Source organism: Natronococcus pandeyae (assembly GCF_008122205.1).
Classification (GTDB): Archaea; Halobacteriota; Halobacteria; order Halobacteriales; family Natrialbaceae; genus Natronococcus; species Natronococcus pandeyae.
On record NZ_PHNJ01000009.1, the window covers coordinates 113,336 to 205,609 of the forward strand.

The window sequence follows — 92,274 nt, forward strand, 5'->3', positions numbered from 1 at the left end:
GATCCGTCGAACGCACAGACGGCACAGTGGACGTCGACCGACTCGAGGCGGGCGATCGCGTTCGAGGACGTTCGTTCCCGGACCAGCGAGACCGAGTCGAACTGCGTGGAGAGTGCGTCCATCACCGCGTCGATCCGTCGCGAGTCGCCGACGACCAGCACCCGGAGGACGGGATCGACGACGGTAGTCGCCTCACCCGGCATCGGAACCCCTCCGATCGAGAGACCGCAGGCTCCTCCGGGCGACGAGCGAGCGATGGAGCGTTCGGACGGACGAAAACCGACGGACGGCCACGATAGCGTCCCGTTTCCGACGGGCGGAGTTAATTATCGATCCCGTATCCACGAGTAGCGTGCTATTACGGGTCGGCACGCTCGAACGAACGTTCGCTCAAGCGGCCATCCGGAAGGTCGACACGGCGCCCGGTTTCGGTCGTCAGCTCTGGTCGCGAACCGTGACGACGGGCACCGGGGCGTTCCGGACGACCTCCTCGGCGACGCTGCCGGTGATCAGATGGTCGAGTCCCGTTCGTCCGACCGTTCCGAGGACGATCATGTCGGCGTCGTGTTGCTCTGCGGCGTCGATGATCTCGTCCTGGGGGACGCCCTGACGGATGGTCGTCCTGACCTCGATGTCGTGGCCGGTGGCCTTCGTCTCGGCTTCCTCGAGTGCCTCGGCCGCCTGGTTCTCGAGGTCGGCGCGCATCTGATCGCGTTTCTCCTCGGCGTGGGGACCCTCTTCGGAGACCGAGACGATGTGTAGCGCCGCGTCGAGCCGGTTTGCAAGCTCGATCGCGTGGTCGGTCGCCTGGCGAGCACCGTCACTACCGTCCGTCGCGAGCAGGAGCTCCTGGTACATCTTCATCCCGTAGTTGGATCGACTGTCCAATACGTTTCATACCTGCAGTTGCCAGGGAGAACGGGTGTTTCGAAGCGAACCTGTCTGCGGTTACTTCGCGATCAGATCGGCTGGACGTAAAACGCGACGTACAACTGACCGATTCCGGCGAGAATCATGACCGTTCCCGCCACCCGCCGGAGCGTCCCGCCGTACGTTGCCAGCCGACCGGCGCCGGCGGCAAGGCCCATCCCCGTTGCCACGGTTAGCGAAATCATGAGCAGGAACACGCTGCCGACGTAGGTTCCGATCACGAGCGCCGCGGACGTCGGCGGCAGCGCGAGCGCGCTGGCGATCACGCCGATGAAGAACGGGGCGGCACAGCCGGCCGCGGCCAGCGCGTAGCCGGCACCGAAGATTCCGAACCCGAGCGTCCCCGATCGACGCTTCGGCAGCGCCATCGAGATCGACGGCGCGCGGTCGAACAGGACGAGCAGCCCGAACAGGATCAACACGACGCCCACGAGCGCTTCGAATATCGTGATCTCTGCCAGTATCGAGTGGCCGACCCAGAACGCGACGCCGAACAGTGCGCCGAAGACCACGAGAACGCCGGCGCCGGCGATCAGACCCCGTCCGAGCGCGCTCGAAAGCGACGATTCCTCGGCCTCGGTCTGGCTTACGTAGAAGCCGACGTAGCCAGGCAACAGTGGGTACGCACACGGCGAGAAGAAGGTAAAGACGCCTGCCGTCAACGCGAACGCGAGCGTCGACAGCAGGGTTGCGTCGAGCATTACGTATCAGTCGTCCTCGAGTACGTCTTCGATTCGGGAAACGATCTCGTCGCTGGTCTTGCGACCGGACTCGTCCCAGCGAACGTTGCCGTCGGCGTCGAAGAGCACGGCGATCGGCGTCGCCGTCCCGTAGTGGACGATCAGTTCCGAACTCGCGTCGCGGCCGACCTGCCAGTGGCCGTCGTACTCGTCCCACCAGTCAGCCAGTTCGTCGTCGGGAACCTGGCTTTCGCCCTCGTTCGTGATCGAGATGAACGTCACGTCGTCGCCGACTCGGTCGTAGGCCTCGCCGAGTTCGGGCATCTGCTCCTGACAGATGCCACAGGTCGTCGCGAACAGATCGACGAACGTCACCTCTCCATCGGCCGGAACGCGCTGCGTTCCGTCGTCGCTGCCGGTCGCCTCGACCGTCTCGATCTCGACCGGATCGTGGTGGGGTTCCTCGCCGTCCTCGTCCAGGGCGCTCGAGGGGAGGCCGTAGACGGCGAGCGCACCGGCACCTGCGAGCGTTCCGGCGCTCGCGACTCCCGCGAGGACGTTACGCCGTCGCATACTCACTCGACCACCGTTCGAACGTCGTCGATGATCGCCTGCGGCCGCGTCTCGTCGCGCCCGTCCGTCGCGTTCGGGTACGATCGCTCGACGATCCCCTGCTCGTTGACGAGGAACGCGATGTAGTAGTGGATGTCCTCGGAGTGGTCGTGGTCGTCCCCGTCGTCTTCGGAATCGTCTGCGTTTCCGTCGCCCTGGGCATCGTCCTCGTGATCGTGGTCGTCACCGTGCTCGTGCTCACCGTCCTCGTGGTCGCTCTCTCCGTGATCGTCGCCTGCGTGGTCGTCGTGATCGTCCTCGTGTCCCTGCTCGTCGTCTTCGTGGCCCTCGTCCTCGTGATCGTCGTGGTCGTCGTGGCCGTCATCGTGGTCGTGACCGTCGTCGCCGTGATCGTGGCCACCGACCTGCGCGGGAACGCCGATATCGTCGTTGAGCAGGCTCATGGCTTCCTCGTTGGTTTCCGGCCGGAGGAAGTGCCAGTTGTCCGCCTCGATGTCGACACCGTACTGTTCGCCGTACTCGCGGAGCGCCTCGGCATCGTCGGTTTCCGGATCGAACGTCATCGCCAGCAGTGCGAGGTCGTCATCGTACCCCTGTTCAGCGGCGTCCTCCTGGACGAGTTGCAGGAGTTTGGTCAGGGCGCCGCAGTCCTCGGTACAGGAGGTGTAGATGAACGTCAGCAGGTAGGAACGCTCGCCCTCGAAGTCGGCGAGTGAGACGTCGGTCCCCTCGTGTGGATCCGGGAGCGTAAACGTCGGGAACGCGTCGCCGTGGATCGGGTGACTCGGCTCCCCGCGGGGGTGGTCCGGCGGGTCGAGGGCCGTCTCGCTGTCCCCGACGACGGGGAGATCCCCGAGACATCCCGATAGCCCGACCGCGCCGGCCCCACCCAGCGTTCCCAGATACGCGCGTCGCTTCATACCTGAATCGTAGGAGTGGGGATGCAAATGTTCGTTGGTTCGATTTCTGAAAGAGAAAAACGTCGCCGTTGAGGGGGTCCTTTCCTCGGTTATCGCCATTTCCCGGTATCTGTGACTACACGGAATCGATCCGCCGGCCGGAGCCGGCAGTATCGTAGCCACTGACCGTCACTGTCCACTCGATCGCGCGACAGCTGTGCGATCGGCGTGTAAATCGTTTCAGTAGCCACTATAGGTACATGTATGTGGCTCACCGTTGTCCGCTCCGTCAATGTCGTCGCCGATCGCACGCCGGAGTGCGTTCGCCGTCAGCGTCGGAGCGACCGTCATCGCCGTCGCCGTCGCGATCGACACCGTCGCGGCGTCGAACGTCGCCGCCGGTCTCGGCGACGAACGAGCGATAACGGTCCCGACCTGGCTGACGCTCCTCACCGGGGCTGGCGCCGTCGGCGCCTCCGCACTGCTCGCCGCGCTCGTCACCGACCGGCGGGTTATCGACGCCCTCCACGACTGGGAGCTGTCACTCGCCCTCGAGTCCGCTCGCTCGCAGCGGGACTCCGACGCCGAGCAGTCGACGGCGGTTCCGACGCCGCCGCGGTGGCTCGTCGTCGGAAGCGCAGTCGGCTCGGTTCTCGGGCTACTGGCGCTCGGTGCCGTCGTGTTCGTCGGGCTCGAAGGTCCCACGATGGGGACGGCTAACTTCGCGGTCTTGCTCTCGTTCGTCGGTCTCCGCGCGGTACTCCCGACGATCGCCTTTCTCCTCGTCGATCCCTGGCCGACGGTCGACCCGTTTCGAACGCTCGCGAACGGCGTGAGTGCGCTCCTGGAGCGCGTCCGCGGCTCGCGGTCGCCGACGGAGCGCCGTCGAACCCTGTCCACAGCCGGCCTGTTCGCGTACCCGTCCCGGCTCAGGTCCTGGCCGGCCGTGATCGGACTGGCCGCGCTCGTCTGGCTCGAGTTGGTGCTTCCGGTGACGACGAACCCCCAGCTGCTCGCGGCGCTCGCGCTCGGCTACGCGGGGTACGTTCTCGTCGGCTCCGTCCTCTTCTCGCCCGCAGCGTGGATTCGGCACGCGGATCCGCTCTCGACGCTGTTTCGGCTCTATGGCGCCGTCGCGCCGATCCAGCGCCGGGACGGCGCGTTTCGGCTCGTCGTCCCCGGGTCGCGACTCCGAAACGGCGACGTGGTCACGGACGCGAGCGAGATCGCGTTCGTCGTGTTGCTGGTCTGGGAGCTCACGTTCAACGGCTTCGTCGTCACGCCGCCGGGCGCTCACACCATCGAAGCCCTCGTCGGGAGTGGGTTGCCCGCGCCCGCGGCGTACCTGCTGGTGCTGGCCGGCGGCTACGCGCTGGCGCTCGGACTGTACGCCCTCGCAACCCGCGCGTCGCGTCGGCTCGCACCGACGTACCTCGCCGAGCGCCTCCTCGCTCGGCGGTTCGCGCCGCCGTTGCTCGCGATCGCCGCGGGCTACCACCTGGCCCACTACGTCGGGTTCGCGATCTCGCTCGCACCCGCGACGCTCGACGCGGCGGCGAACCCCCTCTCGCCGCCGGTGAACCCGACGACGCTCGCCTTGCCGGGGTGGATGGGGACGCTCGAGATCGTGATGTTACTGGCGGGTCACCTGCTCGCGATCTGGGCCGCCCACGCAGTCGCCTACGACGTCTTTCCCGGCCGTCTACAGGCCGTCCGCAGCCAGTACCCGTTCCTCGCCCTGATGGTCGTCTACACCGCCGTGAGCCTCTGGTTGCTGACGATGCCGACGACGCAGCCGCCGTACGTCGCCGGCTGAATCTCGCGGCTCGGTCACTGCAAGAACCGATACTCGTTTTTCCGCCGGCGTCGAACGGCTGGACCATGGACCGCCGGGAGATCCTCCGTGGCACGGCCGCCGCCTGTACGCTCGGCGTCGCCGGCTGTCTCGAGCGGCTCGGTTTCGAGGAGGAGTCCGCCTGGGCGAACCCGCCGCTCGTGGAGGATCGGCCGGACGCCGTCTACCGTCCCGCGAGCGCCGAGGAGATGGGCGTCTACGGGACGGCGAGCGAGGGCGATTACGCCCTCGAACTGTCGTACACGTTCCCCCACCGGTTCTGGATCCCCGGCCAGGGCGGCAGCCGGGTCGAGGTCGATGCCGACGACAGCGTCCATCTCATGCTGACGGTCTGGGACACCGAGACCGAGACGATCCTGCCGGTGGATATGACCCTCGAGATTCGGCGGGACGGCGAGCGGATCGACGGCGTCGGCAGTTCGCCCTGGCCGATGCTCTCCCAGCGGATGGGGTTTCACTACGGCGACAACGTCCGGCTGCCCGGCGAGGGCGAGTACACACTCAGGGCTCGCGTCGGCCCCGTTGACGCCGTTCGAACCGGTGACTTCGAGGGCCGACTGGACGAGGCCGCGACCCTCGAGGTCGCGTTCGCGTTCGATCGCTCGGACGTCCACGACCTCGAGTTCGCGCTCGTCGACGAGGACCGCCGCGGCGAGCGCGACGCGTTGCCGTTGATGGATCGCGACGACCACGAGGATAGCACAGCGGATGGTCAGGACCGCGGTGACCACGACATCGGCCCGCCACCGACCGCTCGGGGGCCAGCCGTCGACGACCTTCCCGGTGATCTGCTCGGGACCGAGCGCAGCGCCGACGCGGCGATTTCCGCCGTGGAAACCCGCCTCGAGCGGTTCGGCGGCGACTCGTACCTGGCCGTTCTCCCGCGGACGCCGTACAACGACGTCGTTCTCCCGTTTACGTCGCTGACGGCGACGATCGAGCGCGACGGCTCGATGGTGCTCGAGGAGCCGCTTTCCGAGGTGCTGGACCACGAGTTCGGCCACCACTACGGAATCGCGATCGATCCGCTCGAGGCGGGCGACGAGGTGACGGTCGCGGTCGATGCCCCGCCGCAGGTCTCTCGCCACGACGGATACGAGACCGCATTCTTCGAATTCGAGGACGTAACGTTCACCATCGGCTAATTTAGCGAATCGCTAGTGGCGAAATTGTTCGGTACCTGAACTGATTGATACTGCCTACGATCTGCGTAATCGTCCGCAACATATGCCGTTCAACCCGTCAAATCGACTTAGGGGTGTTAACCTGTCACACAGTGTAATAACCTGCGCCGGTCTGAACCGAAACATCCGCGTCCACTGTTTACGCGAAATAACGCCCGACTGGCGTCGGAAACACCGGACGGTCGACGTCGACAGATCGCTTACGACTAGTATAACTATTTGGGTGAATCGGCTACTCGGAACTATGTCCCAATCAAACCACCCAGATGTACATATCGGTTGCCCGGAGTGTAACGGCACCGTGAACGCATCAGTTCCCCATGGCCCTGGGATCGATGGGGAGCGCAGGCTCAACCGCCTCCGCGGGAAGGAAGCCAGTTGCCGGAACTGCGGCCACGAACTCGAACTCTACTACTACTGAGCGGGATCGGACGACGCTCTCCTGCTTTTCGAACGATCGATAGGACGCGGATTCTTTCGGCAATACACTGATAATTTCACCTGGCTCGCTCTCCTTGCCGTCGGATGACAGAGGGTAGTGTGAGAAGAGCGATAGAAGAGTTTACCCGTCATCTTCGATTATCTTCCGGAGCATGACCTCGACCTCCGACTCACACAGGGACCTCTACAGCCGGGTTCACCAACAGGAGGTCGTTGCTGAACTCGGAAAGCACGCACTCGAGACCGACGACCTCGATCGATTACTGCACGACGCCTCGGCCGCCGTCGCCGAGACAGTAGACACCGAGTACGCGACGGTTCTCGAGTTGCTTCCCGCTGGCGACGAAGCCGTTCTCCGACAGGGGGTCGGATGGGAGGACGAACTGATCGGATCGACGACGGTGGTTGCGGATCAGGGCTCTCGGGCAGATCCCACGCTGCTCACCGAACACCCGATTGTCGTCGACGACCTGCGGACCGACGAACGATTCTCCGACTGCGAGTTACTCGCCGAAAGCGAGGCCGTCAGCGGTATCACCGGGCTTATCGGCTCGGTCGACGATCCGTGGGGGATCCTGGGAACGTACACGACGGAACGATACGAGTTCACGGAGCACGACGCCAACTTCGTACAGAGCGTTGCGAACATCATCGCGGCAGCGATCGAGAACGAACAGGCACAGCGCGACCTCGAAGAGATCTACGGCCGCATCTCGGACGCCTTCTTCGCGCTCAACGAGGAGTGGGAGTTCACGTATCTCAACGAGCGTGCACACGAGTTGATCAATCCGGAGAACCGGGAACTGGTCGGAAAGAGGGTCTGGGACGAGTTTCCCGAAGCGCTCAGCAAGGATTTCAGGCCGAAGTACGAGCGGGCGATGTACGAACAGGAACCCCTCTCGTTCGAGGAGTACTATCCCGACCCGCTCGACCGCTGGTTCGAGGTGCGAGCCTACCCCTCGAAAACGGGACTCTCGGTGTACTTCCAGGACGTCACCAACCGCAAGGAACACGAACGAGAACTCGAGTTGTTTCGAACCCTCCTGGACCACTCCAACGATATCGTACTCGTGGTCGAACCACAGACGGGGCGGTTACTGGACGCCAACGAGACTGCCTGTCGTCGGCTCGGATACGATCGAGGCGAGCTACTCGAGTTATCAGTTCTCGACATCGAGCGGCGCTTTGCCGACGTCGCCGAGTGGCGGGCTCACGTCGAGAACGTGGAAGCCGAGAACGCAGTGACGATCATCGGCGAACACGAACGGAAGGATGGATCGACCTATCCGGCGGAGGTCAACGTCGCTCACGTCGAACTGAATCAGGAGTATATGATCGCAATCGCTCGCGATATTACCGAGCGACAGAAGCGCGAACGGAAACTGGAAGAGTCGAACGAGCGCCTCGAGCAGTTCGCCTACGCAGCCTCTCACGACCTGCAGGAACCGCTGCGGATGGTCTCGAGCTACCTCAAACTCATCGAGAGCCGGTACGCCGACGCGCTCGACGAGGACGGCGAAGAGTTCCTCGAGTTCGCGATCGATGGCGCGGATCGAATGCGCGACATGATCCACGGCCTCCTCCAGTACTCTCGCGTGGAAACCCAGGGTGATCCGTTCGAACCGGTCGACCTCGAGAACGTCCTCGAAGAGGTGCTCGAAGATCTCCACCTCCAGATCCAAGAGACGAACGCCAGAGTCACGACGGAGGAACTGCCCCGCGTGAGGGGTGACGTCAGCCAGTTGCGGCAGGTCTTCCAGAACATCCTGAGTAATGCGCTCACGTACAGCGGCGACGAGCCGCCTCGCGTTCACATTTCGGCCGAACGGAACGGGCGGCGGTGGACTATTTCGATTCGCGACGAGGGGATCGGGATCGATCCCGAGGATCAAGACCACGTCTTCGAGGTGTTCGAGCGACTCCACACCCGCAGCGAACACCAGGGAACCGGCATCGGACTCGCACTCAGTCAACGGATCGTCGAGCGCCACGGCGGCGAGATCTGGGTCGACTCCGAACCCGGCGAGGGGTCGACGTTCTCGTTTACGCTTCTGCCGTCGCGTGACCGGTAACGTCCGGTCCACCGCGGACGAAGAGTCCACCGTGGGATCCGACGCGAATCTCGCTTGGAATGCGGATCGAGAGTGACCGAGGGCGCGGTAGCGTCGACAGGCGCCGCTCGAAGCACTTTTTACAGTTCCTACTCACGAGTTGTTCGCAAAGAAATGCTCCGTCTGGGATTTGAACCCGATGCAAATCTCGCTACGCTCGATTTCCGTGGTTCAAATCCAGGTTACATTCTTCGCTCACGGAATTGTTCGCAAAGAAGTGCTCCGTCTGGGATTTGAACCCAGGTCATCGGCTCGAAAGGCCGAAATGATTGGCCGGACTACACCAACGGAGCTGAACGCATTCACTGCTTGCCGAGGGCTAGTAAAAAGCGTTCCGTTCCGAGGCGGCAGTGGTACACTCTGACGCACTAACTCATCACATCACGGACACGCTTCTCGGAATCGGTATTCTCGAGAGCGAATCCACGATGGTCCATCGAACGCCGACGACTCCCCCTCGAGCCAGAACAGTCTGTAATGAAGCGTTATGCTGCGATTCGCCTCGCCGGGAGCGCGTGAAAGGTGGGATTCCTACGCCGAACGTCCGTGCGAGTCCAGCCGACACCTCAATCCTTTTGATCCCGCGATACGAGCCATCGGGCATGAAATACGTTCGATTCCGCGACCCCGCAGGCGCCGTCCGTCGCGGCGAGTTCGAGAGCGGTCACGTTCACTTCGCGAACGAGAGTTACGCGCTCGAGGACGAGAAGATCGACGTCCTCCCGCCCTGCGAGCCCTCGAAGATCGTCTGCATCGGGCGCAACTACGCGGCCCACGCCGACGAGATGGACTCGGAGGTTCCGGACCGGCCGCTGCTCTTCCTGAAGCCGCCGAACGCGCTCGCGGCCCACGGCGACACCGTCACGGCGCCCGCCGGCAAGGAGCGCATCGACTACGAGGCCGAACTCGGCGTCGTCATCGGCGAGCAGTGCCGACACGTCCCCGAGTCGGAGGCGATGGACGTCGTCGAGGGCTACACCTGCGTGAACGACATCTCGAACCGGGACGACCAGCGCCAGGAGCAGAACTGGGTCCGCGGGAAGGCCTTCGACGGGGCCGCGCCGATGGGACCCGTGCTCGCGACGCCGGACGAGGTTCCCGACGACGCAGCCGTTCGGTCGCGCGTCAACGGCGAGACGAAGCAAGACGGCTCGCTCGACCAGCTCATCTTCTCGATCCCGGAGCTGATCGCCGAAATTACGACCTACCTCACGCTCGAGCCCGGCGACGTGATCGCGACCGGGACGCCGGAGGGGGTCGGCCCGCTCGAGGACGGCGACGACGTCGAGATCGAAGTCGAGGGCGTCGGGACGCTCGAGCACTCGATCAGACGCCCCTGAGACGGCCTGCTCGAAGTCAGTTCCGGCGCGACCGCGAGCCGTCCTGCGGTCGTGCCAGGAAATCGTTACAGCAGCCCGTCTGAACGAACACCGCCAACGCTTTTCGCGTCCCTGCACCAATCATCGCGTATGACCGTTCGATACGGTGCGATCGACGTCGACTGGCTCGGCTACGCGACCGTCCGCCTCGAGGGCGAGACGGGTGCGGTCGTCTACATGGACCCCGGCCGATACGGGGTTCTCGACGACTACGACGCCCGCGACGGCGATCTGGTCCTGGTGAGTCACGACGATCACTACGATCCGGAGGGTATCCGGCGGGTTGCCCACGAGGACGCGATCGTCGTCATCCACGAGGCGATCGACGCCAACGAGATCGACCGCGTCGACGAACAGCCCGAAGACCTCCCCTACGAGGTCGAACGCGTCGGTGCCGACGAGTCGTTCGTGCTCGGCCCGCTCGACCTGTACACGACGCCGGCGTACAACGAACCCGGCGGCCCGTACACTGACGAGGACGGGACGCCCTACCACCACGAGGGCGAAGGCTGTGGGTTTGGCGTCACGATCGACGGCGTCACCGCGTTCTGGCCCGGCGACACCGACGTCCTCCCGGTCCACGAGGAGCTGGCGGTCGACGTCTTCCTGCCGCCCATCGGCGGCGCGTTCACGATGGATCGCCACGACGTGGCGGCGCTCGCCGAGACGATGGATCCCGGATTCGTGTTGCCGATTCACTACGACACGTTCGAGGCGCTCGAGACCGACGCGGAGGCGTTCGTCGTCGACGTCGCCACGCGGGGCGTGCCGGTCGTTCTGGACGACAACTAACGTTTCTCGAGATACGTTTTTTCGCTGACCGAATTCCGACGATTTCCGCGAGTATATACGTTTTCTCGCGTATTTTTTGACAATGACCGTGATACACATTCGACATCATACACGTATCGGCCGGATCGAAGTGCCGATCGACGAGCCGGCGGCCGGTGACATCTCTCGCTCCGCAGGCGTGTGAGATGGCGGGAAAGACCGCCCTCGAGGAGGAGTCGTCCGCGGAGCAACTCACGTATCCGGCCGCGGACTGGCGCGGCTTCTTCCGCGAGCACTTCGGACCGTCGATGCTCTGGGCGCTCATCGGCATCGGCGTCAGTCACATCGTGCTCGCCCCGACGCTGGGCGCGACGTTCGGGCTGTTCGCCATCTGGGTATTCGGGTTGATCTACCTCGCGAAGTACGGCGCCTGGGAGCTCGGAATCAGATACAATTACGGCACGGGCAAGAACCCGGTCCAGGGCTACCGCAATCTTCCCGGGCCGAAAAACTGGGCTCTGTGGCTGTCGGTACTGGTCTTTACCGGGATGTACACCGCGATCACGGCGGCCGCCGGGATGAGCACGGCCGCGCTCGTCGCTGCGCTCACCGGCCTCGAGACGTCGATCGCGTTCGTTCTGCTCATCGGATTCGCCGGCGCGCTCGTGATGTTCTCCCGATACAGTCTGCTCGAGAAGGTGCTGATCGGCTTTACGGCCGCGCTCGGCGTACTGTTGCTCCTCGGCGTCGTCGTCGGCCCGCCGGAACCGGGGACGGCGACCGCGATGGCGTTTACTGTTCCGGATCTCACGGGGCCGGTGTTCGTCGGTCTGTTCGCCGCGGCGGCCGGTTTCGCCCCGTCCGGGTTCAGCACCACGGTTCTCGTCGGTAGCTGGAGTACGGCCAAGGGCGACGGCGCGAGCGAGCTCCGCGAGAAAGGACTGGATCCGCGGGACCCGGCCTACCACGACTACATCCGGGCGTGGATCGCGACCGGGCGCCGCGACTTCAACATCGGTTACGCGTTCAGTTTCGCGCTGATCACCGCCATGGTGGTCCTCGCGTCGAACGTGCTCTATCCGAATCCGCCGGAAGACGCTAACTTCGCGCTCGTGATCGGCGACATCCTGGGTGACTCGTTCGGCGAGTGGTCCTTCTACGCGATGCTGCTCGGCGGCTTCGCCGCGCTGTACTCGACCGTGATCACGCTGCTCGACGGCGCGTCGCGCGCGACCGCCGACATCCTGCCGACGGCACTCGAGAACGAGGAGATGGACAGCGAGCCGATCCGAAAGGCCGTCGTGGTCGGGGTCGTCCTCGTGAGCAGCGTTACGGTCCTCTCGCTCGGGAACGTCCCGGTGACGCTCGTGTTGTTCGTCGCCGCGATTCTCGCGGTGACGGAGATTTTCTTCTATCCCGCCAACTGGTACATCGTCGAGAACGAGCTTCCCGAGCCGTTTCGGCCGTCGCGGCGGTGGCACGCTTATTACGTGGTCAGTCTCGTCCTCGTCTCCATCTTCGGCTTGATGGGTGCGGCGGTCCGTCTCGGGTTTCTCTGACCGTCCCGGTTTTCGGTGTCTCTCGACGAGTTGGCGTTCCGATAGCTCCAAAACGTTAGTGTCGCTGCTGACCTGGGCTCGAGTATGAGCGGGGACCGTCGCCGAGGACGAGAGCGCGGCCGGGGTAGGCTATACTGCTCGCACTGCGGCGAATCGCTCGAGCCGTCGATGAACTACTGTCCGTCCTGCGGTCGTCCGAGCGCCGATTCGTCGAGTTCCGGAACGATCGACACCGACGGCTCGAGTACCGGTACCGACGCGACGAGAAACCGGCCGGCGCTCGAGCGCCGCGTCGCGGCTGCGATGGCGGACGGCTGGGAACTCGAACACGACTTCGGCGACCACGTCGTCATGGTCCGGCGGACGGTCGGCGGCGTCAACGACCACCTCGTCGTCGCCGCGCTGACGATCTGGTGGACGATGGGCCTCGGCAACGCGCTGTACGGACTCTACCGGTACGTCGGCGACGCCGAGCGAATGGTGTTGCGGGCCGATCAGTCCAGCGACGAAGCGGACCCGTCCGGATCGCGGTGGGACGCGGCGAGTCGACTCGGCGCCGCGGGCTGTCTGGCGACGGCGTTCGCCCTGGTGGGCTTGGCGGTCGTCTACGCGAGCGCCGCGGTCGCGCCGATCATCGTTGCGCTCGCGGTCGGACTCGCCACCGTCGGGCTCGGGCTCCTGCCGACGGTTCGCCGACGACTCGGCCGGCGCCGATCCGTAACGACGAACGGGTACGCCCGATCGGTCGACGAGCGAACGGTCGTCGACTACAACCGGCCGTGTGCGGCCTGTTCCGAGCCCGTCGGGCGCGGCCTCGAGCGGACCTACCGGAAAGGGTTCTACCTGCTCGGAATCCCGGTGACGATCTCCGAGGGACACAACTACTACTGCCGACGGTGTGCGAACGCCGAGGCGACGCGCCCAACGGCAGCGAGGACGAGCGGTTCGTCGGAATCGGTCGACGAGGATTCGATTCCGACGAATCGAGACGTCGAATCCAGCCACCGCTAACGCTTTCGCAGCTCCAGCGTCGCACGACCGTCCCTCGCTCGAGAGCGTCGTGAAGTCCTCCCGACGCGGCCTCTTTCTCTCTCGACGACGAACGAATCGATATGGACACCGGGACGCTCGAGAACATCTTCTTCGACGAGGCGACGAACGAGGCGGTCCGCGCATCGTTCCCCGAGCCTGCGATCCGGTTCTTCGAACTGGTCACACACCTCGGGGACGGGGCGACGCTGCTCCTCGTCGTCGCTCTCGTGTACTGGTTCGGTTCGCCGACGAAACAGCGAACGCGCGGGCTCGTCCTGGCGATCGCACTCGTCGCGCTGGCGGTCTCGGCCGGACTCAAAGGGAGCATCGACGCCGCTCGGCCGGAGGTCGCGTTCACCCACGCGACGTACAGCCCGTACAGTTTCCCGAGCGGTCACGCGCTCGGTTCTGCGGCGGTGTACAGTGCGGTCGCGGTCTACGGACGGCTCGGTACTCGAGGGCTGCGGTACGCAGTCGCCGGGGCGATCATCGTGCTCGTCGCGCTCTCCCGAATCGTTATCGGAGCTCACTTCCTCGGCGACGCCCTCGCGGGCGTCGTCCTCGGCCTCGGAATCGTCACCGCTATCTATTACCTCGATCCCGATCCCGAACCCCTGTTCCTCCTCGCCGGTGCGATCGCGATCGTCTCTTTCGCGTTCGGCTCGACCCACTACACGACGCTGACGACTGGCGCCGCGATCGGCGCGACCCTCGCCTGGCAGTACGCCGGTCGCCGTCAGTGGGCCCCCAGTGGAGCGTCGTTGCTCGTCCTCGGTCTCTGCTGTCTTCCGGCGCTGGTGGCACTGCGGCTGGTGACCGCGGGCTTGGACCTCCACTGGATCGTCGACGTGCTCGGCTACGCGGTGATTGTCGGGTTCTTCGTGCTGGTGCCGGCCGTCGGGGAGCGGCTCAACGATCGGCCGGCTGTCGTTCGACTGCAGTCACGGCTCCCGTTCGACGGCCGAACCGTCGATTCCGACCAGTTGTCGGGCTCTCGAGAGTGACATCGAAGAACAGATTCGACCTCGCGAACCGTCTAAATGACGTTCATCTCACTGAGACGCTCCGGAAGATACGTATCCGTCACGAAGTCCAGTCCTCGGGCTGCCAGTGACTGCTGTTCGGACTTCTTCTCGATCTCGAGTTGCAGTTCGATCTGTTCCTCCCAGTAGTCGGTCTGGAAGCGCGGGTCCTCGAGTTCGCTCTCCAAAGCGTTGATGTCCGAGTCCGAGAGCGGGTCGGTCGGCAGGTCGTACTCGACGATGTCGGCCGGCTGGATCCCGATATACTGTGCTTCGGGCGTCGCGAGGTACTCCGAGAGGTGGGCCGACTTGATCGAGCCGTAGGCGATCGAGCCGTAGATCCGGTACGACCACGGGTCACCGTCGGCGAAGACCGTCACCGGCAGATCGAGTTCGTCGTGGAGTCGTTTGGTGATCCGTCGGGTCGCCCGTGCGGGCTGTCCCTTGAGGTGGACGATCAGGGCATTGTACTCCTCGTCGAAGCCGTTTTCGACGAGCCGGTCGCGCATCCCACCGGTCTCCACGGCGAGGATGAAGTCGGCGTCGTTGTCGAGGAACTCGATCGTGTCCGGATTGTTCGGGATCTGGTAGCCACCTTCGCCGACGTCCTTCTGACAGTGGATCTCGCGCTCGCCGCGGCGAGTCTGCTCGCGGAGGTGGAGCGGCCCCATGATCGTCGCCCCCGACTCCTCCGGACGCATGTGGAAGTCCTCGCGGGTGACCTCGGAGACGATCTCCAGGTCCTCGATCAACCCGTTGGACTCGTCCTGGTCGTTGAACTGGGCTTCCTCGTTGTCCCAGCTCTCGGAGAGGTAGTAGAGTTCACGCAGCGTCGACGAGCGGTCTTCCTCGAGCTGATTCGCCAGGAACTCGATCGTGTAGACGGCCTTCAGGAGCTTTCTGGCGCCGCGGACGGAGTTCGCCGAGCGCGTCGACTCCCGGTCGCCGTACACCCAGACGTCCATCTCCTCGTCGTACTCGATGTTGTTCTTCGTCCGCGTCGGCACGGACATGTGGGGGATCTCGCCCAGTTCGAACTGGTCGTAGAACTGTGCTGCGAGATCGAGCAGCTGTTCTTTCGCCTGCTGGTCGTTTTCTGCACTCATTGGTCTGTTACGGTGAGTTTCTCGCTTTCGACGCCCTTTACGTCGAGATCGAACGACGCGTCGTCGTCGACCTCGTACTCGAGGACGGCCTCGCCCTCGCTCGAGATCTCGGGTTCCCACTTGACGAACCACTCGCCGTCCATCTCGACGGCGGTCGCACCGTCCGAGAGGTTGCGTGGCTCGGAGGTCACGATATCGGTGACCTCGAGGGATTCGTTCGTACTCGAGTGGTTCTCGACGACGAGCGAGACGCCCTGGCCGTCGCCGTTCGCCTCCGTGTGGCGCTCGACGAGCACGTTGTTCATGATGCGGGCGATCGCGTCGTCGATGTCGGGTTCGTCCCGGCCCGTGACTTCGGCGACCTTCTCGGCCATCTCCGGGAGAATCGTCCCGAGGACGTTCTGTTTCTTTCGGCGCTTCTCCATCGAGCGGCGCTTGTTGAGGTAGCTTTTCAGTTCGCGTGCGGCCTCACGGATCGCGAGTTCGATCTCGTCTTCGATCTCGGGAACGTTGGCGACGGCGTCCTTGGACTCGCTCGTGAAGGGGACGTTCGTCGAGGCGACGTGGACCATGATCACGGCGGGGCCGTTCGGCAGGCCGGAGCCGCCGGGTTGATCGAGCCCGTAGTTGCGCCAGCCGATCGACTTGACCACGTCGGTCGTGGCACACGCGCCGCGCTGGTAGACGAGCGGCACGCGGTTGGCGAAGCGGAGCACGTCGGCCCCACCCTCGGCCGGAATCTCGCCGCCGTAGGCGATGCCCGCCTCGACGATGAACGGATCGCCGGAGTGAACCTCCGCGTCGCGGGTCGCCGCGGCGTAGAAGTCCGCGTCGAACTCCTTCTCGAGGCCGGCCTGGATGAGCTCGTCGGTGATCGGGGAGAGACACCGGGTCGGCGGTGCCATGATGTCGGTCGCGCGCATTCCGTCGACGAGGTCGCTGGTCGCGTCGCGGTCACCCTCGAGTTCCCGGACGAGCGGCGGATCGTCGGGAACGGTCAGCATGACGTTCCAGATGGCTTCCGTCACGTTCTCGCGGGCGGTATCGCCGAAGGAGACGTCGTCGTACTCCTCGGTGAGGTCCGCGGCCCGGTCGACGTGCTCGCGGAGTTGCCGTCGGGTGAGTCGGTGCCGATCGTCCTCTTCGTCCTCGAACTTTGCCGCGAGCCGGCCGGCGAAGGCGTGGATCACCTCGTCGTCCTTCCGAGTGCTCGTCGCCGCGTCCGCGAGTTCGTAACAGTCGGTTACGAGTCGCGACTCCTCGACTACGTCCTCGTCCGGCTCGGCCGTATCCTCGGGTGCATCGATCAGCGCGCGCCAGACGGCGTCGACGGCGTGTTCCTGGACCGTCTCGCCGAACGCGGTCCCGTGCTCGTCTTCGGTGCGATCGGCGGCCGTCTCGACGATGTCGACCAGTTCGTGGTGAGCGATCCGGTCGTGATCGTCGACGGCCGCCGCGATAGCGTCGGCGAAGGCGGCCGTCGCCTCGGCGCCCTTGTTCGCGGTCGCATCCGAGACGAGCGTCTCCAGATCGATCGCTTCGTGACTCGCGGGCGGCTGCCAACGCATCTCCCGCCCGTAGTGGCGGTCACGGAAGGCGTCGATGACCGAGTCGGCTGTCTTCTTTCCGACGCGGGTAAACTCCTCCTGCAGGAAGCCGGAGATGGTCTGGGAGTCCGTTGCCGCCAGCATCTTGATTACCGTCCCGAGTTCGACCCCGTGGGGGTGGGGGCGAATCTCCTCGGTCTCCTCCGGAAGCTGGTCCGTCGCCCGCTCGAACTTGAAGTGGGCGTTCGGCTCGCGGAGTTCGAGTCGCGCGTGGGGGTTGACGACCGCCGTGTGTTTGATATAGTCGTGAAGCTGCTGGCGGGCGCGCATGTTCCCCTCCATCTCGAGTTCGATGCGGGTCCCGTGCGGGCGGTCCCAGGAGGTGGTCTCCTCGACGCTGATCTCGGGCTCGTTCTCGTCGGTGTCGATGATGAGTTCGAAGTACTCAGCCTCGCTCGAACCCTGGGTGCGACTGGTGATCTTTGCGGGTTTGCCGCTGGTCAGCTGGGAGTAGAGGACGGCCGCAGAGATGCCGATCCCCTGCTGTCCGCGGGACTGTTCGCGGGCGTGGAAGCGAGAACCGTAGAGAAGTTTCCCGAAGACCTTCGGGAGCGATTCCTTCGTCAGTCCGGGACCGTTGTCCTCGACGATCAGCTTGTAGTAGTCGCCCGACTCCTGGATCTCGACGTAGATGTCCGGGAGGATGCCAGCCTCCTCGGCGGCGTCCAGGGCGTTGTCGACGGCCTCCTTGACGGCCGTCACGAGGCCTCGAGCGCCGCTGTCGAAGCCGAGCATGTGCTTGTTCTTCTCGAAGAACTCGGCGATGGAGATCGCTTGCTGGCTCTCTGCCAGCTCCTCGGCGATCCCCGACTCGTCACCGAGTGTCGACTGGAACGACGTCATCGTCTCCTCATACTAACGGCGGGGGTAAAAGGTGTACGCTACCGCGGTGAAAGTAAACTACCGCGGGTCGTTCTCCTTGTCAGCGTCCTCCGGTCTCGGAACGGACTCCCGACCCTCGATCGATGGCCAGCGCCAGGCGTCGGCGCGAACGACCCCCAGGAGGTTCTTCCGGCGGTGTGTCAGCTCCTCGAGTGCGTCCTCGAACTCCTCGTCGTCGACGGTCGGAATCTCCTCCTCGCGGAGCCGGTCGAGATCCGGCGGCGGCGGCACCTCGTCGGACGGTTCGATGAACGCGGTTTCGAGCGTGTCGAGGTAGCTGTCCGTGCTCGACCTGGCGTTCTCGACCAGCGCGGGATTGAGCTGGGCGTCTTCCTCGACGCCGTAGCGAAAGAGCGTCAGGGCTTCGTCGAAGATCGGGACCGCCATCGCCGAGGCGCGCTTGCCGCGTTCGCTGTGATAGTAGTGGAGGATCGGATAGGCCTTGTGCTGGTCGGCGAGGTGGGAGAGATCCGAGGCGAGCGATTCCACGGGCAGGTCGAGGCCGCGAAACTCCTCCTCGGTCCAGCCGGCCCGGACGAACGCTTCGCTTCGCTCGCCGAGGCCGGTGACGCTGTTCGCGAACGCTCGCTTGTCCGAGACGGCGCCGAGAACCGTGAGCACGTAGGACACCCCCAGCGTGACGAACGCCATTCCGGTGGCGGTGGTAAAGGAACTCGCGATCTCCCAGCCGCTTGTCGTGGGCGTGTAATCGCCGTTTCCGTTCGTGAACATCGTGTAGGCGACGTAGTAGAACCGGCCCGACCAGTCGGCAGCTTCCCCGGTGTGCGTGCTGATGAGGGCCGTCTCGTCGCCGGCGAAGAGGAAGGTCCAGCCGACCCAGAGCAGCGCGATCCACATCGCGAGCGTGAGCGCGAGGATGACCGGACCGGCGGTGCTCAGCACTTTCGGGTGATCGTCGCTCGAGAACCGGAGCCCCTGCCAGATTGCCGTCGTCAATCGGCCAGAGAGCGGGCCGGAGCCGCCGTCGACCCAGAGCGTCGTCCAGATGATGTCGACGACGACGGCGATCAGTACGACGATCCCGATCGCGAAGTACAGCGGTTGCATTTTCTCGTGGTACACGTCCCAGCCCCGTCAACGACAGCCCGGTTACTGCACGTGCTTTTCAGTCAGTCCGCGAATCGGCCGTCGGCGAACCGTGACGGCACGTTCATGTCACTGTCCGCCAACTCGTTTCGTATGCGCGAGTTTGCGTTCACGGTCGTCTACGAGCGCGGGGCGGACCACCTGATGGACGTCTTCATCGACCACCCGCAACTGTACGCGCAGACGATCTCCTGTCACGCGACCGAAGACACCATGTGGCGGGTGGACGAGGTAACCGGTCCCCGGGAGGCGCTCGAGGCCTACGACGACTGCCTCGACGGGATCGACCGCTGCTCGAGCGTTCGAGGAATGGGCGGCTGCGCCATCGACTGGACGTACGACGTGCTCGCGGACCGACCGACGAGCCGGCTCATCTACTCGCGCCAGTCTGAAGGAGACGGCTGCCGGTCGATCCCCTACCTCGCGGCGAAACACCTTGGCGACGGCGTGCTGTGCCGGGCCGAACAGCACGAACGCGAGTACCGGTGGCGGCTCCTCGCAGAGGACGACACGGCGATGGGTGCGATCTACGACGAACTCGACGCGAACCTTCGAGACGGGCTCGAGTTGACGTTCGAACGCGTCAGCCGCCCGATCGAGTGGGGTGGCGAGCGCGTCACTGGCTCCGATCTGCCCTACGAACAGCGCGAGGCCCTCGAACTCGCCGTCGAGTACGGCTACTACGACGCGCCACGACGGCGGTCGCTCCAGGAAATTGCCGACGCGGAAGGCATCCCGACGTCGACCCTCCAGTACCGACTGACCCGGGCCGAAGCGTGGCTCGCCAGAAGTTTCCTCTCGAACACGAAGAGAACACCGACGACGGGACCGGTGCCGACCGCGGACGACGACTAGCGAGCGCGGTTCCGTGCGCCGGTTGGTATATTCCAAAGCAACGCACACCTGGAAGCGACCGCTACCTCGAGCCGGAGATCAACTATGCAAACCAACGACAGCGGCACGGAATCCGGCGTATCGAGGCGAAGCTACCTGGGAGCCGGCGGCACGGCCCTGGCGTCGCTCTCGTTCGCGTCCACCGGCGGGGCAACCGAGAGTTCGGCGACCGACGGCGACGAGGGCGGCGAGGGCGAAACACCCGACCGCAAACTGATCCGGAACGGGACGGTCGTCACCGTCGACCCGGACCTCGGCGTCTGCCGCGACGCCGACGTGCTCGTCGAGAACGGACGGATCGAGCGCATCGACCGCGACATCGACGTCTCTGGCCTGGAAACGATCGACGCGAGCGACGCGATAGTGCTGCCGGGGTTCGTCAACGCGCACCTGCACACCTGGCAGGCGGGCGTTCGCGGGATCGCCGGGGACTGGTCGTTCCTCGAGTACCTCGACACGATGCTCGGTGAGATCAGCAGTCACTACACCCCCGACGACGCCTACGTCGGCAACCTGTTCGGCGCGCTCGAGCAGTTGAACGCCGGGACGACGACCATCCTCGACTGGTTCCACATCGCGAACTCGCCGGGTCACACGAACCGGGCGATCGACGGCCTCGAGGACGCCGGCATCCGGGCCGTGTTCGCCCACGGCCAACCGGGTGACGACAGCGAGACGTGGTGGGAAGAGAGCACGGAACCCCACCCCGACGATATCCGGCGGCTCCACGACGAGCGGTTCCCCGCGAACGACGGCCTTCTCACCCTCGCGATGGGGATCCGCGGCCCCGACTACTCGACCGACGAGGTCGTGGCTCACGACATCGAACTGGCCCGCGAACTCGACGTTCCCGCGTCGATGCACATCGGCTCGCTCGGCCCGGGCGGCGTCGAGACGCTCGAGGAACTCGGCCTCATGGGCGACGACCTCAACTTCGTCCACGGGAACCGACTCACCGACGAGGAGTTCGAACTCATCGGCGATGCGGGGGCATCGGTGTCGATAACTCCGGAGGTGGAGATGCAGATGGGAATGGGGATGCCGCCGCTTCGGGAGACCCTGGACGCGGGCGGCGTTCCGTCGATCGGCGTCGACATCGTCTCGAACGTCAGCGGTGACATGTTCACCCAGACTCGCACGGCGCTGCAGGTCCAGCGCGCGCTCGATAACCAGCCGACCGTCGAGGCGGGCGAACAGGTCGGCGAACTGTCGCTCACCGCGCGGCAGGCCCTCGAGTTCGCGACGATCGAGGGCGCTCGAGCCCTCGGCCTCGAGGACGAGATCGGCTCCCTGACCCCGGGGAAGCGGGCCGACATCACGCTGATCCGGACGGACGACGTCAACACGACGCCGGTCCACAACCCGATCGAAACGATCGTCTTCCAGTCGGGCGTCGCGAACGTCGACACGGTGCTCGTCAACGGTCGGATCGTCAAGCGAAACGGTAAGCTGTACAACGAACCCGCACGACAGCAGCGGGATCGACTCGTCCGCTCCGGACGGCGGATTCTAGAGGAAAGCGGGCTGGGAGACGACTAAATCTCTGCGAGAATCGACGAGGACCACGGTGGAGACGGCACCGGAAAAGTGCTATCGGTCTTCGTCGACGACCTCGGCCAGCACGTTCGCGATTTCTCGGTTCGTTTCCGGGCTGTAGTGGCCGCCCTCGCCGCGCTCGACGTACAGCGACTCGACGCCGTCGTCGGGATCGAGGTGGCGGGCCATGTCGATCGTCTCGAGATCGTCGTACCGGTCGTCGAGTCGGTCCATCAGGTCGCCGTAGATGGGGCCGTGTTCGGACTCGTACTTCGCGTACCGGAGCTGCTGGACCATCACGAACACCGGCGTGAACTCCTGCTCGTCGCCGTAGTCGACGAACTCGGAGATCAGGGCGTCGAACAGGGTCTCGTGGGTGTCGAACAGCCGCTCGTGGTACCGCACCCGGGGCTGTTCCATCCGCAGCGCCGACTGGGTCTGCGCTTCGTCGAAGTCGATTCCGGGAATCGGTTTGCCGGTTCGTTTCTCGAACTCGATGCCGGCCTCGTACAGCGCGTACCGGATCTTCTCGGCGTCGTCGAGGAAGTCGGACGCGTACGGGAACGTTGCGTGGTGTGGTTTGAACCAGTGGTCGTAGTGGAAGTCGTGCGTGCGAAGGAAGTCGGCCTTCGACTCGAGGTCGAGCAGGTCCTCCTTTTCGTCGACCGGGCTCTCGATGCGCTCGAGCGCGCCGTTTTCCATCGTGTACCGCGGTTTGACCGCGAGGATGTTGCCGAACTCCTGGTAGTGTTTCCACACCGAAAGGATGCGCGCGATCGAGGAGGCGGTGACGACCATGAAGACGTAATCGGTCTGGTCCTCCGGGTACTTGCGCTCGAGACGCATGAGCGCCTGATCGAGGCCGTAGTTGCCGCCGCCGTAGTTGCCGACGTGCGTGTCGAGTTCCTGGGCGAGGTAGTGCTGGAAGGTCTCGTCGTTGTCGACCTCCCGGCAGAAGCAGTAGGAGTCGCCGTACGTCGAGACCGTCACGTCGGCGTTCGCGTCCCGGTCTTTCGCCGGACAGACGCGGCTGGCGTACTCGTCGGTCGAGTACGTGACGACGCTTCGGACCTCCTCACCGGGGAGGTGGTCGCCGGTATCCTTCTGTTTCTCTCGATTCGGCTGGGGACACCAGCCCAGTTCGGGGTCGTAACTGCTGAACTTGTCGAGTAGTTCGCGGTCGATCTCCGGGAACTCCTCCGTCGCGACCGACGGGATCCGTTTGAGAGAGGTGTAGGAGGCGACCTCGAGAACGATCACGACGGCGAGAACGCCGACGACGAGAGCCACGAACGGTAGCATTCGGATCGTACTAGCGGAACGCGGGTGGAAGTGAATTGGGCCGGCAATATCTACTTTCTGGATGGTTGAAACGATAATTGCGGGCCGGCGGATCGACGACGCCGCCCGATCACTGTCCGGTCCGGTCGTACGTCGCCGTCGCTCGAGCGTCGGCCGCCTTGCGTCGGTTCCAGATCACGACGGCGCTGTAAGTGCCGAACCCAAACGCGAGGAGGCCGACGACGAGTTCGCTCGTGGCGGTGGCGATCCCCGGCTCGACGCCGAACAGGAAGGGGGATGCGAGGAGCCAGAGTCCGAGAAGGGCAGCGAACATCGCGACGCCGGCGCTGCCGAACTCCTCGTTCGCCCGCCGGTAGAAGTTGTACGCGCCGACGGCGAGCAGGGCGGCACCGACGAGAACGGCGTTCCAGAACCGGTCCGGCGTGGGGTCGAGCCAGACGCTCTGGGCGACGAGCCAGAGCCCGAGCAGGGCGATGGCTCCCGAGACCCATCGCCCCCGTCTATCCGGATTCGGATCGGGCTCGATCCGGTCGCGAGTGGTCACGTCGCGGCCCTCGCCGCGCTTGTCGTGTTTCGCGTCCGGATCGTGTTCGCTCGCGTCGCGCTTGTCTTCGTTCATCGTTCCCTCGTCTCGGTACCGAGTTGTACGCGACTCGAGAAGAGTCTGGTGCGCGCCTGTTCATGGAGCGGACGGCGTCGGCGTCACCGGACGACGGTGACGGGCGCCGCGGAGTGTCTGACGACGACCTCCGCGACGCTGCCGAGCAGGATCCGCGTCACCCCCGACCGGCCGCGACTGCCCATGACGACGTGGTCGACCGACTCGCTCTCGGTGCAGTCGACGATCTCCTGGGCGGGTGAACCGACCCGCGTCAGCGACTCGAGGTCGACGCCGGCGTCGTCGGCGATCCGCTCCGCCGCGGTTAGCTCCTCGTTGGCCTCCTGTACCATCACTCGCAACTCGTCGTTGGTCTCCGGTGAGGCGGTGTTCGGGATGAACGGCACGGCGGAGGTGTCGACGACAGTCAGCGCGAGGAACTCGCCGTCGGGAAACAGTTCGATCGCGTACTCGAGGGCCCCCCGGGCGGCGTCGGAGCCGTCGAACGGGACGAGGATGCGCCGTGTCATAGCCGATCGTAACGGTCCAGGACTCCTTCAGTCTGGTACCTGACCGGTGGCTCGAGCCACCCGATCCGGTCGTTGACTCGCCCGCTGTAGCGACGCCAGGGACCCGGTTCACAGCGCGAGGTACGGGCCGACGCCCAGGAGGACGACCCCGAGCGCGACTTTCAGTCGCGCGGGATCGACGACGTGTGCGACCTTCCAGCCGACGATCACACCGAGCAGCAACGGCGCGCCGACGACGACCGCGACCGGGAGCAGGACGTTCCCCTGGAGAGCGTAGCCGGCCGTCGCGAACGTCGCGATGAAGATCGACTGCACCTGGGCGACCGCGACGGCGAGCAACATCGGGACCCCCACGAGCACGAGCGCCGGAACTGCAAGAACGGGGCCGCCGATCCCCAGCAGGCCGCTGCAGACGCCGAGGACGAATCCGAGCCCGGCGAGCGAGAGCTGTCCGGATCGCGTCAGCGCCTCGAGGTCGACGAGCGGCGTGAACCCGCGTCGCTCCCGGTAGAGGATGATTCCGCCGACGGCCATCGAGACGCCGCCGAGAAGCGCACCGAAGATCGCACGCGGGACGTACGTGTTCAGGTGTGCGCCGGCGAGTGCGCCGACGATACTCGAGAGGCTGAGGACGATCGCGATCGCGCGACCCTCGCCCGTTCGCATCTCCCCGGAGTAGAGGTACGCGACGCTGCCGACGAGCCCCGTGACGATGAACGTCGCGTGGGCCGTTCCGGCAACCTGGCTCGAGGGTAACGTCGTGAGCGAGTAGAGCGCGATCGTCACGAAGATGCCGCCGGGTCCGATCGTCGTGATCCCGACGCCGGAAAAGAAGGCGATACAGACGAGTAACAGCGCGAGCGAGGGCTCGAACGGAATATCCAGCATCTGATTCGATACTCGTGTTATCCGAACGTGCGTCCCGGAACTCCTAACGCTGTTGTTTGCCGCTCGAGAGCGGTTCGGCTACACGAGTTCGACGATCGAGTGTCCGAGCGACTGTCCCGTCACGATCGACGTGAGGAACATCAGGACGACAGCCGTGAGGAAGATCGCCCGTTCCGCGAGGCTCGGATCGAAGTAGCGATTGACGGCCGCGTACAGCGCGAGCGCGGTGATCGGAAGCCCGATGACGCCGTTGACTGCGGGCATCAAGAGCGCGAGTCTAACCGGCGTGAAGTCGGTGAACGCGAGGATCGGAATCGCGAGGGCGGCGGAGAGGCCGATCAGGAAGTGGACGGTTCGCCGGAAGTGGAGGTCGCCGAACTGTGTCGAGATCCCGTACGATTGCGGAACCATGAACCCGGCGGCGAACAGCGTTCCGGTCGCGCTGGTGAACGAGGCTGCGCCCACCGCGAGGACGAACACGCCCAGCACCCACGGGCCGATCAAGTCGACGAGCGGCTCGGCCGGTGCCGTGAATGTGAGCTCCGCTTCGGGGACCGCCATCGCCGCGGCGACGATTACGGTCACACTGAGTGCGATCACCGCGGTGAGACCGACGGTGTGATCGCGACGGTAGCGGGAGACGATATCCCAGTCCTTCTCGCCGTTCATGCTCGTCTGGATGAAGAAGTTGGGGTAGTAGACCGTCGTCCCGAGCAGGGCGATGATCATCGTCATGTATTCGATCTCCTGAACGATACCGGGGAGGAATCCGGTCGCCACCGCGCCGGCCGACGGCTCCAGGTTTGCGACGATGACGAGATACGAGGCGAAAATCGCGAGCACGAGCGCGGCGATGACGCCCTCGATTCGACTGTACACCCGGAGTTCGACGAGCGAGATCCCGAGCGCCGCGGAGAGGATGATCCCGATGTAGAGATTCGTCAGCGGCGTGAGATAGACGAGCGCGGCACCGGCGAGCGCGTAGTTCGCGACGCTCCAGAACTGCATGATGAACGCGATACCGATCGCGAACGGCTTCGCCGCCGTCGATCCGATGACGTCTCTGATATAGTTCATCAGCGGTAAATCCGCCGCCGCCAGACGAGCGGACATCTCGTGCATGGCGAGTCCGACGCCGAGTCCGAGGGGCAACACCCAGAGCAGGCCAAACCCGAACAGAACGCCCGCCTCGGTCAAAATATAGACGGATCCCGCTCCGAAGATGTTCGCCGCGAACAGGAGGCCGAGCCCGTACTGATGGACCATTCCTTTCGCTTTGTGAAACGAGACGTCAGCGACAGAACTGGTTTCTTGCATGGATAGGGATACTCCGAAACCGCGCCAGGGTCGGATCGCTCGACCCGAGTCCGCTTCCGGACCCGAGCGCTATCCGACATCGGGAGCGACCGACCAGCGAACGGTCGTTGTAGGCTGTTGTGGCGGATCTGTCGGAACGAACGGTGCGGACCTGTTTGAGAGGCGAGCTTGAGATGGCATATGTCACCGAGAAAATCAGATCGGAAACGAGAGTTACGTGGTCGAGAACGAATTCTCTCCAGACACGCTTGTTCGGGGACCTTGCTCTGGCTTTCGGTTTCGCTCGCGCGCGTACGCGAAGTTTTATAAATGGTCAAGCGCTACCCGAAAGCAGGTTTCTCATGTCCCAGGAAAGCGAGTACGGCGCCGGACAGATCCAGGTCCTGGAGGGCCTGGAAGCTGTACGAAAACGCCCAGCGATGTATGTCGGTTCTACCGATACTCGGGGGCTCCATCACCTCGTCTACGAAGTGGTGGACAACTCGATCGACGAGGCCCTCGCCGGTCACTGTGACGACATCACCGTCGCCATCAACGCCGATGGCTCGGTGACTGTCGCAGACGACGGCCGTGGAATCCCCGTCGATACCCACGAGGAGTACGATCGACCCGCACTCGAGGTGATTCTTACCGTCCTCCACGCCGGCGGCAAGTTCGACAACAAGTCCTACCAGGTCTCCGGTGGGCTCCACGGTGTCGGCGTGAGCGTCGTGAACGCACTCTCACAGCGACTCGAGGCCGAGGTCAAGCGCGACGGTGGCGTCTTCCACCACGAGTTCGAAGCGGGCGAACCCGTCGGCGACATGGAGCGGGTTCGCGATATGGAGCCGGACGAAGAGACCGGGACGGAGATCCAGTTCTGGCCGGACGACGGCATCTTCGAGGATCTCGGCTTCTCGTTCTCGACGCTCTCGAACCGGCTTCGCGAACTGGCCTTCCTCAACTCGGGGGTTCGTATCACCCTCCGCGACGAGCGCCAGGAGACCGAAGACGGCACGTACGTCGAGGAGACCTACGAGTACGAAGGCGGCATCCGCGAGTTCGTCGAGTATCTCAACGAGACGCGCTCGGTGATGCACGACGATATCATCTACTTCGAGGACGAGGACCAGAACATCCAGGTCGAGGTGGCGATGCAGGCCACCGAAGACCTGCAGGGCTCGATCCACGCCTTCGCGAACAACATCAACACGCGCGAGGGCGGGACGCACCTCACCGGGTTCAAGACCGCCCTGACCCGGGTCGTCAACGATTACGCCAACGAGCACGACCTGCTCGGTGACATCGACGAGAACCTCAAGGGAGAGGACATCCGCGAGGGGCTCACCGCGGTGATCTCGGTCAAACACCCCGACCCGCAGTTCGAGGGCCAGACGAAGACCAAGCTCGGGAACTCCGAAGTTCGAGGGATCGTCGAGAGCGCGATGCACGAGCGTCTCGGCACCTACTTCGAGGAACAGCCGGATACGGCCCAGGCGATTGTAATGAAAGCCGTCGAGGCCGCCAAGGCCCGCAAGGCCGCCCAGAAGGCAGAAGAGCTCACGCGTCGGAAGTCGGCGCTCGACTCCACCTCGCTGCCGGGCAAACTCGCGGACTGCCAGACGAAAGATCCCGACGAGGCCGAACTGTTCATCGCGGAGGGTGACTCCGCAGGTGGCAGCGCGAAACAGGCCCGGAATCCGGAGTTCCAGGCGGTGCTTCCGATCAAGGGGAAGATCCTGAACGTCGAGAAACACCGACTCGATCGCATCCTCGAGAACGACGAGATCCGGAGCATGATCACCGGGATCGGCGCGGGGATCGGCGACGAGTTCGACATCGACGACGTCCGGTACAAGAAGATCATCATGGCGACCGACGCCGACGTCGACGGGGCCCACATTCGGACCCTCATGCTGACGTTCTTCTACCGACACATGCGGCCGCTGCTCGAGGGCGGCTACGTCTACGCGACCCAGCCCCCGCTGTACCGTATCCGCTACCGCGGCGAGACGTACGACGCGATGACCGACGCGGAACGCGACCGGATCGTCGAGGAGAAGTGCGACGGCAATCCCACCCAGGTTCAGCGGTTCAAGGGACTGGGCGAGATGAACCCCGAACAGCTCTGGGAGACGACGATGAATCCGGACAACCGCATTCTCAAGCAGATCACCGTCGAGGACGCGGCCGCGGCGGACAAGATGTTCTCCGTGCTGATGGGCGACGCCGTCGAACCGCGCAAGCAGTTCATCAAGGAGAACGCGCCGGAAGCCGAGTGGATCGACATATAGGGGAGCGAATGCAGACGATTACGCAACTACGAGAGAAGGTGACTACGTACGCATGAGTTCGGAAGTACCCGATCCGACGGACATCGAGGCGGCATCGATCGAGTCCGTCCGGATCGAAGACGAGATGGAGCAGAGCTATATCGACTACGCGATGTCCGTCATCGCGGGCCGAGCCCTCCCGGACGCCCGGGACGGCCTGAAACCCGTCCACCGGCGCATCCTCTACGCGATGCACGAGATGGGCGTGAGTTCGGGCTCGAGCCACCGCAAGTCCTCCTCGATCGTCGGGGAGACGATGGGTGACTACCACCCCCACGGCGACAGCGCGATCTACGACACCCTGGTCCGGATGGCCCAGGACTTCTCGATGCGCTATCCCCTCGTGGACGGCCAGGGGAACTTCGGCTCGATGGACGGCGACCCGGCCGCAGCACCCCGATATACGGAGGCTCGGATGGCCTCCGTCTCCGAGGAACTGCTCGACGACATCGACAAGGACACGGTCGACTTCTCGGCGAACTACGACGATCGATTGCAGGAGCCCGACGTGCTGCCGGCGGCGTTCCCGAACCTCCTCGTCAACGGCTCCTCGGGGATCGCGGTCGGGATGTCGACGAACATTCCGCCGCACAACCTGGGCGAGGTGATCGACGCGACGATCGAGTTGATCGACAACCCCGACGCCACGGTCGAGGACCTGATGAACCACGTCAAGGGGCCGGATTTCCCGACGGGCGCGAACATCGTCGGTCGCGACGCCATCTACTCGGCGTACAAGACCGGTCGCGGACGGGTCCGCGTCCGTGCCGAGTTCGAGGTCGAGGAGTGGAAGGCGGGACGCGAGCGAATCGTCGTCACCGAACTTCCCTACCAGGCCAACAAGGCCCGCCTCGTCGAGCGAATCGCCGAGGACGTCAACGAGGGCGAACTCGAAGGAATCACCGACCTGCGCGACGAATCCGACCGCAACGGCGTCCGGGTCGTCATCGAACTCAAACGCGGCGCGAACGTCGAGGTCGTCAAGAACAAACTCCTCGAAAGCCACCTCGAGAAGACGTTCGGCATCATCAACCTCGCGCTGGTCGACGGCCAGCCCCGGGTGCTCTCGCTCAAGGAGACCCTGGAGGAGTACGTCAGCCACCGCCGCGAGGTCGTCCGCCGGCGCAGCGAGTACGACCTCACCGAGGCCGAAGAACGGGCACACATCCTCGAGGGCCGGCTGAAGGCCGTCGAGAACGCCGAGGACGTCGTCGACCTGATCCGAAACAGTGAGGACCGCGACGCGGCCCGGGCCGGCCTGCAGGAGGAGTTCGGCTTCTCCGAGGAGCAGGCCCAGCACATCGTCCGGATGCAACTCGGCAGCCTCACGTCGATGGAGGCCGCCGAGATCGAAGACGAGTACGAGGAGGTCCAGGCCGAGATCGAACGCCTGACGGAGATCCTCGAGAGCGAGTCGGAACTGCTCTCGGTCATCAAGGACGAACTTCGCGAGATCAAAGACGAGTACGGAGACGACCGCCGGACCTCGATCATCGAGGACCAGGGAACGGTCACCCACGAGGACCTCATCCCCGAGGAGGAGGTCGTCGTCGTGATGACCGAGGACGACTACGTCAAGCGGATGCCGATCGACCAGTTCGACCCCCAGGGTCGTGGCGGCAAGGGGATCATCGGCGCGGACGTCAAGGAAAGCGACCGCGTCGCCTCCGTATTCCGGGCGAACACCCACGATTACCTGCTGTGCTTTACGAACCACGGCAAGGTCTACCAGCTGAAGACCTACGAAATCCCGGAGATGGGCCGCACCGCTCGCGGCAAGTCCGCGGTCAATATCCTCGATCTCGAGGCCGGCGAGGACATCACGGCGATCGTCGACACCGACGCCTTCGGCGACGGCGAGTGCGTGACGATGGCCACCCGGAACGGCTACGTCAAGCGAACCGCCGGCGAAGAGTTCGATAACATCCGTTCGACGGGAATCATCGCCGCGGACCTCGAGGAGGGCGACGAACTCGTCGACGTCGAGGTGACCGACGGCTCTCAGGATCTCGTGATCGCGACCGAGGGCGGTATGACGATCCGCTTCGACGAGAACGAGGTTCGTGCCATGGGTCGCAATGCCCGCGGCGTCAACGGGATCAAACTCACAGGCGACGATGCGGTCGCCGGACTCGTCGCGACCGACGAGGACGACGGACAGGCGCTGCTGACCGTCACCCGAAACGGATACGGCAAGCGGACGCCGCTCTCGGAGTACCGCACGCAGTCCCGGTACGGCAAGGGACTGATCGACATCAAGACGGACGGCCGAAACGGCCCCGTGACGGCCGTGAAGGCGGTCGATCCGGACGACCACCTCGTGCTGATGAGCGAGCGCGGACAGATCGTCCGGACGCGTGCCGACGAGGTCTCGTCGGTCGGCCGGAACACGATGGGCGTGATCGTGATGGAGGTCGAAGACGGCGACGCCGTCGCTAGCGTCGACGTACTCCCAGCGGCCTCCGTGGCCGACGAGAACGAGACCGTCGAATCGGACTGATCACCGTCCTCTTTCGTCGTTCTCCGATTCGAGAGTAGAACGGCTAGTCGAGAGCCGAGCCGGTCAGTGGTCCGGTTCCTCGGCCGGCGCGATCATGTCGTCGATCCGCAGAATGAGAATGTTGTTCGTGTCGTCCCTGCCGTCGAGCGTCCCTTCGATGACGAGTTTCGAGAGCGGCGTCGGGCCGACGGTGACGGCATCGCCTTCCTGGATGTCGACCGAGCCCTGCATGTGAATCTCGGCGCGACAGAGTTCGGGGTGGTGAACGCTCGAGAGGTCGATCTCCTCGACGATGACGCCGTCGACGGCCTCGCCCTCGTGCTCGAGGGGGACCGAGGCGGGGTCGTCCATCTGCTGGATCTCGAGTGCTTCGAAGGCGGCGGCGGTTGGCTTGTAGCCACCTTTTGGTCCGGGTACGCCTTCGACCAGTTGGAGCGCTTTGAGGCTCTGCATCTGGTTTCGGATGGTCCCAGGGTTGCGATCTACCTGTTCGGCGATATCCTCGCCTTTGATCGCATCCTCGGACTCCTTGTGGAGATTTGTCAAGGCACGTAGTATTTTCTTCTGGCTGGGGGTGAGTTCAATTGATGACATGCTGTATTCTTCGTAATTGATTTCCTTAAACCCGACGGGTGAGCCGGGTGGTAAGTCGTGTATTCGTCGTTAGAATCGGCCGTAGTAAGGAGTTTTGTTTCCTGAGTCGGATCGTTCGCCGATATTCGCCGGTGGTAAGGTGATCAAACCGGGATGAGCCACCCCTCCAGCAGGATCTCGGTGAGGACGTCCTCGAGCAGGAACATGAGAGCGAAGCCGAACGAGAACGTTGCCGCGTTCGTCCGGGTGAGGACGGCCTCGGCGTCGAATCGGATGAGATCGCCGACCTCGATGAGCACCTGCAGGATCGCGCCGATCGCGATGGCAAAGAACAGGACGGCGAGCAGATTCGACTGGGCAAAACTGCCGATCCAGCCGCCGAGGATGACCGGACCGCCGGCGATGACGCCCATCATGGCGAAGTGTCGAAGCGGCGGCGTCTCGCGCTCGCGGGCGACCGCGGCGACGACGGTCGGCCCCTCCATTACGTTGTGCATGATGAACGCGAGCACGAGCAGCATGAGCATCGTTGCGTCCTCCTGAATGTAGGCGACGCCGATCCCCAGACCCTCGCCGATGCTGTGGAGACCGAGCGCGAGCGCGACGAGATACGCGATCTCGAGGCCATTCTTCTCGGTCGAGGCCATCTTCCGCTGGCGCCACTCGCTCGCGAGGTACATGACGACGAACGTCCCGCCGACACCGAGAATCGCCGCGGTGGCGGCGAGCACCGCGCCGTCGACGGTCGTGCCAAGGAGCGCCGTGCTCTCGACGTTGACGCCGTAGTCGAAGATCATGTCTTCGGTCATCTCGAGGGCGATGAACGCGAGTACGCCGGCCGCGAGTGCCAGGAACGCGTGCAGATATCGCGGGTCGAGATCCCGGATGAACGGGAACCAGAGCATCCCGATCGCGACGGGGATGATCCCCGCGATCGCACCGATCACCGTCAGCATCCAGACGATCTCGAGCGTGCTCGCCTCGCTTGCGCCGGAAAGATCGCCGAACGGCGAGGTGAGATAGAGCGTCGCGAAGACCGTACCGAGGATGAGAACCGGCCCGATCGCGATAAGCCAGCGTGGCAAGTCGTCGATCGATCGATCGATCATCCCGTGACCACCCGTACGGCGAGACTCCGAGTTCGTTGCATTACCAGGAGATTAGACGCGTCTAAATATATATCTTGCCAACAGGCCTCTCCCTAGATTCGATCTAGGTAAACCGGGCGACGCGATCGCTCGAGGATGGAAGACGCTACGATTCGATTTCCGCCGGCTGGGCGACGCGGACGTGGTGGGCGACGGACTCGGGGAGCGAAACCTCAGCGTCCCGTCCGCTCGAGCGGGCCGTCACCATCCCGAACGGCGCGACCTCGAGAATCTCGAGTTCGACGCCGGGTTCGACGCCGTGCTCGGCGAGGTAGGAGAGAATCTCCGGGTCGCGGTCGGCGACCTCCTCGACGACGACGACGTCACCCTCGTCGAACTCGGTGACGGACTTGCCGTCGGGGCGCTGGGGCGGCTCCAAGTCGGCGCCCGGGATCGGCGAGCCGTGAGGATCGACCTCCGGTTCACCGAGGGCGGCCGCGACGCGGGCCTCGAAATCCTCGCTGATGTGGTGTTCGAGGCGGTCGGCTTCCTCGTGGACCTCGGACCAGTCGTAGTCCAGGTGCTCGGTCAGGTAGGACTCGAGCAGGCGGTGATGGCGAATCACCTCGAGGGCGACCGTCTCGCCCTCGTCGGTGAGGGTGACACCGCGGTACTTCTTGCGGTCGACGAACCCGCGATCCTCGAGTTTCTCGAGCATGCTCGTGACCGTCGGCGACGTGACGTCCAGTTCGTCGGCGATCGCAGACGTCTTGATTCGGTCGTCGGTGCTCTGCTGGAGCTGATAGATGGCCTTGAGATAGTCTTCCATCACGTCGCTCAGCATCATTTCGATCGGATTTAGAGCCGTCTAACCCTAAACCTATCGCCGTCGATTACGCGAGCGAATCAGCACGACCAAAACGGTAGCCGTCGATGACAGCGTATGGGACAGACAGTTCGGATTATCGGTGCGCCGATGGACTACGGGGCGAACCGTCGTGGCGTCGACATGGGGCCGTCGGCGATCAGGTACGCGGGGTTGGCCGACGAGCTAGCGGACGCGGGCGTGGAGCCAGTCGACTCCGGCGACCTGCTCATGCCGCGCGCGGAGGAGCGTGATCCCGACGCGTCACAGCCCAGCGAGGGGAACGCGAAGTTCCTCCAGGAGGTCGGCGACGTCTGTTCGCGCCTGTCGACCCAGGTTGCAGAGACGATCGCGGACGACGAGTTCCCACTCGTCCTCGGGGGCGACCATTCGGTCGCGATCGGATCGATGGGCGGAGCGTCGCAGACGGGCGAACTGGGCGTGATCTGGTTCGACGCGCACGCCGATCTCAACACGCCCGAGACCTCACCCAGCGGCAACGTTCACGGGATGCCACTCGCTGCAGCACTCGGACGGGGAGCCTTCGGCGAACTGGAGTGGGCACACGCGCCGGCCGTCCGCGAGGAGTCGGTCGTCTACGTCGGCCTGCGAAGTATCGACGAGCGCGAGCGTGAACTCGTCCGCGAGAGCGAGATGACGGCCTTTACGATGTCCGACATCGACGAGCGCGGGATCACGAGCGTGGTCGAGGAGGCACTCGACATCGCGACGAGCGGAACCGACGGAATTCACGTCAGTCTCGACCTCGACTGGCTCGATCCGAAGGCCGCGCCCGGCGTCGGCACGCCCGTTCGCGGCGGCGTCACCTACCGCGAGGCGCACTCGGCGCTCGAGACCGTCTCGACCCGTCACCACCAGGAGGGCGTCCTCCGGTCGATGGACGTCGTCGAGGTAAACCCCATTCTCGACGAGCGAAACGAGACGGCGACGCTCGCGGCAGAACTCACGGCGAGTGCGTTCGGAAAGCGGATCCTCGGTAGTGGCGACTGAAACGGCTTCCACACCGATTCCACGACGGGAGCGCGGGTCGGAGTGAGCGCGGTTCGGAGTGAGCGCGGTTCGGAACGTGCGCGGTTCGGAACGTGCGCGGTTCGGAACGAACGAAGTGAGTGAGAACCGCGAAACGCGAACGGGGAGGAACGACCCGTGAGCGACGCAAGCGATTAGGTGTGCACTGTCGTTCAGTAGCGACGATCGCTCGCGACACGACGCCGGACGAACGCGGCAGTTTCTTCCTGTGACAACCGCTCACACCCAGGTTCCTGTTTCAACACCTTTGTATCGGAGTGTTTCGGAGTGTGTGGTATGACAGAGAACGTCGTCGTGCTCGGTGCCGGATACGCCGGTGCTGGTGCGGTCAAAAAGCTCCAATCGGAGCTCGAGGGTAACGCGCGGCTAACCTGGATCGCGGACGTCGACTATCACCTGGTCCTCCACGAGTCTCATCGCGTGATCCGTGACCCGAACGTCCGTTCGGACATCACGATTCCGGTCGACGAGATCATGGAGCCGTCCACCCAGTTCATTCAGGACGAGGTCACGGGACTCGACACCGAGGAGCAGGTCGTCGAACTCGCCGACAGGGACGACGTCGACTACGATTACGTGCTCGTCGGACTCGGCAGCCAGACCGCCTACTACGGCATCCCCGGTCTCGAGGAGCACTCGCTGACGCTGAAGAGCCTGGACGATGCACTCGAGATCCACGAGGCAGTCAAGCAGGCGAGCCGCGACGCCACGCGCGGCGATCCGGCACAGATCGTGATTGGCGGCGCCGGCCTGTCCGGCATCCAGACCGCCGGTGAGATCGCGGAGTTCCGCGACAAACACCGTGCACCGCTCGAGATCCACCTCGTCGAGGCGCTCGACGAGATCTTCCCCGGCAACGATCCGGAGATCCAGCAGGCGCTGCGCGACCTGCTCCAGGACGCCGGCGTCCAGATTCACACGGACGACCCGATCACGGAAGCCGACGACGACGTCATCCACTTCGACGAGGGCGATCCTCTCGGACACGACGTGCTCGTCTGGACCGGCGGGATCACGGGTCGCGACGCACTCGACAGCGCCGACGTCGAGAAGGAGCACAACCGCGTCAACGCCAGTGCGAACTTCCAGACCTCGAACGAGCGCGTCTTCGCGGTCGGCGACTCGGCGATCGTCGACCAGGGCGACCAGCCCGCGCCGCCGACCGCACAGGCCGCCTGGCAGGCCGCGGATGTCGCCGGTGAGAACATCAGCCGCGCCATCGAGAACCGTCCCCTGAAGACCTGGGAGCACGAAGATAAAGGGACCGTCGTCTCCGTCGGCGAGGAAGCCGTCGCCCACGACGTCAAACCCGCGATGGGCATCTCCATGCCCGTCGACACGTTCGGCGGCTTCCCGGCCCAGAAGCTGAAGAAGCTCATCGCCGCACGTTGGATCGCCGATCTCACTTCCTGGAACCGGGCCCGCCAGTCCTGGTCCTCACTGTAACGTCGCTTCGCTCACCGCACCATTTTCCGCAGTTTCAGGTCTCGCCGCGGTAGTCGTCCGTGCTCGAGTCGCCGTTCTTCTCCTCGAACGCGTCGCTGTTCATCGGGCGGGCGGGTACGCCAGCCACCGTGGTGCCGGGTTCGACGTCCTGGGTTACGAGCGAGTTGGCCGCGACGCTCGCGTTCGCCCCGATCTCGACTCCCGGCAGGACGATCGCACCCGCGCCGATCATCGCCCGTTCGCCGACGATGACCTCGCCGGTCCGGTACTCATCCTGGAGAAACTCGTGACAGAGGATCGTCGCGTCGTAGCCGACGATCGCGTGGTCGTGGACCGTGATCAGGTCGGGCCAGAACACGTCCGGCGTCGCCTCGAGCCCCCAGGAGACGCCCTCGCCGACCGTGACGCCGATCCGGCGAAGCAGCCAACGCTTGAGGCGGAGGCTCGGCGAGACCCGGACGAGCCAGACGATAATGTAGTTGATCGCGACCCGCAGCGGGTGGCGAGCACTGGTCCAGTGGGCGAGCGAGTTGGATGCGCCGCGGGTCGGATGCGACCGGACGCGGTCGTGTCGCGAAGTCGTGTCGTCGGTCACTGCCAGAGTCGTTCGATCTGTCACTACATGAAACCGATCGATCGGACGCGGCGAGGCAGCGATGACCTTCAGTCGTCGACGACCGCGTGGGCGGTCTCTCGCTCCCCGGGAATTCCGACCAGTTCGCGGAAGCGCTCGCCGGAGAGTCCACAGCGGTAGGCCGGCTTGAACATCATGTTCGCGCCGCCGGCGCGGACGTCCCACGCGGACTCGATCTCCTCGCGCAGGTAGTACTGGGCCTGGACGTTCCCCTCTCGCACGTAGTAGTCGCTGAGTCGGATAGGGTCCCGATCGAAGAGCCCGCCCGGCTCTCGACCGTCGACGATGACGACCGGCTTCTCGAGGTAGAGATCGCCCTCTCGAGCGCGCTTGGCGTGGGCGTTGTCCGGATGTGCCTCGAGGATCGCTCGTCGCTCCTCGAGTGGCATCTCGGGCGTGACGACCGCGACCTCCTCGACGGTGAAGTAGCCGATCAGGTATCGGTGGGCCCGGTCGCCGTCCGGCCGGCGCAGCCCCGCGTAGAAGCCGACGACGTCGCCGGGCTCGAGGGCGCGCAGCCGCGAAACGTAGCCGCTGGTCCGGTGTTCGCCGTAGGTCAGCGCCTCGAAGTTGGGGTCGTGGTGGAGGGGCCAGGACTCGAGGTCGTCGCCGGAGACTGGCTCTTCCTCGCCGCGGACGGGCTGGGGTTCGATCCGGGTCGTCAGATCGGCGGCGATCCCGTCGTCTCCCCGAAGCGGCCACGAGCCAAGCGTTTCGGTTTCGGCCGTTTCACGGGTCTTCTCGGGAATCGGCACGTACTCGAAGGTTCCATCGTCGTACAGCGGTCCCAGGGCACCGAGGTTCGTGCTGTCCGCACCCACGCCGGCGAGAACGACCGTCATAGCCGATGTATCGGGATCGGGACCCGATAAATCCGCTGATCACCGGTGGCAGTGGCTGTGGCGGAGTCGGTCGACGGGAGCGGTGGCGGAACAGTTCGGCCGGAACGGTGGCGGTGGCCGGCTGGTCCGGGTCGATTCGAGGAAGAGCAGCTCCGAGCGGACGGTCGGCTACCGCGCTCGGTCGCCGGCGGTTAGAACCCGCCGGTCGTGATGAGTTCGATGAAGTCTCCGATCGAGAGCGCGGCGAGGACGACCGCCAGCAGCACGAGCAGGGCGTTGACAGCGTTCAGCTTCTTGCCATTACGGTACTCGCCCATCGTCCCGCGGTCGTTGACCGCCCAGAACAGCAAGATTGTGGCGATCGGGAGCGCGAAGATGCCGTTGTACATGGGGAAGAGAATCACCATGTCGACGACCGAGAGGTCGAGCGTCGCGCTGACGACCGGCGAGAGAATTCCGACGCCGGTGAGTCCGGCGAACAGCATCTTGAAGAGGCGGTCGCTCTGGTCGACGTCGTAGCCCGCAGCCTGCGGGATGATGTACGCGGGCGCCCACATGATCGGGATGATGCTGTTGAACGCCGCGGCGGTAACGCCGCCGACGAACAGCACCATCGCCCACGTGCCGAAGACGTCGACGAGCGCCTCGCCCGGCGTCAAGAAGGAGTCGAGCTGTTCGAAGCCCATCGGTCGGAGCACCGCGGCGGCGACGATCAGAATCGCGATCGTCGCGAGGCCGCCGACGGCGTACCCCATCGCGAGGTCACGGCGGGCATCGATCACGTCGCTCTCTTTCGTCCAGCCCTTCTCCTCGACGAGGATCGACTCGAGGAAGAAGTTGGGCCACAGCGCGGTCGTCCCGAGTAAGCCGGCGGCCATCACGAGCGCGCCCATCGAGGCCGTCGTCGGAACGAAGCCGAGCGCGACGTCGCCCGGGTTCGCCCCGCTGGGGAGGGCGACGGCGACGTAGACGACGAGCAGTGCGAGCATCATCGCGATCATCAGGTTCTCGACCTTGTTGTAGTTGAAGAGGCCGACGCCGATCGCGCCGAGGGTGGCCACGACGGCGATGGGTTGCCAGGCGACGGCGCCGCCGGTCAGGAACGAGACGCCCGCACCGACGGCGGCGACGAGGCCGAGCGTCCAGGCGATACAGCCGATCGAGAGGAACAGTGCGATCGTGAGCGCGAGCGGCCGGCCCAGTTTCTCGCGGACGAAGATCATCAGCGACGTCCCGTGGATGCCGAGTCGTGCGCTCATGTCCTGGGCCATAAAGCCGAGCAGCGCTGCGCCGACGGCGGCCCACAGGAGCGTGTAGCCGTGCATGACGCCGGCCTGGCTCGCGATAAACACCGACCCCGAGCCGAAGTAGCTGGCGACCATCACGAACGCGAGGCCGTACTTGGTCGCAAAATCGGTGACGACGTCGCCGCTAAGTCTGGTTTCCGTGCTCATCGGTCGTCAGAAGTCTCCACGGTCGATAACTCGCATATTCCGGCAATCAAATCGGTCACAGTCGAGAGATGTCATTGCTCGAACGGAGGGGGCAAATTTGAATACGGGTTCGGCCCTCGTGTGCAAGTGCTTTCGATGGCAACGCGGAGGGTTACCGGGCCTGGCATACGGTGTGCGTCGCTGCTCCTGTTGTGTCCGTAGTACGGGGATTTTCTGGTAGTGATTGAACATGAAATGAGTAGTTCGGCGTCTTCCTGCAGGTCGGCGTCTTGCAGCCGCCGGGAGTCGAGTTCGGAACTCGGTGCCTCGAGGGCGGTCGCTATCTCGACAGCGTCCGATACGGGTTGCGTGCTCGTCGCGTCTCAGTAGTCGGGGATCGCTGACGAACTGCACGCACAACTGTAAACTGGGGCGCCTGTGGCTCCCGTCCGTCGGCGCTCCGTAGTGACTCGAATCAGCCGTCTTCCTGGCCAGCGCATCGACACCAGTATTTCCGACCCGTCGGAGAGTGCGGGCGTCGGTCTCGAGTGGGACCGTTCCCGCGGGGGATCGTTCGCCGTCAGGCTTTCGTGGTACGGAACCCAGGCGGGCCGGTGCCCCTCAGAACGGGTTTGCGTGTTTTCTCCGAGGACCCGACAGATACCGGTGGGTCCGTCTAACTTCCGTCACCGACATCGAAGCACTCCACGCGGTTATATCTGGCCAAACGTTCGGTACGGTGTAGAATAACGGACGTATCGATTCGGGGGCAGGCGTGCCTGGTTGGGACGTCGGGAGGACGGGATCGACCTTACAGACAGCCTGCTCACGCCGTCGTTCGTGCTGGCGTCGTTCTCGATCGACGCGGTCGGGGGTTTCGGTTCTCTGCGCCGCTGAACGTTGCGCTCAGGGACGCACTGTACAGCGTCCACGGTACGAAGATCACCGACGCGTTCCTGATCTCCATCGGGGTACTCGTGATCGCGTGGCTCACGAACGAGAGGACGCCCGAGGACTGATCCGACGTCGAGACCGTCGTACACCCGGCCGTGCTGCTGAACGTGCCCGCGGCGCTCGTTCCGGCTGCGGCAGTCAACCCGACTACGGCATCCTCACGGAGTGGATCAAGCAGGGCGGGAACCCGCTCGAGCACAGCGACGGTCAGCCGGGAACCTTCGAGGTCCATCGCAACTACGACGAAAAATCCGGCGAGCGGACGGCTGGTACTGTTTCGTCGGCTATCGTCCGTACGGGTGGGCTGGACCACGATAATCAACGGAGAGATGTACAAGGCGTCATCGCTCCCGTTGCTCCAGCGGTACGGTGCGGGGCCATCGAGGGACGCCACAGGCGACGAGAGCTATCGCAGACGGTTTCTAACTACTGTCTGCCGGCGCCCGATTACGGTCGCAGTTTGTGTTGGAAGCGAACGTCTCCACCCACTCGAGATCGCCGCACTGCAGACAGCGGTATCGTCCTTCAGTTTTCCAGACGGCCATGCAGCACGATCGACAGTACCGGGTCATTAAATCATCCAACAGTCTCCCCGGCATCTGTCTTCTGGCTCCGTCTCGAATCCTCGTAGCCGGTTGTCAGTCCCCGTCAGCAGAAGTGGAGTACGCTCTTCTCGAAGGTGAGTGCTCAGCGTCTCGGCGATCCCTCGGGGCTGCTCGAGGGAGAGATCGTCGCGCTCGAGGACTGTCCACCGTCGACTCGAATCTCGCGCTGCTCGAGCGACCGCCGAACCTGCTCATCGGTCGCCTGTTCAGCGGGATGGGCTATGGGGTCTGACTCTCGACGAGATACAGCTGGCTCACCGGGACGAACTTCCCCTCAGACATCGGCCTCACCTCCCCGCCGACCGGGCGACGTCTCCGGATCTGGAATCGGGACGTCGACACTAGCGGCCGAACCGCGGGTTAGCTGAGCGTAGGTATCGCACTCGCTACAGCGGTGGGCACGGTCGCCATTGTCGCCGTAGACGCGCCGGAACCGGTTCGAAACGTGGGCGCCGCAGTGAAGGCACGTACCGTCGGCAGAGTGTGTGAATGATTCTGCCGACATCACGGCCACCTCCAAACGCCGCTGACGTCACTCTCAGGGGTATGAGCCGCTAAGAGTTGAACACTTAGAAAATTTCGAGTGGGACCGCCGAGGTCAGCAATCCCCGTTCTACGCACGTCGTACTGAATCGTTGTCGTAATCATTCTGAATCCTCCGTAAGGAACTCGCGGCGGGACTGCATCCGCCGAATCGGGTCGGGATGGTCGTAGTGCTCCCTGATTACCTCAGGGGTAGCGTTCACTCGCTCCGCGACGACTTCCGGCGGCCACCCCTCGTCGCGCATGTGCGTGATCGCACCCGTTCGAATCGGGTGAGGCGATCGACTCGAGGGACACCGCGCCTCGAGCCCATGCTCCAGGGCTTCGCAGTTCGCAGTGTCGCGACCGTGCGGGCACCCGGCCCATCTGCAGGGCTGAGTCATGATGTAGATCTCCCGTCGGATACTCGACTTCGAGACGCGTGGCCGGTCACCCTTCTCGGTCGTGAACAGCGGCCGCCGGTTGTTCGCGTCGACGCGCTCGACGCGGTTGACGTCGATGTACTCCTGGACGCGATCGACGACCTCCCGATCGAGCGCCACCGGCCGCTCGCCCTCGCGCTTATTCTTCAGTGGCGTCGTCGGGCGATGCCGGAAGTAGACGAACGGCAGTTCGACCGCCTCGAGGGCGTCCCGTTCGATGTCGTCCTGGTGACGAAGCCGCTCGAGGTCCGACTGCTCGAAGAAGCAGTCACCGAGATCGAGCGCACGGAGCCCACCGAGGCGACAGCCGGTGTGCCACAGCAGTTCGAACATCGCGTGCCGTCGCGACGCGTACTGATACCGGGAGAGTTTCCCGCGAATCGTCTCGGCTCGGTCGGCGGACAGCAGCTCGTCGTTGACGCGATCCGCCAGCTCGACCGAGGGAACTTCGACCTTCGCCGGAAGTCCTTCCGAAACCGCGTCGATCCGTTCGCAAAAGCGGATGAACTGCTTGAGCGTCCCGAGTTGCGTGTTCAGCGTTGTGACGGCCAATCCTTCCGCCCGTCGCGTTGAGTCGAAGCGAAAGATGTCGCGACTCGAGAGATCGTTGAGGTTGTCGATTCCCTCCTCGTCACACCACTGCACGAACGGTTTGATCCGATATCGGTAGCTCGAGAGCGTCTCGTCGGCGCGCGTCGACTCCAATCGGTCGAGCCACAACTCCAGCGCTTCTCGCGGATCGATCGGCTCGAGGTTCTGGCTCACCGTTCACCCGCAACCTCAAGATCGCGCTCGCGAACCCGTTCGTACTCGGCGGCGAGTTCGGAACTCGTCGGCTCGCTTTGTGGGCGCTCACTATCGCTACAGTATCCAGTACGTTTACCGTGGTTGCGTGTCTCGCTTGTCATGGTCTCAGTGTTCTTGGGACCGCGGACGGACCGCACGCGCCGTTGTGTAGGAGCTGGGGCGCGTGCGGCTGCTGTCCGTCGGCGTAATGTACCCTCTCGAGTCAGCCGTCTTAATGGTCAGAGCATCGGTTCCAATGTTTCCGAAACTCAGAATCCCGTGAATAACACGTTCGTAGACCGGTCTCGGCGGCACTCCGCCGTTTCCGATCTTTCCGAACCCAACTTCCGAACCCGTCGTGGGCCGTGGGCGTCGGGCCGATCGATGCGCTCGAGCGAGGTCTTTATTCCCCGCGGGATCGTTTGCTGTCATGCTTCCGTACCGTAGATACGGGAGCCAGGCGGGCCGGTGCCCCTAACACCGGGTCCGCGTGCTTTCTCGAGGACCCGACCGGGTACCGGCGGGTCCGACTGGCTTCCGTTGTGCTCACCGAGGAACGGCGGGTACTTCAAATTAGTGCATTGAACAATGCACTGCAGTGATGCAAACGATACAAAAACACGATGGTACCACGATAGCTATCACGCTGCTATGTGATTTAGTACTCAAATGCGACGGCCACGGGTGGACTGGATGACGCGAGCTGACGATGCGATCCTCGAGTTCTTACTGAACGAAGGGAACGAACCACTTGTGGCGAATCCGGCCACCGTTGAAGCAAATATCGACTATAAAATTTCTCACGTCAGACGTCGACTCCGGGCATTGCAGGAAGGTGGACTTGTAGACTACTACAATAAGGATCGTGGACTTTATCAGATTACCGATAAGGGCCAGAATTATCTTACAGGTGAAATAAATTCTGATGAATTGTAATATAGCCAACTATTGGTTGGTGAAATGGTAAATATATTATAGTGGTGGAGCAGTTAAGTCTCGTAGTCAGCAATAATCGACGAGGAGCCGTCAGATTCCCACGTGAAGACTACTTCTTCAATTTCATCCGTATCTGTAACTGCACTGTGTAGGTCCTCTCCAGCTGGAAGAGAGGCATCACCACTAACACTCAGTTCGTCGTTACCGGCATCGTTCTCGAACGTGATCTCATCACCTGCTGTAAAGTCCGTACTATCAAACTCAGCCGAGTCCGTACCTGCTTCACCGGTAACTCTAATCACGATGTTACTCAGGTCGATATCCTCTCCGCTGGTATGAGTTACTGTGACTACCGTATTGTCACCGTTCGATTCCCAGTCATACTGTGCATTTGGTGCACTTTCATTGAGGTCTCCCATATCTAGCACGAACGCAGCAATCACAGCCGCCAGAATAACAGTTATCGCAACCATGAGAATGACCCCAATAACTGGTGATACAGCCCGTTCGTCCTTATTGCCGACGAGCTTTGCTGCGTATTGATCAAAACCGTGCTTCATTGTTAGACCTCTTCTTCGGCAATAATCGAGGAACTGCCATCAGCATTCCAGGTAATGGTCACCTCAGAATCAGGGCTATCCAATACCAATGTTTGGCCAGCAGTCCATGTTTGATCATTGCCAGTTATATCAGCAGTACCATCTGACGCAGTATCAACATCATCTCCATTAATCTCGATGTTGGCCGTTTCTACATCTTCTCCACTCGTGAGTGTAATTTCTTCGATATTATCCCCCGCAGCATCAAGTTCCCAATCGAACTGCGCATTCGGCGCAGTCTCGTCGAGATCGCCCATATCCAGCACAAACGCAGCAATCACTGCTGCGAGGATCACAGTGATGGCCACCATGAGGATGACGCCAATCACTGGCGATACAGCACGTTCCTCCTCGTTTCCGAGGAGTTTCTTTCCGAGTTTGTCGAACATTGTTGTTTTCCGCACCGGTGAACGGTCGCAAGGATTATCGTCTCGAGTCTGGACCCGTGACATGCGTATGTGGGGATTGGGGTCAGCCAACCCACAGCGCCCTTCCATCCTTCCGCCGTTTGGTGCTATTAGTTACGACGAAACTGCTTGCATATATATTCATAGTATAGTGAATATCATAATGTCCGATAAGACTTTCAGAGTTGATAATCAGTGAGTGATAGAAGGCCTACAGCGCGGTCTTGAAGTCGACTACGGCTTGCGATTATCAGGGATGAGACCGGAAAGCAACTAATATATTGATGGGATTACACGACTCGAGCATGACCGATTTTGTAACCGACCGCGAACTCGCGCGCACCTACGATGGCGGGGCCTACCCTGACGCCTGGGAAGCGGTCGAGCAGTATCGACGTGCCACCAGGTACGCCTCGAAACACGACACAAAATCCGGCGCGACCGCGAGCGCCCTGGACCTGCCGCGATCGCGGCTTCGATCCTGGATCGACGACGGCGGCGCACCCGATGCGGTTCGAGCGATCGAAGCGGCCCACGCCCACGGCTGGCTCGACTGCGACTACGACGACCCGGAGTTCACCGGCCTGAACGCGCTCGTCGCGAACATCTTCTCGGGCGGATCGATCGCCGAGGAGAACTACCGAGCACTGTTTACGCTCAATCACCGCGGCGAGGATTCGCACGTCTTCGACGCCCTCGAACTCGCGAACGTCGACTACGAGGTCGACGGCGATCGCGACGGTCGGGCCGACGAGATCCGACCGACCGAGAACGGGATCGTCCTGGGGCGCGTGCTTGCCGTGCTCGGTGCTCCAGTCGGGCCCAAAGCCCAACAGCGACTCGAACTCCCGTCGTACCTCGAGAACGCACCGGCCGACGTTCGGGAAACGTTCGTGTACGCCTATCTCGAAAACCGGGCTGTCGAGCACGAAGGAAGAGACACGCTCACGATTCGAGAGGACCGGAACCGAACCTATCTCTCGGACCTGACGGAGCTGATCGCCGACGTCGCTGGGGGCGGCGTCGAACTCGGCGAAAAGTACATCGTCATTTCGGCGGACGCTGCTCGGTCACTCGGTGTCGTGACGTAGACGGTTTCTATTGCCCGAACACCGCTCTATGCGGGTTCGGCAAAAATCTCGTATTCTACATCGCCTGGGATCATGACATCAAATAGGACTTCGACTTGCTCGTCCGAGTCGACTGATTCTAATTTACTTGAAGGTTCTTCTAGGTCGTATCCGAGCGTATCTTTGTAGGTCAGTTCTATTTCAAACTGTCCAGAACTGCCGCTATTCTCGATTATAACGCCGTAGGAAGCGGGGAATGGAGAGATTCCATACTCGGGCATTTCCCATTCTTCTGGCGGTTCTCGGGTCGGTGCGAACGAAACTTCTCTCCGCTCGTCTTCACTAAAGAAGAAGCTTCTGGCGACGTCAAAAGTACGATCATCGTAGTTGGCATCTTCGAACTGATTTGCCACTTCCGGCTGAGGTACATTTTGATCTCTAAAATAATGCAGTTCTAACATGACACTCCCATCGTATCCTCTATTGTGAATCGTACTGAGGAATTCAGAATCGTTTTGATCGACCGACACCACCCGTGGTTCAGGTTGAACTAGTTCGATCGATCCAACTTCTGGCCCTCCCGAAGCAGTACATCCAGCAATCGCACTGATACTTGCTGCAGTAACCCCACCAAGGAACTGTCTTCGTTCCATCAATCGAGAAACTGTTTTAGGATTATATAATCCCTTTGTTGATAGTCTAGTAGAATATCACTACAATCTATGTGAGTGGTACCGAGATCACACGTCGAGCCCATCGACGAGTTCGAGCGCCCATTCGCCCTCGTCGACGTGCCGAATATGGACGTGGTGATCGCCCTCGAGCGTTCCATCCTCGTCAAGTAGTCCTTCGATGCGGATATCGTCCTTCGGGAGCGTAATACCGACCGAGTCCTGATCCAGCTGGCGCAACTTGTTCAGTGCCATACACGGCGGGCAACCCCACTTCTCATAAAACTTGGTGACTATCTGGTTTCCCTATGGACCCCGGCGGTTTTCCTGACACTTTCGTCGCGGCGGGAAGCAGGCAGCGGGGATGGCACTCAGCCTACCGGCGAAGTACGTTCCCGATACGGTACGTCGGGAAGACGGTATCGACCTTACAGACAGCCTGCTCGCTCCGCTGTTCGTCCTGGCGTCGTTCTCGATCGGCGCGGTCGGCACGCTCGAGTTCTCGGCGCCGCTGAACGCGTCGCTCAATGACGCGCTCTATGCCGCCCACGGCACGGAGATCACGTACGCCTTCATCATCTCGATGGGGGTGCTGATCACGGCGTGGCTCACGAACGAGAGTACGCCGGAGGAGTGGACCGACGTCGAGACGGTCGTCGTGCTCCTAGCGGTCATCCTGAACATTCTCGGTGCGCTCGTTCCGGCCGTTCAGGTCACGATGGAGGGCATGTGGTACCTCGGCTGGTTCAGCGTCCTCCTGAACGCGGCGGCGTTCTACGTTATCGCTTACAAGTAAAATCCAACGGAGAGGCTTCAACAATGCAATTTTCGAAGATCACGACGGCGACAGTTGCACTGGCACTACTCACGCTCGCGGTCGGCGGCTTCGCGGCGATCGGCGCGGCCGAAGAGACCGACGAGAACGACTGGGAAGAGATCGGTAACTCGACAGTCGAGACGACGGACGAGACGGAATACGTCGAACTTGATCTCGAGTTCGTCGACGAGTTCGTGAACACTGACGAGGAAACGGTCGAACTCACGATCTACGACGAGAGCGAGTACAACGATTCGGACGTCGACGAGACGGCCGTGCTCGAGGATACGGTGATTGGTTCGCCGAACGAGACGGTCACGAACGAATACTCGGTCGGTGACACGACCGACGACGAGCTCGAGCCCGAGACCGAATACCGCGCTATCATCGAGGTCGAGAACGACGCGGACCACATCGTGAGTGGGTTCGTCGCAGCCGATGACGAGTCGATCGGCGGCGCACAGTTCGGAACCGAGACGATGGACGCTTCGCCTGGCTTCGGGGTCGCGGTGGCGGTCGCGGCGATCGCGTCGGCCGGGATGCTCGCGGCGCGTCGGGGGGATAACTGATGTCGGCTTCCGACGGATCGGGCCCACAGCCCACGGCCCACGAGTTCGAACCGGGTTGCACGCTCTCGCGGCGGCAGATTCTTCAATCGACGGCAGTTGCAGCCGGGGCTTCAGCAGCGGGGGTAACGCTCGGCTCCGAAAGGGTACTGGGTGACAACTTCAGTTTCGAGGGGACCTGTGACTCGAAACTTCGATTTGCGTTTCCGGTTTCGTGCGGGTTCGCCGATCCGGATTCGGAGATCGACGAAGAGGGAACAGTAGACGAGATTGAGCACGACCTGCACGTTTCGGGCCAATCCCTTCACGACAGCCTTCTCCGCGAAATCACGGACAAAGAGAACGACCTCGAAGACACCGACACGCTCGGTAGTCTCGACGCTCGAAACGCGATCGCGGACGCATACGAGGACGGAAAATCGGCAACAGAGGCCGATGCTGACGCGAAGGCGGCCATTCTCGAGTACTTCGCACACCATCAGGATCAGACGCTCCAGATGGGGAACGCGCACATGGCGGAGCTGGCGTATCTCGCCAGTACTGCCAACGACTACGAGGACATACCCGAGGAGTTCTTCCACATCGGGCTGCCGGACGACGAAGAAATGGCCGGCGAGTACCAGGGGTCTCGCCTAACGGGAGACACCCACACGTCTACCGTCGAACTCGTTGACGGCACCGAGAAAGAAGTCGTCGCGGCGACGATGATCCTCAACACGTCCTACAACAGTGAGGATTACGTGATGGATTTCGAGCCGTTCGGCGACTGGCAAGGAGCAGACGCCAATAACGAATTCATCACGGCCTCGAGCTACGACGGCGGGAGCATGGACATCTACTGGAGCGGTAACTTCATGGTCCAGAACACCACGTCCGGCCTCGAGAGCCAGTACGTGTACGATTACCGCCCCGTCGTGGAAGTTTTCGAGCGGTTCGAGCAGCAGGCGCAGAACGTAAACAACGCCTACCCCGACGGGCTCGCAGAAGACTTGTACGCTGCGATGGACGCAGGCGAACTCGATCCAAACGACATCCGTGGTGCGGAAGGGATGGTCCGGTATCTCTCCGGCGATGCTGAGGACTCCGGTCAGGAGCTGACCCTTGCCCTCCGGCACCTGCTCGACCTCGAAGGGCCCGACGATCTCCAGTCGCGAATGGAGATCGAGTTCACCGGAGCTAACGACGTCGAGCGAAACGAACAGCCGGACGGGACGGTCGAGTACGAGCCGGTCGAAGTCGACGGGAGAACGTACGAGGGCGTGATGTTCGCTCGGTCCCCGCCCGGAGGAGTGATCGAGACAGAGACGACGTACGCCACCTTTGACGATCGCGTCTCTGTCCTTGACGAATCAACGTACGAGGAAGGCGGGGAGAACGAAGGAATCGACGAACTCCCTGGAAATCCGTCAGTCGTCGTCGGTGGCGGTGAAGAAGTTCGATTGATCGAGGGTGAGTTTACTGTTACAAACCTGTGGGACGCCGACGGTACCGAAGTCGATTCTCTCGACATGAGCGGACCGGAGTACGAGTCCTACGACGCCGACGAGTTCATTCAGGCGCTCGAGGAGTCTGATGATCGTCGTGGCGAAATCGATGATGACGAAGACGAAGATGATGTCGGTGACGACGATGACGAGGAGGAGGACGGTTGGGGACTCCCGACCTTCGGTGGCGATGGCTTCGGAGGCGACACATTCGCCGGAGTCGCGATCATCGGCGTTGTGGTGCTCGCGATCGTCGGATTCGTGACCGACCTACTGCCCTGGACCTAACCAACCATGAGACGATTCTTCATTTTTGCCACGGTAGCAGCCCTGCTTGTAGCGATGGGCATGGGCGCGGGCCCGGTCGCCGCGCAGGAGAACGCGACCGAGAACGTGACGGAGAACGCGACCGACGCGGCCACCGACGAGCTCGAGGAGGAAGCGAACGAGACGGTCGCCGAGACGCGCGGCGACTACCACCAGGAGATCGACAGCGAGACGAGAATCACGGACTGGTCGTACGCGCCAGGTATGTTCACGCTCACGATCGAAGCCGACGAGGAAACCGAGATCTCGATGACCGAAGCGAGCGACTGGGAAGAAGGCACCGGCTCGTTCAACTACGACGAGGTAGAGCTGGACGAAGGCGAGAATACGGTCACGTTCGCGGTCACCGATACGCAGGGCGCCGGCGTCGCGATCGCGACGCGGCGATCACTCCAACAGGGCACGGGTGCGCGCGTGAGTTCCGGACAGGTCGAGCAAAACCCGTTCCGTCACTTCGGCGGTGAGTCCGGTCTGTTCTCCGGTGTTATCATGACCGTCGGGACGGCCGGACTCGGCGCGTGGTACGTCGTCCGCAGCGAGGAAAGCGGAGTGATCGAAGCATGAGCGACGACACGAGCGCCACCTTCGGCAGCTGGAGCGACCGAGTGACCTACGTCGCGGCCGAGGGCCAGCTGGTCGTTCTCGGCGTTCTCGTCTCTCTTGGCGCGGCGCTGATCTGGCTTCGGCCGTCGGTTCCCGGCGTTCCCCCGATCGTCTTCGGATGGTTCGCCGCCGGCCTGCTCCTGGGGCCGCCGCTGCTCGGTCTGTTCGTGACCGGGGCTCGAGCGCTCCGGCAGCGGAACATGGTGACCGTACACCACATCAACGGCGTCACCGATACGCGAGAGAAGCTCTACGTCGAACCCGGCGTCTGGGAAAACAAGACCGTCGAAGGCCCAAGCCCATACCGAGTGAACGACGAGGAAGCGTTTGAGGTTCGAGAGTTCGACTGGCACCCGGACCAGGGCGAGAACGGGACGCTCATCGTCACCGGCTGCTACTTCAGCCAGCTCGCAGACTCGAAGCTCGTCACGGTGAAGACGATGCTCGAGGACATCCACGGCGAGCTCATTGAGACGGCGATCGCGTACAACAAGCTCCGCGCCAGGATCTCGAAGATGGGCGTCGAGATCGAACGCGATTCGATCAACGCGCAGGCGGAGGCCGACGAACGCGGACTCATGACGCAGCGAACCAGCGTGAAGGATCGGTTCGAGGCCGCGGAGGACGACGCCGGCGAGTTCTCGACCGACGAGATTAGCGACCTCGGCGACTACGAGCACGATTACGATCCGGTCGAGAATCCGGGTGGCAGCGATGCCGACGTGACGATGGAACCGATGCCGACGTGACGATGGAACCGATGCCGACCGACGGAGGGACCGATCGATGATCGACGCCGCGACGGCCTTCGCGATGGGCATGGGCGCGAGTCTGTTCATGAACGTCGTTCTGCTCGTCGTCGTCGATTCGTTCCGACGGGATAGGAACGGCGGCCGTGATCGCCGCGATGGGCATGGGCGCCAGACAGAGACCGACGGCGGAACCGAGCTCGAGGAAGCAACCGATGAAGACGTCCGGGGTAACTATGAGTGACCAACAGGCCGACCAGCAGGCGCTATTCACGGCCGCACAGGCGCGCGAACACCAGGAGGGGTACAGCGACCGGGATAACCGGGAGATCGCCGACCACGGCGCAATCGTTCGTGATGAGAAGGTCTCGCGAGCGATGGCCGTACGGGAGATCCACTACGATCCTCGCGAGGCCGAGCGGCCCGATAAGATGCCGGGAATGGCGAAGGACCTGCGAAAGAACGAACAGATTCGGATGATGGAGGGAACCGAAACCTTCCGGAGAGCGATGGAGAACGGCGATATGCCGACAATCAAGCACATGGTTGGAGACACGTCACAGCGAGCGGACGTCTCGGGACTGAAAGCAATCGGCAAGGTCGACGAACTCATCAACGGCCCGGCGCCGGTGATCGTCGTCCTGGGCGAGATGGGCGCCGGAAAGACCGACTTCGCCTGTCTGCTCGCACAGCGGTGGCGAGCGCTCCAGCAAAACGACTCGCTGCTCGGGACGAACATCCAGTCCCTCGAGGAGAAGAACCGCTGGGTCGACGACGACGGCGACGTCCAGGACGGCTGGATTCCAGACTACGGCACGCTCATGGAGTGGGTCGAGCAGGACGGCGATCCGCTCGAGCACAGCCAGCGGTCGAAGCTGTTCATCGGCGACGAGTTCTCGAGTTCCGCGAGCGGGACCGGAAAGCAGGGGTACGAAACCCGGCAGAAGATGGCGCCGCTGGTTTACAAGATCCGGAAGTACGGTGGGGCGCTCATCTACATCGCCCACGGCGAGCGATCGATCCACCCGATGCTGTGGCGCGTCGGGACGATCGTCAAGAAGGTCAGCAAGAAGAAGGCCGTTATCGCCGACTCAATCCGGAATGCAGAACTCGCGGACATCCAGGGCCAGATCGAAGGCGTCCCCCCGACGGACCTCCGGTACAACACGAAGGAAGCGAGCGACTGGCGCTGGTCGGAGTACGGCGAGGAAACGGACGATATGGGGCCTGACGAGGCCGCGAAGATGACCGCGATCTGGACCGCGATCAGGTGCAAAGAGGAGGGAATGACGGACCGTGAAACCGCCGGATTCGTACCCTACAGCCACGGATGGGTCAATACTCGGTGGAAAGAGTACCGAGAGGAGGGACAGCACCGAGAGACACTTGGCAAGGTCGAGGAGATAATCGAATGACGACGGCGAGTTGGTTAGCTGGTTACGGTAAGACTCCCCCCTTTACACTAACCGGCCCATCGCTCGCTCCCGTGGGGAGCGAGGCGACCGATGGGCGCTCGTCGAGACACCTGGAGGAGTTGATATATATCGGCGCGCGATGCGCGTGGTGTGCGTGATGGGTGCGCAGGTTCGGCACCTCGTGGGCGTGGGCCGGTTCGTCGCCGTCGAGCTGGCGCACGAACTCCGGCGGGACTACGAACGCGGCGTCTTCTCGCAACAGACGCTCGCGGTGGTTGGACTGTCGATCGCCGCTGTCGTGATCGGCGCCGCTCGAGGCGAGTGGATCCTCGCGGCGACCGCGGCGACGACGGCCGGGCTATTCACCTACACCGCTGCTCGAGCCGACCGACGCTGGCGAGACAGTCGGAGGGCCGACCCGTGAAGCTCCGGCGCCGACTCTCCCGACACTCGGCGGACGTCGTGATCGGGCTGCTGCTCGCGATCGTCGGAGCCGGCCTGTGGGAACTCCCGGCGATTCTGCTCGCGATCAAGCTCAACGTGTTCGCGATTCCGCTCGCGCTGGACGGCGTGCTCGCATTCCCATTCTGGGTCTGGTACTGTATCTCCCTCATGTGGGCGTCGCAACTGCTGTACTACTCGGGAACCAGCGTTCCGGAAATGATTTTCCGGATTCGAGAGACATCGGCCGACGTCGCGATCGGCGCGGAGACCATCCCTCTGAAAACGACCGAGAGCCATGAACCGGAGTAAACGCGCCAATCACTTCGGAACGATCTGCGAGAAGCGGATGGCAAAGAAGCGCCGGTTCGAACTCGAGCGCTCGAGCTGGCACGATGCGAAGTTCGGGAACGGAACGCCTGTCGAGATCAAGAGCACGATGCTCGAACATAGCGATGGGCAGCCGGGCAACTTCAAGGTCTACCGGAAGTACCATGAAAAGCTTCGACGAGCGAACGGCTGGTACTGTTTCGTCGTCTACCGGCCACATGGGCGATCGGGGTGCACGGTTGTGCGAGATAAGATGGTTCGTTCTAAGAATCTACCGTTGCTTCGATGGCATGGGGGTGGTGATCACAGAGGAACCGCTCAGGCCAAAATTTCAATCAAAGCAATCTTTTGAAGCGAGTGCATTCATATAGAGAAATGACTGAAGACGAGATACGAGATCTTCCAAAGTATCAGGAAGCTATTAAGCAAGCGAATTCGTTGGATCAACTCATTCAAATATTTCCTCTTCTCGAATTAATGGGTGCTGATACGAGTGAGTTGAGTGCAATCTATGAAGATGAGGAATTAGAGGATATCATAGATGATATTGAAAAGACAATTGAAGTACCGGATAGGTTCGTTGATGCACTTGGTGAGAAGGGGTGGGTCATACACGAAAGACTCAATCTAGATATTGCATCAGAGGCCGCTAAAAAGGCAGAAAACGGGGATGTAGATGAAGCCGAGGAACTTTTAGTTTCATATTTTGATAGAAAGACAATAGATATAAATTTAGTCCAAATGAAATCGATTAGTGCTTTTAAGCCCCGTTATATGCTTGCCCGAAAAGCAGCAGAAGACTACGAAGAAGGAAGATTTCATGCCTGTGTACCTGTCGTACTCATGTTGATCGATGGATTAGTACAACAGGTTCACATTGACGTATTCGGTGAAGCCCAAAACGCTTCTGCAGAAAATACTAAGTTAGAAGCCTGGAACTCAGTCGCTGGACATAGTAAAAGTCTGAATCAATTTCTAGATATATTTGGGAAGCAAAGAATTAAAACACGTACTGGAAGAATTGAAAAACCATATCGACACGGAATTTTACATGGTACAGACCTCGGATACGACAATGAACTTGTTGCAGCCAAGTCTTGGAATGCTCTATTTGCTGTCGGAGAATGGGCCAAGAAAGCAGAGCAAAACGAACTTGCCCCCCCTTCAGAAGACAAAGAGCTGTCACCAATTGAGTCTCTTTCCCAGTCGATTGAGAAGGAAAAAAGATTGCAAGAAAGGAAACAAGCTTTTGAAGAATCGGAAGGAAGAGATATTAATGTTGGAAGAGATATTCCGCCAAACGGAAATCCTGAAGATTATCAGAGTGAGACGCCAGAAAAAGCATTTACTGAATTTTTGAGTTTTTGGCAAGATAAAAACTACGGCAAGATGTGTGCGTATGTCAGTGGCCCAGCTGGTAAAGACATCAATCCAGGAGAAATCAGAGAACGTTTTAACGACTATGAATTGGTGACTTGGAATCTTATAGAGGTTGATCACTCGACTGGGGCTGTTGCAGATATTGTAGTTAGATTACAACTTGATTGGAAAAATAAATCTCAAGAGAGAACTAAAGAAATTAAACTAGCATACCAAAACGACAAAGAAAAGTTGGTGCCACCAGAGTTAGAGGATGGTGATTGGATGATCCTTAACCATTTCGAGCTAAGGTCTCCATGATTTCCTGTTAGGAATGTCATCTAATCAAAGTCAGTAGTGATATCAACATCAATCTCAAAAGCAACTACGCGACTGCTTAGGGTTTCGGCGATCTCCCGGCGCTGTTCGAGAGTAAGATCATCACGCTCGAGGACCTGGCGAGCAGCTCGGACGAAGTGGGGAACGTCGTCGCAGGCACTCACCACGGCCTTGGTCTTGTTACAGTCGTAGAACTCGGCTGCTTGCTCGATCGCGTCTCGTCGGTAGGCGTAATCGCCGTCGGTTCGGATTCGCATGCTCTCGTACACACGACCCCCGATATCCTAGTTTTTTCGACTCACTGAACGGCCCATTTCGGCCCAAAACCGGCCGAACCTCTCGGCCCATCGTAGAAGAACGGTGGCCCAGGCGACGGATCGACTCGAGATATGCACACGGCGGTTCGTGTCTCGTGTGCATATTCGGGGAACCGGATTTGTCGACGTGCAACCCCTGGGCTCGACCGATGTGCCGAGATAGTTATTATTAAGTCATCTACTTAGTCTGCAGAACTCATTTCTATTGATCTCGGTGTAGTGTCCCTTCTATCTGGAGATTGGTTTAATAATTCTTCCAATATCAGTTCTTTTCGTTGTTCAAAGAACCGATCCGCGTTTTCTATTCGGTAGAGTTCAGAATTGTCTGGGATGTAATGTCTTTCGAGATATTCTTCCGTTCTAGTTGGAAGCCACTGTGGGAGAGGCTTATCTGATTTTTTACGGTTTTCGTCTTTTCTGAGCAGTTGCAGATTTGCGAGGCTATCTCGAAGACCATGTAGCTTTTCAGCTTTCTCTCTCTTAATATCTGTTTCTCGAAGCAAATTCTCTTTCTCAAGTTTAGATTTTGGGAAGATGTGGTCTAGTTCGTAGTCATAGTTCTCATTGGCGACATTAGGGAAATACAGTAAGGACAAAACTACTTGAACAGCACGGTTACTAACACCACTATCATTAAACCACCGCTCAATATTTTCCTCATCAAAACCCATCGATTTATTATAGTCGTTTAATTTCTTTTCAATCTCAATCAGTGGAAACTCGCCGGTAGGAGAATCATTGATCACATCCCGAATACCACGAATGGTTTGAGTTGTTCCCCCTGTTGTGAGATCTCCTGTTGTTACCATCGAACAAATCCAATAGAGTAGCTTTTGTCTAGTTTCTCTTCCAGTATCTGAATTATAGGATAGGGTTGGACAATTATTATCGTAGAAGAAGTAAATTATTGGTAAGATGATCATTTTACTTCGAACGTGGCTTGTTGAAAATCCGAAGCTATTCATTAAATCAAGTGTCCTAAAGACACTAGTTTCGAATTGTGGATCTTTCCACGTGCTCTTCATTGCTTCTAGTGTATCCTTGTTGAAATTCGAGAGAGAAAAAGATAGACTGGAAACTCCACCGTTAAGCATGAGCGATCGTAGAACGAAATTTGAATCAAATTCAACACTACCGCGCGTATTATGTTCATTCATACGATCAACAAACCCTTGTATTTCCTCCCGAGCCACAATACTGTCATCAGAATCGTCATTTCGCCAATGGGCTGTTGCAATTGAGAGAAGTATATCTGACTTTTTCAATTGGGTGCCACCCTCATTTGCCCTTATAAATATATCAAGGACCTTTTCTTGATCTTCTTCTTGCTCCTCAAAATAAGATATGATTTCCTTTTCCCTAATTGCTCTGTGAAGATGATGTATATTTTTTGTAACTGGACCGCGAGCTGTTTCAGTATTTATTTCATCAATTCTATCAATCTTATCTAAAACTTGTTCAGTTTCTTCGGTTGGATCAGATACGGCTAATATATCTCCTACCCGGTACCAATATTCAGATTGACTATTAGATGGATTTGGTTTCTTAAATTCAAAATGATATCTTCTACTCTTTTTTATTTCATTTGTGGGCGAAAGTATATTGAGATATAATTGTTTACGATCCCATGATTCAGTTCGTTTACGTATTTTATTCGGCTTCTTTTCAGTATACGTACCTTTCAATCCAATATGAAAAGATGTTAGCCGTTGTTGGCCGTCAAGAACCAAATTCACCCGCTTTGGTAATCGCTCTCCAAACTCATCATGATATCTAACATTGTGGTAATGGACATCATTAAATTCATCAGGATATATTGGATCCTCAATATAATTTTTCACAAACTTATATTTGACTCTGTTGCTAGCGTACTCCCCACTTACTCTCCAAAAGAGAAATGAACCGATCGGATATCCTCTAAGGATTGAATCAAACAAGTTCAGTATCTGCTTTTTATCCCAAACAAATTCTCTTTGAATTGAGGGGATCAAATAATTATAATTCATGTCATCAATTACACTATCTACCGTTGTAGACTGGTATCCCATTAGAGGCATCAAGACATTACTGAGATATAAATGTTATAGATATACTGAAATTATTTTCTTTTTAATTTTCCTATTTCGACACAGGTTAGACTCGCTTTCAACTGTCACCTGGGAAACCCCTGTTTCAAGTGCTTCAACTGGAGATTTGCGTGCGGAGGCGGGGGCGGGGCAGTGTAATTTTTTGACTCTGTCCCCTTGGGGACACCCGGCAAGGGGCGTTTCGCGCGCAGCGCGAAATCGACCCGCAGCGTCGCGGCGCAATCGCGGTGCCGACCCCACCCTCGAAGCGAGGACTACAACCAAAATTGCACAGTCACGGTTGTAATACAAACTGGATTGCTGAAAAGAAGTGCCGAAAGAGCGTTGCCACTACCGAGATCGGTTTAGCGATCGGCGACGGCGCCGACGAATCCGACCTCGGTTCCGCCACCGGGCGTCTTCCAGGTCAGCTCCGCTTCCCGGAGGACGGCCGGATCGTTACCCGACTTCGACCACTTCTCGAGCGCTTCCGCGGCGACAGACCACACAGTCTCGAAGCTGCTTGCCTTCAGATTCGAGAGAATCGTGTCGATCCGCATCCGCTTCGGTTCGCCCTCCTGGTCGAACTCGATTTCGGCGCCGTTCTCCGCCAACCACTGCTGGAACGGCGACGACTCGGCAACGTGATCGGCGAGACCCATCACGTGCTGGATCCGGTCGGCGTAGTTCTCGATCGCGTACTCTGCGTTCTCGACGAGCGCTCGGAGTTCGTCGCGGTACTTCCGCACCCGAAACGAGACGTCGCCCTGGTCGAGCTCGAGGATGTCGCCGAGATCTTCGATCGCTCGGTAGATCGTCGCGGGGTGCTTCCCCAGCTGGTCGGCGAGATCGTCGACGGTCGAGCCGCCGTCGGTCGCGACCGACTCCGTGACGTCGCGCGCCGTCTCGCCCATATCCCGGAGCGTCGTCATCAACAGGTGATCGGTCTTCGCCTCGAGGCGCGGCGTCGGATCCTCGTACAGTTCGACGGGCTGCTCTCGAGCCACCGCGTCGAAGTGATCGTCCGGAACGTAGACGCCGTTTCCGTCGGGCGCGAGCGGGATGTCTTCCCAGTGCAGCGCGTTCAACAGCGTCTCTTCGATCTGCTCGGTGACGTCGTGTCGATCGGCCCACGCCCACGCCTCCCCGTCGTTCATCTTCTTGTTGACCAGTACCTCCACCTTCGGGTGGTACGACGGGTGGTCTTTCGAGACCGCATCCGGATCCGCGAGCTGGTAGATCTCGAGTTTGCGGCCGTAGGTGTGACCGGGTAGAAGTTCGCCGGCCGACGCTGGGTTTAGAAAGAGCCGGTTCTGGTGGTTGATTACCTCCTCGTTGTCGATGTGCAACTCGGCCTTGACGCCCTCGAGGTCGGCGAGGTGGTGGACGACCTTCTGGAGAACGCCGGCCGACGAGAGCTTTTCAGCCCACGATCGGCGGATTCGGACGTACCGCTCGTACGCCCACATCCGACTCGCCGAGTGCGGATCCGTCCGGAAGTACTCCGAGTGGATCCGCTCGCCGGCTTCCTCGAAAATCGCCGCGAAGAACTCGGGGAGCAGCTCGAGGCCGCGATCGGGTTCGACGTTACTCGTGTGGAACTCGACGTCGACGCCGTCGACCTCGCCGACCTGATTCTCCCACGGGAGATTCACCGGATCTCCGGTTTCCCAGTGGCGCATGTTCGGGAACCGCGGCGAGACGTTGTACGACGCCTTCCGTTCACCGCGTCCACGGCCCACGATGTCCCACTCGTACAGCCGCTCGGCGTTGATCCCGTCGGACAGTCGCGGTGCGAAGCCGGACTTGCTGTAGCTCACTTTGATATGCCACGGCTCGCCGTCGATCTCGACGTCCAGCTCGAGGTATCCCTCGAACGGCGGTCCGAGCATTACTGACGAGAGCGCGTCGTACGGTCCGCGGCCCCAGTCGGCCCACTTCCAGCGGCCTTCGACCTCGTGGGGCGTCGTCTCGGCCTGAGACACGCTACTCGCCCTCCTCGCGAGCAGTACGTACTACTGATCGATCACCGTCTGTCGTGGTGGGTGGCAGAATTTGACAGGGAGTTATCTCTTTATGCAGTTCCGTAACGTGGAGAATAGTGGTCCTCAGGGACAGAGGCACGTACCCTGGACCACCACCTACCGAGCCAGAGGGGGATTCACCCGTCCCCTTTCTGCTTCCTCGCGAGCTATCCTGATCCGTTCCGTTTGGCCACGTAGCGTCGCTCACGCCAACTCCCCCTGGTTCTCGAGCAGTCCGGAGAGGACCGCTACCGGGTTCCACCACGTCGCACCCTCGCACGGGTAGCAGACGTGCTTGAACGACGTGAGTTCAGTCGCCTCGAGGGCTGCCGGATCGGCGGTCGGCTCCTGGTCGACCTCCTCGAGGCGCACGCGTTTGACTCGGATCCGCCCACAGCCCACGCAGATCGCGTCGACGGGGATCCCGACCTGACCGGCGGCCGGCTTCGAGAGTTCTCCCTCGAGATCGCGGTCGCCGTGGTGGACGTCGGAACTCACCGCGAATCACCGCCGTCGAAACACTCGTGACGGCGACCGTCGGCGATCGTATAGAGACGCTGTCGACAGAACCGACAGTTTCGAATCCGATCGGCTCGCGCCCAGTTCCCAGCGATGTCCCGGATCTGTGCCTGACCGTCTCTCACCTCGAGGTCGGTATCGGAACTCATAGCCGACCACCCACGGGTGCCGCCGGATCGACGAACTCGGGATCGATCACGTGCGACCACCCGAGTTTCGCGACCTCGGATTCCGAGCGCGACCCGCCGACGTCGTACCACCGACCGCGAAGCAGCTCGTCGAACAGGCTCGCCGGCACGATCGCGCGGGCGACCTGGGGCAACCCCGGCCGCGGAAGGTACACTGTGAGCAGGTACATCCCGCCGGCCTCGAGCAGTTGCTCGTGGGCTGCTCGCTTCACGTAGAATCGACCACGCGTCGATCCGCTCCCGTTGGCCGTCCGGATCTGACAGCCCTTGATCTCGACAGGGACGCCCGGTTCGACGAGGACGATCCCGAAGAACGGCAGTGACTCACTCGGATCGAGGACGGCCGACGTCCGCGCGTCGTGCCAGGTGGCCGTCCGATCACCGACGTACTCCAGGGCGTCGACGGTCTGGACGATCTCGGCCTCGAGGGCGTCCCCGCTGGCCTTCGAACTCTCGAGCGCCGATGCTCGAGAGCTCATCGCGAACCACCGGTCTCAAACGCGCGCCGAACCTGCTCGTCAGTCGCCTGCTCCGCAGGGTGGGCTATGGGCGTTCGACTCGCGACGTGGTACAGCTGACTCGCCGGAACGAACTCCGTCATCGGCCACCTCCCGACCCGTCGGCCGTCATCGCCTCTTTCGCGTCCTTGATTCGCCGGAACTCCGCCGTGCTGCCGCCGTTATCGGGATGGGCGTCTTTGATTTTATCGCGGAACGCCCGCCGGGTTTCGGACTCGCTCGCGTTCGGAGCGACGTCCAGGATTTCGTGCGGCGGAATTTCGGCGGCGATCGGTTCCTCGTCTGCCGGCGGCAGTCGCGCGTTCGCGAACTCCGACTCGCCGGTGACGACCGGCCGCTGCTCCATCTTCCGCTTCTCGCGGACGTACAGCCCGACGGTTCGTACGTTATCGCGGAGCCTCGAGAAACGGTCGCAGGCCACCGCGTACTGCTCGCCGTCCATGCTCCAGCGGAGCACGAAACCGGGATCGTCAGGGTTTGCACGGGCGTACGGCCGCTGATCCTTCTTGCGCTTCCGGGCGTCGAACGAATAGCGGAACTCGTCGACGTCGAGTCGCGACAGCTCCGCCTCGAGATCGTCGAACGCCTTCGACAGCGAGACGTCGAAATTATTGTTTCGGGCCCGGTTGCCGGTCGGCGTTCGGTCGAACTCCGGCGGCCACTCGAGACGGTCAGACATCGGCCTCACCTCCGTGACGGCCAGGCGACGTCTCCGGATCCGGGATCGGGACGTCGACGCCAGCGGCCGAACCGCGGTTCAGTCGAGCGAAGCTATCACAGTCACCGCAACGGTGGATGCGGTTGCTGTCGTCACCGAAGACGCGACGGAACTGGTCCGAAACGTGGGCGCCGCAGTGAAGGCACGTACCGTCGGCAGAGTGTGTGAATAATTCTGCCGACATCACGGCCACCTCCAAACGCCGCTGACGTCACTCTCAGGGGTATGAGACGCTAAGAGTTGAATACTTAGAAAATTTCGAGTGGGACCGCCGAGAATTGAACTCGGGTCCTACGGACCCCATCCGCAGAGGATACCACTACCCCACGGTCCCGTACATAGATCGATGGCCGTCTATCGTTTAAGCGTGTCGTTTTGGAAGCAGCGAGCCACCTCGAGAGGCGTTCAGTCCTCGACACCGCGTCTCACGGAGGAACTCGAGCGGACGGCTCACACGCTCGGAGCCGTCAACGACGATACCGCTCGAGAGACGCCGGAAGCCGTTTCGCGACGGTCCCGCCGAGACGGTCCCGGGTCGAACCGAGCAGTCCGTTCGGGACGAACAGGACGAACAGCACGAAGACGATCCCGAGGTACAGTTGGCTGCGGCCGTCGACGGCCGCGTTGATCGCGTCGAGAACCGTCACGCCGGCGACGTCGGTCGTCAGCAGTCCCTCGGGAAGCGTCTCCCGGAGGTAGGGCGCGAGCCCGCCCTGTTCCGCGGAGAGGACGTCCTCGAGCCACTCGTAGAGGACGGTGCCGAACAGCGGCCCGGCGAGCGTACCGAGCCCGCCGATGATCGCGACGATCAGGGCGTCGGCCGTCACCAGGAAGTAAAACGTGTTGTCCGGCGACGCGCCGCCCGCGTACGCGGCGAACAGGGCCCCGGCGATGGCCGCGAAGAAGGCGCTGAAGCCGAACGCGACCATCTTGTACCAGAACACGTTGTAGCCGATCGCCCTGGCGCGCTCTTCGTTCTCGCGGATGGCGATCATCACGCGGCCGAACGGCGAGTGGATGATCCGCTGCATCGCGAAGTAGCTGAGGACGACGATCAGCCCGATCGCGTAGTAGGAGGTCATGGTCGCCGAGACGTCGATGCCCAGCCCGAGCACGTTCTCGAAGCTGTCACCCGACAGCCGACCGAGCGCGACCGAGAGCGAGTCCACGAACGGAATCCGGATCTCGGGCGTCGGTCCCGCGAGGTTCGGGCCCTCCTGTGGGTTCGAGGCGACGTACCCCCAGTTCCGGACGAGTTCGTAGATCACCTGGGCGACTCCGAGCGTGATCATCGCGAAGTAGACGCCAGAGAGCCGGAACGAGACGGCGCCGACCGCGAGCGCGAGTCCGAACGCGAGTAGTCCACCGAGGACCATCGTGACCACGAACGGCGTGCCCTCGGGCAGGATCGGAACGTCCCCGTTGGCAACGAGGACGATGAAGTACGCCCCGACGCCGTAGAACGCGGCGTGGCCGAACGAGAGGTAGCCGGTGTAACCGCTGATGAAGTCGAAGCTCATCGCGAACAGCCCGAGGAACAGCATCGCGATCATGAACGTCAGTCCGGGGAGGAAGGCGTTGAACTCCGCTCCGAGCGGTGTTCGAAGCAGGACACCGTACAGCGGCGGATAGACGACGAAAACGGCGATCACGAACAGGTGGACGACGTGATCACGGGCGTACTGGCGAAGCCAGTGCTCGTCGGTCGCGACCTCGCGGGTAGACTCGGTCGCTGTGGCACCCGGCTGCTCTGCAGTCGCGTCCACGTCGGTACCGCCGTCACCGACGTGGTCGTCGGAATTCGGGCTAATGGCCACCCACCTCCTCGACGCCGTACAGCCCCTGCGGACGGACGATCAGCGCGATCACGAGCAGGGCGAAGACCGTCACCTCCGGCAGTCCTGGGAAGGGGACGATCCCAGTGTTGAACAGCCACGTCGTCAGGGAGTCGGCGATGCCGACGATCACCGCCGCCGCGAGCGTCCCCTTGAACGAGCCGAGACCGCCGATAACGACGACGACGAACGCGTACAGCAACACGTCGATGTTGAGCAGGACGCTCGCGCCCCAGGTCGGATCCCACGTGAGGAAGACGCCGCCGACGGCCGCGAGGCCGGTCCCGAGACCGAAGACGATCGTGAACGCCTTGCGGACGTCGATACCGAGGGCCTCGACCATCTCGGGATCCTCACTCCCCGCTCGGATGTACAGGCCGTACAGGGTCCGGTTGAGGAACAGCCAGACCGAGACGGCGACCGCGACGCCGGCGATGGCCGCGAACAGGTAGAAACCCCGGATGTTCGCGCCGAGAATCGAGTGAAACGACTCGAGCGGCGCGGGAATGGTCGATGCCGCTGCCGTCCAGGATGGTTCGGGCTGGAGTCCCCGTACCGACGTCACGATCCGGGCCCCTTCCTCCAGAATCAGGCCGACACCGAAGGTCAGCAGGATCTGGTACATCGGCGTCCGGTCGTAGATCGGTCGGACGAGACCGACCTCGAGGACGCTACCGAAAGCCGTCATGAGCGCGAAGACGACGGCGACAACGACGACGAAGAAGGCCACCCGCGTGATCGGCCCCGTGCCGCTCGAGACGGCAAGGACCAGCAGGACGCCGCCGAGATACGCACCGAGCATCGCGAACGCGCCGTGAGCGAAGTTGAGCACGCCCATGAGGCCGAAGACGAGCGTCAGGCCGACGGCGATAATGAAGTAGATCGCTGCCTTGCCGAGCCCCTCGATGACGATCCGGGCGAGGGTACCGGGCTGGAGAAGCCGACCGATCGCGTCGATAGCGAGTGGCGCATCCTGGACGAGCGCCGCCGGGACGAGCGCCGGAACGAGCGTCGCCAGCGCGGCCACAACGCCCGTCATGCCGAGAGATACCTCCGGATCCGTTCGTCGTCGGCGGTCACACCCTCGGTCGATCCGGACTCGACGACCGTCCCGTGATCGAGCAGGTAGAACCTGTCGGCCAGATCCATCGCCAGCGGGAAGTTCTGTTCGACCAGAACCATGGTCGTCTCCGCCGACGCCTCCCGAAGCGCGTCGACGACCTGGTCGACGATCATCGGTGCCAGCCCCTCGCTCGGTTCGTCGACCAGCAGCAGGTCGTTGTCGCCGACCATCCCGCGAGCGATCGCCAGCATCTGCTGTTGGCCGCCACTCAGGTTCCGGGCCTCCTTGTCGCGGAACCGCTCGAGGTCGGGGAACAACTCGAAGACGTAGTCGCGTAACGCCTCATACTCCTGATCCGGCCCGACCGAGACGCGGACGTTCTCCTCGACGGTGAGGTAGCCGAACATCCGCCGTTCTTCGGGCACCCAGCCGATCCCCTCGTCGGCGACCTCGTGGGTGCTCTCGCCGGTGACGTCCTCTCCGCTGAACCGGACCGTTCCCTCGCGGGGCGGCGTCAACTGGAGAATCGATCGGAGCGTCGTCGTCTTTCCGACCCCGTTGCGGCCGATGAGTGCGACGATCTCGCCCTCCTCGACCGAAAGATTGACTCCTTGAAGGATGTGGCTCTCGCCGTAGTACGTGTGGACGTCCTCGAGTTCGAGCAGGGGCGTCGATCGCTCGCGGTCGTCCGCTTCGGCGACGTCGCTCGTTTCGGTACCACTGCTACTCATCCGGCCGACACCCCTCGATCGGGACCCTCGTCGGTGTCGCTGCTCGAGGCGCTCCCCTCGTAGCCACCCAGATACGCGCGCTGGACGGCCTCACTCTGTCGAACCTCCTCGGGTTCGCCCTGGGCGATCAGTTCGCCCCGGTTCAGGACGGCCACGCGGTCACTGATACCCATCACGACGTCCATATTGTGTTCGATCAGCATGATCGCGTGGTCCTCGGCGACGTCCTCGATGATGTCCGTCACCTGATCGACGTCCTCGCTCGAGACGCCGGCCGTCGGCTCGTCCAGTAACAGCACGTCGGGGTCGCCGGCGAGGGCGATGCCGATCTCGAGGTTGCGTTTCTCGCCGTGACTGAGGTTTTCGGCCGCCCGGTCGGCAGCCCCCTCGAGGCCGATTCGCTCGAGGATCGAGTCGGCCGCCGCGACGTGGTCGTCGAAGGCGTTGACGTTGCGCCAGAACTGCCAGGAGTCGCGCCCGCAATGGGCCTGTACGGCGACCCGGACGTTCTCACGGACCGAAACCGTCGGAAAGACGTTCGTTATCTGGTACGATCGATGGAGGCCGAGCAGTGCGGTTTCGTGCGGAGAGGCGGCGGTGATGTCGACGGCGCCGCCCTCGTCGTCACCGCCGGTCGGTTCCGCGTCTCGATTCGACGGCGCGAACTCGATCGTTCCCGCCGTCGGCTCGAGAACACCCGTGAGAAGATTGAAAAACGTCGTCTTCCCTGCCCCGTTCGGCCCGATCACCGAACAGAGCTCGCCTTCCTCGAGCGTGAAGTCGACCCCGTCGACGGCGGTAATCCCGTCGAACTCCTTGGTGAGGTTGTGTGTGGAGAGTAACATGGGTCGCATTCAACTGAGATCGCAACCCGCCTCGTCCGCCGGAACCATGACCTCATCGGGTTCGTACGTCTCGATCGGCTCGCCGGGCATCACCGACGCGTCCCAGGTATCCTCGTACTCCTCGCTCGTGGGGACCGGCCAGGCGACGGTCATCGCGGAGGCCGCCTGGTTGTTGTGTTCTTGGAACGTGTAGGCATCCTCGCCTTTCGGTGTATCCGTGACCGTCATTCCGTGCATCGCCTCGGCAATATCCTCGCCGTCGGTCGAGTCGGTCTCGTCGATCGCCTGGGCGAGTGCTGAGGCCCCAACGAACGTCCCGGCACTGAACAGGTCCGGAACCTGATCGTAGGCGTCGGTGTGGAGGTCGACGAACTCGTCGTTGATCTCGTTGTCGTACTGGTTCCAGTGGTATCGAGTCGTGAACGGGCCGAGACCGGCTTCTTCGATCTCTTCCGCGGTGAAATCCTCGCCGAGGCTCGCCTCGACGGCCTGACCCGTGATCTGTGTGGTGACGAGTTCGGCGAAGCCACCGAAGGCCTGGATGTCGTCGTAGGCCATCGCCGTCGGAAGGAACTCGGGCAGCGTGACGAACGTGAACCCGCCGACGACGCCGTCGGCCCCCTGTTCCATAGCCTCGTCGAACATCCCCTCGAACTCGCTGTACCCCGCTTCGACGAAGCGTGGCTCGAGCACCTCGACGCCCTGTGCTTCCAGGACCTCCTGGTAGTTGTTGGCGACCCCCTCGCCGAAGGCTCCTTCCGCCGCGAAGATGGCGACCGTCGAGACGTCGCCTTGCTCTGCGACGTATCGTCCACCCGCACGGGCGTCCATCGCCGTGTGCTCGCTCGCCCGGAACGCGAGTTCGTGACAGTGGTCTTCGGAGACGGTGATATCTCCGTCGGCGGCGGGGCCGATGATGAACGGAATGTTCGCCTCGTCGATGACGTTCGGGATGATCTGGCGAACGCCGTCGGAGGACGACCCCCCAAACAGGATGTCGATCTCGTCGTCGACGACCAGATCCTCCGCGACGCGCTGGGCCGTATCCGGGACGAACTCGGTGTCCTCGACGATAATTTCGATCGCCGGACCGTCGTCTGGCTCCAGTTCGTACGTTCCCGTCGTCATCTCCTCGATCGGCTCGAGATCGTACTTGTACGCCAGTCCGGAGTAAAACCCCATCAGGCTGATCTGGCCGTAATACTCGAGCTCTCTCGAAACGGGCTGGATCGCACCGATCGTCAGCGTGTCGTCGGTCCCTGCGGTGCCGTTCTCGTCGAGACAGCCCGCGATACCGACCGAACCGAGTGCGCCGACTGTGGCGGTCCGTTTCAGCACCGTACGTCGCGCGATATCGTTCCCCATACTACCTGTACAATTACCATATACCGACATGAGTGGAACGGTTGACATGTCAACAGGTGTGGAGACGACCGCTGCAATGCCGACGCTTCCTGTCTGTGGAGCGCGAGACGAGGGATCCAAAACGAAACTCAACGGTCGGTCGTCGTCCCTCACTGCCCTCGGCCTCGTCGTTCGAGTTTCAACCCACCCGAACGAACGGTGGGCTGACTCCCGATCTCAGACCAGCACGCGCTCGAGATCGACGACAACCCCGCTCTTGGCGTCGGGATCACCGACCAGTTCTCCGAGACACACTGCTGCTCCGTTCGGCGTGTAGCAGGCGACGAGGGATCCGCGGTCGGCGTCCTCGGCCTCGATCACGCCCGGCGCGTAGACCGGCGCGCCCGTCGCGACCTGCTCGGCCGCGCTCTCGGCGATCATCACGCTCGGGATGTGCTCGAGGATCCGCTCGGCGGGTTCGACGAGTTCGAACAGCGGCTCCGGATCGTCGTCCTCGAGCCAGAACGCGAGCGCGTCGTGGAACTCCTGGGCGGTGTGCAGCGTCGTATCGTCGAACGGCGTCGTGGCCGTCCGCCGGAGGTGTCCCATGTGGCCGCCCGTCCCCAGCGCGAGGCCGAGATCGTGACAGAGTTTCCGGACGTAGGTCCCGCTCTCACACCGAATGCGGACGAGCGCCTGCCGGTCGTCGGTCTCGAGCACCTCGAGGTCGTAGATTTCGCGCACGCGCAGGCGACGCGAGACGGCGCTCTTGCGCGGCGGCTTCTGATAGATCGGCCCCTCGAACTCGGCGGCGATCGACTCGACGTCGTTCGGGACGGGGCCGTGGCACTCGAGGACGGCGACGTACTCCTTTTCGCCCTCGAGGAACGTCTGTGCGAGTCGTGTCGCGTCCCCGAGCATGATCGGGAGGCAGCCGGTCACCTTCGGGTCGAGGGTGCCGGCGTGGGCCGCCTGATCGATCGTTCCCGCATCGCGCTCGGCCAGCGTGTCGGCGACCGCGTCACGAAGCCAGCCGCTCACCTGGTGGGAAGATGGACCTGGCGGTTTGTCGAGGTTGACGACGCCGAAGGTCAGGAGGTCGGCGGGCGATCGCTCTTCGGGTGGGCCACGGAGTGCCATCAGAAGTCGTAGTTGACGCCGGTGACGGTCGCCTTTCCTTCGTCACCGTCTGGTTTGTACTCGTCGACAGCAGTCACGAGCATGTCGAGGACGGCGTCGGGCTCCCAGCGAGCGGTGTTCACGGAGAGATCGTAGATCGTCAGGTCTCGGATGTCGATCCCGTAGTACTCCGCGTACCGCTGGGCCTCGCTCGCCTCGCGCGCCTTCGTCTCCTCGGTCGCCCGTTCGGGATCCTTCGCCTCCCGTTCGGCGATCCGATAGCCGCGGACCCCCGCAGGCGCGTCGAGCCAGAACCGGAAGTCGGCGTGGTCTCCGGCGAGCCAGCCGGCCAGGCGCGACTCGAGCACGAGGTCGTCCTCCTCGATGGCGATCTCGCGCAGCCGACGATCGAGATCGCGGTCGATCGACTCGTTCTCCTCCGCGAGTTTGTTGAACTCGAGCGGAGTGTAGCCGCGCTCGTCGGCCAACTCGCGGAAGATGTCGCCGCCGCTGACGTGATCGAGATCGAACGCGTCGGCGAGCAACTCCGCAGTCGTGCTCTTCCCGCTTCCCGGCGGGCCGGAGACGGTGAGTAACATATCCAAACTGTGACGGGGCGGGTAAAATGGGTTTTGAATCCGCAGGCGGAACGCGCCCGTGAGCGTGTGACTGGGGGACACGCGACGAAGACGGTAACGGAGGCCGCTACGGAGAAGATCGTCCCTGAATCAGGTTCCCGACGGCGTCATGTCGATGTTCAGCGCCTTTCGCAGCAGCTGGGTAAAGCCCATCGAGCAGAGGAAGTACCAGACGATCCACGCCCACATCGGACCGAGCAGTCCTTCGTTCAGGGCCACCTCGCCGACGATCGGCATGATCATCACCCGCTCGGCTTCGCTCACGTGGCCGCCGAGGATCTTCCAGTACATCCAGAGGAACAGCGGGATCGTAAACAGCATGATCCAGACCATCGGCCGGAACTGCTCTTTGAACATCCCGATGTTGTCGGCCATCGCCTCCATCTGTTCCTCGCGGACCTTCTCCATCTCGTTCTCGAGTCGCTCGATTTCGGCCTCGCTCGCGTCGCGTTCTTCGGCCTCCTGCTTGCGCTCGCGGACGTCCTTCTGTTTCTCCTGCATCGCTTTCATCCGCTCCTGGTACTTCCCGATCCGCTCGGGGTTCATCAGGTTCGCCTGCAGGAGCGTCGAGTAGAGACCGGTCAGCAGCGCGACGGAGAGGATCACGGCGTAGAACGGCAGCGCCGCGTCGAGGGGCGCGAGCGCGAGATCGATCGTGCTCCCGACTGTATCCCGCACCGACTCGAGCCAGTAGCCGATCATCAGCAGCACCGACCCGACGGCGGCCATCTTGTCCCACTGCGACCAGTTCGCATCCTCCTCGTCGATGTCGACGTCGGGGACCCCGCCGGGGTCACCGTCGCCGTCGAGCGCCTCGTCGTAGGCCTCGCGGTCGGCGATTTCGAACCCCTGGTCGCCGTCGACCAGCACGCCTTTTTCGATCAGTCGACCCCACTGCCCACTGGTCAGGTCGTCGTTGACGTCACCCCACTGGACCTCGCCACCGTTCCTGTCGGCCTCCTCGCGGATGGCCTCGAGGGCCTCCGTCATCGAGGAATCCTCGCGGACGAGGGTGTTGATCTTCTCGGCTGTACGCGTCATCTGACGAAAGCTAGGGCACGTCCGATATACAAGTGTTTATCTTCGAGGATGCCACGTTTCGATCCCCCATAGCGAAACCCCGTCGATAAACGAACTGTCTGGCCGCTCTGCGTCCCTCGCGGTCGTCGTTCGCTCGCTGCTCGAGTTCGATATTCGCACGAGAGATAATGGATGGAATAAACGATTCCAAATGGTCCTCTCAGTCGAGAGTTTTATTATCGATACTATTCTCATAAGAAGATATGAACGACGCTGGCGCTGGGGAAACTATTTCGACGGGACGCGGTCAGACGGCGTTGATCGGGTTCGTGATACTGATCGGAATGGTCGCGGTCGCCAGCGCTGGAATCCTCGTGGTCGGTGGTGAACTCCTGACCACGACCGAGCATCAGACGGAGGAAGAACGGGTCTTGCAGGCGTTCACCGAACTCAGCCAGAACATGCAGACCGTCTCGGCGAACGACGACGTCTCGAAATCGATCGATCTCGACGCGGGAGAGCACGGTGCGGTGGTGAAGACGAACACCAGTACGCTTCACGTCTCGGGCGGCGACGTCGACGAGACGATCCACATTGGCGCGATCGAGTACGAGGGCGAGGACGGCACCAGAATCGCCTACCAGAGCGGGGCCGTCTTCCACGAGACGGGCGAAGAGACGCAGATCGTCTCGTCGCCGCCGGTCTACTTCGACGCCGACGCCGAATCGCTCTCGTTCCCGATCATCAAGGCGAAAGACGACGCTGATCTCAGTTCGGGAGATGTTACTGTTAGGCACGCAAAGACGGATCCGCTCACGGAGGCGAATCTCGTCGAAAACGATACGGTGACGATCCAGATCACGAGTGAATACTACCGCGGGTGGGAAACGTACTTCGAGCAGCAGGGACCAACTTCTGTTCAAGAAGTTGAAAGCTACGAGAACAACGAAAGTGGAACGGTAACTGCAGAGTTTGGTTACTTGGATCCGGATATCGCTTTCGAGGATGGAATGGTATTGTCAGATGGCGTTAAAGAACACAGCAACGGTACATCCGGGGTGAATTACGACGAAGATGAATACAAGTCAGGTTCGGTACATGAACTTGATGAAGTAATAGATGAGATGGTGGCCGACGAAGAAGTCAATAACAAAACTAATTGGACAGATGAGGAGTCACTGGTGATGGATGGTACTGAGGATTTCTCAGACGACGTTGATTATATTGATGAAGAAGGAGTGTTCCCGAATGGAACATATTATGCGGAGGAAATCGATCTCGGAGATGTGTCATTCAATTTGACTGAAGGAAATGTGACTCTTGTTGTAAATGGTGATATCCAGATCGAGGATGGAATGAAAGTTGAGGGTTGGGATCAAGAAGAAGATCGTACTTTGAAGATCTATTCAACAGGGAATCTTAATATAGATGGAGCAGATGTCTGTGCTGAACCGTGTGAGGAAGTTAACGCCAAACAGTTACAGATATTCGGAACGTCAGATATGCATGTTAGTATTGGTCCAGGAACCTCTACTGTTAACGCCCTCCTCTACGCTGCAAGCGATGAGGAAATAACTGATAATGAAGTACACGGCCGACAGTGTGATGCACAAGTTTGTTTACATTCGGGAGACGTTTATTTTAATGGATCGATAGTGGCATCATCAGTGGGCGGTAATGGTAATTCAAACGTCTCCCACGATCCGAAACTAATAGATGAAGAAATTGAGATCTATCCAGACGATTACCCCCTACCACCCCAGATTACCTACCTCAACATCGCCGAACACCAGGTCGAAATAGAAGAGAACTGATTACGCCGCGTCTTCGATCGTTTCCTTCACGTCCTCCCAGACCTCGTCGGGTGACTGCTCGCCGTCGACGCGCTCGAGCGTCCCCTCCTCCTCGTAATGCTCGATCACGGGTTCGGTGTTCTCCCGATAGACGCGAAGCCGTTCTTTAACCGTCTCTTCGGTGTCGTCGTCACGCTGCTCGAGGCGCCCTTCGACCTCGGGGTCCTCCGGCGGATTGTACTCGACGTGGTAGATGTCGCCGGTCTCAGGGTCCATCCGGCGGCCGGTCAGGCGGTGGACGAGTTCGTCCTCGCCGACGTCGAGGTAGAGCACGACGTCCAGGTCGGTCATGTCCTCGAGTTCCTCGGCCTGCTCTAGGTTGCGCGGGTAGCCGTCGAGGACGAAGCCGTCGGCCTGGGAGAGAGCCTCGTCGACGATGGCGTTGACGACGTCGTCGGGGACGAGTTCGCCCTGGTCCATGTACTCTCGAGGCGTGTCGTACTCCGTGTCCATCTCCGAGATGTCCATGTCCTTGTTCGCACGGAGCGCGTCGCCGGTCGTGATATGCTCGACATCGAACTCGTCTGCGATGTTTGCGCTCTGGGTCCCTTTTCCTGCCCCGGGTGCCCCCAGAATCAGGATTCGTGGCTGTGCCATGTTCCCTCGTTCAGCATCAGCGCATAAAGGCTTAAAGAATCGGGCACATCTCTACGGGTATGACTCGATTCGACGCCGCCGATCCGACGGACCGACGAAAGCTGTACGCCGAGGGAATTCAGGCACACCGAGAACGTGGCGGCGGGTTCGTGACCTTCGAGGTGGACGAAGCGTCGCTCTCGGAGGCGGAAGGTCTCGATCTCGATCTGGGAACGCCGTGGATCCAGTTCGCCGACGGCACGATCAACCTCGACTGTACCGACGCGGAACTCGAGGAACTCAAGGGACTGCTCTCGGAGTATCCGGTGTTCAAAATTGACGAACTGAACCGGCCCGAGGACGTCGACGGCGTCAACGTCCGGATCAGCGCAAAGGCGGACCCGAACCGAATCGGGCAGTTTCTCGACGCAGTGTTCCGACGCGCCTACGGCCTCCCCGAGGAGTACCGGATCTGGATCGTCGACCTCTGACTATTCGATTCGGAGTTCGCCGCTACCATCCCCGTCACCCTCGTCGCCCTCGTCCCACTCGAGTTCGAACTCGACGCTGAGCTCGGCCGGTCCGCCGGAACTCGAGGTCTCCCGTTCGGCCTTGATCTCGAAGGTCGGACGCGCCGGCGGCGACATGGTGACGGATTCGTCGCCGGCCTCGAGCGAGATGTCGTCGCCGCTGTCGATCGAATCCGCGACGGTGCGGAGGTAGTTTGCGATCTCGTCGCGCTCCATCGAGCGTTCGAACTTGAAGAGTACTTCTTCAGGCATACTGACCTGTACGACGGCCAGGGTAGAGAGTCTATCGCCAGCAGTGAGTCCTCACCGAGCATCCCGTGACGGTGCAGAAAAGGGGGTCCTCGGTATCCGATGACTACGAGTCTGATACAGTGACTCACGTGGGTTCAGGGCTGGCTGAAACGGATGCATGCTGCCAAGGGAAAGCTACAGGGAGCATCGAGGCTTGCAAATGACAGGCGTTTTCCCCGGTGAACTTATAAACCAGAGTAATGAGCGAAGACGATCCCGACCACTCGCTTCGGGAGAGCGTTGAACAGTCGCGCCACGGCGCGCCGGCAGTCGGTGCGGTCGTCCGGGATCGCTTCGAGAGCAACGAGGTCTTCCAGCGGATCATCGCCGCGGCGGACGACGAGATCGATACTGGGCTCCGCGAACTGTTCTTCAGTGCTCTCGCCGCTGGCTTCGCGATCACGCTGACGTTCCTGATCTACGCTTCGATGTACGCCGAATACGACGGCGATCCGATTCTGAGCGGGCTCCTCTATCCGATCGGCTTCATCTACATCATTCTGGGCGGCTACCAGCTCTACACGGAGAACACCCTGCCACCGGTCGCACTCGTCCTCGAGCGGCTGGCGAGTCTTCCGGCACTCCTTCGTGTCTGGACGGTGGTCCTGATCGGGAATTTCGTCGGTGGGACGTTCGGCGCGCTCGTGCTCGCGTTCACCGGCGTCTTCTCTCCGGAAGCGTCCATCGCGGCCACTGACATCGCCATGAAGGGGATGGAGACGCCCTTCTGGGACCTGTTCTTCAAGGGCGCTTTCGCCGGACTGATCGTCGCCGGCGTCGTCTGGCTCGACTTCGCGTCCCGCGACACGATTACCCGCTTTTTCCTCGTCTATATGGCGTTTCTCATGATTCCGTTCGCGGACCTGTTCCACGTCGTCGTCTCCTTTACCGAAGTGATGTACCTCGTGTTCAACGGTCAGGTCGCGCTCTACGCGGGAATGAGCCAGTTCGTCCTGCCGGTGTTGCTCGGTAACACCATCGGTGGGGTCCTGCTCGTGACGGTCGTCAACTACTTCCAGACGACCGAACGTCGTCTCGAGGACGCTCGTCGGGACGGGGCCGAACGACAGCTCACCATCCGGGAGTGGCTCATCGGCGGACTCGCCGGTCGGGCCTACGTTCCCGCCAGGCCCGGCAAGGAGTCCAGATTGCCGGAGGACCAGCTCGGTATCGAAGAGCGAATGGAGGCGAGATACGGATCGGATGTCACGGATCACGGGGAGCACTATAGGGACGGCGACGCTGAGCAGACGAGTGATGTCGCCGACTATCCCAAGAACGAGTGACGGCTTACCGGACGACCGTCACGGGACAGTCCGCGCGACGGACGATCGTCTCGGCGACGCTCCCGAGTAACACCCGTTTCACGCCGCTCTTCCCGCGGCTTCCGACGACGATGTGATCGACATCGTGTTCGTCGGCGAACGAAACCGTTGCCTTCGCCGGATGTCCGGTGATGATCTCCGTCTCGACATCCCGTCCGTACTCCTCGGCGATCGCCACCGCGTTGGCGAGAACGTTTTTAGCGTCTTCGCGGGCCACGTCTTCACCCGATGTGTCGGAGCTGTTCGACAAATCCAGGAGTTCTACCTCGAGGACGGTGACGACCCGTATCGTGGCGTCGGGGAACGTCTCGAGTGCGTGTTTAATTGCCTGTCGGGCTTCTTCCGAGTCGTCTACGGCGACCAGGACATCCATAGGCGACGTAAGGCCTGATCCGATAAAACCGTTCATCCTCGGTCGTCGATCGTCGGTTTGAGCCGATCATCGCCGTATCAACCGTCGGGTCACGAGAGCCTCTGCGATGAAATTGCAGTTGTCGACGAGATCCATCTGACTTACGTGGTTGCCACTCTTCAGATAGCATCAATGAATACGTGGTGGCGGCGAATCGCTCTCTCACTCGTTGCGGTCCTCGCTATCGTTCTGGTCTACGCCGGCATCTATCAGTGGGGGATGGCGACGTTCGAGGGAGAACAGCAGTCGTACGTCCACGCGATCCAGGTCGTAATCGAGTCGCTCACGACGGCCGGATACGGTGGTGACGCGCCGTGGGAGAGTCGCGAGATGAACGTCTTCATCGTCACGATGAACCTCTCGGGCGTGTTGCTCGTTTTTCTCGCACTTCCGCTGATCGTCGTGCCGCTCTTTCGGCAGGCGCTCGAGGACCGACCGCCGGAAACTACCGACCTCTCCGATCACATCATCATCTGCTCGCACACACCGCGTGTGGACGTTCTCCGGAAGGAATTAGAGGCAGCGGAGGTCCCGTACGTCTTCGTCGACGACGACCCGGAGACGGTGATCGATCTCGTGGACGACGGCCTCGAGGCGATCGTTGGCGATCCCGAACTCGAGGAGACGCTTCGCGCGGCGAACGTCGAGGATGCCCGTGCACTCGTCGCGGACGTGGACGACGAAACGAACGCGGCGGTGATCCTCTCGACGAAGCAGCTGCGGGACGACATCGAAATACTCAGCGTCGTCGAAGACGCCGACGTCGCGAGTTACCACCGCTACGCCGGGGCAGACGTGGTCGTTCGTCCCCGACAGGTCCTCGGTCGAAGCCTCGCGAAGAAAGCGGCAATGTCGATCACCGCGGAACTCGAGGAGACGATCGAACTCGGGACGGAACTGATGATTACGGAGCTGCTGATCGAGGAGGACAGCGATCTGGCAGGAAACACGATCGCGGAGTCGGGCATCCGCGACCGGATCGGTGTCACCGTCATCGGTGCGTGGTTCAACGGCGAGTTCGTCCCCGCTCCCGGGCCAGAAATGCGAATCGACGAAAACACGATTTTGCTGGTCGCTGGCCGGCACGACAATCTCACGGAACTCAAAGCACGGACGGTCTCACCGCTGGCGGAACGCCCGGATCGTGTGGTCGTCGGCGGCTACGGCGTGGTTGGGCGTAACGCGAGGGACACACTCGTCAATTCGGACATTTCGTGTACCGTGGTCGACACCACGGAGGGACCGGGTGTCGACGTGGTCGGAAGTATCACCGACGAAAAACTGCTCGAAACGGCGGGGGTCGAAGACTCCCGAGCGGTCCTCCTCGCGCTGGACGATGATACGACGACCATCTTTGCGACACTCGTACTGAAGCAACTGTCGCCGGACGTCGAGGTCATCGCCCGAGCGAACGAGACCGAGAACATCGGGAAGCTCTATCAGGCCGGCGCCGAGTACGTGCTCGCGCTGTCGACGGTGACCGGGCGAATGATTTCCTCCGTGTTGCTCGAGGACGAAGAGGTACTGACGCCGGAGACGCAGTTCGAGATCGTTCGGACGACTGCACCGGACATCGCCGGCCGAACGCTCGGCGAGGCCGACGTCCGTTCGCGAACGGGGTGTACCGTCGTTGCGGTCGAGCGTGGGGAACAGCTCCTGACGGACGTGGGTCCCGAGTTCGCCGTCCAGGAAGACGATACGCTCATCGTCGCTGGCAGTGACGAAACGGTCAACCAGTTCATCGCCTTCGTTCGCTAACCCGCGACGACGGACGTGTCCCTCACGACCGCCAGTAGGCGGCCGTCAGCAACACGAGCACGGGGAAGATCTCGAGCCGACCGATCCACATGTAGAGGATCATCAACAGCTTGGAGGTTACCGGGAACTCGAGGTAGCCACCCATCGGGCCAACCACGCCGAATCCCGGCCCGATATTTCCGAGCGTCGCGATCGAGGCGGTCACGACGTCGATCGTTCCGAGATCCATTCCAACACGGGCTGCGTCGGCGGCGAGCAGCAGTATACCGAGCAAAAAGATAGCCAGGTACAGCAGTGTGAAGGCGTAGATCCCCCGGATTGCATCCTCGTCGAGGCTCCCGCCGTTCATCCGTACCGGGCGAACGGCCTCCGGATGAATCGTCGTGAATATCTCGCGGCGCAGCGACTTGAGAATCACCATCCAGCGGAGGATCTTGATTCCGCCGCCGGTCGACCCCGTGCTGCCGCCGAGAAACATCGCGAACAGAAGCAGTCCCTTCGCGGGACCGCTCCACGCGTCGAAATCCATATTCGCATACCCGGTCGAGTTGGTCAGCGAGGCGATCTGGAACGCGGCGTATCGTGCGGATCGCTCGAGATTTCCGCCGATCTGCCCGGTTTCGGGCGTCTGTAGCGCCGTATCGAGGAAGAGCATCACGGTCCCGACCAGCGTGAGGACGGAGACAGCGCCGAGGTAGAAGCGGAACTCGTTGTCCCGCACCAGCGCCCACGGGTTCCCGGAGATCAGGTGCCACCACAGCACGAAGTTGACGCCGGCGATGAACATGAACGGGACCAGAAGCCACTGCACGGCGGGCGAGAAGGCCTCGATACTCCTGGCCTCCGGTGAGAACCCGCCGGTCGGAAGCGTCGTAAACCCGTGAGCGAACGCGTTGTAGAGGTCCATGTTCGGGGCGTAGCCGACGAGGTACAGGCCGTACAACAACGCGATGAGGAGTGCGGTAAATCCGATATACGCGAGCCACAGTACACGGGCGGTTTCGGCGATGTGCGGAGTGAGTTTGGAGACGCCCGGCCCCGGTGTCTCGGCTTCCATCAACTGCGCACCACCGACGGCCATCTGTGACAGGATCGCGACCGCGAGGACGATGATACCCATGCCGCCGAGCCACTGGGTGAGCTGGCGCCACATCATCATCTCTCGAGAGTGCGTCTCGAACGAGATGTCGGCCATCACCGTCGCACCCGTGGTCGTGAACCCGCTCATACTCTCGAACAGCGCGTTGACGGGATGTGCGATGGTCCCGTTTCCGGCGAGAACGTACGGGACGGCACCGAAAATAGCCGCAAAGAGCCACGTGAGTGCGACGACCATGAACGCTTCTCTGGCACCCGGATCGGGATCCGGATCGAGCTGTCGAAGCGAGAGTCCAGCGGCGATCGCCAACCCCATCGACGCGACGAAGACCCAGAGGTCCTCGCCGCCGTAGGCGAGTGACACGATGATCGGGACTACGAACGCGAGCGAGAGAAAGGCGAGGATGGTGCCGACGAGACTCAACCCTGCTCGCCAGTCGACCCGAAGGTGCCGTCGCACTATATCGCCTCGATGACTTCGTCGAGAACGTTTGCGTCGACGAAAACGACGACGTGATCGCCGGGTTCGATGACGGTCGTCCCGCGGGGCGTCACGAGGTCGCCGCCGCGAGAGATCGCACCGATGACGACGCCTTCCGGGAGATCTGCCGTCGCTTCGGCGATGGTCCCGCCCTGAAGGGCGCTGTCTTCCCCGATTTCGATCTCGATTACCTCGGCCCGGTCGTGTTCGAGCATCGCGACCTTCTCGGTGTAGTCGGCACGGGTAAACCGGACGATCTCTTCGGCGGTTTCTTCGCGCGGGTTGACTGCTACGTCGATGCCGACGGTTTCGAACAGTTCGGCGTACTCGAGGTTCTCGATGATAGCCACCGTGCGATCGACGCCGAGTCGCTTGGCGAGCAGCGAAACGAGGAGGTTCTTCTCGTCGCCGTCGAGCGCGGCGATGACGATGTCCGCCTCGTCGACGTGCTCGCGGGCGAGGAACTCGGTATCGGTCGCGTCGCTTTCCATCACTATCGTGTTCGGCAGCGCTTCGGCGACCTCGCGAGCGCGGTCGTGATCCTGTTCGATCAGCCGCGGTCGGTAGCCGTGCTCTTCGAACTCGCGGGCGGCCTGAAAGCCAATCTCGCTCGCGCCGACGATAACGACCTCTTCGAGACCGTTGCTCGTCCGCGTGACGATGTCGTCACCGAACCCGCTGACAGAATCGGGGCTGCCGATAACGACTACGCGATCGCCGGCCTGCATTACGCTGTCTCCTTTCGCGACGACCATCTCGTCGTCGCGAAAGATCCCCGCGAAGGTCAGTGAGTCGTACCGATCAGCTTCCTGAACGGAAAGTCCGGCGACGGGGCTCTCCGACGTGATCTCGAACTCCGCCATCCGGACGAGTCCACCGGCGAACATATCGACGTCCTGAGCGGACGGCAGCCCCGAGATACGAAAGATGGTCTGGGCGGTCAACAGATCCGTACAGACCATAAAGTCCACGCCGAAGGCGCCCTGAGACCCTTCCCAGGTCTCCAGTAGCGTCCGACGCCGGACGCGGGCGATCGTGAAGACGTCGCTTTTTGTCTTCGCAGCGCCACAGACGACGACGTTGGTTTCGTCGTCGTCGGTGCAAGCGATCACGAGTCCGGCCTCTTCGACACCCGCTTCCTGGAGCGTCGCGATTTCGGTCCCGTCACCTTCGATCGCGAGCACATCAAGCGAGTACGTGAGCTCGTCGACGATGTCGCCGTCCTGGTCGATGACCACGACGTCGTGCGAGCTTTCGAGGTTGGCGGCGATCGCGCGGCCTACCTCTCCAGCACCCACGATGACTACGTGCACGGTAGGTCCCCCGGCATTCTTGTGCTAACATTTTGTCGGTACCGAGAAATGCGTTACGACAGCGTCCCCTATGGAAACGAGCCGCCGTGACGAGGGCAGAGGTCGTCTCCGGGGTTCCAGCAAAATTTCGAGGGTCAATTTCCGGATCTCGGTCGGGTCTCCGAATCCGAGTGGTGAGTCGGCTGGACGAAGGTATTTGTTTGCGCTCTGCCAACGAACGGGTACAATGGTGGTCTTTCAACACGTCCTCATTCCAGTTGCGACCGGCGAGGACGCTCGAGCAACGTGTGATGCACTCGAGCCGTATCTCGAGGACGTAGAGCGGGTCACCGCCGTTCACGTGATCGAAAAAGCCGGTGGCGCGATGGACAAGGCGCCACTCGGAAAGCGCCAGGAAGACGCCGCCGACTTCCTCGCGATCGTGGATTCGGAACTCGGAGATCGCGTCGCAGTCGATACCCGAACGGTCTACGGGACGGATGTCGCCGACGCGCTGTTCGATGCGGCAACCGACACGAAAGCGGATGCGATCGCGATCCGCGCACGTGGCGGCAGCCGGATCGTGCAACTTCTCGCCGGAAATACGACGCCGAAACTCGTCACCGACCCCCTCGTTCCGGTTGTGTCCCTCCCACACCCGAACGAGTAACCGAATCAGTTAAGGAAAGCGTCTCTCTTTGCACGGGTATGAACGACGGTTTTCTTTCGCAGTCGAGACTTTCTCTACGGCATTGGGCTCGAACCGTCTCTCGGTATGCCGCTGGTGACGGATAATGAAGAGGGACTCGGGGCAAGAGAGAGGGGACGGTTCGGTCCGCACTGACCGAAAACGCACCGCGATTGCCGTCGATTTCGCACGGGTAGCCCGACCAGGGACGACGTCGGATCGCCGGGCGAGTCTCGCTACTCGGCGACGGTCGGGGAGGGACGACAGATGAGTGACGAGGAACTCGCCAAGGACCTTGGCCTGGTTTCGGCGCTGGCAGTCGGGATCGGGACGATGATCGGTGCCGGAATCTTCGTTCTCCCCGGCGTCGCCGCGGCCGAAGCGGGACCCGCAGTCGTGGTCTCGTTCATCATCGGCGGGAGTATCGCGATGGTCAACGCGCTCTCGGTGAGCGAACTCGGGACCGCGATGCCGAAAGCGGGCGGCGCGTACTACTACATCAACCGGGGGCTCGGACCCCTCTTCGGGTCGATCTCTGGTATGGGGGACTGGATGGGACTGGCGTTCGCAAGCGCCTTCTACTGCATCGGATTCGGCGGCTATCTCGCGACGCTACTCGGGGGTGTCGTCGTTACGATTCCGTTGCTCGGCACGATCGAGTTGCTCCCGACGATCGTTCTCGGTCCGCTCGTTCTCTCCGACATCCAGATCGGTGCGCTGTTGGCGGGCGTCGCGTTCGTCGGCGTCAACTACATCGGCGCGAAAGAAACCGGCGGCGTCCAGACGATTATCGTCACGCTCCTCATGGGGATTCTCACGGTCTTCGCCATCGTCGGCTTCTTCTCATTCGACTGGGGAACGGTCACGACCGACGGACTCACGCCCGAGGGAACCGGGGCGATCCTCCCTGGCGCCGCGCTCGTGTTCGTCTCGTATCTGGGGTACGCGAAGATCGCAACGATCGGCGAGGAACTCAAAAACCCCGGCAAAAATCTCCCGATCGCGATCATCGGCAGCGTCGCCATCGTGATGGTCATCTACTCGATCCTCGTCGGATTGATGGTCGGGATTATTCCGTACGACGCGATCGACCTCGACACGCCGATGTCCGACGTCGCGGGCGTCATCTTCGAGGGGAACCTCGGCGTGATCGGCGTGACGTCGATCACGCTCGCAGCGCTTCTGGCGACTGCCTCGAGCGCGAACGCCTCGATCCTCGCCTCCGCGCGGATCAACTTCGCGATGGGGCGAGACAAGATCGTCACCGACTGGTTGAACGAGATTCACCCGCGGTTCGCCACACCGTACCGCTCGATCGCCGTCACCGGGCTGATGATCGTCGTCTTCATCGTCGTTCTCGGGGGCGACATCGAGGTACTGGCGAAGGCGGCTAGCGTCCTTCACCTCGTCGTCTACGCGCTGATCAACGCGGCGCTGATCGTCTTCCGGGAGGCTGACGTCCCGGAATACGACCCCGACTTCACCGTCCCGCTGTATCCGATCACGCCGCTTCTCGGAATCGTCCTCTCGCTGGGGCTGATTACGTTTATGGAGACGATCGAGATCGCGCTGAGCATGGTGTTCGTCGTGGGTGCCGTGATCTGGTACGGCGTCTACGCCCGCCACGAGACCGAGCGTGACGGCGTGTTGAGCCACTATATCCTCTCGCGGTCCGGAGAGATGCCCGACGCCGCGGTCTCGGCGGCATCCGCCGCGCGACCGTCCGGTGGCGACGATTATACGGTGATGGTTCCGGTATCGAACCCCCGGACCGAATCCACCCTTCTCTCGCTGGCCAGCGTGTTCGCGAAGGCCAACGACGGTCGCGTACAGGCCGTCCACATCGTCGAAGTCCCGGACCAGACGCCACTCTCGGAAGGATCCGAGCACGTTCGCCGCATCGACGAGGAGTCACAGCAGTTGATGGACAGCGTCCGCGAGAGCACGGAGACGATGGACGTCCCCGTCGACGTCAGGACGGTCGTCTCCCACCGCTCGTTCGAGGAAGTGTTCGATCTGGCTCGCCGCGAGGAAGCGGACAAGGTCGTCATGGGCTGGGGGCCGGGCAGACCGTGGTCGGCCGGCCGCGCAGAACGACCGCTCGAGGAACTGACCCACGACCTCCCGTGTGACTTCCTCGTCCTCAAGGACCGAGGTCTCGAGACCGACCGCGTACTTGTTCCGACCGCCGGCGGTCCCGACTCCGAACTGAGCGCCGAGATTGCCACCTACCTCCGCGACCAGCTCGGCTCCGAGGTCACGCTCCTGCACGTCGTCAACGACCAGGAAAGCGAGGCGAAGGGCGAGACCTTCCTGACCGAGTGGGCCGCTGATCACGGCCTCGACGACGCGGAGATTCGTATCGACACGTCCGGTGACGTTGAGGACGCGATCGCCACGGCCGCACGTGATCACTCGCTGGTCATCATCGGCGCTACCGAGCGAGGACTCCTCTCGCGGCTCGTTCGTGGTTCGCTCGCGTTCGACGTCGTCAACGAGGTGGAGTGTTCCGTCCTTCTGGCAGAACGGCCGACCAGCCGGTCGCTCCGGGAACGGTTGATCGGGTTGCAGAACGACGATTAGGTTCCTGGCATTCCAGCGTTCGTTTCGCTCTTTTCCCTTCACTCGTTGACACCTCTTGGCCACTCTCTAACGCGGCTCGATCGGGGTGAGTAACTGCGTTCGTTCGATCGATCGCCGACGTGGGGCGAGTGTTCCTGCGTCTCGAGCAGTAGCGGATCCGTTCCGAACCGATTATCTTCCCAGACCACACACCTCGGATCACTCGATGAGGATCCGCGTCGACTGGCGCTCAAGCTGTAGCCTGACTGGGACGGTTTTGAAGTGGCTCGCGGTGCCACTCGCCGCTCCGCTCGTCCTGGCCGCGTACGACGGCGACGCTATCACCCCGTTCGTCGTCGCCGTCGTCGTCACGGCCGTACTGGGGGCTGCACTCGAGTTGCTGAGCGACGAGCGCGAACTCGGCCAGCGCGAGGGGTTCCTGATGGTCGCACTGACGTGGCTCGGTGTCGCCGTCGTCGGTGCGATTCCGTTCTACCTGGCCGGCCTCGCTGCCGGTCCCAGCTCCGCCTTCTACAGTCTCGTCAACGCGCTGTTCGAGAGCATGAGTGGACTCACGACGACGGGTGCGACCGTGATGGGTGGGTGGGACTTCGAGAACCAGTCGCGAGCAATCCTGCTCTGGCGACAGCTGATCCAGTGGCTCGGCGGACTCGGTATCCTGATCGTCGCGATCGGCCTGCTCTCGAATCTGATGGTCGGTGGTGCACAGCTGATGGAGACCGAAACGCAAACCAGGAACGTAACCAAGCTGACCCCGCAGATCGAAAGCACTGCACGACTCATCTGGGGGCTGTACGTCGGTCTTACCCTGCTCGCGGCGGCGACGTTCTACGCGCTTCACCTCGTCGGTCTCGGCCCCAATATGGATCTCTTCAACGCCGTCTCCCACGCGCTCACGAGCGTCGCGACGGCCGGCTTCTCGCCCGAGGGGCAGAGCATCGGCGCGTTCTCACCCGTCGTTCAGTGGGCGGTGATGCCGTTCATGATCCTCGGGGCGACCAATTTCGTGCTCCTGTACTACATTTCGCAGGGCGATTTCGAACGGCCCCTCGAATCCGAAGAGCTTCGCTTCTACCTCGGTGCCATCGTGTTCTTCAGTGTGATCGTTTCGTTCATTATCGGGCTCGATCCCGAGATCAACAAAGGATTCGAGGAGACCCTCAGACACGGATTTTTCAACGTCGTCTCGCTGGTAACGACGACGGGGTACGCCTCGACCGACTTCGACCTCTGGACGCCCGGCGCCAAACACGTCCTCTTCCTGTGTATGTTCCTCGGGGGGATGGCCGGCAGTACGACCTGTTCGATCAAGACGCTCCGCTGGCTCGTGATCTTCAAGGGGCTGTACCGAAACTTCTTCACGTCGATTCACCCGTCCGCAGTTCGACCGGTTCGGCTGGGTGACGGCGTCGTCGAGGAGGAGACGATCAACGACATCTTCTCCTACGTGATGCTCGCAATCGTCATCTTCTTCCTCCTGACGATTATCATCGTCGTCGACGCCGCTCGAGTCGGGACGACCGTTACCGAGTTCGAGGCGCTGGGGGCCGCTGCGTCGATCTTCCTCAACATCGGACCCGCGTTCGGCATGGCCGGGCCGATGGACAACTACGCTGGGTTCCCCGTCACCACTCGTGCGGTCATGGTGGTCATGATGTGGATCGGCCGCATAGAGATCATCCCTGTGCTCGTGTTGTTGCTGCCAGCCTACTGGCGATCCTGACGGTTCGTCGGGAGTTGGCCACTGTTCACCACTCGTACCGGCACGGCGGATCTGAACCAGGTAGCATAGCCGGTGACGGGGTGGGAAGCGGTACTCGTCACACTGCCAGTACTGTTTGGTACACGCAAAAACTGGCCACTGTCCGCTGGAGCCGGTGGCAATCACTCCGACTGTGACGCTCTGCGTGAGAGACGAGAGGGAGAAGAGAGACGAAAATTGGCTCCGCCGACCCTTACGATTCCCTCGGCTTGACTTCCGAGGGGCTGCCACCCAGTCGCTGTATGAGTGCCTGCCGGAAGGTTCGTGGCGCCCTGTTCTCCCCGCGAGCCATGATGACCGTCCCCTGACTCTGCTCGACGATCGTCTGTGGAAGCGAGCCGTAGAGCGCCTGTGCAACGGTACTCGTGCCCGTCGCACCGACACAGATCGTGTCGTACTCCGTGGCAGCCTCGACGAGTGTCCCCCGGACGTCGTCACTGACTATCACGCGTGGCTCGTACTCGTCGTCCTCGAGATCGGCAGCGGTCGCGACCTCCGTGATCGTCTCGTGACCGAGCTCCGCCGGGTCGATCTCGATGTCGTCCTCGATATCCGGTTCCGGCTGGACGTTGAACAGAGTCAGCGTACTGTCGGGGAACGCTCGACGAATCTCGCCAGCGCGTCGTGCCGACGCGGCCGCGTGCGGTCCTTCGCCGGCGAGCGTCACGATGTCGTCGGGCGACGTCGTCGGATCTTTGACGAGCGTCACGTCACACGGTGCGCGCTCGAGCAACGGATCGATGGTCGTCCCGAAGAGGACGTCCCGCCGACGGCGCTCGCCGGCCCAGCCCAGCAGTACGTGATCCGCGTTCTCCTCGCCGAGAACCGACAGGAGCGTCTCGCCGGCGTTCCGTCCGACGATCGCACGTGTCCTGACCGGAACGTCCAGGTCCTCGGCGATGTCACGAGCGTTCTCGAGGAGCGCACGCTGGTTCTCGACGCGTTCCTCTTCGAACTCGATCTGGGCGGGGGAGGTCTGTGGTGGGACTTCGATCACGTTGACGGCGACGAGCTCCGCGTCGCCTTCCGTGCTGGCGGCGCTCGCGGCAGCGTACTTGATCAGCGGGCGCTGGGTCTCGGGATTCGAGACGGGGACGACGACCCGGTAGACGTCTTCGCCCTCGACTCCCTCTCCCGCCGGTGCGACGGCTTCGCCGATGAGCGTCGTCGAGATGGCTTTCTCTTTCGCGTAGAACTGGTACCAGGTGATTCCGACGAAGACGATGCCGACACCGATCGCCTGTACTTGCCACGCCATCTGGAGCATGACGCCGATGCAGGCCAGTCCACCGAGGATCGGAACGATCGGATACAGCACCGACGGAATCCGGAAGTCCGGTTCATACTCGTCGGGATCCGCTCGTCGCAGGACGATGACGGCGACGTGGACCAGCGCGTACGTGATGAGGAACATGAAACTCGCGACGTCCGCGAGCGTGGCGATCGGAAGCGGGCTGGCGATGAGCGCGAGGATGACGACGCCGGTCGCGAGAATAGCGCGGTACGGCGTCCGGTACCGGTCGTGGATCTGGTTGAGCCAGTTCGTCAGGATCTGGTCGCGGCCCATCGCGAAGTTGACGCGCGCGGCGGAGAGGATCGACGCGTTCGCCGAGGAGATGGTCGCCAGGATCGCCCCGGTGATCATGACCACCGAACCGATAACGGCGAACTCGACGGTGAACCCGCCGACGGTGACAGCACCGAACGTCCCGGCTGCGACGGCGGCGACGTCGGCGACTGGCACGTCCGAGGCGGCCAGTTCTGGAACCGGGAGCGTCCCCGTACTGACGAGCATGACGAGGACGTAGAGGATCGTCGGCGTGACGACCGCCGCGATCATCGACAGCGGAAGGTTACGACCGGGATTTTTGATCTCTTCCGCGCTGGTCGCGATGACCTCGAAGCCGATGAACGTCACGAACACTGTTCCCGCAGTCGCCGCGACGACCGGCCATCCTTCACCTTCCCGGACGAACGGGTCGAGCAAGCTGGGATCGATGTTCAGCAGTCCGACGGCGATGAAGACGAGAATGAGGCCGACCAGCGCGATGACGATGACGTTCTGTAACGATCCAGTCTCCTTGACGCCGCGGTAGTTGATCGCCACGAGGAGTGAGGCCATCACCAGTCCGGCGAGGATGACGGTAAGCGCGTCCGACGGCTGATCGAGCAGGTACTGCCCGAAGCCGAGCATGTAGAAAGCGGTCGCGAACATCAGCCCGGCCCACATCCCCCAGCCGACGATCGTACCGAAGAAACTCCCGAGCGCGTGGTTGACGTAGTAGTAACTGCCGCCAGCTTTCGGCATCCCGGTCGCCAGTTCCGACAGCGAGAGCGCCGCGAGGAGCGCGACCATGCCACCGATCACGAACGAGACCATACTCGCAGGACCGGCACTCGCGGCGACGATACCGGGGAGAACGAAGATTCCGGCACCGATCATCGTCCCGAGACCGAGCGTGTAGGCCTCGAGGAAGCCGAGATCTCTGGCGAGTTCCTGATCAGACATTCCTGATCTCACCCCGCCGGTCGTCCGTCCGGAACGAACAGAGCGATTTTCTCAGAATCATTTTTGATTCCGAAACAGGATTCATATACTCTGTGTTGATCCCGCCCCAGACAATAAGTGTGTTTACATCCTAAACAGAACCCTACCCTTCCTTCGCCTCGAACACGGTGAGCATTCGTTCCGTAATCCCATCCCGAGAGAGAACCGTGAGCAGGTCCCCTGGCCGTATTTTGCTGTCGCCAGTCGGCGTGAGTACGGAGTCTTCGCGCTCGATCGAGACGACGAGTAATCCGTCTTCGAGGAGTCCCTCGGTCCCGGCTCGCTCGAGGGTCATGTCGGCGATCGGTGCGTCGTCCTCGACGGTGAGTTCGACGACCTCGTTACCGCCGGCGAGGCTGATGTAGTCCGAGAACTGCTGATGAGTTTCGGCGGGACCGAAGGGGTGGTACGACTGGAACTGTTCGGTTCGGACGAGTTTTTCGTCGTCGATATCGAGACCGAGCGACGTCAGCTCTCGTGCCACGTCGTTTACCCCTTCGACGTCGCTTCCGACGGCGAGAACGTGGAGGTTTGCCCGCCCGGCCATGAACTCTCGAACGTTGACGACGCCGGTGATCGTCCGCGCCTGCTGGGCGAGTCGTGCACGTTCTTCGACCGGCGCCGTCGCCACGTACAGCGTCGTGAGCATGTCGTCTGCGGCGTCGAAATCGACGTTCGCGTGATAGCCCTTGATGATCCCGGCGTCCTCGAGCTGGTTGATCCGGTTTCGAATCGTCGCGGGAGAGACGCCCACTTCCTCGGCGATCATCGGTGCGGACGTATTTCGGGCATCTCCCATCAGCGCGTGAATGATGCGTTTGTTCACGTCGTCGAGACGAATGCTCATGCGCGTGCATACGCCGACAGACGTGAAGGATCCTGCCTTTTGTTCGCCGGTCGGCATTCACTTTTTCGATCTGGCTACACCCGAGGAATTATATTCTACCGATAATATTGGCGCCCATTAGTATCGAATCCGCAGATCTAGTGGGTTTATATTACTGTATCAGTAATGGTGTCAATGGAACAATGGTAACGGAAGCCAGATCGGATGGAAGACGGCGCGAGCAGCCGATTACCTCGGCGAGAGGTGGCTGATGACCGACTCCATCATGACGCACATGGTCGTCCCAATCGCGAACGAGAACGACGCGACGGCCACGTGTGAGGCGCTTGAATCGGCTATCGACGAACCGATCGAACGGATCACTGTCGTCCACGTCATCGAGAAGCGGGACAGGTATCCGGACAAAGCCCCGCTGGAGGCACGGCAAGAACAGGCCGAACGGATCTTCAGAACCGTCGAAGACTGGTTTCCAGACGGGCCGCCACTCCGACGCGAACTCAGATACGGAACCAACGTCGTCGACGAAATTCTCGATGTAGCGGAGGAAGTCGACGCGACGGCGATCGGCTTCGTCCCGCAATCCAGCGGACGACTCCATCGACTGCTGTCGGGCAGGGATTCGTACAGACTGATCACAGAGAGCGAACAGCCAGCCGTCGTGTTCTCACGGGTCGACTGAGCACTCACGGAGCCAACACACATGTACATCGTTATTATCGGCGCAGGGAGTATCGGTTTGAACCTGATCGATCTCGCGGTCGACGACGGTAACGACGTCGTCGTCATCGAGAGAGACGAGGATCGAGCGAACGACGTCGCGTCGAAATACGACTGTCTGGTTCTTAGCGCCGACGCGACGAAAAACGGGACACTCAGAGACGCCAATATCGGCCGAGCTGACGCCGTTATCACGACGACGAATATCGATGCCGTCAACATCATGGTGATGTTGCTCGCCCAGGAACACGACGTTCCGAACCTCGTCAGCGTCGTTCACGACACCGAAAATCTGCCCGTCTTCGAGAAGATCGGTGTCACGCTTATCGAGAACCCACAGAGACTGATCGCGGACTACCTCTATCACTCGGTCCGGTATCCCGGCGTCAGTGACTTCATCGAACTCGACGATACCACCGAACTCGTCGAGTTGACGGTATCCGACGACGCACCGATGAACGGCCAACTCCTCGAGACAGCAAACGAGAACGGAACCCTTCCGGAGGGCTGTCTCATCGTCGCACTCAGGCGTGGCGAAGAGATCCGTGCCCCGAGAGGCGACACGACGATCAGGGCAGGTGATCAGGTAACGGTCTTTACCGACGATGTCTCGCTGTCGGCTGCGATCGCGGCGTTTACGGACGAGTAATCATGAGAGTTCGGTATCCTGCGGTCGGACGGGACCTCGGTCGCATCTTGCAGGTCGTCTCGCTGATGCTCGTTGTCTCGATCCTGATCGCCATCGCCAACCGAGAGTTCTTCGCGGCCCCCGCATTTGCTATCTCGGCTGTCGTGATGGGCGGGCTCGGTATCGCGCTCGCACGACGGTATCGGGACACATCGAGCACCGGAAAACTCGAGGCGATGATCACGGCAGCCACCGCGTGGGGGGCAGTCGGCGTGCTCGGCGGGCTTCCATTTCTGCTCATCGCGTGGACGATTACGCTCGATCCGTTCCCGGCGTGGGCGAACACGCCGGCGACGAACGAGACGGTCGACGTCTTTCGTCACCCCCTGAACGGGGTCTTCGAGAGCATCAGTGGCTTCACCAGTACCGGGCTGACGATGGCCACAGTCGAGGACGAACTCCCGCGTTCGCTTCACTGGTGGCGCTCGTTCACCGAGTGGATCGGTGGGGTCGGCGTCATCGTCCTGACCGTCGCAATTCTCGCTCGGCCCGGCAGCGGTTCGCTCACGCTCTACGAGAGCGAGGCACGCTCCGAGAAGATTCACCCGAGTATCGTCTCGACGGTCACGGAAATCTGGAAGATCTACCTCGGATTCACGCTCATCGCAATCGGCCTCTTTCTCGCTGCCGGAATGCCCCTGTGGGGGGCGATCAACCACGCGATGACCGCCATCGCCACCGGTGGGTTCTCGATTCACGCGGATTCTATCGGCCACTATCAGAGCCCACTGATCGAGTACGCGGTCGTGCCGGTGATGGTCGCCGGCAGTATCGCGTTCCCGATCCACTACCTGATTCTCAGGGGTGAACTGCAGAACTTCTACACCGACATCCAGACCCGCTGGGTATTCATCTGGTTCACTGCGGGGACAATCGGTCTGACGGCACTTCTCTCGCTGAACGGCCAGTACGACTCGCTCGAGGAAACGTTCCGAATCGGCCTGTTTCAGTTCGTTTCCGCGACGTCGAACACCGGCTTCGGGACGGCGACGATCGGCGGCGGCACCGAACGGGCCTGGACGGCCGGCGCGACACTGGTGGTCTGTCTGGGTATGCTCACCGGTGCAGCGGCCGGGTCGACCGTCGGCGGTCTCAAACTCATCCGCGTCATTACGCTCGTCAAGGGGACGGTCTGGCAGCTCAGGAGCGTCTTCACACCGGACAGTGCGATCCGACAGCTCCGACTCGGCAAACGAACGCTCGACGAAGCACAGGCCGAACGCGAGTACACTGAAGCGACGGTCGTCTTCGTTCTCTGGATCCTCTTTCTCATCGTCGGCGTCGCTGTCCTCCTCTGGACGTTGTCGCCCGATCACCCCCTCGAGTACGTCATCTTCGACGTGATGAGCGCACAGAGTAACGTCGGTCTCGACGCCGGAATCACCGGCTCAGAGATGCCTGCAGCCGCCAAGGTGATGTTGATCTTCAACATGTGGATCGGTCGACTCGAGATCATCCCGGTTGCGGTACTCCTGGGTGCAGCCTTCCGAAGAGACGATCTCTACACGTAATCGTCGCTTCATCGCGGTCAGCGCGCGAGCACCTCTCGACGATCGAGAGGTGAGAAACTCGTCGAATCAGTGGTCGGGTTGTCGTTTTTGACCCGAACTGGTTCGTCCTACCGGAGAATGTCGCCGGTAATTCCGCATTGGTCGGCTCTCGGTGGCACCGTGAACGATAGAAAAAAGGTCCCTGGCTCGAAGTGGCTGATGATGAATCGAGACGTGGGTACTCGAGTCCAGCCGACGGCGGCAAAACCCGCTCGACAGCACGTCGCTGTGCGGGTCCAATCGTGGCGTTTCCAAATAGATAAGTGCCCACGGCAACCATCGACCGACATATAAGCGGACTTCAAACGAGGTGAACACAATCTTCAGCGCAGCTATGATCCCCATGCAGGCACAGACGCGCGTCGATGTCTTCGAGCAAATCTTCCTGGTCTTTCTCGGACTCGGGACGCTCGTTGGTGTCGTCGTAATCGCGTACACGCTGTACAACGCGTACAAGTATCGTGATGGCGGCGACGAGACATCGGACAAGGCGCGGCCGACACTCGGGGAGTTACCGACAGGAGGAGAGGGTGGCAAGAAACTGTTCCTATCGTTCGGGCTGAGTGCCATCATCGTTATTTCACTCATTATCTGGACGTACGGAATGCTGCTGTACGTCGAGGATCCCGGCGACGAGATTCCGGACGAAGAGGCCATCGAAGTCGACGTCGTCGGTGACGGCTTCGCCTGGTTCTTCGAGTACGAGAACGGAGCCGAGTCGACGAACACGATGACCGTTCCAGAGGACACGGCGGTGTGGGTCAACGTAACGGGTGGTGACGTCTGGCACTCGTTCGGGATAACGGACTTACGGGTGAAAGCGGACGCTATCCCCGGTGAGACCGACCGGACGTGGTTCATGACGGGTGAAGCCGGCGACACTCACGAGATCGAGTGTTTCGAACTCTGTGGTGACGGTCACACCCAGATGGTCGGCACCGTCGACGTCGTGAGCGAAGAAGAGTACGAAGAGTTCCTCGAAGAGGAAGCACCGGACGACGACGAGAACGGTGACGACGAGGAAGCCGACGACGAGAACGGTGACGAAAACGGTGACGATGAAACGGACGAAGAGAACGGTGACGACGAAGAAAACGGCGACGATGAAGAGAACGGTGACGACGAAGAGAACGGCGACGACGAGGAAGCTGACGACACCGAGGACGGAGGTGACGACTGATGGGTGATCTTCCCCCGATGCGGTCGCTCAAGCGCTGGCTGGTGACGACCAACCACAAGGACGTCGGAATTCTCTATCTCGGGACTGCGCTGTTCTTCTTGCTGCTCGGTGGTGTCATGGCGCTTGCGTTCCGCGCCCACCTGTGGGAGAGCGGCGGCACGGGACTGCTTACGAACAACCAGTTCAATCAGGCGGTGTCCACGCACGGACTCCTGATGGTGTTCTGGTTCCTCTCACCCTTCGCAGCCGGGTTCGCGAACTACTTCGTTCCCCTCCAGATCGGGGCGAAGGACCTCGCGTTCCCCCGACTGAACGCCCTGAGTTACTGGTTCTACCTGTTCTCGGGCGTCCTGTTCGCGATTTCGTTCTTCCAGGGTGGCTCGTTTGCCGGCGGCTGGACGATGTACGCGCCGCTGAACGTGCCGACGTACACGCCCGCGCTGGAGGCGACCACCGGCGGTAACGGGACGATCCTCGCGTTGCTCCTGTTCGTGTTCTCGATCACGATCGGGACGGTGAACTTCCTCGTGACGATTCACCGGTCGCGCGCGGAGGGACTCGGCCTGTGGAACATGCCGCTTTTCACCTGGTCGTGGCTGCTGACGGTCTGGATGATGCTGTTCGCGTTCGCGGCACTGCTGGCCGCGCTCTTGTTGCTGTCTATCGACCGGCTGTTCCTGACCCAGTACTTCGCGACGGACCAGGGCTCGGGCCTGCTGTGGGCCCACCTGTTCTGGTTCTTCGGGCATCCGGAGGTGTA

Annotated in this window: 87 protein-coding genes, 2 tRNA genes and 2 pseudogenes (1 of these 91 running past the window's edge); 40 read left to right on the forward strand and 51 right to left on the reverse strand. The window is 61.9% G+C overall.

Annotated features, from left to right (window positions below; genetic code table 11):
* The 5 genes from CV102_RS16330 to CV102_RS16350 all read right to left on the reverse strand — a co-directional run.
* On the reverse strand, nt 1–203 hold the start of the coding sequence (locus tag CV102_RS16330) for a bacterio-opsin activator domain-containing protein (protein WP_148859080.1). 2,929 nt of this gene lie to the left of the window's left edge; the window shows 203 of its 3,132 coding nt (coding positions 1–203); the start codon lies at nt 201–203; its stop codon lies off the left edge, out of view.
* 232 nt (nt 204–435) lie between these two features.
* On the reverse strand, nt 436–858 hold the full coding sequence (locus CV102_RS16335) for a universal stress protein (RefSeq protein WP_148859081.1): 423 nt from the start codon (nt 856–858) through the stop codon (nt 436–438).
* A 101-nt stretch (nt 859–959) separates the two neighbouring features.
* Nucleotides 960–1,631 (reverse strand): cytochrome c biogenesis protein CcdA, encoded by a 672-nt coding sequence (locus CV102_RS16340; protein WP_148859082.1) that lies wholly within the window; start codon nt 1,629–1,631, stop codon nt 960–962.
* 6 nt (nt 1,632–1,637) lie between these two features.
* Nucleotides 1,638–2,183, reverse strand: coding sequence for a TlpA family protein disulfide reductase (locus CV102_RS16345; RefSeq protein WP_148859083.1), 546 nt, complete (start codon nt 2,181–2,183; stop codon nt 1,638–1,640).
* Between the two features lie 2 nt (nt 2,184–2,185).
* Entirely contained in the window at nt 2,186–3,103 is a 918-nt protein-coding gene (locus CV102_RS16350; protein WP_148859084.1) for an SCO family protein, read from the reverse strand.
* Nucleotides 3,104–3,374: 271 nt separating this feature from the next.
* Here CV102_RS16350 and CV102_RS16355 point away from each other — a divergent pair, with 271 nt between their 5' ends.
* The 3 genes from CV102_RS16355 (at nt 3,375) to CV102_RS16365 (ending at nt 8,634) form a co-directional block, all read left to right on the forward strand.
* Complete coding sequence (locus CV102_RS16355) at nt 3,375–4,898, forward strand: hypothetical protein (protein ID WP_187433002.1); 1,524 nt, start codon at nt 3,375–3,377, stop codon at nt 4,896–4,898.
* Between the two features lie 65 nt (nt 4,899–4,963).
* Nucleotides 4,964–6,082, forward strand: a complete 1,119-nt coding sequence (locus tag CV102_RS16360) for an iron transporter (RefSeq protein WP_148859085.1) — start codon at nt 4,964–4,966, stop codon at nt 6,080–6,082.
* 632 nt (nt 6,083–6,714) lie between these two features.
* The gene (locus CV102_RS16365; protein ID WP_148859086.1) at nt 6,715–8,634 is read left to right on the forward strand and encodes an ATP-binding protein; all 1,920 of its coding nucleotides are present in this window, start codon (nt 6,715–6,717) and stop codon (nt 8,632–8,634) included.
* A 257-nt stretch (nt 8,635–8,891) separates the two neighbouring features.
* Here CV102_RS16365 and CV102_RS16370 read toward each other — a convergent pair.
* Nucleotides 8,892–8,966 (reverse strand) — tRNA-Glu (locus CV102_RS16370).
* Between the two features lie 309 nt (nt 8,967–9,275).
* On the opposite strand from CV102_RS16370, the gene CV102_RS16375 reads away from it, so the two are divergent.
* The 5 genes from CV102_RS16375 to CV102_RS16395 all read left to right on the forward strand — a co-directional run bounded on the left by CV102_RS16375 (nt 9,276) and on the right by CV102_RS16395 (nt 14,418).
* A complete protein-coding gene (locus CV102_RS16375; RefSeq protein WP_148859087.1) occupies nt 9,276–10,013 on the forward strand; it encodes a fumarylacetoacetate hydrolase family protein in 738 nt (245 codons plus the stop codon).
* A 129-nt stretch (nt 10,014–10,142) separates the two neighbouring features.
* Complete coding sequence (locus CV102_RS16380) at nt 10,143–10,844, forward strand: MBL fold metallo-hydrolase (protein ID WP_148859088.1); 702 nt, start codon at nt 10,143–10,145, stop codon at nt 10,842–10,844.
* A 185-nt stretch (nt 10,845–11,029) separates the two neighbouring features.
* Nucleotides 11,030–12,382, forward strand: coding sequence for an Nramp family divalent metal transporter (locus CV102_RS16385; protein ID WP_148859089.1), 1,353 nt, complete (start codon nt 11,030–11,032; stop codon nt 12,380–12,382).
* Between the two features lie 84 nt (nt 12,383–12,466).
* Nucleotides 12,467–13,393, forward strand: a complete 927-nt coding sequence (locus CV102_RS16390) for a zinc ribbon domain-containing protein (protein ID WP_148859090.1) — start codon at nt 12,467–12,469, stop codon at nt 13,391–13,393.
* Between the two features lie 101 nt (nt 13,394–13,494).
* Nucleotides 13,495–14,418, forward strand: coding sequence for a phosphatase PAP2 family protein (locus CV102_RS16395; RefSeq protein WP_148859091.1), 924 nt, complete (start codon nt 13,495–13,497; stop codon nt 14,416–14,418).
* Between the two features lie 32 nt (nt 14,419–14,450).
* Here the strand turns inward: CV102_RS16395 and CV102_RS16400 are convergent, their stop codons facing one another.
* The 3 genes from CV102_RS16400 to CV102_RS16410 are packed head-to-tail and all read right to left on the reverse strand — an operon-like array spanning nt 14,451 to nt 19,099.
* A complete protein-coding gene (locus tag CV102_RS16400; protein WP_148859092.1) occupies nt 14,451–15,542 on the reverse strand; it encodes a DNA topoisomerase IV subunit A in 1,092 nt (363 codons plus the stop codon).
* Nucleotides 15,539–17,992: a DNA topoisomerase VI subunit B gene (locus CV102_RS16405; protein ID WP_148859093.1), complete on the reverse strand. Its 2,454-nt coding sequence runs from the start codon at nt 17,990–17,992 to the stop codon at nt 15,539–15,541. Before CV102_RS16405 ends, CV102_RS16400 begins: the two co-directional genes overlap by 4 nt.
* Before the next feature lie 57 nt (nt 17,993–18,049).
* Entirely contained in the window at nt 18,050–19,099 is a 1,050-nt protein-coding gene (locus tag CV102_RS16410) for a potassium channel family protein (RefSeq protein WP_148859164.1), read from the reverse strand.
* 132 nt (nt 19,100–19,231) lie between these two features.
* Here CV102_RS16410 and CV102_RS16415 point away from each other — a divergent pair, with 132 nt between their 5' ends.
* A complete protein-coding gene (locus CV102_RS16415; protein ID WP_148859094.1) occupies nt 19,232–19,993 on the forward strand; it encodes a helix-turn-helix domain-containing protein in 762 nt (253 codons plus the stop codon).
* An 84-nt stretch (nt 19,994–20,077) separates the two neighbouring features.
* The gene (locus tag CV102_RS16420) at nt 20,078–21,571 is read left to right on the forward strand and encodes an amidohydrolase family protein (RefSeq protein WP_148859095.1); all 1,494 of its coding nucleotides are present in this window, start codon (nt 20,078–20,080) and stop codon (nt 21,569–21,571) included.
* Between the two features lie 51 nt (nt 21,572–21,622).
* Here CV102_RS16420 and CV102_RS16425 read toward each other — a convergent pair whose 3' ends face one another.
* The 5 genes from CV102_RS16425 to CV102_RS16445 form a co-directional block, all read right to left on the reverse strand.
* Nucleotides 21,623–22,870 carry a hypothetical protein gene (locus tag CV102_RS16425; protein ID WP_148859096.1) on the reverse strand — a complete coding sequence of 416 codons (1,248 nt, stop codon included), beginning with the start codon at nt 22,868–22,870 and terminating at the stop codon, nt 21,623–21,625.
* 109 nt (nt 22,871–22,979) lie between these two features.
* A complete protein-coding gene (locus CV102_RS16430) occupies nt 22,980–23,489 on the reverse strand; it encodes an SPW repeat protein (RefSeq protein ID WP_148859097.1) in 510 nt (169 codons plus the stop codon).
* Between the two features lie 83 nt (nt 23,490–23,572).
* Nucleotides 23,573–23,998, reverse strand: coding sequence for a universal stress protein (locus tag CV102_RS16435; protein WP_148859098.1), 426 nt, complete (start codon nt 23,996–23,998; stop codon nt 23,573–23,575).
* 108 nt (nt 23,999–24,106) lie between these two features.
* Nucleotides 24,107–24,886 carry a sulfite exporter TauE/SafE family protein gene (locus tag CV102_RS16440; protein WP_148859099.1) on the reverse strand — a complete coding sequence of 260 codons (780 nt, stop codon included), beginning with the start codon at nt 24,884–24,886 and terminating at the stop codon, nt 24,107–24,109.
* A 78-nt stretch (nt 24,887–24,964) separates the two neighbouring features.
* A complete protein-coding gene (locus CV102_RS16445) occupies nt 24,965–26,203 on the reverse strand; it encodes an NRAMP family divalent metal transporter (protein ID WP_148859100.1) in 1,239 nt (412 codons plus the stop codon).
* A gap of 341 nt (nt 26,204–26,544) precedes the next feature.
* Here CV102_RS16445 and gyrB point away from each other — a divergent pair, with 341 nt between their 5' ends.
* Together gyrB and gyrA are read left to right on the forward strand one after the other, a co-directional pair.
* Nucleotides 26,545–28,476: a DNA topoisomerase (ATP-hydrolyzing) subunit B gene (gene gyrB / locus CV102_RS16450; protein ID WP_148859101.1), complete on the forward strand. Its 1,932-nt coding sequence runs from the start codon at nt 26,545–26,547 to the stop codon at nt 28,474–28,476.
* A gap of 52 nt (nt 28,477–28,528) precedes the next feature.
* On the forward strand, nt 28,529–31,015 hold the full coding sequence (gene gyrA, locus CV102_RS16455; RefSeq protein WP_148859102.1) for a DNA gyrase subunit A: 2,487 nt from the start codon (nt 28,529–28,531) through the stop codon (nt 31,013–31,015).
* Nucleotides 31,016–31,078: 63 nt separating this feature from the next.
* Here the strand turns inward: gyrA and CV102_RS16460 are convergent, their stop codons facing one another.
* From CV102_RS16460 to CV102_RS16470, 3 genes are all read right to left on the reverse strand, one after another.
* Entirely contained in the window at nt 31,079–31,609 is a 531-nt protein-coding gene (locus CV102_RS16460) for an Rrf2 family transcriptional regulator (RefSeq protein ID WP_148859103.1), read from the reverse strand.
* A 143-nt stretch (nt 31,610–31,752) separates the two neighbouring features.
* Nucleotides 31,753–32,718: a ZIP family metal transporter gene (locus tag CV102_RS16465; RefSeq protein WP_148859104.1), complete on the reverse strand. Its 966-nt coding sequence runs from the start codon at nt 32,716–32,718 to the stop codon at nt 31,753–31,755.
* 145 nt (nt 32,719–32,863) lie between these two features.
* Nucleotides 32,864–33,544: a metal-dependent transcriptional regulator gene (locus CV102_RS16470; RefSeq protein ID WP_148859105.1), complete on the reverse strand. Its 681-nt coding sequence runs from the start codon at nt 33,542–33,544 to the stop codon at nt 32,864–32,866.
* 96 nt (nt 33,545–33,640) lie between these two features.
* Between CV102_RS16470 and rocF the strand changes: the two genes are divergently transcribed.
* Together rocF and CV102_RS16485 are read left to right on the forward strand one after the other, a co-directional pair.
* The gene (gene rocF / locus CV102_RS16475) at nt 33,641–34,573 is read left to right on the forward strand and encodes an arginase (RefSeq protein WP_148859106.1); all 933 of its coding nucleotides are present in this window, start codon (nt 33,641–33,643) and stop codon (nt 34,571–34,573) included.
* A 315-nt stretch (nt 34,574–34,888) separates the two neighbouring features.
* Nucleotides 34,889–36,058, forward strand: coding sequence for an NAD(P)/FAD-dependent oxidoreductase (locus CV102_RS16485; RefSeq protein ID WP_148859107.1), 1,170 nt, complete (start codon nt 34,889–34,891; stop codon nt 36,056–36,058).
* Nucleotides 36,059–36,092: 34 nt separating this feature from the next.
* On the opposite strand, the gene CV102_RS16490 is transcribed toward CV102_RS16485, so the two are convergent.
* The 3 genes from CV102_RS16490 to CV102_RS16500 form a co-directional block, all read right to left on the reverse strand.
* A complete protein-coding gene (locus tag CV102_RS16490) occupies nt 36,093–36,659 on the reverse strand; it encodes an acyltransferase (RefSeq protein ID WP_233710716.1) in 567 nt (188 codons plus the stop codon).
* A 62-nt stretch (nt 36,660–36,721) separates the two neighbouring features.
* On the reverse strand, nt 36,722–37,534 hold the full coding sequence (locus CV102_RS16495; protein ID WP_148859109.1) for an Nmad3 family putative nucleotide modification protein: 813 nt from the start codon (nt 37,532–37,534) through the stop codon (nt 36,722–36,724).
* 191 nt (nt 37,535–37,725) lie between these two features.
* Complete coding sequence (locus CV102_RS16500) at nt 37,726–38,988, reverse strand: NRAMP family divalent metal transporter (RefSeq protein ID WP_148859110.1); 1,263 nt, start codon at nt 38,986–38,988, stop codon at nt 37,726–37,728.
* 762 nt (nt 38,989–39,750) lie between these two features.
* On the opposite strand from CV102_RS16500, the pseudogene CV102_RS27150 reads away from it, so the two are divergent.
* Nucleotides 39,751–40,058: pseudogene (locus tag CV102_RS27150) on the forward strand (hypothetical protein); the annotation flags it as partial.
* Nucleotides 40,059–40,800: 742 nt separating this feature from the next.
* On the opposite strand, the gene CV102_RS26660 reads toward CV102_RS27150, so the two are convergent.
* Nucleotides 40,801–41,031, reverse strand: a complete 231-nt coding sequence (locus CV102_RS26660; RefSeq protein WP_148859111.1) for a DUF7563 family protein — start codon at nt 41,029–41,031, stop codon at nt 40,801–40,803.
* Nucleotides 41,032–41,170: 139 nt separating this feature from the next.
* Nucleotides 41,171–42,256, reverse strand: coding sequence for a tyrosine-type recombinase/integrase (locus CV102_RS16520; RefSeq protein ID WP_148859112.1), 1,086 nt, complete (start codon nt 42,254–42,256; stop codon nt 41,171–41,173).
* A 714-nt stretch (nt 42,257–42,970) separates the two neighbouring features.
* Between CV102_RS16520 and CV102_RS16525 the strand changes: the two genes are divergently transcribed.
* Entirely contained in the window at nt 42,971–43,213 is a 243-nt protein-coding gene (locus CV102_RS16525; RefSeq protein WP_222863702.1) for an ArsR family transcriptional regulator, read from the forward strand.
* Between the two features lie 53 nt (nt 43,214–43,266).
* Here the strand turns inward: CV102_RS16525 and CV102_RS16530 are convergent, their stop codons facing one another.
* On the reverse strand, nt 43,267–43,773 hold the full coding sequence (locus tag CV102_RS16530; RefSeq protein ID WP_148859114.1) for a type IV pilin: 507 nt from the start codon (nt 43,771–43,773) through the stop codon (nt 43,267–43,269).
* Nucleotides 43,774–43,775: 2 nt separating this feature from the next.
* Nucleotides 43,776–44,201 carry a type IV pilin N-terminal domain-containing protein gene (locus CV102_RS16535; RefSeq protein WP_148859115.1) on the reverse strand — a complete coding sequence of 142 codons (426 nt, stop codon included), beginning with the start codon at nt 44,199–44,201 and terminating at the stop codon, nt 43,776–43,778.
* A gap of 323 nt (nt 44,202–44,524) precedes the next feature.
* On the opposite strand from CV102_RS16535, the gene CV102_RS16540 reads away from it, so the two are divergent.
* On the forward strand, nt 44,525–45,310 hold the full coding sequence (locus tag CV102_RS16540) for a hypothetical protein (RefSeq protein WP_187433004.1): 786 nt from the start codon (nt 44,525–44,527) through the stop codon (nt 45,308–45,310).
* 26 nt (nt 45,311–45,336) lie between these two features.
* Here CV102_RS16540 and CV102_RS16545 read toward each other — a convergent pair whose 3' ends face one another.
* Nucleotides 45,337–45,942, reverse strand: a complete 606-nt coding sequence (locus CV102_RS16545; RefSeq protein ID WP_148859117.1) for a hypothetical protein — start codon at nt 45,940–45,942, stop codon at nt 45,337–45,339.
* Between the two features lie 87 nt (nt 45,943–46,029).
* The gene (locus CV102_RS16550) at nt 46,030–46,215 is read right to left on the reverse strand and encodes a hypothetical protein (RefSeq protein WP_148859118.1); all 186 of its coding nucleotides are present in this window, start codon (nt 46,213–46,215) and stop codon (nt 46,030–46,032) included.
* Nucleotides 46,216–46,324: 109 nt separating this feature from the next.
* Between CV102_RS16550 and CV102_RS16555 the strand changes: the two genes are divergently transcribed.
* From CV102_RS16555 to CV102_RS16605, 11 genes are all read left to right on the forward strand, one after another.
* Complete coding sequence (locus CV102_RS16555; RefSeq protein ID WP_148859119.1) at nt 46,325–46,756, forward strand: hypothetical protein; 432 nt, start codon at nt 46,325–46,327, stop codon at nt 46,754–46,756.
* Between the two features lie 23 nt (nt 46,757–46,779).
* Entirely contained in the window at nt 46,780–47,346 is a 567-nt protein-coding gene (locus tag CV102_RS16560) for a PGF-CTERM sorting domain-containing protein (protein WP_148859120.1), read from the forward strand.
* Entirely contained in the window at nt 47,346–49,115 is a 1,770-nt protein-coding gene (locus CV102_RS26075) for a hypothetical protein (protein ID WP_187433005.1), read from the forward strand. Before CV102_RS16560 ends, CV102_RS26075 begins: the two co-directional genes overlap by 1 nt.
* A gap of 6 nt (nt 49,116–49,121) precedes the next feature.
* Nucleotides 49,122–49,718, forward strand: coding sequence for a hypothetical protein (locus tag CV102_RS16570; protein WP_148859121.1), 597 nt, complete (start codon nt 49,122–49,124; stop codon nt 49,716–49,718).
* Nucleotides 49,715–50,506, forward strand: coding sequence for a hypothetical protein (locus CV102_RS16575; protein WP_148859122.1), 792 nt, complete (start codon nt 49,715–49,717; stop codon nt 50,504–50,506). Before CV102_RS16570 ends, CV102_RS16575 begins: the two co-directional genes overlap by 4 nt.
* Nucleotides 50,507–50,543: 37 nt before the next feature.
* Nucleotides 50,544–50,750, forward strand: a complete 207-nt coding sequence (locus tag CV102_RS16580; protein WP_148859123.1) for a hypothetical protein — start codon at nt 50,544–50,546, stop codon at nt 50,748–50,750.
* Nucleotides 50,743–51,921 (forward strand): hypothetical protein, encoded by a 1,179-nt coding sequence (locus CV102_RS16585; protein WP_148859124.1) that lies wholly within the window; start codon nt 50,743–50,745, stop codon nt 51,919–51,921. The genes CV102_RS16580 and CV102_RS16585 overlap by 8 nt, the downstream gene beginning before the upstream one ends.
* Before the next feature lie 157 nt (nt 51,922–52,078).
* Nucleotides 52,079–52,345, forward strand: a complete 267-nt coding sequence (locus CV102_RS16590; RefSeq protein WP_148859125.1) for a hypothetical protein — start codon at nt 52,079–52,081, stop codon at nt 52,343–52,345.
* A complete protein-coding gene (locus CV102_RS16595; protein ID WP_148859126.1) occupies nt 52,342–52,674 on the forward strand; it encodes a hypothetical protein in 333 nt (110 codons plus the stop codon). Before CV102_RS16590 ends, CV102_RS16595 begins: the two co-directional genes overlap by 4 nt.
* Entirely contained in the window at nt 52,661–53,044 is a 384-nt protein-coding gene (locus tag CV102_RS26665) for a hypothetical protein (protein WP_148859127.1), read from the forward strand. Before CV102_RS16595 ends, CV102_RS26665 begins: the two co-directional genes overlap by 14 nt.
* A gap of 23 nt (nt 53,045–53,067) precedes the next feature.
* Nucleotides 53,068–54,372: a hypothetical protein gene (locus CV102_RS16605; RefSeq protein WP_148859128.1), complete on the forward strand. Its 1,305-nt coding sequence runs from the start codon at nt 53,068–53,070 to the stop codon at nt 54,370–54,372.
* A gap of 20 nt (nt 54,373–54,392) precedes the next feature.
* On the opposite strand, the gene CV102_RS16610 is transcribed toward CV102_RS16605, so the two are convergent.
* The 18 genes from CV102_RS16610 to CV102_RS16685 form a co-directional block, all read right to left on the reverse strand.
* Complete coding sequence (locus CV102_RS16610) at nt 54,393–54,647, reverse strand: DUF7692 domain-containing protein (protein WP_148859129.1); 255 nt, start codon at nt 54,645–54,647, stop codon at nt 54,393–54,395.
* Nucleotides 54,648–54,889: 242 nt separating this feature from the next.
* On the reverse strand, nt 54,890–56,755 hold the full coding sequence (locus tag CV102_RS16615; protein ID WP_148859130.1) for a DUF262 domain-containing protein: 1,866 nt from the start codon (nt 56,753–56,755) through the stop codon (nt 54,890–54,892).
* A 383-nt stretch (nt 56,756–57,138) separates the two neighbouring features.
* The gene (locus CV102_RS16620; protein WP_148859131.1) at nt 57,139–58,758 is read right to left on the reverse strand and encodes a DUF7845 domain-containing protein; all 1,620 of its coding nucleotides are present in this window, start codon (nt 58,756–58,758) and stop codon (nt 57,139–57,141) included.
* 243 nt (nt 58,759–59,001) lie between these two features.
* The gene (locus CV102_RS16625; protein WP_148859132.1) at nt 59,002–59,295 is read right to left on the reverse strand and encodes a hypothetical protein; all 294 of its coding nucleotides are present in this window, start codon (nt 59,293–59,295) and stop codon (nt 59,002–59,004) included.
* Nucleotides 59,292–59,465, reverse strand: coding sequence for a hypothetical protein (locus CV102_RS26080; protein WP_187433006.1), 174 nt, complete (start codon nt 59,463–59,465; stop codon nt 59,292–59,294). Before CV102_RS26080 ends, CV102_RS16625 begins: the two co-directional genes overlap by 4 nt.
* Nucleotides 59,462–59,983 carry a hypothetical protein gene (locus CV102_RS16630; RefSeq protein WP_148859133.1) on the reverse strand — a complete coding sequence of 174 codons (522 nt, stop codon included), beginning with the start codon at nt 59,981–59,983 and terminating at the stop codon, nt 59,462–59,464. Before CV102_RS16630 ends, CV102_RS26080 begins: the two co-directional genes overlap by 4 nt.
* Nucleotides 59,980–60,105 (reverse strand): hypothetical protein, encoded by a 126-nt coding sequence (locus tag CV102_RS27040; RefSeq protein WP_267903128.1) that lies wholly within the window; start codon nt 60,103–60,105, stop codon nt 59,980–59,982. The genes CV102_RS16630 and CV102_RS27040 overlap by 4 nt, the downstream gene beginning before the upstream one ends.
* On the reverse strand, nt 60,102–60,701 hold the full coding sequence (locus CV102_RS16635; RefSeq protein WP_148859134.1) for a J domain-containing protein: 600 nt from the start codon (nt 60,699–60,701) through the stop codon (nt 60,102–60,104). The genes CV102_RS27040 and CV102_RS16635 overlap by 4 nt, the downstream gene beginning before the upstream one ends.
* On the reverse strand, nt 60,694–60,924 hold the full coding sequence (locus tag CV102_RS26670; RefSeq protein ID WP_148859135.1) for a DUF7563 family protein: 231 nt from the start codon (nt 60,922–60,924) through the stop codon (nt 60,694–60,696). The genes CV102_RS16635 and CV102_RS26670 overlap by 8 nt, the downstream gene beginning before the upstream one ends.
* A gap of 79 nt (nt 60,925–61,003) precedes the next feature.
* Nucleotides 61,004–61,074: transfer RNA gene (locus CV102_RS16645), tRNA-Pro, on the reverse strand.
* Nucleotides 61,075–61,207: 133 nt separating this feature from the next.
* Nucleotides 61,208–62,557, reverse strand: a complete 1,350-nt coding sequence (locus CV102_RS16650; protein WP_148859136.1) for a branched-chain amino acid ABC transporter permease — start codon at nt 62,555–62,557, stop codon at nt 61,208–61,210.
* On the reverse strand, nt 62,547–63,614 hold the full coding sequence (locus CV102_RS16655) for a branched-chain amino acid ABC transporter permease (protein WP_148859137.1): 1,068 nt from the start codon (nt 63,612–63,614) through the stop codon (nt 62,547–62,549). The genes CV102_RS16650 and CV102_RS16655 overlap by 11 nt, the downstream gene beginning before the upstream one ends.
* Nucleotides 63,611–64,369, reverse strand: coding sequence for an ABC transporter ATP-binding protein (locus CV102_RS16660; RefSeq protein ID WP_233710714.1), 759 nt, complete (start codon nt 64,367–64,369; stop codon nt 63,611–63,613). Before CV102_RS16660 ends, CV102_RS16655 begins: the two co-directional genes overlap by 4 nt.
* A complete protein-coding gene (locus tag CV102_RS16665) occupies nt 64,366–65,214 on the reverse strand; it encodes an ABC transporter ATP-binding protein (RefSeq protein WP_148859138.1) in 849 nt (282 codons plus the stop codon). Before CV102_RS16665 ends, CV102_RS16660 begins: the two co-directional genes overlap by 4 nt.
* A 9-nt stretch (nt 65,215–65,223) precedes the next feature.
* On the reverse strand, nt 65,224–66,579 hold the full coding sequence (locus CV102_RS16670; RefSeq protein ID WP_148859139.1) for an ABC transporter substrate-binding protein: 1,356 nt from the start codon (nt 66,577–66,579) through the stop codon (nt 65,224–65,226).
* Nucleotides 66,580–66,795: 216 nt separating this feature from the next.
* Nucleotides 66,796–67,698, reverse strand: a complete 903-nt coding sequence (locus CV102_RS16675) for an RNA-guided pseudouridylation complex pseudouridine synthase subunit Cbf5 (RefSeq protein WP_148859140.1) — start codon at nt 67,696–67,698, stop codon at nt 66,796–66,798.
* Nucleotides 67,698–68,276 carry a (d)CMP kinase gene (gene cmk / locus CV102_RS16680; protein ID WP_148859141.1) on the reverse strand — a complete coding sequence of 193 codons (579 nt, stop codon included), beginning with the start codon at nt 68,274–68,276 and terminating at the stop codon, nt 67,698–67,700. Before cmk ends, CV102_RS16675 begins: the two co-directional genes overlap by 1 nt.
* A gap of 129 nt (nt 68,277–68,405) precedes the next feature.
* Nucleotides 68,406–69,356, reverse strand: a complete 951-nt coding sequence (locus CV102_RS16685) for a DUF106 domain-containing protein (RefSeq protein ID WP_148859142.1) — start codon at nt 69,354–69,356, stop codon at nt 68,406–68,408.
* A gap of 242 nt (nt 69,357–69,598) precedes the next feature.
* Here CV102_RS16685 and CV102_RS16690 point away from each other — a divergent pair, with 242 nt between their 5' ends.
* The gene (locus CV102_RS16690; RefSeq protein WP_148859143.1) at nt 69,599–71,149 is read left to right on the forward strand and encodes a DUF7289 family protein; all 1,551 of its coding nucleotides are present in this window, start codon (nt 69,599–69,601) and stop codon (nt 71,147–71,149) included.
* On the opposite strand, the gene CV102_RS16695 is transcribed toward CV102_RS16690, so the two are convergent.
* Nucleotides 71,150–71,785, reverse strand: a complete 636-nt coding sequence (locus CV102_RS16695) for an adenylate kinase (protein WP_148859144.1) — start codon at nt 71,783–71,785, stop codon at nt 71,150–71,152.
* Nucleotides 71,786–71,844: 59 nt separating this feature from the next.
* On the opposite strand from CV102_RS16695, the gene CV102_RS16700 reads away from it, so the two are divergent.
* Entirely contained in the window at nt 71,845–72,255 is a 411-nt protein-coding gene (locus CV102_RS16700; RefSeq protein WP_148859145.1) for a hypothetical protein, read from the forward strand.
* On the opposite strand, the gene CV102_RS16705 is transcribed toward CV102_RS16700, so the two are convergent.
* Nucleotides 72,256–72,546, reverse strand: a complete 291-nt coding sequence (locus tag CV102_RS16705) for an amphi-Trp domain-containing protein (protein WP_148859146.1) — start codon at nt 72,544–72,546, stop codon at nt 72,256–72,258.
* A gap of 239 nt (nt 72,547–72,785) precedes the next feature.
* Here CV102_RS16705 and CV102_RS16710 point away from each other — a divergent pair.
* Nucleotides 72,786–73,709, forward strand: a pseudogene (locus tag CV102_RS16710) (formate/nitrite transporter family protein); the annotation flags it as partial.
* A 166-nt stretch (nt 73,710–73,875) separates the two neighbouring features.
* Here CV102_RS16710 and CV102_RS16715 read toward each other — a convergent pair.
* Nucleotides 73,876–74,283 (reverse strand): universal stress protein, encoded by a 408-nt coding sequence (locus CV102_RS16715; protein WP_148859148.1) that lies wholly within the window; start codon nt 74,281–74,283, stop codon nt 73,876–73,878.
* A gap of 171 nt (nt 74,284–74,454) precedes the next feature.
* Here CV102_RS16715 and CV102_RS16720 point away from each other — a divergent pair, with 171 nt between their 5' ends.
* Nucleotides 74,455–76,080, forward strand: a complete 1,626-nt coding sequence (locus CV102_RS16720; RefSeq protein ID WP_148859149.1) for a potassium channel family protein — start codon at nt 74,455–74,457, stop codon at nt 76,078–76,080.
* A gap of 22 nt (nt 76,081–76,102) precedes the next feature.
* On the opposite strand, the gene CV102_RS16725 is transcribed toward CV102_RS16720, so the two are convergent.
* Nucleotides 76,103–77,638, reverse strand: a complete 1,536-nt coding sequence (locus tag CV102_RS16725; RefSeq protein WP_148859150.1) for a TrkH family potassium uptake protein — start codon at nt 77,636–77,638, stop codon at nt 76,103–76,105.
* On the reverse strand, nt 77,638–78,972 hold the full coding sequence (trkA, locus tag CV102_RS16730; RefSeq protein ID WP_148859151.1) for a Trk system potassium transporter TrkA: 1,335 nt from the start codon (nt 78,970–78,972) through the stop codon (nt 77,638–77,640). The genes CV102_RS16725 and trkA overlap by 1 nt, the downstream gene beginning before the upstream one ends.
* Nucleotides 78,973–79,198: 226 nt before the next feature.
* On the opposite strand from trkA, the gene CV102_RS16735 reads away from it, so the two are divergent.
* The 3 genes from CV102_RS16735 to CV102_RS16745 all read left to right on the forward strand — a co-directional run bounded on the left by CV102_RS16735 (nt 79,199) and on the right by CV102_RS16745 (nt 83,945).
* Entirely contained in the window at nt 79,199–79,621 is a 423-nt protein-coding gene (locus CV102_RS16735; RefSeq protein ID WP_187433007.1) for a universal stress protein, read from the forward strand.
* 285 nt (nt 79,622–79,906) lie between these two features.
* Nucleotides 79,907–82,222, forward strand: a complete 2,316-nt coding sequence (locus CV102_RS16740) for an amino acid permease (RefSeq protein WP_148859152.1) — start codon at nt 79,907–79,909, stop codon at nt 82,220–82,222.
* A gap of 205 nt (nt 82,223–82,427) precedes the next feature.
* Entirely contained in the window at nt 82,428–83,945 is a 1,518-nt protein-coding gene (locus tag CV102_RS16745; protein ID WP_148859153.1) for a TrkH family potassium uptake protein, read from the forward strand.
* A gap of 232 nt (nt 83,946–84,177) precedes the next feature.
* Here CV102_RS16745 and CV102_RS16750 read toward each other — a convergent pair whose 3' ends face one another.
* On the reverse strand, nt 84,178–86,493 hold the full coding sequence (locus CV102_RS16750; protein ID WP_148859154.1) for an amino acid permease: 2,316 nt from the start codon (nt 86,491–86,493) through the stop codon (nt 84,178–84,180).
* 142 nt (nt 86,494–86,635) lie between these two features.
* A complete protein-coding gene (locus CV102_RS16755; protein ID WP_148859155.1) occupies nt 86,636–87,379 on the reverse strand; it encodes an Lrp/AsnC family transcriptional regulator in 744 nt (247 codons plus the stop codon).
* A gap of 250 nt (nt 87,380–87,629) precedes the next feature.
* Here CV102_RS16755 and CV102_RS16760 point away from each other — a divergent pair, with 250 nt between their 5' ends.
* The 5 genes from CV102_RS16760 to CV102_RS16780 form a co-directional block, all read left to right on the forward strand.
* Nucleotides 87,630–88,058, forward strand: coding sequence for a universal stress protein (locus CV102_RS16760; RefSeq protein WP_148859156.1), 429 nt, complete (start codon nt 87,630–87,632; stop codon nt 88,056–88,058).
* Nucleotides 88,059–88,079: 21 nt separating this feature from the next.
* Entirely contained in the window at nt 88,080–88,745 is a 666-nt protein-coding gene (locus CV102_RS16765; protein WP_148859157.1) for a potassium channel family protein, read from the forward strand.
* A gap of 2 nt (nt 88,746–88,747) precedes the next feature.
* The gene (locus CV102_RS16770; protein ID WP_148859158.1) at nt 88,748–90,295 is read left to right on the forward strand and encodes a TrkH family potassium uptake protein; all 1,548 of its coding nucleotides are present in this window, start codon (nt 88,748–88,750) and stop codon (nt 90,293–90,295) included.
* Nucleotides 90,296–90,677: 382 nt separating this feature from the next.
* Complete coding sequence (gene coxB / locus CV102_RS16775) at nt 90,678–91,514, forward strand: cytochrome c oxidase subunit II (RefSeq protein ID WP_148859159.1); 837 nt, start codon at nt 90,678–90,680, stop codon at nt 91,512–91,514.
* Nucleotides 91,514–92,274: cytochrome c oxidase subunit I (locus CV102_RS16780; protein ID WP_187433008.1), on the forward strand; the 761-nt coding region annotated here is incomplete at its 3' end. The genes coxB and CV102_RS16780, both read left to right, overlap by 1 nt.

Coding starts and splice junctions, on each gene's coding strand:
- CV102_RS16335 (WP_148859081.1), bottom strand. CDS start 858: ATGTACCAGGAGCTCCTGCTCGCGACGGACGGTAGTGACGGTGCTCGC.
- CV102_RS16340 (WP_148859082.1), bottom strand. CDS start 1,631: ATGCTCGACGCAACCCTGCTGTCGACGCTCGCGTTCGCGTTGACGGCA.
- CV102_RS16345 (WP_148859083.1), bottom strand. CDS start 2,183: ATGCGACGGCGTAACGTCCTCGCGGGAGTCGCGAGCGCCGGAACGCTC.
- CV102_RS16350 (WP_148859084.1), bottom strand. CDS start 3,103: ATGAAGCGACGCGCGTATCTGGGAACGCTGGGTGGGGCCGGCGCGGTC.
- CV102_RS16355 (WP_187433002.1), top strand. CDS start 3,375: ATGTCGTCGCCGATCGCACGCCGGAGTGCGTTCGCCGTCAGCGTCGGA.
- CV102_RS16360 (WP_148859085.1), top strand. CDS start 4,964: ATGGACCGCCGGGAGATCCTCCGTGGCACGGCCGCCGCCTGTACGCTC.
- CV102_RS16365 (WP_148859086.1), top strand. CDS start 6,715: ATGACCTCGACCTCCGACTCACACAGGGACCTCTACAGCCGGGTTCAC.
- CV102_RS16375 (WP_148859087.1), top strand. CDS start 9,276: ATGAAATACGTTCGATTCCGCGACCCCGCAGGCGCCGTCCGTCGCGGC.
- CV102_RS16380 (WP_148859088.1), top strand. CDS start 10,143: ATGACCGTTCGATACGGTGCGATCGACGTCGACTGGCTCGGCTACGCG.
- CV102_RS16385 (WP_148859089.1), top strand. CDS start 11,030: ATGGCGGGAAAGACCGCCCTCGAGGAGGAGTCGTCCGCGGAGCAACTC.
- CV102_RS16390 (WP_148859090.1), top strand. CDS start 12,467: ATGAGCGGGGACCGTCGCCGAGGACGAGAGCGCGGCCGGGGTAGGCTA.
- CV102_RS16395 (WP_148859091.1), top strand. CDS start 13,495: ATGGACACCGGGACGCTCGAGAACATCTTCTTCGACGAGGCGACGAAC.
- CV102_RS16400 (WP_148859092.1), bottom strand. CDS start 15,542: ATGAGTGCAGAAAACGACCAGCAGGCGAAAGAACAGCTGCTCGATCTC.
- CV102_RS16405 (WP_148859093.1), bottom strand. CDS start 17,992: ATGACGTCGTTCCAGTCGACACTCGGTGACGAGTCGGGGATCGCCGAG.
- CV102_RS16410 (WP_148859164.1), bottom strand. CDS start 19,099: ATGCAACCGCTGTACTTCGCGATCGGGATCGTCGTACTGATCGCCGTC.
- CV102_RS16415 (WP_148859094.1), top strand. CDS start 19,232: ATGCGCGAGTTTGCGTTCACGGTCGTCTACGAGCGCGGGGCGGACCAC.
- CV102_RS16420 (WP_148859095.1), top strand. CDS start 20,078: ATGCAAACCAACGACAGCGGCACGGAATCCGGCGTATCGAGGCGAAGC.
- CV102_RS16425 (WP_148859096.1), bottom strand. CDS start 22,870: ATGCTACCGTTCGTGGCTCTCGTCGTCGGCGTTCTCGCCGTCGTGATC.
- CV102_RS16430 (WP_148859097.1), bottom strand. CDS start 23,489: ATGAACGAAGACAAGCGCGACGCGAGCGAACACGATCCGGACGCGAAA.
- CV102_RS16435 (WP_148859098.1), bottom strand. CDS start 23,998: ATGACACGGCGCATCCTCGTCCCGTTCGACGGCTCCGACGCCGCCCGG.
- CV102_RS16440 (WP_148859099.1), bottom strand. CDS start 24,886: ATGCTGGATATTCCGTTCGAGCCCTCGCTCGCGCTGTTACTCGTCTGT.
- CV102_RS16445 (WP_148859100.1), bottom strand. CDS start 26,203: ATGCAAGAAACCAGTTCTGTCGCTGACGTCTCGTTTCACAAAGCGAAA.
- gyrB (WP_148859101.1), top strand. CDS start 26,545: ATGTCCCAGGAAAGCGAGTACGGCGCCGGACAGATCCAGGTCCTGGAG.
- gyrA (WP_148859102.1), top strand. CDS start 28,529: ATGAGTTCGGAAGTACCCGATCCGACGGACATCGAGGCGGCATCGATC.
- CV102_RS16460 (WP_148859103.1), bottom strand. CDS start 31,609: ATGTCATCAATTGAACTCACCCCCAGCCAGAAGAAAATACTACGTGCC.
- CV102_RS16465 (WP_148859104.1), bottom strand. CDS start 32,718: ATGATCGATCGATCGATCGACGACTTGCCACGCTGGCTTATCGCGATC.
- CV102_RS16470 (WP_148859105.1), bottom strand. CDS start 33,544: ATGATGCTGAGCGACGTGATGGAAGACTATCTCAAGGCCATCTATCAG.
- rocF (WP_148859106.1), top strand. CDS start 33,641: ATGGGACAGACAGTTCGGATTATCGGTGCGCCGATGGACTACGGGGCG.
- CV102_RS16485 (WP_148859107.1), top strand. CDS start 34,889: ATGACAGAGAACGTCGTCGTGCTCGGTGCCGGATACGCCGGTGCTGGT.
- CV102_RS16495 (WP_148859109.1), bottom strand. CDS start 37,534: ATGACGGTCGTTCTCGCCGGCGTGGGTGCGGACAGCACGAACCTCGGT.
- CV102_RS16500 (WP_148859110.1), bottom strand. CDS start 38,988: ATGAGCACGGAAACCAGACTTAGCGGCGACGTCGTCACCGATTTTGCG.
- CV102_RS26660 (WP_148859111.1), bottom strand. CDS start 41,031: ATGTCGGCAGAATCATTCACACACTCTGCCGACGGTACGTGCCTTCAC.
- CV102_RS16525 (WP_222863702.1), top strand. CDS start 42,971: ATGACGCGAGCTGACGATGCGATCCTCGAGTTCTTACTGAACGAAGGG.
- CV102_RS16530 (WP_148859114.1), bottom strand. CDS start 43,773: ATGAAGCACGGTTTTGATCAATACGCAGCAAAGCTCGTCGGCAATAAG.
- CV102_RS16535 (WP_148859115.1), bottom strand. CDS start 44,201: ATGTTCGACAAACTCGGAAAGAAACTCCTCGGAAACGAGGAGGAACGT.
- CV102_RS16540 (WP_187433004.1), top strand. CDS start 44,525: ATGACCGATTTTGTAACCGACCGCGAACTCGCGCGCACCTACGATGGC.
- CV102_RS16545 (WP_148859117.1), bottom strand. CDS start 45,942: ATGGAACGAAGACAGTTCCTTGGTGGGGTTACTGCAGCAAGTATCAGT.
- CV102_RS16550 (WP_148859118.1), bottom strand. CDS start 46,215: ATGGCACTGAACAAGTTGCGCCAGCTGGATCAGGACTCGGTCGGTATT.
- CV102_RS16555 (WP_148859119.1), top strand. CDS start 46,325: ATGGCACTCAGCCTACCGGCGAAGTACGTTCCCGATACGGTACGTCGG.
- CV102_RS16560 (WP_148859120.1), top strand. CDS start 46,780: ATGCAATTTTCGAAGATCACGACGGCGACAGTTGCACTGGCACTACTC.
- CV102_RS26075 (WP_187433005.1), top strand. CDS start 47,346: ATGTCGGCTTCCGACGGATCGGGCCCACAGCCCACGGCCCACGAGTTC.
- CV102_RS16570 (WP_148859121.1), top strand. CDS start 49,122: ATGAGACGATTCTTCATTTTTGCCACGGTAGCAGCCCTGCTTGTAGCG.
- CV102_RS16575 (WP_148859122.1), top strand. CDS start 49,715: ATGAGCGACGACACGAGCGCCACCTTCGGCAGCTGGAGCGACCGAGTG.
- CV102_RS16580 (WP_148859123.1), top strand. CDS start 50,544: ATGATCGACGCCGCGACGGCCTTCGCGATGGGCATGGGCGCGAGTCTG.
- CV102_RS16585 (WP_148859124.1), top strand. CDS start 50,743: ATGAGTGACCAACAGGCCGACCAGCAGGCGCTATTCACGGCCGCACAG.
- CV102_RS16590 (WP_148859125.1), top strand. CDS start 52,079: ATGGGTGCGCAGGTTCGGCACCTCGTGGGCGTGGGCCGGTTCGTCGCC.
- CV102_RS26665 (WP_148859127.1), top strand. CDS start 52,661: ATGAACCGGAGTAAACGCGCCAATCACTTCGGAACGATCTGCGAGAAG.
- CV102_RS16605 (WP_148859128.1), top strand. CDS start 53,068: ATGACTGAAGACGAGATACGAGATCTTCCAAAGTATCAGGAAGCTATT.
- CV102_RS16610 (WP_148859129.1), bottom strand. CDS start 54,647: ATGCGAATCCGAACCGACGGCGATTACGCCTACCGACGAGACGCGATC.
- CV102_RS16615 (WP_148859130.1), bottom strand. CDS start 56,755: ATGGGATACCAGTCTACAACGGTAGATAGTGTAATTGATGACATGAAT.
- CV102_RS26080 (WP_187433006.1), bottom strand. CDS start 59,465: ATGAGTTCCGATACCGACCTCGAGGTGAGAGACGGTCAGGCACAGATC.
- CV102_RS16630 (WP_148859133.1), bottom strand. CDS start 59,983: ATGAGCTCTCGAGCATCGGCGCTCGAGAGTTCGAAGGCCAGCGGGGAC.
- CV102_RS27040 (WP_267903128.1), bottom strand. CDS start 60,105: ATGACGGAGTTCGTTCCGGCGAGTCAGCTGTACCACGTCGCGAGTCGA.
- CV102_RS16635 (WP_148859134.1), bottom strand. CDS start 60,701: ATGTCTGACCGTCTCGAGTGGCCGCCGGAGTTCGACCGAACGCCGACC.
- CV102_RS26670 (WP_148859135.1), bottom strand. CDS start 60,924: ATGTCGGCAGAATTATTCACACACTCTGCCGACGGTACGTGCCTTCAC.
- CV102_RS16655 (WP_148859137.1), bottom strand. CDS start 63,614: ATGACGGGCGTTGTGGCCGCGCTGGCGACGCTCGTTCCGGCGCTCGTC.
- CV102_RS16660 (WP_233710714.1), bottom strand. CDS start 64,369: ATGAGTAGCAGTGGTACCGAAACGAGCGACGTCGCCGAAGCGGACGAC.
- CV102_RS16665 (WP_148859138.1), bottom strand. CDS start 65,214: ATGTTACTCTCCACACACAACCTCACCAAGGAGTTCGACGGGATTACC.
- CV102_RS16670 (WP_148859139.1), bottom strand. CDS start 66,579: ATGGGGAACGATATCGCGCGACGTACGGTGCTGAAACGGACCGCCACA.
- CV102_RS16675 (WP_148859140.1), bottom strand. CDS start 67,698: ATGGCACTCCGTGGCCCACCCGAAGAGCGATCGCCCGCCGACCTCCTG.
- cmk (WP_148859141.1), bottom strand. CDS start 68,276: ATGTTACTCACCGTCTCCGGCCCGCCGGGAAGCGGGAAGAGCACGACT.
- CV102_RS16685 (WP_148859142.1), bottom strand. CDS start 69,356: ATGACGCGTACAGCCGAGAAGATCAACACCCTCGTCCGCGAGGATTCC.
- CV102_RS16690 (WP_148859143.1), top strand. CDS start 69,599: ATGAACGACGCTGGCGCTGGGGAAACTATTTCGACGGGACGCGGTCAG.
- CV102_RS16695 (WP_148859144.1), bottom strand. CDS start 71,785: ATGGCACAGCCACGAATCCTGATTCTGGGGGCACCCGGGGCAGGAAAA.
- CV102_RS16700 (WP_148859145.1), top strand. CDS start 71,845: ATGACTCGATTCGACGCCGCCGATCCGACGGACCGACGAAAGCTGTAC.
- CV102_RS16705 (WP_148859146.1), bottom strand. CDS start 72,546: ATGCCTGAAGAAGTACTCTTCAAGTTCGAACGCTCGATGGAGCGCGAC.
- CV102_RS16715 (WP_148859148.1), bottom strand. CDS start 74,283: ATGGATGTCCTGGTCGCCGTAGACGACTCGGAAGAAGCCCGACAGGCA.
- CV102_RS16720 (WP_148859149.1), top strand. CDS start 74,455: ATGAATACGTGGTGGCGGCGAATCGCTCTCTCACTCGTTGCGGTCCTC.
- CV102_RS16735 (WP_187433007.1), top strand. CDS start 79,199: ATGGTGGTCTTTCAACACGTCCTCATTCCAGTTGCGACCGGCGAGGAC.
- CV102_RS16740 (WP_148859152.1), top strand. CDS start 79,907: ATGAGTGACGAGGAACTCGCCAAGGACCTTGGCCTGGTTTCGGCGCTG.
- CV102_RS16745 (WP_148859153.1), top strand. CDS start 82,428: ATGAGGATCCGCGTCGACTGGCGCTCAAGCTGTAGCCTGACTGGGACG.
- CV102_RS16750 (WP_148859154.1), bottom strand. CDS start 86,493: ATGTCTGATCAGGAACTCGCCAGAGATCTCGGCTTCCTCGAGGCCTAC.
- CV102_RS16755 (WP_148859155.1), bottom strand. CDS start 87,379: ATGAGCATTCGTCTCGACGACGTGAACAAACGCATCATTCACGCGCTG.
- CV102_RS16760 (WP_148859156.1), top strand. CDS start 87,630: ATGACCGACTCCATCATGACGCACATGGTCGTCCCAATCGCGAACGAG.
- CV102_RS16765 (WP_148859157.1), top strand. CDS start 88,080: ATGTACATCGTTATTATCGGCGCAGGGAGTATCGGTTTGAACCTGATC.
- CV102_RS16770 (WP_148859158.1), top strand. CDS start 88,748: ATGAGAGTTCGGTATCCTGCGGTCGGACGGGACCTCGGTCGCATCTTG.
- coxB (WP_148859159.1), top strand. CDS start 90,678: ATGCAGGCACAGACGCGCGTCGATGTCTTCGAGCAAATCTTCCTGGTC.